The 115343-nt window shown below is 47.3% G+C and carries 107 protein-coding genes (1 of these 107 running past the window's edge); 67 read left to right on the top strand and 40 right to left on the bottom strand.

What is annotated here, in order from left to right; translation table 11 throughout:
- A protein-coding gene (locus ACFVQB_RS32095; protein ID WP_379449000.1) for an MBL fold metallo-hydrolase crosses the window boundary here: on the top strand, positions 1-1170 show its 3' portion. Its footprint begins 393 nt before the window's first position; 1170 of the gene's 1563 nt are visible here — the last part of the coding sequence; its start codon lies beyond the left edge, outside the window; it ends in the stop codon at positions 1168-1170.
- A gap of 163 nt (positions 1171-1333) precedes the next feature.
- Here the strand turns inward: ACFVQB_RS32095 and ACFVQB_RS32090 are convergent, their stop codons facing one another.
- The 3 genes from ACFVQB_RS32090 to ACFVQB_RS32080 are packed head-to-tail and all read right to left on the bottom strand — an operon-like array spanning position 1334 to position 4200.
- Positions 1334-1888: a GerMN domain-containing protein gene (locus ACFVQB_RS32090; protein ID WP_379448997.1), complete on the bottom strand. Its 555-nt coding sequence runs from the start codon at positions 1886-1888 to the stop codon at positions 1334-1336.
- Between the two features lie 41 nt (positions 1889-1929).
- On the bottom strand, positions 1930-3351 hold the full coding sequence (locus ACFVQB_RS32085) for an N-acetylmuramoyl-L-alanine amidase family protein (RefSeq protein WP_379448996.1): 1422 nt from the start codon (positions 3349-3351) through the stop codon (positions 1930-1932).
- Between the two features lie 24 nt (positions 3352-3375).
- The gene (locus tag ACFVQB_RS32080; RefSeq protein ID WP_379448994.1) at positions 3376-4200 is read right to left on the bottom strand and encodes a hypothetical protein; all 825 of its coding nucleotides are present in this window, start codon (positions 4198-4200) and stop codon (positions 3376-3378) included.
- A 297-nt stretch (positions 4201-4497) separates the two neighbouring features.
- Between ACFVQB_RS32080 and ACFVQB_RS32075 the strand changes: the two genes are divergently transcribed.
- Both ACFVQB_RS32075 and ACFVQB_RS32070 read left to right on the top strand, forming a co-directional pair.
- Positions 4498-5727, top strand: a complete 1230-nt coding sequence (locus ACFVQB_RS32075; protein ID WP_379448992.1) for an anhydro-N-acetylmuramic acid kinase — start codon at positions 4498-4500, stop codon at positions 5725-5727.
- Positions 5728-5850: 123 nt separating this feature from the next.
- Positions 5851-6690 (top strand): MurR/RpiR family transcriptional regulator, encoded by an 840-nt coding sequence (locus ACFVQB_RS32070; protein WP_064642976.1) that lies wholly within the window; start codon positions 5851-5853, stop codon positions 6688-6690.
- A 143-nt stretch (positions 6691-6833) separates the two neighbouring features.
- On the opposite strand, the gene murQ is transcribed toward ACFVQB_RS32070, so the two are convergent.
- Positions 6834-7739, bottom strand: coding sequence for an N-acetylmuramic acid 6-phosphate etherase (gene murQ / locus ACFVQB_RS32065; protein ID WP_379448990.1), 906 nt, complete (start codon positions 7737-7739; stop codon positions 6834-6836).
- A gap of 22 nt (positions 7740-7761) precedes the next feature.
- The gene (locus ACFVQB_RS32060) at positions 7762-8724 is read right to left on the bottom strand and encodes an N-acetylglucosamine kinase (RefSeq protein ID WP_379448988.1); all 963 of its coding nucleotides are present in this window, start codon (positions 8722-8724) and stop codon (positions 7762-7764) included.
- Between the two features lie 361 nt (positions 8725-9085).
- Between ACFVQB_RS32060 and ACFVQB_RS32055 the strand changes: the two genes are divergently transcribed.
- From ACFVQB_RS32055 to ACFVQB_RS31995, 13 genes are all read left to right on the top strand, one after another.
- Positions 9086-10438, top strand: a complete 1353-nt coding sequence (locus tag ACFVQB_RS32055; RefSeq protein ID WP_079695900.1) for an ABC transporter substrate-binding protein — start codon at positions 9086-9088, stop codon at positions 10436-10438.
- Between the two features lie 55 nt (positions 10439-10493).
- A complete protein-coding gene (locus ACFVQB_RS32050) occupies positions 10494-11417 on the top strand; it encodes a carbohydrate ABC transporter permease (RefSeq protein WP_376040306.1) in 924 nt (307 codons plus the stop codon).
- A gap of 260 nt (positions 11418-11677) precedes the next feature.
- The gene (locus ACFVQB_RS32045) at positions 11678-12511 is read left to right on the top strand and encodes a carbohydrate ABC transporter permease (protein ID WP_062322342.1); all 834 of its coding nucleotides are present in this window, start codon (positions 11678-11680) and stop codon (positions 12509-12511) included.
- A gap of 118 nt (positions 12512-12629) precedes the next feature.
- Positions 12630-13739: an ABC transporter ATP-binding protein gene (locus ACFVQB_RS32040; protein WP_113055299.1), complete on the top strand. Its 1110-nt coding sequence runs from the start codon at positions 12630-12632 to the stop codon at positions 13737-13739.
- A gap of 46 nt (positions 13740-13785) precedes the next feature.
- Positions 13786-14496, top strand: coding sequence for a hypothetical protein (locus ACFVQB_RS32035; protein WP_379448985.1), 711 nt, complete (start codon positions 13786-13788; stop codon positions 14494-14496).
- Positions 14496-15662, top strand: a complete 1167-nt coding sequence (locus tag ACFVQB_RS32030; RefSeq protein ID WP_379448983.1) for an exo-beta-N-acetylmuramidase NamZ family protein — start codon at positions 14496-14498, stop codon at positions 15660-15662. The genes ACFVQB_RS32035 and ACFVQB_RS32030 overlap by 1 nt, the downstream gene beginning before the upstream one ends.
- A gap of 69 nt (positions 15663-15731) precedes the next feature.
- Positions 15732-17426 (top strand): beta-N-acetylhexosaminidase, encoded by a 1695-nt coding sequence (gene nagZ, locus ACFVQB_RS32025; RefSeq protein ID WP_379448982.1) that lies wholly within the window; start codon positions 15732-15734, stop codon positions 17424-17426.
- A gap of 192 nt (positions 17427-17618) precedes the next feature.
- Positions 17619-18296: a LexA family transcriptional regulator gene (locus tag ACFVQB_RS32020; protein ID WP_379448981.1), complete on the top strand. Its 678-nt coding sequence runs from the start codon at positions 17619-17621 to the stop codon at positions 18294-18296.
- 58 nt (positions 18297-18354) lie between these two features.
- Positions 18355-18615 (top strand): hypothetical protein, encoded by a 261-nt coding sequence (locus tag ACFVQB_RS32015; protein WP_379448979.1) that lies wholly within the window; start codon positions 18355-18357, stop codon positions 18613-18615.
- 15 nt (positions 18616-18630) lie between these two features.
- Positions 18631-18954, top strand: coding sequence for a sterol desaturase family protein (locus tag ACFVQB_RS32010; protein ID WP_379448977.1), 324 nt, complete (start codon positions 18631-18633; stop codon positions 18952-18954).
- A 14-nt stretch (positions 18955-18968) separates the two neighbouring features.
- A complete protein-coding gene (locus ACFVQB_RS32005) occupies positions 18969-19769 on the top strand; it encodes a patatin-like phospholipase family protein (protein ID WP_379448974.1) in 801 nt (266 codons plus the stop codon).
- A gap of 15 nt (positions 19770-19784) precedes the next feature.
- On the top strand, positions 19785-20087 hold the full coding sequence (locus tag ACFVQB_RS32000; protein WP_379448971.1) for a phasin family protein: 303 nt from the start codon (positions 19785-19787) through the stop codon (positions 20085-20087).
- Between the two features lie 119 nt (positions 20088-20206).
- On the top strand, positions 20207-22651 hold the full coding sequence (locus ACFVQB_RS31995; protein ID WP_379448969.1) for an efflux RND transporter permease subunit: 2445 nt from the start codon (positions 20207-20209) through the stop codon (positions 22649-22651).
- A 154-nt stretch (positions 22652-22805) separates the two neighbouring features.
- Here ACFVQB_RS31995 and ACFVQB_RS31990 read toward each other — a convergent pair whose 3' ends face one another.
- A complete protein-coding gene (locus ACFVQB_RS31990) occupies positions 22806-24161 on the bottom strand; it encodes a serine hydrolase domain-containing protein (RefSeq protein ID WP_379448967.1) in 1356 nt (451 codons plus the stop codon).
- 309 nt (positions 24162-24470) lie between these two features.
- Between ACFVQB_RS31990 and ACFVQB_RS31985 the strand changes: the two genes are divergently transcribed.
- The 7 genes from ACFVQB_RS31985 (at position 24471) to ACFVQB_RS31955 (ending at position 34014) form a co-directional block, all read left to right on the top strand.
- On the top strand, positions 24471-26444 hold the full coding sequence (locus tag ACFVQB_RS31985) for a methyl-accepting chemotaxis protein (RefSeq protein WP_379448965.1): 1974 nt from the start codon (positions 24471-24473) through the stop codon (positions 26442-26444).
- 283 nt (positions 26445-26727) lie between these two features.
- Positions 26728-27402 carry an AzlC family ABC transporter permease gene (locus tag ACFVQB_RS31980; protein WP_053780112.1) on the top strand — a complete coding sequence of 225 codons (675 nt, stop codon included), beginning with the start codon at positions 26728-26730 and terminating at the stop codon, positions 27400-27402.
- Positions 27393-27722, top strand: coding sequence for an AzlD domain-containing protein (locus ACFVQB_RS31975; protein ID WP_379448963.1), 330 nt, complete (start codon positions 27393-27395; stop codon positions 27720-27722). Before ACFVQB_RS31980 ends, ACFVQB_RS31975 begins: the two co-directional genes overlap by 10 nt.
- 134 nt (positions 27723-27856) lie before the next feature.
- Entirely contained in the window at positions 27857-28513 is a 657-nt protein-coding gene (locus tag ACFVQB_RS31970; RefSeq protein WP_379448961.1) for an SGNH/GDSL hydrolase family protein, read from the top strand.
- A 214-nt stretch (positions 28514-28727) separates the two neighbouring features.
- Complete coding sequence (locus tag ACFVQB_RS31965) at positions 28728-30746, top strand: heparinase II/III domain-containing protein (RefSeq protein WP_379448959.1); 2019 nt, start codon at positions 28728-28730, stop codon at positions 30744-30746.
- Positions 30747-30765: 19 nt separating this feature from the next.
- A complete protein-coding gene (locus ACFVQB_RS31960) occupies positions 30766-32718 on the top strand; it encodes a glycosyl hydrolase (RefSeq protein ID WP_379448957.1) in 1953 nt (650 codons plus the stop codon).
- Between the two features lie 159 nt (positions 32719-32877).
- Positions 32878-34014: a glycoside hydrolase family 88 protein gene (locus ACFVQB_RS31955; RefSeq protein WP_379448956.1), complete on the top strand. Its 1137-nt coding sequence runs from the start codon at positions 32878-32880 to the stop codon at positions 34012-34014.
- A gap of 254 nt (positions 34015-34268) precedes the next feature.
- On the opposite strand, the gene ACFVQB_RS31950 is transcribed toward ACFVQB_RS31955, so the two are convergent.
- Positions 34269-34886 carry a class I SAM-dependent methyltransferase gene (locus ACFVQB_RS31950; protein ID WP_379448954.1) on the bottom strand — a complete coding sequence of 206 codons (618 nt, stop codon included), beginning with the start codon at positions 34884-34886 and terminating at the stop codon, positions 34269-34271.
- Positions 34887-35011: 125 nt separating this feature from the next.
- On the opposite strand from ACFVQB_RS31950, the gene ACFVQB_RS31945 reads away from it, so the two are divergent.
- The gene (locus ACFVQB_RS31945) at positions 35012-37387 is read left to right on the top strand and encodes an Ig-like domain-containing protein (RefSeq protein ID WP_379448952.1); all 2376 of its coding nucleotides are present in this window, start codon (positions 35012-35014) and stop codon (positions 37385-37387) included.
- A gap of 211 nt (positions 37388-37598) precedes the next feature.
- Here the strand turns inward: ACFVQB_RS31945 and chrA are convergent, their stop codons facing one another.
- From chrA to ACFVQB_RS31905, 8 genes are all read right to left on the bottom strand, one after another.
- A complete protein-coding gene (gene chrA / locus ACFVQB_RS31940) occupies positions 37599-38144 on the bottom strand; it encodes a chromate efflux transporter ChrA (protein ID WP_379448950.1) in 546 nt (181 codons plus the stop codon).
- Between the two features lie 3 nt (positions 38145-38147).
- Complete coding sequence (gene chrB / locus ACFVQB_RS31935; RefSeq protein WP_379448948.1) at positions 38148-38735, bottom strand: chromate efflux transporter ChrB; 588 nt, start codon at positions 38733-38735, stop codon at positions 38148-38150.
- A 12-nt stretch (positions 38736-38747) separates the two neighbouring features.
- Entirely contained in the window at positions 38748-39242 is a 495-nt protein-coding gene (chrS, locus tag ACFVQB_RS31930) for a chromate efflux transcriptional regulator ChrS (protein ID WP_063566298.1), read from the bottom strand.
- A 276-nt stretch (positions 39243-39518) separates the two neighbouring features.
- Positions 39519-40631, bottom strand: coding sequence for a PAS domain S-box protein (locus ACFVQB_RS31925; protein WP_379448944.1), 1113 nt, complete (start codon positions 40629-40631; stop codon positions 39519-39521).
- On the bottom strand, positions 40624-41274 hold the full coding sequence (locus ACFVQB_RS31920) for a response regulator (protein ID WP_376040258.1): 651 nt from the start codon (positions 41272-41274) through the stop codon (positions 40624-40626). Before ACFVQB_RS31920 ends, ACFVQB_RS31925 begins: the two co-directional genes overlap by 8 nt.
- A 121-nt stretch (positions 41275-41395) precedes the next feature.
- On the bottom strand, positions 41396-42364 hold the full coding sequence (locus ACFVQB_RS31915; protein WP_379448942.1) for an ABC transporter substrate-binding protein: 969 nt from the start codon (positions 42362-42364) through the stop codon (positions 41396-41398).
- A gap of 117 nt (positions 42365-42481) precedes the next feature.
- Positions 42482-44092, bottom strand: a complete 1611-nt coding sequence (locus tag ACFVQB_RS31910; RefSeq protein ID WP_379448941.1) for a helix-turn-helix domain-containing protein — start codon at positions 44090-44092, stop codon at positions 42482-42484.
- Between the two features lie 215 nt (positions 44093-44307).
- Positions 44308-44739, bottom strand: a complete 432-nt coding sequence (locus tag ACFVQB_RS31905) for a GAF domain-containing protein (RefSeq protein WP_379448940.1) — start codon at positions 44737-44739, stop codon at positions 44308-44310.
- Between the two features lie 377 nt (positions 44740-45116).
- On the opposite strand from ACFVQB_RS31905, the gene ACFVQB_RS31900 reads away from it, so the two are divergent.
- Both ACFVQB_RS31900 and ACFVQB_RS31895 read left to right on the top strand, forming a co-directional pair.
- Complete coding sequence (locus ACFVQB_RS31900) at positions 45117-45893, top strand: Crp/Fnr family transcriptional regulator (RefSeq protein ID WP_379448938.1); 777 nt, start codon at positions 45117-45119, stop codon at positions 45891-45893.
- A 282-nt stretch (positions 45894-46175) separates the two neighbouring features.
- A complete protein-coding gene (locus ACFVQB_RS31895; protein ID WP_379448937.1) occupies positions 46176-47246 on the top strand; it encodes a serine hydrolase domain-containing protein in 1071 nt (356 codons plus the stop codon).
- 129 nt (positions 47247-47375) lie between these two features.
- Here ACFVQB_RS31895 and ACFVQB_RS31890 read toward each other — a convergent pair whose 3' ends face one another.
- The 3 genes from ACFVQB_RS31890 to ACFVQB_RS31880 form a co-directional block, all read right to left on the bottom strand.
- Positions 47376-47906 carry a GNAT family N-acetyltransferase gene (locus ACFVQB_RS31890; protein ID WP_379448929.1) on the bottom strand — a complete coding sequence of 177 codons (531 nt, stop codon included), beginning with the start codon at positions 47904-47906 and terminating at the stop codon, positions 47376-47378.
- An 86-nt stretch (positions 47907-47992) separates the two neighbouring features.
- The gene (locus ACFVQB_RS31885) at positions 47993-48148 is read right to left on the bottom strand and encodes a hypothetical protein (RefSeq protein ID WP_162842450.1); all 156 of its coding nucleotides are present in this window, start codon (positions 48146-48148) and stop codon (positions 47993-47995) included.
- A gap of 152 nt (positions 48149-48300) precedes the next feature.
- The gene (locus ACFVQB_RS31880) at positions 48301-48594 is read right to left on the bottom strand and encodes a hypothetical protein (RefSeq protein WP_379448927.1); all 294 of its coding nucleotides are present in this window, start codon (positions 48592-48594) and stop codon (positions 48301-48303) included.
- 214 nt (positions 48595-48808) lie between these two features.
- On the opposite strand from ACFVQB_RS31880, the gene ACFVQB_RS31875 reads away from it, so the two are divergent.
- The 3 genes from ACFVQB_RS31875 (at position 48809) to ACFVQB_RS31865 (ending at position 52400) form a co-directional block, all read left to right on the top strand.
- On the top strand, positions 48809-50320 hold the full coding sequence (locus tag ACFVQB_RS31875; protein ID WP_483874970.1) for a DUF6359 domain-containing protein: 1512 nt from the start codon (positions 48809-48811) through the stop codon (positions 50318-50320).
- A gap of 149 nt (positions 50321-50469) precedes the next feature.
- On the top strand, positions 50470-51099 hold the full coding sequence (gene cdaS / locus ACFVQB_RS31870; protein WP_379448916.1) for a sporulation-specific diadenylate cyclase CdaS: 630 nt from the start codon (positions 50470-50472) through the stop codon (positions 51097-51099).
- Positions 51100-51293: 194 nt separating this feature from the next.
- Positions 51294-52400, top strand: coding sequence for a Leu/Phe/Val dehydrogenase (locus tag ACFVQB_RS31865; RefSeq protein WP_379448915.1), 1107 nt, complete (start codon positions 51294-51296; stop codon positions 52398-52400).
- A gap of 348 nt (positions 52401-52748) precedes the next feature.
- Here the strand turns inward: ACFVQB_RS31865 and ACFVQB_RS31860 are convergent, their stop codons facing one another.
- A complete protein-coding gene (locus tag ACFVQB_RS31860; protein ID WP_379448913.1) occupies positions 52749-53612 on the bottom strand; it encodes a LysR family transcriptional regulator in 864 nt (287 codons plus the stop codon).
- A gap of 208 nt (positions 53613-53820) precedes the next feature.
- Here ACFVQB_RS31860 and ACFVQB_RS31855 point away from each other — a divergent pair, with 208 nt between their 5' ends.
- Positions 53821-54864: an alkene reductase gene (locus ACFVQB_RS31855; RefSeq protein ID WP_379448911.1), complete on the top strand. Its 1044-nt coding sequence runs from the start codon at positions 53821-53823 to the stop codon at positions 54862-54864.
- 147 nt (positions 54865-55011) lie between these two features.
- Here ACFVQB_RS31855 and ACFVQB_RS31850 read toward each other — a convergent pair whose 3' ends face one another.
- Both ACFVQB_RS31850 and ACFVQB_RS31845 read right to left on the bottom strand, forming a co-directional pair.
- Complete coding sequence (locus ACFVQB_RS31850) at positions 55012-56286, bottom strand: MFS transporter (protein WP_379448909.1); 1275 nt, start codon at positions 56284-56286, stop codon at positions 55012-55014.
- Positions 56287-56351: 65 nt separating this feature from the next.
- Positions 56352-57593 carry an ATP-grasp domain-containing protein gene (locus ACFVQB_RS31845; RefSeq protein WP_379448907.1) on the bottom strand — a complete coding sequence of 414 codons (1242 nt, stop codon included), beginning with the start codon at positions 57591-57593 and terminating at the stop codon, positions 56352-56354.
- 184 nt (positions 57594-57777) lie between these two features.
- Between ACFVQB_RS31845 and ACFVQB_RS31840 the strand changes: the two genes are divergently transcribed.
- Positions 57778-58341 (top strand): type 2 periplasmic-binding domain-containing protein, encoded by a 564-nt coding sequence (locus tag ACFVQB_RS31840; protein ID WP_379448905.1) that lies wholly within the window; start codon positions 57778-57780, stop codon positions 58339-58341.
- Positions 58338-58748 (top strand): DUF2000 family protein, encoded by a 411-nt coding sequence (locus ACFVQB_RS31835; protein ID WP_379448903.1) that lies wholly within the window; start codon positions 58338-58340, stop codon positions 58746-58748. The genes ACFVQB_RS31840 and ACFVQB_RS31835 overlap by 4 nt, the downstream gene beginning before the upstream one ends.
- A 158-nt stretch (positions 58749-58906) precedes the next feature.
- On the opposite strand, the gene ACFVQB_RS31830 is transcribed toward ACFVQB_RS31835, so the two are convergent.
- Positions 58907-60106, bottom strand: a complete 1200-nt coding sequence (locus ACFVQB_RS31830) for an MFS transporter (RefSeq protein ID WP_379449027.1) — start codon at positions 60104-60106, stop codon at positions 58907-58909.
- A gap of 268 nt (positions 60107-60374) precedes the next feature.
- Here ACFVQB_RS31830 and ACFVQB_RS31825 point away from each other — a divergent pair, with 268 nt between their 5' ends.
- The gene (locus tag ACFVQB_RS31825) at positions 60375-60950 is read left to right on the top strand and encodes a TetR/AcrR family transcriptional regulator (protein WP_379449024.1); all 576 of its coding nucleotides are present in this window, start codon (positions 60375-60377) and stop codon (positions 60948-60950) included.
- Between the two features lie 102 nt (positions 60951-61052).
- On the opposite strand, the gene ACFVQB_RS31820 is transcribed toward ACFVQB_RS31825, so the two are convergent.
- Positions 61053-62177: an LLM class flavin-dependent oxidoreductase gene (locus tag ACFVQB_RS31820; RefSeq protein ID WP_379448901.1), complete on the bottom strand. Its 1125-nt coding sequence runs from the start codon at positions 62175-62177 to the stop codon at positions 61053-61055.
- 260 nt (positions 62178-62437) lie between these two features.
- On the opposite strand from ACFVQB_RS31820, the gene ACFVQB_RS31815 reads away from it, so the two are divergent.
- From ACFVQB_RS31815 to ACFVQB_RS31760, 12 genes are all read left to right on the top strand, one after another.
- Positions 62438-63832, top strand: a complete 1395-nt coding sequence (locus tag ACFVQB_RS31815; protein WP_379448899.1) for a transcriptional regulator — start codon at positions 62438-62440, stop codon at positions 63830-63832.
- 260 nt (positions 63833-64092) lie between these two features.
- Complete coding sequence (locus ACFVQB_RS31810; protein WP_379448897.1) at positions 64093-65442, top strand: transcriptional regulator; 1350 nt, start codon at positions 64093-64095, stop codon at positions 65440-65442.
- Positions 65443-65770: 328 nt separating this feature from the next.
- Positions 65771-65935: an aspartyl-phosphate phosphatase Spo0E family protein gene (locus tag ACFVQB_RS31805; RefSeq protein WP_379448895.1), complete on the top strand. Its 165-nt coding sequence runs from the start codon at positions 65771-65773 to the stop codon at positions 65933-65935.
- 137 nt (positions 65936-66072) lie between these two features.
- Positions 66073-66582 carry a hypothetical protein gene (locus tag ACFVQB_RS31800; RefSeq protein WP_379448894.1) on the top strand — a complete coding sequence of 170 codons (510 nt, stop codon included), beginning with the start codon at positions 66073-66075 and terminating at the stop codon, positions 66580-66582.
- Positions 66583-66829: 247 nt separating this feature from the next.
- On the top strand, positions 66830-67018 hold the full coding sequence (locus tag ACFVQB_RS31795; RefSeq protein ID WP_379448892.1) for a Spo0E family sporulation regulatory protein-aspartic acid phosphatase: 189 nt from the start codon (positions 66830-66832) through the stop codon (positions 67016-67018).
- 227 nt (positions 67019-67245) lie between these two features.
- The gene (locus ACFVQB_RS31790; RefSeq protein WP_379448891.1) at positions 67246-69069 is read left to right on the top strand and encodes a sensor histidine kinase; all 1824 of its coding nucleotides are present in this window, start codon (positions 67246-67248) and stop codon (positions 69067-69069) included.
- Positions 69070-69074: 5 nt separating this feature from the next.
- Positions 69075-69842 carry a response regulator transcription factor gene (locus ACFVQB_RS31785; protein ID WP_379448890.1) on the top strand — a complete coding sequence of 256 codons (768 nt, stop codon included), beginning with the start codon at positions 69075-69077 and terminating at the stop codon, positions 69840-69842.
- Positions 69843-69945: 103 nt separating this feature from the next.
- Positions 69946-71241, top strand: a complete 1296-nt coding sequence (locus ACFVQB_RS31780; protein ID WP_379448888.1) for an ABC transporter substrate-binding protein — start codon at positions 69946-69948, stop codon at positions 71239-71241.
- A 30-nt stretch (positions 71242-71271) separates the two neighbouring features.
- Entirely contained in the window at positions 71272-71982 is a 711-nt protein-coding gene (locus ACFVQB_RS31775; RefSeq protein ID WP_379448886.1) for a beta/alpha barrel domain-containing protein, read from the top strand.
- Positions 71983-72223: 241 nt separating this feature from the next.
- Positions 72224-73138 carry a carbohydrate ABC transporter permease gene (locus tag ACFVQB_RS31770; RefSeq protein ID WP_099858666.1) on the top strand — a complete coding sequence of 305 codons (915 nt, stop codon included), beginning with the start codon at positions 72224-72226 and terminating at the stop codon, positions 73136-73138.
- Positions 73122-73976: a carbohydrate ABC transporter permease gene (locus ACFVQB_RS31765; RefSeq protein ID WP_379448883.1), complete on the top strand. Its 855-nt coding sequence runs from the start codon at positions 73122-73124 to the stop codon at positions 73974-73976. Before ACFVQB_RS31770 ends, ACFVQB_RS31765 begins: the two co-directional genes overlap by 17 nt.
- 50 nt (positions 73977-74026) lie before the next feature.
- The gene (locus ACFVQB_RS31760) at positions 74027-75364 is read left to right on the top strand and encodes an FAD-dependent oxidoreductase (RefSeq protein ID WP_379449023.1); all 1338 of its coding nucleotides are present in this window, start codon (positions 74027-74029) and stop codon (positions 75362-75364) included.
- A gap of 125 nt (positions 75365-75489) precedes the next feature.
- Here ACFVQB_RS31760 and ACFVQB_RS31755 read toward each other — a convergent pair whose 3' ends face one another.
- Both ACFVQB_RS31755 and ACFVQB_RS31750 read right to left on the bottom strand, forming a co-directional pair.
- A complete protein-coding gene (locus ACFVQB_RS31755; protein WP_379448881.1) occupies positions 75490-75618 on the bottom strand; it encodes a hypothetical protein in 129 nt (42 codons plus the stop codon).
- Positions 75619-75870: 252 nt separating this feature from the next.
- Positions 75871-76044, bottom strand: coding sequence for a hypothetical protein (locus ACFVQB_RS31750; RefSeq protein ID WP_379448879.1), 174 nt, complete (start codon positions 76042-76044; stop codon positions 75871-75873).
- A 227-nt stretch (positions 76045-76271) separates the two neighbouring features.
- Between ACFVQB_RS31750 and ACFVQB_RS31745 the strand changes: the two genes are divergently transcribed.
- The 3 genes from ACFVQB_RS31745 to ACFVQB_RS31735 all read left to right on the top strand — a co-directional run bounded on the left by ACFVQB_RS31745 (position 76272) and on the right by ACFVQB_RS31735 (position 78863).
- On the top strand, positions 76272-76511 hold the full coding sequence (locus tag ACFVQB_RS31745; RefSeq protein ID WP_379448877.1) for a hypothetical protein: 240 nt from the start codon (positions 76272-76274) through the stop codon (positions 76509-76511).
- Positions 76512-76560: 49 nt separating this feature from the next.
- Entirely contained in the window at positions 76561-77982 is a 1422-nt protein-coding gene (locus ACFVQB_RS31740) for an MDR family MFS transporter (protein WP_379448876.1), read from the top strand.
- Between the two features lie 227 nt (positions 77983-78209).
- Positions 78210-78863, top strand: coding sequence for a transposase (locus tag ACFVQB_RS31735; protein ID WP_483874969.1), 654 nt, complete (start codon positions 78210-78212; stop codon positions 78861-78863).
- A 130-nt stretch (positions 78864-78993) separates the two neighbouring features.
- On the opposite strand, the gene ACFVQB_RS31730 is transcribed toward ACFVQB_RS31735, so the two are convergent.
- The 4 genes from ACFVQB_RS31730 to ACFVQB_RS31715 form a co-directional block, all read right to left on the bottom strand.
- The gene (locus tag ACFVQB_RS31730) at positions 78994-79644 is read right to left on the bottom strand and encodes an amino acid ABC transporter permease (RefSeq protein WP_063566273.1); all 651 of its coding nucleotides are present in this window, start codon (positions 79642-79644) and stop codon (positions 78994-78996) included.
- Between the two features lie 124 nt (positions 79645-79768).
- Complete coding sequence (locus tag ACFVQB_RS31725; protein WP_379448871.1) at positions 79769-80491, bottom strand: amino acid ABC transporter permease; 723 nt, start codon at positions 80489-80491, stop codon at positions 79769-79771.
- Positions 80492-80594: 103 nt separating this feature from the next.
- Positions 80595-81428, bottom strand: coding sequence for an ABC transporter substrate-binding protein (locus ACFVQB_RS31720; RefSeq protein ID WP_379448869.1), 834 nt, complete (start codon positions 81426-81428; stop codon positions 80595-80597).
- A 32-nt stretch (positions 81429-81460) separates the two neighbouring features.
- Positions 81461-82189, bottom strand: coding sequence for an amino acid ABC transporter ATP-binding protein (locus ACFVQB_RS31715; RefSeq protein WP_379448864.1), 729 nt, complete (start codon positions 82187-82189; stop codon positions 81461-81463).
- A gap of 463 nt (positions 82190-82652) precedes the next feature.
- Here ACFVQB_RS31715 and ACFVQB_RS31710 point away from each other — a divergent pair, with 463 nt between their 5' ends.
- The gene (locus ACFVQB_RS31710) at positions 82653-84266 is read left to right on the top strand and encodes a glycoside hydrolase family 28 protein (RefSeq protein WP_379448863.1); all 1614 of its coding nucleotides are present in this window, start codon (positions 82653-82655) and stop codon (positions 84264-84266) included.
- Between the two features lie 103 nt (positions 84267-84369).
- Here ACFVQB_RS31710 and ACFVQB_RS31705 read toward each other — a convergent pair whose 3' ends face one another.
- A complete protein-coding gene (locus ACFVQB_RS31705; RefSeq protein WP_379448861.1) occupies positions 84370-85221 on the bottom strand; it encodes a helix-turn-helix transcriptional regulator in 852 nt (283 codons plus the stop codon).
- Positions 85222-85478: 257 nt separating this feature from the next.
- On the opposite strand from ACFVQB_RS31705, the gene ACFVQB_RS31700 reads away from it, so the two are divergent.
- On the top strand, positions 85479-85937 hold the full coding sequence (locus tag ACFVQB_RS31700; RefSeq protein WP_379448859.1) for a cupin domain-containing protein: 459 nt from the start codon (positions 85479-85481) through the stop codon (positions 85935-85937).
- Positions 85938-86032: 95 nt separating this feature from the next.
- Here ACFVQB_RS31700 and ACFVQB_RS31695 read toward each other — a convergent pair whose 3' ends face one another.
- On the bottom strand, positions 86033-86860 hold the full coding sequence (locus tag ACFVQB_RS31695) for an aldo/keto reductase (protein ID WP_379448856.1): 828 nt from the start codon (positions 86858-86860) through the stop codon (positions 86033-86035).
- A 336-nt stretch (positions 86861-87196) separates the two neighbouring features.
- On the opposite strand from ACFVQB_RS31695, the gene ACFVQB_RS31690 reads away from it, so the two are divergent.
- The 10 genes from ACFVQB_RS31690 to ACFVQB_RS31645 all read left to right on the top strand — a co-directional run bounded on the left by ACFVQB_RS31690 (position 87197) and on the right by ACFVQB_RS31645 (position 95264).
- Entirely contained in the window at positions 87197-88453 is a 1257-nt protein-coding gene (locus tag ACFVQB_RS31690; RefSeq protein ID WP_379448854.1) for a DUF445 domain-containing protein, read from the top strand.
- Positions 88454-88632: 179 nt separating this feature from the next.
- Positions 88633-89112 (top strand): hypothetical protein, encoded by a 480-nt coding sequence (locus tag ACFVQB_RS31685; protein ID WP_379448851.1) that lies wholly within the window; start codon positions 88633-88635, stop codon positions 89110-89112.
- A gap of 29 nt (positions 89113-89141) precedes the next feature.
- Entirely contained in the window at positions 89142-89567 is a 426-nt protein-coding gene (locus tag ACFVQB_RS31680; protein WP_379448848.1) for a TlpA family protein disulfide reductase, read from the top strand.
- Positions 89564-90085, top strand: coding sequence for a MauE/DoxX family redox-associated membrane protein (locus ACFVQB_RS31675; protein ID WP_379448845.1), 522 nt, complete (start codon positions 89564-89566; stop codon positions 90083-90085). The genes ACFVQB_RS31680 and ACFVQB_RS31675 overlap by 4 nt, the downstream gene beginning before the upstream one ends.
- Positions 90066-90491 carry a hypothetical protein gene (locus tag ACFVQB_RS31670; protein ID WP_379448843.1) on the top strand — a complete coding sequence of 142 codons (426 nt, stop codon included), beginning with the start codon at positions 90066-90068 and terminating at the stop codon, positions 90489-90491. The genes ACFVQB_RS31675 and ACFVQB_RS31670 overlap by 20 nt, the downstream gene beginning before the upstream one ends.
- Positions 90484-90876, top strand: a complete 393-nt coding sequence (locus ACFVQB_RS31665; RefSeq protein ID WP_379448840.1) for a hypothetical protein — start codon at positions 90484-90486, stop codon at positions 90874-90876. The genes ACFVQB_RS31670 and ACFVQB_RS31665 overlap by 8 nt, the downstream gene beginning before the upstream one ends.
- Positions 90877-90965: 89 nt before the next feature.
- Positions 90966-92687 (top strand): ABC transporter ATP-binding protein, encoded by a 1722-nt coding sequence (locus ACFVQB_RS31660; RefSeq protein ID WP_379448837.1) that lies wholly within the window; start codon positions 90966-90968, stop codon positions 92685-92687.
- A gap of 636 nt (positions 92688-93323) precedes the next feature.
- Complete coding sequence (locus ACFVQB_RS31655; protein WP_379448834.1) at positions 93324-93605, top strand: hypothetical protein; 282 nt, start codon at positions 93324-93326, stop codon at positions 93603-93605.
- Positions 93606-93687: 82 nt separating this feature from the next.
- The gene (locus tag ACFVQB_RS31650; protein WP_379449021.1) at positions 93688-94938 is read left to right on the top strand and encodes a Tle-like phospholipase domain-containing protein; all 1251 of its coding nucleotides are present in this window, start codon (positions 93688-93690) and stop codon (positions 94936-94938) included.
- 53 nt (positions 94939-94991) lie between these two features.
- Positions 94992-95264 carry a hypothetical protein gene (locus tag ACFVQB_RS31645; protein WP_076290677.1) on the top strand — a complete coding sequence of 91 codons (273 nt, stop codon included), beginning with the start codon at positions 94992-94994 and terminating at the stop codon, positions 95262-95264.
- A gap of 179 nt (positions 95265-95443) precedes the next feature.
- Here ACFVQB_RS31645 and ACFVQB_RS31640 read toward each other — a convergent pair whose 3' ends face one another.
- From ACFVQB_RS31640 to ACFVQB_RS31625, 4 genes are all read right to left on the bottom strand, one after another.
- Positions 95444-96214 (bottom strand): YcnI family copper-binding membrane protein, encoded by a 771-nt coding sequence (locus ACFVQB_RS31640; protein ID WP_379448829.1) that lies wholly within the window; start codon positions 96212-96214, stop codon positions 95444-95446.
- 275 nt (positions 96215-96489) lie between these two features.
- The gene (locus ACFVQB_RS31635) at positions 96490-98205 is read right to left on the bottom strand and encodes a copper resistance CopC/CopD family protein (protein WP_379448826.1); all 1716 of its coding nucleotides are present in this window, start codon (positions 98203-98205) and stop codon (positions 96490-96492) included.
- 158 nt (positions 98206-98363) lie between these two features.
- Positions 98364-99020, bottom strand: coding sequence for a response regulator (locus ACFVQB_RS31630; protein WP_090904095.1), 657 nt, complete (start codon positions 99018-99020; stop codon positions 98364-98366).
- A gap of 1 nt (position 99021) precedes the next feature.
- Positions 99022-99852 carry a sensor histidine kinase gene (locus tag ACFVQB_RS31625; RefSeq protein ID WP_379448823.1) on the bottom strand — a complete coding sequence of 277 codons (831 nt, stop codon included), beginning with the start codon at positions 99850-99852 and terminating at the stop codon, positions 99022-99024.
- A 301-nt stretch (positions 99853-100153) separates the two neighbouring features.
- On the opposite strand from ACFVQB_RS31625, the gene ACFVQB_RS31620 reads away from it, so the two are divergent.
- Complete coding sequence (locus ACFVQB_RS31620) at positions 100154-100321, top strand: hypothetical protein (protein ID WP_167301679.1); 168 nt, start codon at positions 100154-100156, stop codon at positions 100319-100321.
- A 131-nt stretch (positions 100322-100452) separates the two neighbouring features.
- Here ACFVQB_RS31620 and ACFVQB_RS31615 read toward each other — a convergent pair whose 3' ends face one another.
- The 5 genes from ACFVQB_RS31615 to ACFVQB_RS31595 all read right to left on the bottom strand — a co-directional run bounded on the left by ACFVQB_RS31615 (position 100453) and on the right by ACFVQB_RS31595 (position 108292).
- The gene (locus ACFVQB_RS31615; RefSeq protein WP_379448819.1) at positions 100453-102285 is read right to left on the bottom strand and encodes a bifunctional diguanylate cyclase/phosphohydrolase; all 1833 of its coding nucleotides are present in this window, start codon (positions 102283-102285) and stop codon (positions 100453-100455) included.
- Between the two features lie 252 nt (positions 102286-102537).
- Positions 102538-103170 carry a DUF5317 domain-containing protein gene (locus tag ACFVQB_RS31610; protein WP_379448815.1) on the bottom strand — a complete coding sequence of 211 codons (633 nt, stop codon included), beginning with the start codon at positions 103168-103170 and terminating at the stop codon, positions 102538-102540.
- A gap of 239 nt (positions 103171-103409) precedes the next feature.
- Positions 103410-104849 (bottom strand): hypothetical protein, encoded by a 1440-nt coding sequence (locus tag ACFVQB_RS31605; RefSeq protein WP_379448813.1) that lies wholly within the window; start codon positions 104847-104849, stop codon positions 103410-103412.
- Between the two features lie 313 nt (positions 104850-105162).
- Entirely contained in the window at positions 105163-106563 is a 1401-nt protein-coding gene (locus ACFVQB_RS31600) for a M20/M25/M40 family metallo-hydrolase (RefSeq protein WP_379449019.1), read from the bottom strand.
- Positions 106564-106645: 82 nt separating this feature from the next.
- Positions 106646-108292 (bottom strand): ABC transporter substrate-binding protein, encoded by a 1647-nt coding sequence (locus tag ACFVQB_RS31595; RefSeq protein ID WP_379448810.1) that lies wholly within the window; start codon positions 108290-108292, stop codon positions 106646-106648.
- Between the two features lie 502 nt (positions 108293-108794).
- On the opposite strand from ACFVQB_RS31595, the gene ACFVQB_RS31590 reads away from it, so the two are divergent.
- The 6 genes from ACFVQB_RS31590 to ACFVQB_RS31565 all read left to right on the top strand — a co-directional run bounded on the left by ACFVQB_RS31590 (position 108795) and on the right by ACFVQB_RS31565 (position 115078).
- Complete coding sequence (locus ACFVQB_RS31590; protein WP_379448808.1) at positions 108795-109826, top strand: BMP family lipoprotein; 1032 nt, start codon at positions 108795-108797, stop codon at positions 109824-109826.
- 303 nt (positions 109827-110129) lie between these two features.
- On the top strand, positions 110130-111629 hold the full coding sequence (locus ACFVQB_RS31585; RefSeq protein ID WP_379448805.1) for an ABC transporter ATP-binding protein: 1500 nt from the start codon (positions 110130-110132) through the stop codon (positions 111627-111629).
- Positions 111626-112693 carry an ABC transporter permease gene (locus ACFVQB_RS31580; protein ID WP_024632283.1) on the top strand — a complete coding sequence of 356 codons (1068 nt, stop codon included), beginning with the start codon at positions 111626-111628 and terminating at the stop codon, positions 112691-112693. Before ACFVQB_RS31585 ends, ACFVQB_RS31580 begins: the two co-directional genes overlap by 4 nt.
- Positions 112677-113600, top strand: a complete 924-nt coding sequence (locus ACFVQB_RS31575) for an ABC transporter permease (RefSeq protein ID WP_076290669.1) — start codon at positions 112677-112679, stop codon at positions 113598-113600. The genes ACFVQB_RS31580 and ACFVQB_RS31575 overlap by 17 nt, the downstream gene beginning before the upstream one ends.
- Before the next feature lie 46 nt (positions 113601-113646).
- Positions 113647-114318 (top strand): sulfite oxidase-like oxidoreductase, encoded by a 672-nt coding sequence (locus tag ACFVQB_RS31570; RefSeq protein ID WP_053779836.1) that lies wholly within the window; start codon positions 113647-113649, stop codon positions 114316-114318.
- Between the two features lies 1 nt (position 114319).
- On the top strand, positions 114320-115078 hold the full coding sequence (locus ACFVQB_RS31565) for a nucleoside phosphorylase (protein ID WP_379448799.1): 759 nt from the start codon (positions 114320-114322) through the stop codon (positions 115076-115078).
- Positions 115079-115343 lie beyond the last annotated feature (265 nt).

The raw sequence follows: 115343 nt of genomic DNA, 5'->3' as shown, positions 1-115343 counted from the left end.
TGGTTTGAAATGGTTCCTGGCGTGTCGGTGGTGTGGGGGCGCAGTGGACACCTTGCGGGATCGGTATGGTTCGGGCTGGAAATGGAGGATAAGCGGATATTTTATTCCGGTGATTACACCTCCGAATCTATGCTTTTGCAGGAAGATTGTCCAGCGGATGTATTCTGGCAGGCAAGGGTACCACGTAACAGGAGTGGATTCGATGCTCCAGTTAGTCAACGTTGGAAACCGGATATACGAACCGTCGTGAATGGTGGACATGTCGTTGCAGGAGAGCCATCAGCGTCGCAGACTCTTCCCTTTGCTGCATCCGAAGGGGTGTTACGATCCCACGTATCAGCAGGGAGAACTGTGGAGCAAGGGGATGCCTATGCCGTATCCAAGGGAGTAGAAGTGAACCAAGCATCTGCTATCGGTCTGCTGGATTTGGTGATTATGGATGCCGCATACGGTACAGACCGCGATACACAGGCCAACAAACTGGAGCAGCTGGAACAGGCCATTCATGAGACGATTGCCCGGGGTGGAAAGGTGCTAATGCCTATGCCCTCGGTGGGTCGTGGTCAGGAAATCATGCTGTGGGCACAGCAGCAGTTCCCGGACATTCCAATTGTAGTGGAACAAGGGCTGGTGGACGGGCTGAAGCAGCTTTTACGTGCTCCATATTGGCTAAAGGAAGAGGAAGAACACATAACGGGTTCTGTGAAGGGAGCGATTGGGCATTTTCTGAGGGGACATGGATGGGAGATGCCTGTGACAAAGGAAGAGCGAGAGCGGCTACTGCATCAACATGCTGCCTCTTTGTGGTTCATTCCGGACGGGATGATGCAGTCCTCTCTTGCTCGCTGGTACTATAGCCAGTTTGCGGATGATGAACATAATCTGGTGCTGCTCACCGGGCATGTCTCTGCTGGCACCTATGCTTACAGGCTGTTGCAGAATCCTGCAAAACACGGAGCGTGCGATGTACAGAAAATTCGATATAAGGTGCATCAGGGATGGAAGGATGTCGAGAAAATGCTGCATCAGGTTCCTGCAAGGCATACGGTGCTTGTGCATGCGGACCGGGCAGAGACGGATAAACTGAGAGAAGGCTTGCTCAGCGAAAAATCGGTCTTGGGGAAAGGAGTTTTGCATTCGCTATCGCCTGGAGATGAGTTATATATATAGGTGGAATTTTATTTTTTAAGGATTGGATCTATGTAGGGCGTCCCTGGGGACGTCTTTTTGAATGTGGATTTTTTATGAAAAAAGCATGATGAGAAGTTATGCTTCTCATCATGCATGGGAGATGATTCAAGGAGAGAATCATCCGGTGTCTTTTAAAATTAGATTAGGGCTCGCGCTGAATAGGATGCTCCAGCTCTGAATGGCCCATCAAGCTATCCAGGGATTCACCGTCCACCAGTATATCGATACTTTTTACTTCATCATATTGAAACATGGTCTGGGTCAGTGCATCCAATGCAAGCAGCTCGCCACTGGTTCCCAATTTGGCCTCATCCGGAATATGAACATCCAAAGTGACTTTGCCCTCGCCGTACTGTAGGGAGAGCAATTCGACTTTATTCCAGAGGGATACGAGCTCCGAATCGGTATTGTTTTGTAAAGCTTCAAATGTTTTTTTATATTTCTCGGAATCGTCCTTGAATTCGATTTCCTGTTCTTTTTTCTCCAGCTCCAGTACCTGTGAATCTGTGAAATACACATCAATCGCTTGTGTGTTCATTGTGCCCAAATCCACCTTTGTTTCGGATTGGTTTGGTGACTGTCCCCCCTGAACAGCAGGTTCGGCCGATCCGGAATCACTGACTGGCTTCTGAGCACAACCAATGCCAACCATCATTAAAAAGGATAAGACGAGTGCACATCCCAATTTCGTTTTCAATGGATCACATCCTCCAGCATATTTACATTATGTTTTATCATTTAATTTATACCCAGATATTCCTTTATCCCATCTGCTATCGCTTGAGCGGCTTTCATCTGAACGACATCGGATGACATCAGTTCTTCATCCATAACATTACTCAGGAATCCCACTTCCAAAAGTACTGCAGGCATGGTCGTGTCTCTGATCACTTCCAAGTTTCCATTTTTCACACCACGGTCTTTGAGCCCCATGGCTTTAACCAAACGTTGGTGAATGATATTGGCTAATTCCTTGCTGCTACTGCGTTGATAGTAGAACGTCTCTGTACCTGTCGCCTGGGGTGAGGACTCCACATTATTGCCATGGATAGATACAAATACATCAGCGTTTAATTGATTGGCGAGCTGAACACGCTCCGGGCGAGTGGGATAAGTATCACCGTCACGAGTCATCACCAATTCGATATCCGGCTCATTGAGAAGCAGTGCTTGTACTTTGAGAGCCAATGCCAAATTATATTCTTTCTCGGGTTTGTTGGTGATGCTGGTTGAACCCGGATCTTTACCCCCATGGCCTGGGTCGATGACAACGACCTTGCGTCCTGAGTCGCCTACAGGAGTTACTGGAACGGGTGTGACGTTATCCCCCGAAACATTTAGATCGATAATTAGTTTATCGGCAATGATGTTCTGGCTGTACTGTACATCCTTCACATCATTCAATTCAACGACAATTCGAACTTGACCAGGGTCTTGTTTAAAAAGAGAATATCTAACTTCCGTTACATTGGGGTATGCGTCCACATCCAATTTCCCATTCATGTTTTGATTCAAAGGTTGCGATAGATCACCAAACACTGCTCCGGGCAGATCCACAACCAGACGATCGGGATTTTTCAGAGTCGTCATCACTGGTTTGGATTCACCATCCATAGACACGACGAGCTGATTGTTGGCAAATTGGATATCGGTAACATGTGTTAGTGATGTTGGGTTACCGTTTCCTGAACCGTTGGCCGGCTCAACATTGGGCTCTTTATTGGTGTCGGTGTTGATTAAGTATACAATCTTCTCCTTGTTGTTCCATTTCACGTTGAGTCCCATTTGTTCACTGACAAATCGAATGGGTACCACCATGGTGTTATTTAAAATGAGCGGGGCTGTGTTCAAGGTAACTTGCTTGTCAGCAACCATGGCTTGCTTTTGATCAACGGTTAAAGAAATCGTCTTGTCATTTTGCTGGATCTTTACATTACGTGCATTTTGATTCCAATCAACTTTAAATTTCAAATTTTCGGCAACAACACGAATCGGAATCATAACATTCTTATTCACGATGGTCACCTGAACGTCACTTGGAAGGATTAATTCCTCGCCGTCCAAGAAGATTTTCGACGTGCTTGCAGCCGCATTTCCCTGATTAGGGAGTACAACCAGAAAGAACAGACTTAAAAATAGGAGTATTATCGTTTTTTTCATTATGCACCTCTACTATTTAGATCGTTACTGTATGGGATACTTATCCAGCTTGAACCATTCGGCAAACTCATTACGGCTGATTTTCTTAACAGGCTTCACCTTGTTACTCTCTATGCTATACCTATAAAGTATCATTTGATCAGACGGGTACTCACTGATGTAATCTAGTATTTTCCCGTTTTTTTGCCACAAAATCAGATTGGTACTAATATAATTGGTTGCCCTTGGCAGGTATATAAAGCTCTCTTTCTGAACATTGTAGATGGCTATTGAGCTCTTGGAGGGATCTCCGTAAGAGAAGGCTATCTGATCTTCGTTGGGTGCCCAGTTATAGTCGGCAATGGTTTCTATGTTTTTCTTGCCTGCTTTTTTCAATCGGTCATTTAATTCCGTCACTTCACCCGTTTGAAGGTTAAGCAGCATCAGAGTTTTTCCTGCGCTACGTTTTGCGTGTATAGCAAGCCATGTATTGGAGTGGGAGGCAACAACACTTGTGATATCGAGCCAATTGTCCTCTAAACCACTTGTTTCAATCGTATGTTTCTGGCTCCCCTGGGTGACGACCATGGAATGAATTACGTTTTGTTCAAATGTGGGCTTACCGTCCAACTTCACTGTAGTAGCGGTTAAAGTAATATTTCCTCCTTTCCAGACGATTTTGTTGGTACTGTTGTTCTTTTTAAACGGTTTGATGCTTGAATAGATGGAAGGAGTTACAGAAATCGCGTCAACGGAATGTTGGGAAATTAGTTCTGGTGCGGCTGGTTTGGCACCAACAATGGATGACGTTGTAGTCGTCAATCCCCCCATTAATAGCACAGTTGAAAACCAAATAGCAGCGTTGTTCATCTCGGTATCTCCTTCCGCTGGTGACAGTTTATAACCCTCAACATGTCGATTCCAAAATATACCTTCGTTATATAAACGGTATAATTGTAAAAATGTTTCTTTTTTGATCGTTATTTATCTATTTATATTCATAGAAAGCATCTTTTGAGTATTCCAGTTCAGAGAAAGACTAGCTATGGTTGGAGGGGTGTAATTTAATTTCATAAAATATTTGACTTGTGAAATTTTATATCATATACTGGGTGAAATTATGGCAGGATGACGTGTTCATCGGGTCTGGCGGGAGGTTGTGAATGGATGGATACAGGCAGCTATCCGATGTGGGAGCATTATCGCTTGAAACGGGAGCATTACATCATTGGACTGATGTCAGGGACGTCCCTCGACGGGACGGATGCGGCATTGGTGCGTATTCTGACAGATGACAGCGGGGCATTGCAAAAGATCGATCTGGTTGACTTCGTCTGCGTACCGTACTCCAATGAATTGAGAGAAGTGCTGATTCGACTATGCTCACCGGAGACGGCACGCGTGGATGAGCTCACGGCTGCACATTTTGGCGTATCGGAGTGGTATGCTCACAGTGTCAGAGAGCTTATTCGATCCTCAGGAATCTCATCCGGGCAGGTGGATGCGATCAGCATGCACGGACAGACCGTATGGCACGCACCTGTAGCTTCGGCTTTTCCAGGACCAGCAGGAGAGAGTCTTCCAGTGGTGTCCACGTTGCAGATTGGTGAATGCGCCGTTGTACGTGAACGAACGGGCCTGCCAGTGATCGGCAATTTGCGGGCACGGGATATGGCGGCTGGCGGGGAGGGCGCGCCACTTACCCCTTATGCCGATGCGTTGATGTTCCGCAGTCCGGAGGAAGGACGACTGGTGCAAAATATCGGCGGTATTGGCAACGTTACGGTGCTACCATCAGTGTCTTCTAATGAAGGCATTTCGGCTTTTGATACGGGCCCTGGCAATATGGTGATGGACGCGATTGTACGCCAGGCGACAGGTGGGCGGCAGCATTATGATCCGAATGGAAGCATCGCCGCACAGGGGAAGTTCAATCAGGATCTGGTAGATCTGTGTTTGGACGATAACTATTTCAAAAGGCTCCCTCCCAAGAGCACCGGACGTGAGGTGTACGGTGCGGCATATGCAGCACGCCTGATGGAGATGGCCGCTGCGCGTTCCTTATCCCTGGAGGATACGCTGGCTACCGCCACCTGTCTGACCGCGGAGACGATCGTGGGGGCAATGAAGGATTTTATCTTGCCCAAGGTGCAAATATCGGCCATGCTCGCATGCGGTGGTGGCACTTCCAATGCCACGTTAATGGAGATGATCCGTCAGAGACTCCCGGAAGGCATCCGTCTGGAGCGAACAGCGGACTATGGTATACCGGATGATGCCCGCGAAGCGATTGGATTTGCCCTCCTTGGCCATGAGGCACTCATGGGCAGAACCAACACGCTCCCGGCAGTAACCGGCGCAAAACACGCCGTAATATCGGGTAACCTGACACTGTAGTGCAGCAAGGCTTTTGAATGAGTTGCATATGCAAGGGCGTTTAATCAATTAGACTCTATTGGAATTATAGGATAAAATGCTTGTACATGAAGGCAGTACGGAAAGGAGGAGCGGATGGAAGGCATGAAAGGTGGACTTGTACGTTTACGCGCATTAATGGATGACTTGACCCCGTCGGAACGGAAGATCGGAGCTTACATTCTCGATCATCCCCAAGAGACGGTTCAGTCCTCGGTGGCACAGCTGTCTGAACGGAGCGGCGGCAGTCCGGCTGCCATTATCCGTCTCTGCAAATCACTGGGTGTAACGGGTTTTCAGGAGCTGAAGCTGAAGATTGCCGGAGATTTGCAGACAGGTGAGCAATATCAATATACGGAGATTCGTCCCCAGGACTCCATGGAGAGCATTATTCAGCATGTGTCCGCAAACAATATTCAATCGGTGAAGGATACCGTTCATATTTTGGACCCGCGTCTGGTGGAACAGGCAGTAGATGTGCTTCATCGGGCGAACCGGATCTTTTTCTACGGGGTGGGGGCCTCCAACCTGATTGCGCTGGATGCACACTACAAGTTCATGCGAATCAATCGCACAAGCTTTTCGTTCGCCGATCCGCATATGCAGATTTCGTCCGCAACGACGCTTCGCGAAGATGATGCGGTTGTATGTATCTCGTATTCAGGCGAGACTTCGAACGTGATCTCCTGTCTGAAGCATGCTCGTGAAGGCGGCGCTGCAACGATTAGCATTACCAAGTGGGGAAGCAATACGCTCAGCAGTCTGGCGGATGTGCCCCTGATGATTACTTCCACCGAAAGCGATATCCGGAGCGGAGCAACTTCGTCACGCATTGCACAGCTGAACGTGATCGACATTTTGTATCTGGCGATTGCCAGCCGCGACTACAACCAGTCGGTGGAATATTTGGAGAAGAGCCGGCAGGCTATTCTGGAGCATAAGTGAAGTAGAACCATATGAATCCCTTTCTGTTTATACAGGAGGGGATTTTTTGACGGACTATATCCGCCTTTATATCAAAAAATAAAAAAAAGAGCCCACAGATCAATGTCGGGCTCTTTCAACGTCTAGGCATACCCCTGTACGGCTCAGGAAGGCCCCACAATGGCGGTGCGAACAAATCCGCCAGCCAAATCCAGTCTGCGCTGAGCTTCCACGGCGTCCAGGCCTGCCATCAGCATAACGATTGCTGTTTTTACATGACCGTCTGCACCGGCAAAAGCCTGTTCAATGTCCGCTTCGTTCGCTCCGGTTGCCAGATGGATCATGCGTTTGGCCCGATGGACAAGCTTTTCGTTGGAAGGGTTCAGATCGACCATGAAATTACGGTAAACCTTGCCCAGACGAATCATGGCGGTAGTGGTGAGCATGTTCAGAATCATTTTCTGGGCGCTGCCTGCTTTCATGCGTGTTGAACCCATGACAACCTCCGGGCCGACAACAGCCTCAATACTCACATCAGCCAAAAGGGTCATAGGTGTACCTGCGTTGTTACTCAGGCTGATTACAGTAGCTCCAATCTCCTTGGCGTGTCTCATCGCACCCAGCACATACGGCGTTCGCCCGCTGGCTGCAATGCCAACCACGACATCGTTTTCGTCCAATCCATGTTCATCAAGGTCGGCAGCTCCCAATTCCTCGCTATCTTCAGCACCTTCCACCGGGTCCTTCACTGCCCGAAATCCCCCTGCAATAATCCCCTGCACCATGGAGGGAGGGGTTCCGTAGGTAGGCGGGCATTCCGAAGCGTCAAGTATTCCCAATCGTCCACTTGTGCCTGCGCCTACATAGAACAGCCTGCCGCCAGACTGAAAGGCCTCCAAGATCCGGTCCGCCGCTTGGGCAATAACCGGGATCAGGGGCTGAATGAGCTCCGCAATCCGTTGATCTTCCTTATTAATTAGCTCCATAATTTCTTCCGAAGGCAATTCATCTATATGATCCGTTAGTGGATTGGGTTGTTCCGTTAGTAGTGAGTTCAGCATGTGATTCATCCGTATGGCCTCCTTCTCTCTTTTAAAATGATTCATTCAGGGAACGGCGTCTTCTTGCCAGTAGTGCTGCACCTACCGCTGGAGCAGGCGCATCTTCATGATATACAAAGTCCAGCTCTCCATAATATCCCGATAACTTCTGGATAAATGTATTTCGGAAAAGCGCAGCGTATCGAAACAGTGATCCGGACAGGACAACCTGAGTGGATGCAAATTCGGGATGACGGGCAATCAGTGCCTTGGCGGTATCCGCCAATTGTTCAGCTTCATCAATGATCAGTGCCCGGGCGGCCTCATCCCCGGATTCAGCTGCTTCTATAGCAAGTCGGGCGATGGATGCTGTTTCGGTTTTGCCCCAATCCGTCTGATACACCCGTGCCTTTAACTCCGATATATCCCGAAGGTTCAGTTGCTTTAAAAGAAGCGGGGTTAAACGGGTTGGAGGAAGAACACCGTCATAGCTCTGCATAACCACTTGGAGTGCACGCTGTCCAATACGATAGCCGCTCCCCTCATCTCCGAGCAGATGCCCCCAGCCTCCTGCACGGTATCGTACTCCTTCCAGCGTAAATCCGTACACGATGGACCCTGTTCCAGAGATGCACAAAACACCGTGAGTATGTCCGAGAGAGGCCATCAGGGCTATCTCTCCTTCGGATACAACCCAGACTGGACAGCCTTCTGATCCCTGGCGATTGTGGCTCTTCATATAGTTATTTACGGCGTCGGCTATAAGTTGCCGTTCTTGAACCGTATCTACACCTGACATGCCGAGGCATATACCTTCACAATTTGTCGATAAATCACTTTTTAGATTAAATAGCTGTTCCAGCACTCGTTGCAGTTCGGAAAGGGCCTGTTCAGGTGGTACGCTGTGAGGATTGGTGGGACCGCCGCTAAGCCGGGCGAGAATTTCGCCAGATTCAGAAATGATTGCTGCATCAGTATTGGTACCGCCTCCATCTACACCTACATATACTCGCAAAGTGGCTCACCTCGCTTGCTTGAGTTTTCTTTTTACATAGTATAGAGGCATAAAATGAAAAAGTAAAATTAAATTTTATAATAAAAAATAATGTTGAATTTTTATTTCATAGCTCATATAATGAACTCAATCTACAATTTTGGAAGGAATTAATACTGTTAATGTTAACTAAGTTGACGTTAATATTGCATTTAAGAGATTAATCCTGCGTACGTTCAGGTCTAATCCATAGGGGAGGTGCATTTTCCTTACTGCCACGCTCAATAGTCAGTTATGCCGTTTAAGGATGGATGATTTCAAAAGGGGTAGCATGGTCAGGCAATGCAATAATCGGGAGACGACACGCGAAGGAGATGAAGGGATGAAAAAGAAGGGTCTGGTATGGGCAATGTTGTTGATGATGGTCTGGGTTACTGCCTGCGGGAATAGCGGGGGCGCTGCTTCAGATGATCCGAATGCGGAAGATACGGTGACCGTATGGACTTATCCAGTACATGGGACATATGAAGATGAACTGAAGGATCTGATCGTTGATTTCAATAAAGAACACCCGAACATTACCGTGAAAACGGAAATGCTCTCCTGGGCGGAAGGGCCCAAAAAATTCGATGTCGCTCTGAACGCGGGCAATCCGCCGGATCTTTACTTTCATAGTGTAGACGGCACATATGTGAATACGGGATTGGCACTTGAGCTGGACAGCTACCTGACACCCGAGATCAAGGATGACTATCTGCCAGGTACGCTTGAGTTAGGCCAGATCCAAGGGAAACAGTACGGACTGCCGTTGTATCAATTCCAATGGGCATGGGGTGGCAACAAACGCATTCTGGAGGAAGCGGGCATTGACTGGAAATCCATTCAGCAAAATGGCTGGACCTGGTCTGAATTTAACGCTGCCGCAGCCAAGCTGACCAAAACACTGGATGGCGGGGCTAAACAATATGCACTGGTTACCGACGGAACCTCGCTTGATTTCATTGAAATGCTGTCCCGAAACAACGGTATGATTGACGTTCTCGACAAAGCTGGCACGTTCCAATGGAATGATGGCCGCATTCTGGATACTCTCTCTTTTATTAAAAACCTGATGGATCAAGGTTATATGCCGAAGGAAACGGCTGCTCTTGCTCCAGCCAAACGGACGGATATGTTCTACGCGGGTGAAACGGCGATCATCTCCAAAGCGATTCCTTATTATGATGTGATGATTCAGAACCGCAACAAGGATATTGATGACGGCAAGGTACAAGGGGAGAAAATTGATTTTGTCTTGTTGCCTGTACCGCACAATGACGATCAACCTGCGGCTACAACGATGGGCGGTGAAGGGTATGTAGCCTTCAAACAGAAAAAGGACAAAGGCGAACAGCATGCCAAAAATACGTTCCTGGTTATGGAGGCACTCAGTGGTGCCAAAGCAGGGAACTCGGCCAATGAACTGGCGCTCCCATTCGTAAGACAATCCCAAGTGGATCTGTTTAAAGGAAAAGAGCTTGGTCAACCGGATAATCTGGCTGCTGCGAAAGTAATGGCAGAGAATATCGCTATGCCGGTTGTACTGGAACTGGATATCGACAAAGCATCACAGCAAAAACAATTCAAGGAACAAGTTGTGAAGCCTAACATTCAGGCGCTGTTCTCGGGTGAGAAGACACCGGAGCAGATCGCAGAAGACTTCAAGAACAAAGGCCAGCAAATGTTCGGACAATAACTCTGACCATAAAACATAACGCAAAACCACACTGATTAGGAGAGGAGGATTCGCCATGCAGACCGCCCTTGCGCCAAAACCGTCTGTGCCCCGGACTTCCCGGGTTGCCCGGTTTTGGCGAGATTACGGGTGGGCGTATTTGTTTATTTTGGCGCCTGTCCTGCTGTTTCTTATTTTCACACTGTATCCCGTTCTGACGGCTCTCGTGATGAGCTTCCAGAAATACAACATTATGAATTCGACGTGGGTTGGATTGGATAACTACGAGCGACTGGTGAAGGATGAGACGTTCTGGAAATCGATTAAAAATACACTCATCTTTACTATAGGTACGGTACCGGTCAATATTCTCATTACATTTGTACTGTCCTACTTCATCTTCCAGATGAAAAGCAAGTGGCAGACGTTCTTCAAAGCAACATTGTACTTGCCTGCGGTAGCATCCGGGGTAACGATCTCCATCGTATGGCTGGCGATCTTTGACCCGACGGATTCGGGATTGCTGAACCGTTTCCTCGGCTTGTTCGGCCTTGATCCGGTGATCTGGCTGGGCCAGTCAGGAACGGCACTCTTTTCACTCATTCTGATGAACTGGCTCGGATCGCACGGAGCGGGCATTATTCTGTATCTGGCAGCCATGGGCGGTATTCCGAAATCGCTGTACGAAGCGGCGGATATTGATCATGCCAGCGGCTGGACCCAGTTCAGCAAGATTACATGGCCATTGCTCAAACCAACGACGCTGTATCTGCTTGTGACAGGTGTAATTACGTCCTTCCAGGTGTTCATCTCGGTATATCTGATGACACAGGGTGGACCGAACTTTGCGACAACGACGATCGCTTATCTGATTTACGAGACGGCATTCAAGTTCTATGAGTTCGGTTTGGCTTCTGCACAGTCATTCGTATTGGCGATTATCATCATTGTCATCTCCGTCATCCAGTTCAAATATTTCTCCAGCGATATTGAGTATTAGAGGTAGTTCAAAAAGCCCGCTTTTGATTACGAAGGATGCCTAGTGGCATCATCAGCATCGAATATGGAATTTAGCCGAAATAAGCGGATGCTTACGAAGTATGTTTCCTTCGGAAACATTGTAGTTGCTCACGTAGTTTTCCCTACGCTCCGCTACTCCATTTCTAGCTTCATCCCATCTTCTCGGTACTGAAAACCGGTCTTTTTAAACACGTACTATTAGAGCATGTTGCATTAAGCATCCGGGGGTGAAAGAAATCCATGAAATCAACACAGAAAAAGACACTGCTTGTCGTTGCATCCATTCTGCTGGTGGTCTGGGCACTGGTGACGGTCATTCCGATGTACTGGATGCTGGTCGGTTCGGTACAGGATAGTGCGATGTCGGCTTCCTTCAAACCGCAGATGATCCCGGAGCAGCTGTCATTGTCACCATATGAGCGCTTTTTTGCCAAAACTGATGCCTGGCGCTGGCTGTACAACTCGCTGCTCATCTCGGTCATTCTGACCGTGACGAATGTGTTCTTCGCCTCCCTGGCGGGATATGCGTTCGCCAAACTGAAATTCCCAGGAAGTCAGGCGGTATTCTGGACCTTGCTGGGCACGATGATGATTCCGGCACAGGTGACGCTGATTCCTTTGTACATTCTGATGGTCAACGTGTTTGATCTGGGGGATACGTACACAGCCATTATTCTGCCTGCTGCCGTCAGTGTGGGCAACATTTTCTTGATGAAACAATTCATGTCAACGCTGCCCACATCGCTGATTCATGCGGCACGTATTGATGCATGCAGCGAGTTCGGCATCTTCTGGAAAGTGATCCTGCCGATGGCGAAGCCAGGGATCGCGGTGCTGGCGATTTTCACGTTTGTAGCTTCGTGGAATGAATTCTTCTGGCCATTCCTGATCACCAATTCCAACGAGATGCGCACCGTTCAGGTGGGGCTGGCCTCGTTCGTATTTGCCGAATCAACGGACTTCGGCGCAATGATGGCAGGGGCAACGATTGGTGCGCTGCCGATGATCATTCTGTTTTTCTCACTGCAACGTTATTTCCTACAGGGTATTACGATCGGTGCGGTTAAAGGTTAACTCCTATATATGTTCAACTAAACATTTACACCATAACGGATCGGAGTGCCAGTGTAAATATTCGTTAGTTGAACTTATATAGTTCAGGAAAAGCGACAACGTAAAGGGGGATCTACCTATGGCACGCGTGGAGTTTCGCCAAGTGCGCAAAGAATTCAAAGACGATCATAAAGGAACGTTCACGGCTGTTGCCGGCTCGGACTTTGTTATAGAAGATAAGGAATTCGTGGTTTTTGTGGGTCCTTCGGGCTGTGGCAAGACGACGTCACTGCGGATGATTGCGGGTCTGGAAAAACAGACGAGCGGCGATATTGTCATCGGGGAACGGGTCGTGAACGACCTGCATCCGAAGGATCGTGATATCGCGATGGTATTTCAGGATTATGCACTTTATCCGCACATGACCATCCGTGAAAATCTGTCCTTTGGCCTGAAAAATCTTAAGAAGCCAAAGTCCTATATTGATGAACAGGTGCAGAATGCTGCTTCCATTCTGGGACTGGAGGCGATGCTGGAGCGCAAACCGCGCGAGCTGTCCGGTGGTCAGCGCCAGCGTGTGGCGGTAGGCCGTGCAATCGTCCGTGATCCGCAGGTGTTTCTGTTCGATGAGCCGCTCTCCAATCTGGATGCGAAGCTGCGGGTGCAGATGCGGGTGGAATTGGGCGAGCTGCATAAACGGCTCGGTGCCACCATTGTATACGTCACGCATGATCAGGTAGAGGCCATGACACTTGGGGAGCGCATCGTGGTCATGAATCATGGAGATATACAGCAGGTGGCTTCACCGAAAGAATTGTATGCGAGTCCGCGTAATATGTTTGTTGCCGGATTTATCGGTTCCCCGGCGATGAACTTCATCGATGCCCGGATTGAAGGCACGCAGGTTGTCGTGGAGGGAGCATCATTCACCTTGCCAGAGGATGTACTCGCTCGTCTTCAAAGCCATCAGGGCAAGCCGGTGATTATGGGTCTGCGTCCAGAGCATATTTTTGGTGATGATGTCGCTCCGAATATCCCGACAGATCATATGCTGAAGGCGCGGGTCCAGGTAGTGGAGCACCTGGGTTCCGAGAATCTGGTGTATTTCCATTCGGGTGCCCGTACCGTCACGGCCAAGGTTCACCCGGAAACACATGCTTATGTAGGAATGGACAAAAATTTTGTACTGGACCTGCGTAAGGCGCACTTTTTTGACCCGGAGACGGAACTGGCGATTGGACGGGAATAAGAAACGAGCTGGATGAGGAAGGAACTGCAAGAAAGGGAGTGTGGAGATGCGTAAGCTGAGTGAAGTGTTGGTCAAGTCGGGGGCGGAAATCTATCGGGATATTATTCCGGTGGCCCTGTACAGTGTTGTCAGCTCCATTGTGCTGGTACCCATTCTGATGTTTGCTCCGCTGCCGATTGCGGTGCTGCTTTTGGCTGTGATTTATATGCCAATCCTGTTCGGCGTCAGTTATGCCGTGCATCACAGGCTGGAACGCAAGGAACGCCGCAATGGGCTTAAGGATATCTGGAACGGAACGATGAAGGGATTCATTCCGGGAGGGGCAGTAGGTGTACTTTTCGCCGTGCTTGGTTTCATTCTCTGGTCAACCTGGTGGTATTACGGCGGACAGGGCGGAATTACAGGTACAGCGGTGAGCATGTTCCAAACGTTCTTCGTCCTCATGGCGCTGATGTCGCAGTTCTATACCTGGCAGCTTGTTCTGCAAAAGAACATGGGCATCATTCAGGCGATGGGGGAAAGTGTAAAGCTATTCTTCCGTCATCCGGGGTACACGATGGGAGCCTGTTTTCAGGCGCTGTGTCTGACGGCTCTGCTGACGCTGACGGTTGTTGGCTTCGGGGCGTTGTTCGCGGGCATGTTTGCAATTTATCAGCATAAGGTAGCCCTTAATGTGCTGGAACCTGAAGAGGAACCTGTCACATCTGGCGGCAATGACCACCAACATACAGGGTGGATCAGCCAGGGGAATGTGTGATGGGCGTAAGAACTGGAGTTGATCTTCTGTCGGGAGGACTCTCCCACCCATGGTTAACGGATGCGCGTATTGGCCTGATGACGAACCTCACGGGTATTACGGCTGATTTTGTCTCTACGGTGGATGTTTGTGTCGGGTTGGCAGATGCCCAGCTTACTGCGCTTTATGCTTGTGAGCACGGGCTGGATGGTGAGCTTCAGGCTGGTGTCCGATTTGGGGATACGGTGCACCCACGTCTGGGCATGCCTGTGTTTAGTCTTTATGGGGAACACAAGAAGCCTACGTCTGCGATGTTGGCTGTGGTGGATACGGTGCTGTTTGACATTCAGGATGTGGGCGTCCGTTATTACACGTATGCATCAACCTTGTTCCACATGATGGAGGCCTGTGCCGAAGCAGGCAAACGCCTGCTGGTGCTGGACCGTCCCAATCCGCTAGGCGGGTATAGTGTGGAAGGCGGCGTGCTGAGCGAGGGGTATGAATCACTCGTTGGCGCCTGGCGTATTCCTGTCCGAACCGGACTGACGGTCGGTGAGCTGGCTTTGTTGGTGAACAGTGAGATGGAGATGCCCTGCGAACTGGATGTGATCGCAATGGAAGGGTGGCGGCGCTCTATGGAGTTTACGGACTGCGAGCTTCCCTGGATGCTGCCCTCTCCCAATATGCCCACGCTGGACAGTGTGCGGGTGTATGCGGGTACTTGCCTGTTTGAAGGGACGAATATGTCGGAGGGCAGAGGTACGACCCGACCATTTGAATGGGTTGGAGCACCGTGGGTAGATGGTGAACAACTGGCGGAACGCTTTCGGGAACACAAACTGGAGGGTGTGCATGTGCATCCGGTGTACATGTCGCCAACCTTCTCCAAACATGCAGGTGAGTTGTGCGGAGGTGTGAGAATTTTCGTAACAGACAGCAGGGCATTCCGGGCGGTAGATACAGGTCTGGTGCTTTTGCATGAACTGGCATCGCTCTATCCGGAGCAATTTCGCTGGTTGGAGCCGCCACAGCCGGGTTCACGTTATTTTATTGATCTGTTGACCGGAGGCAGGAAAGTCAGAGATGTCATTCATGACCGTGAAGAATTAGTGTGCTTGATGGGAGATTGGAATACAGAGGCAGAGGAATGGAAGGAACGGCGGAAGCCGTTTTTGCTATACCCATAAAGAGTGAAATTCATCAATGGTATGTTGCGTAATGTACGGATGATGTTTGTCATGGGGAGGAGGCATGGAATGAGTGGAATAGAAGAGATATACCCGTTGAAACTAAAACAGATGACCCTGCGTGAGAAAATCGGACAAATGCTGCTATGCGGCTTTCATGGCACCGAGGCTTCCGGTGATGTGGATGCTTTTCTTCGAAAGTATCCCTTCGGCGGCGTAATCTATTTTGCGCGCAACGTTGAATCGCCGGAGCAGGTAGAGCGGCTATCGTCGGGGCTGCAACGGATTGCTGTCGATAGCGGTAATGTGCCGCTCTGGATATCCATTGATCAGGAGGGCGGCATGGTGGCCCGGATTACCGAAGGAATCGCCCTGATGCCGGGACAGATGGCTATTGCCGCAGCAGGTTCCATCGAGGATGCATATCAGGCAGCCTATATCAGTGGAGTGGAGCTGAGATCGATGGGAATTAACATGAACTTTGCTCCGGTTCTGGATGTAAATAACAACGCCGCCAATCCGGTAATCGGTGTGCGCTCATTTGGGGAATCACCGCAGTCCGTGGCAGCGTATGGGGCCAGAAGCATTGCGGGAGTACAAGATGCTGGCATTTCAGCGACAGCCAAACATTTTCCGGGACACGGGGATACGGATACCGATTCGCATCTGGATCTTCCGGTCATCACCCATGATCGGGAACGGGTAGAGCGTGTGGAACTGATTCCGTTCCGTGCTGCCATAGCGGCGGGTGTCGACGCGATGATGTCGGCACATATTTATTTTCCCGCTCTGGAACCGGAGCGTCTGCCTGTGACACTATCGCGAGCCGTGTTAAGCGGATTGCTACGTCAGGAACTGGGTTATGACGGCATGATTGTAACGGATTGTATGGAGATGGATGCGATTGCTGCCAACTATGGCACTGTCGATGCAGCTGTGATGGCGGTAGAGGCCGGCGCAGATCTGGTGTTGATCAGCCACACCGCTCATCTTCAGGCAGAGGCATTTGAAGCTCTGCTGGCAGCAGTGCAGAACGGGCGAATCAGCGAAGCCCGCATTGACGAATCTGTAACTCGGTTGCTGAAGTACAAGGCCAAACGAGGCCTGCTGGAGAATGGAATGAGCGGCGCAAGTGATGATGAAATGTCTGGTGTAGTATCGAATTCATCATCGCCGAAGGCATCATACGATCCTGCTCATTTCAGCGGGCCTGAGCGCAACAGTTTGCTTCATCAGAAGGTTGCTCGCCGTATTAGCGAGAACAGTATCACACTGGTGCGTGACCAGCTGAATATGCTGCCTTTGAAGCCGGAACGCACGCTGGTCATAACGGTTGCCACGTCCGTGACGACAATTGCCGACGAACAGCTGACTCAGATGTTCACCTTGGGATCAGCCTTATCCATTTATGGTCTGGATGTTGTCGATCTGATGGTCACGCCAGAGGAAGTTGCCATTCGTTCCGCCCGTCTGCTTCAGGCAGCGGAAGCAGATGACATTCGGCAGATTGTGGTGGGAACCTACAATGCGGGAAGCCCCTCGGGCGATCCACAGTGCAGGCTGATTGGCTGGTTGCAGCAATTGGGCAAACCACTGGCTGTTGTGGCACTGCGAAGTCCCTATGATCTGCTGGTGCTTCCTGAAATGCAGGTCTATGTAGCAGCTTACGAGAGCCGGCCACTTGCCATGGATAGCGTCGCTCAGGCGCTGATGGGGCGCATTCCTTTTGCGGGGAAACTTCCTGTATCCATAGATAGACAGTGAACAATGTGAAAGTATAATCCGCGACATAAAGATACGAATAACAAAAGGGGCTGTCCATACGTCATGAGCACGACGAGGGGCGCCCCTTGTTGGTGTTGTTATAACTTTAATTCAGTTTGACGAGCGGAGGAAGTGAGTGGTAATATTGAAAAGCACAAAAAACCAAAAAACAAAAACTCTTGAGGTGCATTCATGCCACTTACGAAACGACGGTTGCAATTGTTGAGGAAACTGGTTGAACTGTATCAGCGCAGCAACTTGCCTATTCATTATGAGACATTGGCCCGTTCATTGGGAGTCAGCAAATGGACTGCGTATGACATGCTGAAAGAAATCGAAAAACTCGGATTTGTGACTCGTAGCTATGAAGTGAACTCCAAGGAAACGGGACGTTCACAGGTTGTGTTTTCTCCCACAGTCAAGGCGGCCGATCTATTTAAGCAAAATCTAAGCGATTCTTTTAATCTGGCCGATTGGGAGCAGACAGTGGCTCATATCCGCAATCTGCTGAAAAGCGCAAAGAATGGCAATGTTAACGACCTGATCCGAAATATGATGAACGAAATCCCTTCCAAGTCATCTAGTATTGAGTTTTGCGGCTATATTCTTGGGCTACTGCTTGTCTATGTAAAGAAGCTTGGTGGCAAAACTGAAATGTTGATCCGTTTGGTGGTCAGCAAAACACCGAACAGCGAGAATGAAATGCTAATGTTTGTTGGGACGGTTCTTGGCACCATTATTCAGGCCATCAATGATGAACTTGGGGACGAATTCGCAGAACTGGTATCTGAATTCCTACGCATCATGGACCAGCTGTCAACTCAGGACCGGCGACTGTTGTCAGATATGCTGCACGAAGCTTTAGCTTGACAAAGCTTCTGCTTTTGAAGTTTTTGGGTCTTTTGTGTTTTTCGGGAGGAGGTTGACTATGAACCACTATGAGGAATTTTATCACCAGCCTATTATCCGTTTTAACGTCAACATGAGTTTTATAGGAATAACTCTTTCTTTTATCTACTTCGATTGGAGCAGAACCTTTGCAGGAATTATCATCGGGGGTTTCTTATTCGCCATTTTTGAATATTTCACTCACCGTTATATGCATCATCATGACGTAATAACGGAGTTGAAAAAGGTACATCTTAGGCATCATCGTGATCCGGAGGATATCCAGCACATGTTTTTTTAAAACAAAGTTGTATGGATGTACTGCCTCATTCTTACGATCCTGCTATGGTGGGCGGTTCAAGATTTATCCATATGCACAGCAATGCTTACTGGAGCCCTTTTGTACAGCTTATATGCGCAATGGCGGCATTTTGTGGCACATCGTCCAATTACACCGGGTACAGCTTGGGGAAGAAGGATGAAAAGCAGGCATTTGTGGCATCACGAAGAAAATGAAAAACTTTATTTTGGTGTATCACAGCCTTATATCGATTACTTATTGGGAACCGGCGGAAAGGGAACCAGGTCTCCGCATAACAATAAGAATGTAAATCACTTTGAAATAAAGAAAACCCGATAGAAGTGGAGTGCAATATGGGGAAAACAGGACTTGTTTTGGGCGGTGGAGCTGTCAGGGGGCTGGCGCATCTAGGGGTATTGAAGGCTTTTGAGAGACATGGGATCCAGATAGATCGTATCGTGGGCACAAGCATGGGTGGGGCAATTGGGGGCTTGTATGCTGCCGGTATCCCTGCTTGGGATATTGAACAGTTACTGCTTAAAACACCAAAGTATCGTTTGCTAGATTTAGGAATACGGAACCGCGGCTTGTTTGCCGGCAATACGGTTCATAATACGATCAACGAGTTACTGCAAAGACATGGTAAACAGGACTTGCGAATTGAACAGTTTCCAATCGAATTCAGAGCAATCGCGGTTGATCTGATAAAAGGTAAGCAGGTGGTGCTGGATGAAGGTGAGTTAGGCACTGTCCTCCGAGCCACCACTGCATTTCCAGGTGTTTTTGCACCACTGATGGATGGAGATCAAATGCTTGTGGATGGCGGGGTATTGAACAATTTGCCGGTGGAGGAGGTGATAGGCGAGGATACCGGCTTTGTTATTGCCGTGGATGTCGCGAGAGAGCATGAGAATAAGCCACCACGCAATATGTTCGAAGTGGTTTATCGCTCGTACAGCCTAATGACAGCGGAGCGTAAACATGCAAGCCTGAGACTGGCAGATTTTGTGATCCGTCCCGACGTGGGCTCTTATGCAGCCTTTGACTTTACCAAGACACAGGAATGCATCAATGCGGGAGAAGAGGCTGCTGAACGAAGTATGGAAGAGCTCAAGCATCAAATTCGTATAGCGAAAAGTAAATCATTATCTTAAAGGAGCTGGAAATGAATGAAAACAACGTTAGAAAAAGCGATGCTGCTGGGGATTGGTTTGGCGGCTACAGGTAAAGAACAAATCACATTAACCGTGGGTGAGTTAGTTAAAAAAGGAGAGGTGGGACGTCTGGAGATCCGCTCATTAGCAGATAAGCTGATCCAACGTAAGGAAGAAGAGGAGCGCCAGATGGAAGCAAGGGTTACTGGAAGGGTTCAAACGATATGGTCTGAACAAAGCCAAGTGATCTTGGAGGAGCTTGAGCAGTTAAAGCTTCGTGTGCTTGCACTTGAGCACAATAAAGATCTACACAACTAACGGGGGTGCCAGTGTTACTCCATCAGTGGGGTGCAAACGATACTCTGGAGGCTTCTAATACGGTGTATCCCTAGTTTTTGGGTCTTTTGTGTATAGACAATAGAATTGGAGTGAGAGAATTGTTTCTAAAAAATCTTTTTAACAACGTAGGAATGTTGATAACCAAACGAGCTATTGCCCTTGTTATCATTATGGCATTGATTACTGGAGGAATGGGGTATGGGTTAACTCGTATTGAGGTGAAAACGAGTGTGGATATGCTATTGTCCAAGGATTCTCCGGTTTCCATTCACAACGAACGCTTTCAGAATCAATTCGGGGGAGAGAGTCTCGTATTGCTACTGCGTGGAAGTGACAATCTACTTTTGAATAATGAAACACTGGTGAAGCTAAACAGCCTTCAACAGGAACTTTCCGCGAGTGACAGGGTCTTTTCAGTGACCAGTCCAGTATCGATTGCAGATGCTTTTGCACAGCAGGCTGAGCAGCAATCGAGTCAAATGCAAGAACAAATGACTAATCAAATTCAGCAAGCAATGACTGAGGCAGCGGCTGCTGTAAAGATAAAAGGGGGAGATGAGAAACAACAAGCACATGCAGCTGATGCCGCGAAACAACAAGTAGAACAGGCAATCGCTGCTCAATATGGAGAACAGATTCGTCAAATGAACGAGATTGGCGAATTGACCTCAACCAATGAGGCGTTTGTGCGCTATGCCCTATTTGACGAGTCAGGTGCACCGCAGAAAGCCGTCGCTCAGTTACTTCCGGAAAATGGTAAAAGTATTTTGTTCAATATACAGCTTAAAAGCGGATTGACCTTACAAGAAATGTCGGAAGCGACCGATCAGTTGGAACAGATCATTAAGGCACATTCGATTGAACAAACCCATTCTTTGTTTTCCGGAATACCCGCCATATCCAAAACCATAGATGACTTCATCTCAAAAGATATTGTCACTATGTTACTGACGGTCATTATATTAATGATAATAGTGCTGCTACTTATATTTCCAGTCCGTTGGCGTTTACTATCGTTACCTGTTGTTATGATAGGTATGGTATGGGTTTTTGGACTAATGGGCTACATGGGCATGCCACTGAGCATAGCAACTATGGCGTTATTACCTATACTGATCGGGCTTGGTACAGACTTTGCACTGCAGTTCCATAACCGTTACGAAGAGGAATTGGTGAAGAAAGAGGATTCATCCAAAGCAATGGCTGCTGCTGTAAGACATATGGCTCCTGCTGTTGGTATAGCGGTCATCATTATGGCTGCCGGCTTCCTAACCTTGCTGTTCTCGGAGATGCCGATGATTAAAGATTTTGGTCTAATGTTAGCAGTAGGCGTTTGTATCATGTACGCGGTGGGTCTTTTTCTCCTCCTTCCCCTCCTTATACTTAGAGATCGAAAGGGCATTAAGTTGCGTAAAGGAAAGGCTGGCAATGTGGTTGAACGCGCTCTCGGAGGATTGGCGAAGTACGTGATTGAGCATCCCAAAGCAATGCTGATCATTCCCCTTATTGTGGCCATCGCAGGCTTTAGTGTGGATCACAAACTGAATGTAGAGAGTAATATTGAGAAGCTCATGCCGCAAAAGGCTCCTGCTTTGGTTGAATTAAATGAGATTCGTGAGGTGATGGGCAACACATTGACCTTGGATTGGATGATCGAAGCACAGGATGTAACACGACCAGAAATCATACAGTGGATGGATTCGTTTCAAAAGCATGCCGTTACGGATAATCCGCAAATAACGGAGAGCTCAAGTATAATTAATGCGATGTCTGCGATTCAGCCTGATGTTGTCACAGCTGATTCAACCACTATTGGGAAGATTTTAGATCAACTTCCATCAGAGATCACTGCTCCGTATTTGTCGGAAGATCGGGGAATGGCTCATATTATTTTTACTATTGATAATGTTAGCACCCAGGATCAAGAGATGCTGCTGAGTCGCTTGGAGCAATATAGCAATCTTCCTGATGGAGTTAGTGCCAACCCAGTTGGTATTCAAGTGTTACAGGTAAAAAGCCTAAATGGCCTGACTGATAGCCGGCACACATCGTTATTTTCCGGATTAATTGCTATTTTGTTGGGACTATTTATAGTTTACCGCAGTTTTAAACGAGCTTTCTTTCCGATCCTGCCTATCATCTTGGTTAATGGTTGGTCGACAGCGTTACTCTTTATACTAGGGATCGACATCAACCCATTAACGGCTGTTCTTGGTGCACTTGTGTTAGGCATTGGAACCGAATTTACAATATTGTTTATGGAGCGTTATTTGGAAGAGAAGGCAAACGGTTTGGATAAAAAGGCAGCTATTGTTACGGCGATGACAAAAGTAGGGCGTGCTATTACAGCTTCGGGTCTCACTGTGGTAGGTGGTTTCAGCGCTCTGATGTTTACTAACTTTGAAGTGGTCAAGCTATTTGGGGTGACTACTGTCCTGGATACTTTACTGTGCTTGCTTAGTACCTTAATTGTACTTCCGGCGATCATTGTTCTTTTGGATAAAGACAAAGGCGTTACTGACATGTCGGGGAGCGATATTTAACGAATTACAGAGACGTTATTCCGTCAATTGGGTCGATTTGTAGGTACTGACACCATGTTATGACGGAATAACGTTACTGAGGTTCGTTAGCGCTTGGAGCGAGAGGGGAACCCAATTTGGGGCAGCCCCCTTTGTATAAACGAATAATTATAAATTATTGCAATTGCAGTGCTTTGGCTGTTTTGGCCTCAACTTCATCCAAAAGTGAAGTCATGTCCATACCTGCGTGGTTGCCGAGCAGGATAATCGTGATATCATCGGACAGATTACGTGAAAAGGCTGTGGCAAACCCGCCACCACTACCGTTATGGAAGACGGTGCGGTTTGTGCCCTTCTCTTTGAGAATCCAGGCGTAGCCATAGTTTTTATCGGAGTAGGGCTCATACATCTGTTCAATCGTATCCTGGCTCAGAATTTTGTCCGTGTACAGTGCCCGATCCCACTTCAGCAAATCGTCCACGGTGGAGTAGATCGTCCCTGAACCTGATTGTGAAACATAATAAGGAGCAGGCACCCACTGTTTATTCTCCGAAACGAATCCGCTAGTCGTATGGACCTTGCGGGAAGCTTCTCCGGAGTTCTTCATGCCGAGCGGCTTCAGAATGGTCTGTTGCACATAATCGGCATAACTCATGCCGGAAACCTGCTCAATAACATAGGCCAGCAGAACATAACCACTGTTACTGTACAAATACTCACTACCCGGTTCGAATTTCAATGTTTTGTGCCGAATTTCCTCTACCGTTTCTTCCAATGAAGTGCCTTCACCCCGGCCAAAGGCGGATGGAAGACCTGAAGTCTGGGATAACAGCATATGGAGCGTGATCTGATCTCCCTTCGGTATACCGGAGATGTACTTGGAGATTGGATCATGCACATCCAGCTTCCCTTTTTCCACCAAGCTGAGAACGGAGGCTGCGGTGAAAGATTTACTCAGAGAGGCGATTCTGGTCTTCTGATCCGGACGATTCAACGTCTGTTCATCCGCTAGTCCGTAGCCTTGGCGAAGAAGGACTTCTCCATTGCGGGCAATCAGAGCCATGCCGGGAAAATCAATTTCGCGCAAATAGCTGTCTACACTGGCGACTTGACTATTTAATAGGCTTATTTTGTCCGTCTCGATATTAACACTCATCTGCGCTGAGGCTGTACGTTGTACTTTAATATCCGCCTTGAGTGCATTGGCAAGTGCGCGGACAGGTAACATCAGGGTGCCGTTAATGGTGCGGGATTGGACACCGGAGGACAGACGAACCTGATTAACTTGGATGAAGTCACTGCCAGCCTGGTGAACCAGCTTGTCTCGACCAACGGTAATCGTAGCCGTTTTGGTTTGAGCTTCCCACTTCAAGGTGCCATTTACAGAGGTAACAACATCTCGCAATGGGACATACGTTGTACCTTTGAATACAAGGGGTGCATTTTTCCACGATTGTTCTTGCCCATTCACTTCAATGTGAACTGTTTGCGTCTCTTGTGCTGCGGATGCCGTGAAACTGGCTTGTCCCATAAGAGGGCCTGCACAAAGGAGGAGTGCTAACAGAATACGGAACATAGATGAATATAATCTGGTAACAGGTTGTTGCACATGTGACTTGCGTAAGATTCGAATCCTCTCCTTCCAGTCGTTTCATGGATAACCAGCTTATGAGATATTGTAAACGATCTCGAAGAGGGGGTCAAAACGGGGAATGAGCATCATTTTCTATTATCCTAACAAAAATAATGTAATTTCGATTCATTTTAGTATCCATACATAATATTTTTACTACGTTTGTCCGATAAAAAAGGGGTGAAGATGATGATGGGGGATATTTAAATGAAGAAAAGGATTCGCAATTGGTTTACATTAACGGTTAAGAAACGTCTGATCGCTGCTTTGCTCCTGTTCCTGATTGTGCCGAGCATTAGCGTGGGATGGTTGTCTTATTTAAAAGCAGCAGACCAGGTCAGGGAAGAAATCATTCATTCTGCACAGGCCAAAACGGAAATGCTCAGTCTGCAGATTACTCAAATGCTGGATATGGAGAAGGATAACGCAGCACAGTTTGCTGCCGGTATTACTTCAACAGATATTATCAATAAATCACCAGCTGTTCAGAGACAAATGGATCGTATGTCCAAGGCTCACAAAGAATTGGGTGTAATAACAGTAGGTGCTGAAGATGGCAGCTGGATGAAATCCCCTGATCCCGGACAGCAGATCTATGATCCACGGGAACGTAGCTGGTATACGATGGGCATGTCACAGGATGAACCAATTATCTCGGACACGTTCCAGTCGGTAACCACAGGTGAATGGGTTGTCACCGCCGCTGCCAAGCTGGCCGATGGAAAAGGGGTAATTGGAGCCAATGTAAGTCTCAATCATTTGAAAGAATCCGTTGATAAGATACATATTGGTGAAAAGGGAAAACTGTATATGCTGGATAACGGCGGGAAGTTCCTGTTCCATTACAATATCGAATCCGGTGTGCAGTCCAATGAGAGCTACATCAATGAGATGTATACAAAAGACCAAGGAACTGTAAAGTACACGTATGATGGACAAGAATTGGAAGCCGTATTCTATACGAATCCCGAAACAGGCTGGAAAATTGTCGGTGAGATGGTTCCTTCTGAAGCAGCAGATGCGGTAAGACCGATCTTGATCCGTGCCTACACTCTGGTAGGGACCTCGTTGATCATTGGTATTATTCTGCTTGTGTTCATTATTCGCAGTATTCACCGTCCATTGTTGCAACTAACGCAAGCAGCATCCAAAGTAAGCGCGGGTGATCTGACAGTTCGTGTAGGTTTACAGCGCCGTGACGAGTTTGGACAACTCGGGGCAAGCTTCGATACCATGACCTCTTCGCTACGTAACGTTCTCGGCGAAGTACATGATACATCGAGCCAGCTGGCAGCATCCTCTGAGGAGCTGATGGCGAGTTCTGAACAGACATCCAGAGCAACGGAACAGGTTGCTGAATTGATGCAGGATGCAGCGTCAGGAACGAACAAACAAAACGCCAGTCTTGCCGCAACGGGTCAACTCGTCAGTGAAATGTCTATTGGGGTCAAAGAAATCTCATCTAGTGCCGAAGACACTGCTCGCATAGCTGTAGAAGCATCTACCAAGTCTGAAGCGGGTATGGTTACCGTGGAAGAGGCGGTTGCTCATATTCAGAAGGTGAATGATGAGAGTGAGGCCATGGCTGCTGTCATTCAGGATCTTCGAGCGAAAAATGAAGAGATTGTTGAGATTGTGGCCGAGATTACCAACATCGCCAAACAGACCAATATCCTTGCCTTGAACGCATCCATTGAAGCTTCAAGAGCAGGTGAACAAGGTCGGGGCTTTGCTGTCGTAGCCAATGAAGTAAAATCGCTGGCCAACAATTCGGGCAGTGCAGCCGAACGTATTAATGAACTTATGCGTGAGATGCAAGAGAAAACGAATGCGGTTCAGTCTACCTTTGCCCGTACAGGAGAAGGCATGATTAAAGGTTCGCAAATGATTACGGAAGCGGGAGAGGCTTTCAAAAATATCCGTAGTGCCGTGCAGTTGGTTGCTGCTCAAGCTGGAGAAGTGTCGGCAGCTTCCCGTCAGATTGATGGAGGCATGAATCATGTGTCCAGGGAAGTGAATGGCACCATTGAATTATCCAATCAGATTGCTTCAGGAACCGAAGATGGTTCAGCTGCTGCTCAGGAGCAGCTCGCTACGATGGAAGAGGTTGCAGCTTCTTCTGCGGCATTATCCCGTATGGCTGAAGATCTGCAAAGCATGATTGAGAAATTCAAGTTATAGTTCAATAGCATTTCTCGAAGGAGACTGTGGGGTTATAACCCTTCAGTCTTTTTCTTGTTGGTGTCTTCCTTAATCAACGGTTTATAAGGACTAGAAACAGTTCTGTTCTATAAAAGTGAATTTGTCTCTCCCTGAATGTCTCATCCTGTGGTATATTTCTAAATTAAAAGTAATCCGTAAGATGTGGATTGAATGGAGAGGGGATGAACCGGATTTGGATAAATCCATACCACTGACATCCGGGCCCGCAAAAACCGAAGAGGTGCTGGATGATGCTACATTTATGCAAGGGGTTAAGGACTGTATCCCAACACTGCTAGGATATTTAAGTATTGGCTTTGCAGCGGGTGTCATTGAAATGACGGCTGGTCTCAGTCTGGCGGAAACGGCTCTGCTCAGTCTGATTCTATATGCTGGATCGGCCCAGTTTATTGCCGCAGGCATGCTTGCCTCGAATGGTTCAGCGACTGCTATCATTTTCACCATATTTTTTGTGAATCTTCGCCATCTGCTCCTGAGTGCAGCCGTATCACCGTACTTTCGTCATCTGACGCCGCTTAAAAATATGTGGATCGGCTCGCTGCTTACCGATGAGTCCTTTGGCGTGGCGATGACGCGAGCAATTGGCCGAAAAACGCTGAGTGAGCGCTGGATGCACGGTCTGAACATTACAGCATATCTGAATTGGTTTGTGGCGAATATGGCGGGAGCTTACTTTGGCCGCTGGATAACCAATCCCGAGCGGCTTGGGCTTGATTTTGCTCTGCCTGCAATGTTTATTGGTCTGGTTGTGCTTCAACTGATGCAGCGCAAAAATAAAAAATTGCACATCAATGTGGCGATCATCGCCGTTGTCTGTGTAATCTTCGCCAGCATGGCTTCGCTTGGCAGCATGAGTGTAATTGTGGCTGCGGTCATTGCGGCAACGATGGGAGTAGTGATGGAACGATGGAAGTAAGATGGGATGTATTCTGGATTATTATGGGCTCGGCTTTGTTGACGTTCATCCCGCGCGTATTGCCGCTCATGCTGTTCAGTAAAATACAGATTCCGATGTGGCTGTTACGCTGGCTTGAATATGTACCCGTGGCGGTCATGGCGGCACTGATCGGTCAGGAGCTGTTTATGGAGGACAACCAGTTGGTGCCGATTACGCATAATGCGGCCCTGTGGGCAGCGCTGCCTACCATTGCAGTAGCAATCTGGACCCGGAGTCTGCTTGGAACCGTACTTGTCGGTATTGTTGCGATGATGATTTTGCGGTACTTGATGGGATAATAAAAGGCTCCTTTATTGGATCAGGTAAATCCTTCGCTCTGAAAACGCTATTTTCTATTGCGTCCGAAAGGGATAAAATGGAGACTGAAGGGTTGAGGTTTTCATTTTACATACAGGAAGGAACGGTTTTGATTATGAGTACACATTCATCCGTTATACTTTTTCAGGGAGATTCCATTACAGATGGGGGAAGATCGCGCAATGATGATCCGAATCATTTTCTCGGGCATGGCTATGGGTATCTAATTTCGAGCAAACTGGGTGTGGAACTAGCAGCCAAACAGCCAACGTTCTATAACAGAGGAATTAGCGGGGACCGCGCTTCCGATCTGTATGCACGCTGGAACGAGGATACCTTTAGTCTGAAGCCGGATCTGATCAGTATTCTAATCGGTGTCAATGATGCCTGGCGTACCATGAATGGCGAACCCAGTGGAGTGACGGATCGCCTTGGACGTGCATATCGTCATTTGCTGGAGGAAACACGCGAAGTGATGCCGAATACTGGGCTGGTTTTAATGGAGCCGTTCATTCTTAAAACGGGAGCTACAGTGGAGCGTTGGGACACTTGGCAGGAGCGTATCGGGCAGTATCAAAATCTTGTCCGTGAGCTCGCGAGTGAGTTCGGGGCGGTCTGGGTACCTTTGCAGCAAACGTTCAACGATGCTCTCGAACAGGCTGACGCTGCTTACTGGTTATGGGATGGTGTGCATCCAACCGCAGCGGGTCATGAGCTGATCGCACGTCAGTGGTTGTCTGTTGTGCAGAATTCTCCGCTCGCGATTGGTTAATAGAAAATGGGATATATCAAGTCTGCGCTAAAAAGCTGAATGTAACGAGGAACCCAGGTGGGTTCTTCGTTTTTTTTTATTTGGGACAGGGATTATGTGGTTAATTTGGTTGGATATGATGGATAACTCTTCAAATGTCCAGCATTATCCGGTAAAATGAAATCGGTTACATATTATGAAGGTTTCGTATTCCATATAGATTAGGGTGAATTCAATGGAAAACACCAATCAAAGTAATGTCAGCTCCATCTCCATGCCGGATTCTACGGTCATTCAGCAGGCAGTACATCGGATCATACAAAACAGAAAGAGGAGCCAGCAGGTTCTGCTTGCTTCAGCAGCACCCTCAATCTGCTCTATCGACGCCATTGGAAAGGCATTAGTGCAACCGGAGCTAGCTTCTTTTTACACAGATCTAAGCAACTACGGAGAGCGTGCCCTGAACGAAAGCCTGCCTTCGCTATCATTTGGTCTTTATCGGAAATTTGGGGATACAGGGGAACGAAAGTTGTATGAGGATGCTTACTTTGAGCGCAGGGGACGTCTTGCGGCAATAGCGCTGCTCGCTGTGGATTCGAATGCGCCGGGATGGATAGAGACATTGGAAGATATGTTGTGGGATGTATGTGGTGAGTATACATGGTGTTTGCCTGCACATCTGGGTACGGGGGAAGTGGAACAGGTCAACGGTAATATTGATCTCTTTGCCGCGGAGACGGTACATATGCTGGCCGAAATCGTGACGATTCACGCGGATCGACTGGATACACGCATCATCCATCGGATTAGGGCTGAGGCCGAGCGGCGCATTTTCACACCGCTTTACCGGGAACAACGTGCGTATCACTGGCAGGATGCAGATCATAACTGGTCTGCTGTGTGCAGCGGATGCTGTGGCATGGCTGGATTATTACTGCTGGAGGAAGAATCGATTCTGACGGAATCGGTTGGTCAGACGATTCGTTCCATGCAGGCATTTCTGAGTGGATATGGCATGGATGGCGGCTGTGCAGAAGGCATTGGTTACTGGGTGTATGGATTCGGCTATTTCGTTTATTATGCTGACATGCTGCGCGAATACAGTGAAGGTGAGCTGGATCTGCTGAATGGTTCGAAAATAGCGGCGATCGCAGCCTTCCCAATGCGGGTTCATCTGTCGGGAGGAACCTTTGTGAATTATTCGGATAGTGCGGAGCAGCAAGAGATTCCTTCGGGCTTGCTTTCACTTCTGGCATCTCGTTTCTGTATACAGATGGATCTGCCGTTTCATATTCCTTTGTTTACCGATGATCCCTGTCATCGTTGGGCTCACCTGCTGCGCAACGTGATGTGGAGTAGTCCGGCAATGTACCTTCAAGAAGCGGGGGCTGTTCCGGCGGAACGAGGGATCATTTTGGATGACTTGGGCTGGATGATTGCGAAGGGAGTACTTGATTCTCCAAGCGCAGATCTTACCAGAGATGAACCTCTCGCTATTGCCTTTTCCGTCAAGGCCGGGCATAACGATGAACCCCATAACCATAATGATCTTGGGCAATTTATGATCCATTGTGGTGGCGAAAACATTCTTTGTGATCCGGGGGCGGGGCTGTATACACAAGCCTATTTTGCTCCGGGTAGAGAGCAGCTGTTCCACATCTCCTCGTCCGGGCATAGCGTACCCCGGATTGAGGGGAAGGAGCAGAGCTCAGGGCGCGAGGCGCAAGCACAAGTTCTTGCGGCCAAGGTTTCAGACAATGACCGTACACTGGATGCCTGTTTGGAACTGACAGCTGCTTATCCTGAAGCGGCTTCGCTCGCTCGCTATACACGCCAGTTGCATTGGAGCGGTCCTGCTAATGATGTCGGGAGCATGGCAGAACTTCGTCTGAAGGATCGATTTCAATGGAAAAACAGAGAGGTGTCTTCATCAAGCACGTTACATTCGGTGGGAGAACTGCAACGGCCGAGTGTGACGGAGCAGTTTATAAGCAGAAGGGTACCTGAAAAGGTAAATGAGGGGCAGATTCAATGGCATGGCGAACAAGCAACGGTATGTATGACGTATGATGCAAACCAATGGCATGCTGATATAGAGATCATTAATACGGTTGATCATGACAATATGCCAGTTACATTCTATCGGACATCACTTGATTGGCGAGAACAGTCGAATAACTCCAGTGCAGGAAATGATGAAGTTAATTCGCTGGAAACGGTGTGTGAGCTGAAGTTCACAATTGAACCAAAGTGAAAGATGGAGGTGAGCATACGTGAGTAAGTATAGTAAGTATACGGCTGAATCAACGTATCCATGGAGAGATGCACTAGAAAATTATCGTACACTGGCGGAACAGGCGGGGCCAGCTCCGTCAGATGGTTGGAATCAGGCTCGCAAATTGGCCCTTGTGGAGAGTGTTGTTCGGACTTATACACCTTACCAGGACAGTACCGGAGCCATTATTGATCCGTTCTCGGAGGCGGAGCGATATTATTCCACACCAGCTTATGCAATGGCTGCATCGGTTCTTGTTCAAGCGGGACATATGGACCTGCTTGCTTCGGCCGCATCGGCCCTGTCACACAGCATCGATGTTGTTGTGAAGGGATGTGCACCGGATCATCACCCGGACTTTTTCCCCGTGTTGATGATGAGAGCATACATACTGTTGAAGCCGCATATGCCTGAGCAAGCAAAGGTCTGGACAGAGGCTCTTAAGAAGATACAGCCTGAACAAGATTATGTTTTTACAATGAGCAAAATGAACAATCCCAATCGCATGATTAACTGGAACGCCATCATGATCTCGGGAGAATATCTGCGTTTGAGGGAACATCTCGCCAGTGAGGGTAAGGATTGGATGGATCGGTATCTGAATCTGTATCATCTGCCACGATTTACGCCGCTTGGACTATATCAGGACGGGCCGCTGGACCGTCCAAATTGTCCATTTTCCTATGATATTGCAACGCGCTATCATCTGGATGTCATGCTTGAAGCGGGATATGACGGGGCGTGTGCTGCTGAGTTAAAGGAACATTTACGTCATGGTGCATTCAGTACGCTGCTTACACTGTCACCGCTGGGGGAGATTCCTCCGCGTGGACGCAGCTCCCAACATCAATGGAATGAAGCGGCAGCAGCCTACGTATGTTCTGCCCATGCAACACAGGCCTTACGGGCTGGAGATCGGGTGATGGCTGGGGCGTTCGCTCGTGCTGCCAATTGGTGTTTCGAAGCTGTGGAGCGCTGGAAGATGGATGATGGGCGTCTGAAAATTGTTCGGAACGAGTATCCACCTGAGGCACGTCATGGCTACGAAATTTATACGAATCATACGGGTTATAATCTGTGGACGGCAGCAGCGCTGGCCCATGCCTGCCTTAGCGATCCTGGCGAAGATGTCACGGGCATGTACCTTCCTTCCGAGATAGGCAATCGGGTGTTGCAGGCCGATGGATGGTTTGAAACGATCATTGCCTCTGTACCGGGTCAACAAATGATCCTTCATACGGCCATGAATGATCCATACACGGTTCCCGGTCTTGTGCGGATACAACAGGCGGGATTGCCGGGGCTGATCGGTCCTTCCGCTGCTGGACATGTACAATCTGGATTCACGGAGTTTGCGGAAGGGGAAGTTGGTCCGCTGAGCTACTGTCCTGTCTGGAAGACACCCGAAGGGAACTGGCACAGTCTAGCCGGGGGCATTCCGTCAGGTGCTGATTATGACCGCGATGCCGGGATTAATCCTGCCGATGGCGGGGGTTCGATTTTGCTTGAAACGGTAGATCAAGAGGTAGAAGATGATTCAGGCTCCCTAGGGGGAGATGACGGGAATCATCAGGATCAGGCCAATGCCTTTACAGTGACATGGTTCGGCCCACTGACCGGGATCGATTCACTGCGTACCCGTTATGTACAACAGGTGGATTTGCTGACCGTGACATATGAATTCGAAGGTGAGCTTGAGGCTGTCGGAGCACTCATTCCATTGATGTTCAGTGATGGCCGCGAGCAGGCTGTCATCACGCATTCCAATCAGGCTGTGCGCAGTGAGTACCGGGGAGCTTATGTGGAATCCAACGTGTTGGACGAAGGAGCCACCATTCATCTCAAGGAACAGCCCGTGGCATCCCGCAACGGATTGCTGAAGGAAGCGCGGATGGAAGTGAGCGATGGGCGAAGTATAACGTTTACGATCAGATTGGGTGAAGTGACATGAGCCTGTTCCGATATCTATACCAGGTCAGATGAGTGGGCATGGGTTCTTAATTGGAGATATATCGCAATGATGACTAGGTAGAGCGACGGAAGATGTGTTGTGTTAGAGCTGGATATAATCCAAAAGAGGTAGGGTATCGATTAGAGGAGGGATAGGTTTATGAGTACATCAACATCTGTGAAATGGCTGGAGGAAGCATGGCGGCAAGGAGCAGCCAAAACGATTCGCAACGCGCAGCGCATCAAGGATACATTTCCGCACACCGCCCCGCAGGGCGTATATGACCGGAATGATCCCGAATGGTGGACCGCCGGCTTCTGGCCTGGGCTGTTATGGCTTGTCTATGGCGAGTCGCCAGAAAACGAGGCTGTCGCTCCGTTATCCCGCATTGCCGAAAGTTGTGAGCGGCAATTGGAAGGTTGTCTGCGTGATCCCGAATCGGTGGATCACGATCTCGGGTTCATCTGGCTGCTTAGTGGCGTAGCCAACTACCGCCAGACTGGCAGCGCGGATGGTCGGCGGCGAGGTCTGCTCGCCGCCAATCTGCTCGCTGCCCGCTTTAACGTGCGCGGTGAATTCATCCGCGCCTGGAACTTCAGCTCGTCAACCATGGATACACGCGGCGTCGCCATCATTGACTGCATGATGAACCTGCCGCTGCTCTATTGGGCATCCGAGCAGAGCGGCGATCCGCGCTTCCGCTGCCTGGCGGAAGCGCATGCGGACACCGTGGCGCGCGAATTCGTCCGCGCTGACGGGTCCATCTGCCACGTGGTGGAATTCGATCCACTCACGGGGCAGATGCTCCAGGAGCATGGCGGGCAGGGCCATGCGCCAGGTTCAGCCTGGGCGCGGGGTACCGCCTGGGCATTGCACGGGTTTGCGCTGTCTTTCCGGTATACGGGCGAAGCCCGCTATCTGGAGACAGCGGAGCGGGCGGCCGATTTCTTCCTCGCCATGCTTGGCGAAGAGATCGTGCCGGTGTGGGATTTCCGCGCACCTGCCGAGCATCAGGTGGCGTGGGACTCGTCCGCTTCGGCGATTGCCGCAAGCGGTCTGTTGGAGCTGGCGAAGCTGTCGCCGCGCGGTGAGGAATATGCAGCCGCGGCAGAGCGTATCCTTCGCGGGCTGCATGAGAACTACAGCTCCGGTGAGACAGCAGCGGAGGAAGGTCTGATCATGCAAGGTACTGTGCATTATCCAGAGGGTCGCGGCTTGAATGTGCCGATTATATACGGCGACTATTTCTATATGGAGGCGTTGGCGAAGCTGCGTGGCCGTCCGGGTTTATTTTAGAGAAACGAGATTTAGGGACGTCACACGTCGAGCGGCGAAAATGAGTGAGGGGCATGAGTATGCGTCCCACTATACAGCCGTTCGAGTGTGCCTGCCTCCCAGAGGAAAAGGTATTCCTGTCTAGGAGGCGGAGCACACCTAGGAAGAAGCTGAAATGGAAGAGAGCGCATGGGCCGCCGGGCTAATTCTGTTTTCTATAGAAATGACCTGGTAAAGGTTGAATGGCTCCAGTTCACATGTTAGCTCACACAGGTTTATTTTTGATTTTCGAGGCCGGGTGTGCGTCTTAAGATGACAAAGTCGGCCGAGGACTGATCGGGATATCGCTGAGGAATAATTTCATGTACTTTGAATTCGGGATAGTCAAACAGATGGTCAAAAATATTTCGGTCCTGAATGGTGCTAACCCCTGGATTACTATTTTCTTTCAATCGAGTGTACAACACAACCCACTCTGACGTAGAGTGCAGAATGTCGTAAAGTGTATTGCGAAAATCCGTTTCATCCGTAATATGATAGAGCACATCCAGACAGACGGTGAGATCAACTTGCAGGAAACCGCGGTTAATCCACAGACCTGGTGTATATAACATGAAACTCTTGGAGGTATCGTTAGCAAACTTGGAGGCGCACAGACGCACCGATGAGGCGGCTACATCGACACCTAGATACGTATTGTATTTCATATATTGCAGTTGATTGCCATCCCCGCATCCAAATTCAATGACGCTGGAAATATCCTCACGCTGAATCAGCCCATTTACCACCTCTGCCTTGAATTCAGCGAGTACCCCGTATGAACCCCTTCCGGATGTCTGCCCTGAGCTATACGTTTGTTCCCAATGTCCTTTGTAGTCAAAAGGTTGACTCATGTTTCTCCCCCGATCATATAAATGAATTCCCACGAATTCCCCTGAAAATTCCCTGAAAGTCTAAACATCTGGAAAGAACTTGCCGACATTAAACTAAGGAACAAAATGATAAGAATCGGGGGGAAATGATGTTAAAGCCAAGATTGACCAAGTACATGGTGATGATGCTGGTATTGGTGCTGAGTATTTCCAACGTAGGCTTGGCCGCTGCGGCAGATAAAGAACTGTCCAAAATTGTAGTTTCCAAAAATGAGCTGTCGCTCGAAGTGGGTGATTCCAGTTCGGTTACGGTGACAGGAGTATATACCGATAATACATCGGCTAACGTAACAATCAGTTCTTCCTGGAGTAGCAGTGATACTTCGATAGCGACTGTATATAATGGTGCCATTACTGCCAAAAAGGAAGGTACGGCAACCATTACAACTTCGTATCTGACTCAGAGTCAAACGGTTCAGGTGAATGTAACCAAAAAGGTCAAAGCCCTTTCCAAAAACGTGCAGTCGCTGGACTTGCGTACAGGAGATAGCAAAGACATTATTTTGACGGCAACCTACAGTGATAATACGACGAATGCAGAAGCATCCAAAGTTGCTGAGTGGTCATCCGATGACGAGAAAGTGGCAACGGTTGTGAATGGTAAAGTTACTGGACAAAGTGCCGGTACAGCTGTCATCACAGGTAAAGTTGGCAGTCAAAGTGTGACTGTGGATGTTAACGTTGAGGTTGTTAAACGTGTGGATGTGGACAAGAAGCAGGTCAATCTGCTGTTGAACAAAAGCGAGAGTGTGAAATTGACAGCTACCTATCCAGATGGCACAACCAAAGATGTAACGGATCTGGCAGAGTGGACGTCAAGTAATGAAAAAGTAGCAGACGTGTTAAAAGGTGAAATCACAGGATACTCGGCAGGTTCTGCTAAAATCACAGCCAAATACGGAACAAAATCCGTATCGGTAGATGTGGATGTGGATCTGACAAGCAAACTGAGTGTGGAGAAACAAAGCATTTTCTTCCGTCTCAGCGAGTCCAATAAAACAGCCAATGTCGTATTGACTGCCTCTTACCCGAATAGCGCTGATGTGAATGTAACGGATCAAGCGACATGGACATCCAGCAACGAGAAGGTAGCGACGGTATTCAAGGGACAAGTTACAGCCATTGGCGCTGGTTCTACGACAATCAAGGCAACGTATAGCGGCAAAACCGTGGAAATCGCTGTCGATGTGGATACGGCAAGATACCTGGATATTTCTGGTATTGATGATAAACTGTCAATGAGTGTTACAGGTGATAACAAAACCAAAAAACTGGTAACTAATGCTGAATATATTGACGGAAGCAAAGAAGACGTAACCTCCAAAGCAACATGGACGTCCAGCAATGCGGATGTTGTCTATGTATCTGGCGGTGAACTGATTGCCTATAAATCGGGAACAGCTACCATCACTGCAGCTTACGGCGGCAAAACCGTTAAATTTACGGTAAATGTGGACGTTGCGGATAAGTATGAAATGGACAAGAAAAAAGCTTCTGTATCCGTTGGTGGTACAATTTCTGCCAAAGTACTCGCTATATACGGTGATACGTCCAAAGATGTATCCGAAGATGCAGTGTGGAGCAGCAGCAGCGATAAAATCGCTGAAGTGGATAGCAAGGGTGTTGTAACGGGTATTGCAACAGGTAAGGCAACCATTACAGCGAAAATTGAAGGCAAAACGCTGACTCTGCCTGTTGAAGTAGGCATGGCTAGTGGCCTGGAAGCAGATGTGAACTTTGTGGCGTTGTCTGCCAAGGAAACACAGCAAATTACACTGACTGGAACAGATGAGGATGGCAAAACGCAGGATGTGACATCGGAAGCAACTTGGAAATCAAGTAATTCACGCGTAGCAGATGTGAAAAAAGGCGTAATTACAGCCAACAGTAGCGGTAAAGCTAATATTACGGCTGAATATGGTTCACAGAAAGTGACCATTCAGGTTGAAGTAGACGTGATTTCACGTATTGAAGCTTCGGAGCCCGTTCTTTCTCTGAAATCGGGAGATACTGGTGAACTGACCGTCATTGCGTACTTGAGTGATGGAACAGAGCGTGATGTTACTGACAAAGCTGAGTGGAAAACCAATAGCTACAAGGTAGCTCAGGTAACCAAAGGGAAAGTTAAAGCTATTGCTTCAGGTAAAGCGAAAATTACAGCCAAATACGGCAGCAAGTCTGTAACGGTTGCCGTGGAAGTGGATACACTGAAATATTTGCAGACTGATAAGGTAACTCTGACCATGAAGGCTGGGGACAAGGTAACCGTGGTCGCCACGGCAACCTATGCGGATGGCAGCGAAGCGAATGTATCCAAACCAGCGCTTTGGAAATCCTCCCGTATTGCGACAGCATCGGTGAAGGATGGCATCATCCAGGCTAACGGTAAAGGTAAAGCAACGATTACCGTGTCTTATGCGGGTGTGAAAACCAAAGTAACTGTAGTTGTTGAAGCGAAATAATATCTTCAATTACGAAGGTGAAACGAGGAATTTTATGTGCGGTGATGACAGCTTAAATGCTGGCATCACCGTTTTTTTTATAGTAGATGACATTAAAAAACGACGGTCTTAGCATAAGAAAAAGGAACGCTCCAGAACTTGTACATACATTCGCAATGAATGTACATCAACGTTGTTCCCAGGACGTTCCTCTAATGTGATGATGAATGAATTACATCGTATGAGACAGAACCAGCGCACCGTATGCAAAAGCAATGACAATGAGGATGGCTGGATGCAGCTTGGTCTTGGTCATGACCCAGAGCGAGATACCTGCGATGATTAGTGTCTGCCAAATACCGATGGAATTGGTGGATACCTGACCGAACTCCCAGGTGAGCAGGATCATGAGTACAGCGATAACCGGCTGTACGAGCAAGGTCATGCCTTTCACCTTTGGTGAAGTACGATGCTTGTTCAGCAAGCGGAGTAGCAAAATTAGCGCGACAGCCGAAGGCACAATTGTGGCGAAACTGGCGATGAATGCACCAAACCAGCCAGCCACCTGATAGCCGACAAATGCGGCAATTTTGGTCGCGATCGGACCGGGAAGTGCATTGCCGATGGCGAGTACATCACCGAATTGTTCGGTGGTCATCCACTTATAGTGATTGACCACTTCTTCCTGCATTAACGGAATGGAGGCAGGGCCGCCCCCGTATCCCAATATATTGGCTACAAAAAATCCCCAAAACAATTCCCACCATGTCTGAAGCATCGCTTAGGACACCCCCTTGTCGGAATTGCCCTTGGATTTGAAACGCTGGACCACATCCAGATGGAAGACGCCATATCCGAGGAAGACGGCAATCACAATACCGGGGTGAATATCCAGCAGCTGCAACAGTACAAATGCAAGCACACCGAATAGGATGGCAAAGGTTGTACCGAGTCCCTTCCATGCTTTCTTGGCGAATTCGTAAGCCATCATGCCGAGCATGACAAAAATGACCGGGCGAACTGCGGCCACCATACCTGCTACGATTTTCGATTCGCGCAGCGCATACATGGAACCAAGAAGCGCAATGATGGCGATGCTCGTCGGCAAAATGTGGGCCAGGACGGACACAATCGCGCCCAGAACGCCCTTGTTTTTATACCCGAGATACGCGGCCATCTTGGTGGCAATGGGACCAGGCAGGGCGTTGGCAATGGCCAAAATTTCGCCAAACTCATCATCGCTGACCCATTTATAGCGGGTAACGGCTTCATAACGGATCAATGGAATAACCGAAGGGCCGCCGCCATATCCCAAAATTCCGGTTCGTACCATCCCAATGACGAGACCGTTGTAATCTTTCCAACTCATGCTGATTTCCTCCTAGAGTCTCATGCCCATTCGGCTTTTATATCGTTTTAACAACAGCTGTGATTCTACCTTGACGATGCCCGGCATCTTGTACAGCTTCTCCAGCAGGAACTGCTCCATCTCTTCCATATCTGCAAAAATGCCATGCATGTGCAGGGTACTCGGGCCTGTCATATGATAGAGGCTGGTTACTGCGGGTTCTTCGTCCAGTTTCGCGGCTACTTCATCCAGAAATAGCGGTTCTACATCGACGTTGAAAAAGGCAGAGACCTGGAGTCCCACTTTGCCCGGATTGATAACCACGGTGAAGCGTTCAATGATTCCCTTTTCGGATAAAGCATTAATGCGGGCCTGAACGGCCACACGGGACAAACCGATCTGTGCACCCAGATCGGTGTAGGATATCCGGCTATTTTGGTGAAGGGCGGCAATGATTTTACGATCAATTGCATCCAAATTGTGCATTTGCGGGATTTCTCCCCCTTTGGAGGAGCGTTTCTCTGACATGATTGACCATCCTTTTTTTAACTATATAGAATAAAAAATTATGAAAGGATCTACGTACAATTTGTATGCAGCATTCATATTTTAATGACGAATCGTAATTGGAGTCAATATATTTATTATAAATGTTGAATTTATCCGATTCAGAGCTTTCATTTTGTCATTTTTACCAATCAGAGATGATGAATGGGAGCAGCATGCAGGCATGAATCGAAAAAGAGACTGTTCACGGAGCTCATCCGTAAACAGTCTTCTATATAAAGTACAGGTTGGGTTGAGTTAATGAACAGTTTTGGGTAGGCAAAGGGTAACGACAGTTCCTTCCCCAGGCTCCGAAGATATCGCTAGAGTACCTCCGGCTCCACGGGCTCGCTCCTCCATGCTAAATAGACCAACGCCGTTACCAGCGGTCGTACCGTTGAAACCTGCGCCTCGGTCCACGATTTTCACAACGGTTGCCTCTTCTGAATCGTCAACCGTTACATGAGCTTCTGACACATCGGCATACTTGGCCACATTGGTTAACGCCTCCTGGATGATGCGGTACATGGCGATCTCCCGGTTCATCTCCAGTCGTTTTCGCAGATTGCATTCCAGTTCCACTTCAATCCCGTAGTGCCGGGTATAGTTCTCAATATAAGTGCGAATGGCCGGAACGACACCAAGGTCATCCAGTACGGATGGTCTCAGTTCCCATGCCATGCCGCGTACATCCTCCATAATGCCCGTAACTTGTTTCCGCAGTGCTTCCACGCCAGATTGGGGCTGATCAGCCAACAGCCGATCCATCTGAATGACGAGAGAGAAGAGACTCTGTCCAATGCCGTCATGCAACTCTCGGGAGATGCGGCCTCGCTCCTCTTCCTGAATGTTCATGACCTGGGTCATCATCGTCTGTAACTCGGCTTCGACCCGCTTCAGCTTGGTTACCTCACTACGAACGGCCAAATATTGATAGGGTTCACCATCATTATCGAGAAAAGGTACAATGGTTGTATTCACCCAATAATGGCTGCCATCCCTGGCACGGTTACGAATCTCTCCGTTCCACACTCGTCCGGAAGAGATAGTTTCCCACAGGTTCTTCATAAAGTTCTTGCCGTGATAACCCGAATTAATGATTCGATGATCCTGACCAATCAATTCTTCCCGATCATATTGTGAGATTTCGCAAAATTTATCGTTTACATACTGAATCTTGCCTTTGCGGTCCGTGAGGGCTACAATGGACGACTCATCCAGGGCAAACTTCAGATCACTGAGCTGATGCAGAGAACCTTTCAGTCTGCTGCGGAATTCAGTAACTGTGATGTGACTGTCGATTTCCTCCAATAACTGACGCACAGGTTGGTCGGCAAATCCGCTAAGTCTGTTTTTACGTGTGCTACTCAAAGTTAAGCAACCCCTTTTTCATCGCAAACTTCACCAGTTCCGGTCTGGTTCGAAGGCCGAGCTTCTCCATCAGATTGCTTTTGTGGGATTCGACCGTTTTGACACTGATCACCAGATGTTCAGCGATTTCCTTGTTGGCGTAACCCTTGGCAATCCAGGACAAAATCTCTTTCTCCCGCTCCGATAACGTGTCATACGGTCCGGCGTTCTCCTGCTTCGCTTTGTCCAGGTATTCACTCATCAGCCGCTTGGTCGCACTTGGGTACAGATAGGCGCTACCCTCTGCTACGGAACGAATGGCGGCGAGCAATTCTTCATGCGGCGCACTCTTGAGAATATATCCGGATGCTCCCGCGTGGATGGCACGGAACAGATATTCTTCATCGTCATGCATGGTCAGTATCAGAATCGAGACATCCGGCATCAATTTCTTCAATTCAGCGGTAGCTGTCAGACCATCTTTGCCTGGCGGCATGCTGAAATCCATCAATACCACATCCGGCTTCAGTTCTTGTGCCTTGGCAATAGCTTCATCACCATCGGCCGCGTCTCCAACAATATGTATATCATTCTTTCCTTCGAGCAGGGCAATCAGCCCGGAGCGTACAACTACATGATCGTCGACAACTAATAATTGAATCACATCATTTTCCTCCTGTCCGGTTCCACAGTTCTTTCTTTATCATACCAAAAAAGAAAGCCATTCAGAGGGGAATCTCTGAATAGCTTCTTTTCTCTGTATATCGGACAAGAGGAATTAAACTTTAGTTCTCTGTTTTACCGAAACGCTCCTTAATCATGTCAGCAATTTCCTGTACCTGTGCCTCCACGGCAAGTGGATCATAGGGCCAGAAGCGTTCTCCGTCAAGCTTGAACACGCGATTGTTCTTCACGGCGTCCAGAGATGACCAAACCGCTGAACCCTCATCCAGTGAACCTCCGTTGGACAAATCCAGGAAGATATAGTCACCTGCGTAATCTGCCAGTTTTTCCTCGGATATCGCTGCGGTATCTTTATCCTGATCAATAAGCTCTTTCTGTACAATATCTGGTGCTTTCAGTCCGAGCTGTTGATAGATGGCCTGTCCACCCCGATTGACCCCATCCCCGTTGATGTACCATTCCTTGCCGAACAGACTGAAGTTGGAAAAGGTTATACCTTCCTTGACCAGTCCTTGAATGGACTCTTTGGCTGTCTTCACTTTTACTTCGAATTGGGATAACCAATCCTGGGCTGCCTTTTGTTTGTTAATGATTTCACCAAAAGCGGTGATTTCCTCATGGACATTGTCATATGTTCCGTAAGGGATGATGAGTGTCGGTGCGATTTTACGATATTGCTCATTCAGTTTCTCATCTCCACCTACCGTAACGATCAGGTCAGGCTGAAGTGCCAAAATTTTCTCTACTGATCCGCCGTCAATCCGACCAATGTCTGCCACGCCCTCAACGAGATCAAGCACATAAGGGCTTTCCAACTCATAATCTGGCGCGCCTACAGGCTTGACGCCAAGTGCCAGAAAATCAGCAAGGTAACCTTGCGTAACGATGCGCTGAGGATTCACGGGGATTTCAACATCTCCGTTAACCGTCGATATGACCTGTGTTTCTGCTGCGCTGGTCGCTGGTTGTTCTTCTGTTGTTTCTTTCCCTTGGCCTGAGCAGCCAATAATTCCTATTACGAGTAAGAGGATTATAAGCCCGGCCCACCATTTTGATTTAACCCCTGTCATTCTGCTTCTCCCCAATCAATAATGATTATCTTTCTCAATAAAACCTCCTATGTATCGTAGCTTTTGTGCACAAGTATCGTCTATCTCAAAATGTGACTAATTAAGTATGGACAAATGTTACCTGGCCTTAACGCTATTCTCCCGAATCAGGATGTCTACCATAAGTTCAAGCTGCTTCTCCAGAGACAAGGCATCATTACACCAGAATTGTTCCAGCTGGAGAGGGTAAATGCGACGATTTCCGTTATTCATAACCTTGCGCCAGCCCGGGCGCTCTCTGAGTTTATCTAGTGAATCGTGATACAGGCCACCTTCATGTGCCGGAAGAACAATAAACATATGATCTGCTGCATATTCTGCCAATTGATCTTCTTCGATGTATTGATGATTGTCAGGTTCCAGAACATCACGGAGGATGTTGGGGTGCGGAGTAAGATGAAGTCCATAATACACGTTATAGGCTGCTCTGGCGGTTGCATTCCAGATACAAATGGTGCCGTCTTCCCACAGCTCATACAAACCAACCGTTTCTCCAGGCTTAATAATATCCTTTAGTCGATCAGATTCGGTTCTGGCCCGTGTTGTGTAATGTTCGATCCAATCATCTGCTGCCTGTTCTCGTCCTACAATTCGCCCAATCAGACGAACAGTCTCCAGTCGATCCAGTTGGTTCCAAGGGAGAACAATGACCTGGGATATACGTTCAAGTTGTTCGAGTTTGTGCGGCAAGTAGTACAGATAATCTGGTGCGATGATCAAATCAATCGGTTCAGCGCGCAGTAATTCTTCCACGCCATGTTCATCCAGATCCATTACGTCATGCAGCTCATCCTGGATCAATGGAGAAAGGGCCCAGGGAAGAAAGGAGGCCGCAACGGGTTGAACGCCGAGGGCAAGCAGATCCCCTGTATACTGAACCGTTGCAATCCGTTTCGCACGTGGCTGCAATCGATACTCACTTGGGCTGATCCCGGTGAACTGCTTAAACTTGCGGCTTAAATATAAACCGTCAGCATAGCCTACCAGCAAGGCAATTTCATTCAATGTGGCCTGTGTGGATAGGAGGTATTGCTTTGCCTTATCCATCCGAACTCGGGTCAGATGAGCCTGGAAGCTGCGCCCCACCTGTTTTTGAAAAAATCTAGAGAAATAGCTTGCGTTAAATCCGGTCATGCGGGCAATGTCTTCCCGGGTGAGATGATCACCGTAGTGATGATTGATATAGTAAAGAGCATCCCGAATTACACTGTCCACCATTTCTGTGGCAGGTTTAACCGCCAGCCTGAACAACTCAAGCAGCTCACTCAGCAGAAAATGGGATCGGGCTTCTTCGGTCTGAATGCTGCCTGAACGCTTGTCGGTAAGTTCCTGGATAATGGCAAGAATCCGTAGCCCTTGTGAACTGGCTCCAGTCTTTGATCCATGTGCAGGCAAGTTCTCTGATGTAAGTTCATAGACACGCTTCTCATGGGACTCTTTCGTTAATCCGTATTCCAGAAAGCCGATATGATATACCGTGAAAGCAGAAGCCGGAGTATGTATAAGCTCCAGGGAGCATGGGGGATACAGGAAAAGGGTCTGGCCTTTATGTAAAACGCCATGTATCTGCTCATAGTGGAAGTTCACCGTGGCTGTACAAGTCACCAGGGAAGGCGACTCTATGGAAATAAATCCGTTTTGCTGTGCTGCTTCCCAAGGAATCACACTGGCATGTGTCAGTACGAGCATATCTGTAGCCTCCTAGCCGTATGTTCTATCCTGAACATATCGATGTATGGACTCGATTATATCAATCTGTGAGAGTGACGTCGACGTACACAGAGGAGTGATTGCAGGGTGACTAATTAACGCTTGTCCAACTAAGAATAAACCATAATCAAAAAAGTCTTGTTACTCCCATAAGGAAATAACAAGACTTCTTAGCGTATTACAGACAGCTGTGTTTATCCATATACTCTTGGTTGCAGCTGTATAGCGACCTGTTCGGTCTGACGGACCATCTCCGGTGAGAACGTGCAGGGTAATCTGCTGCCAAGGAGCAACACGGCGCCAGGAACACTTCCTTGCTGGAACACAGGCACTGCTATGGCACATACCAACCGCTCCGCAAGCATTAACGGGCAACGGCCGGGTGTATGCTCCCCGGTGGATTGTGCATCAGATAGAGCGGTGCGTCCAGTTCGAAGCGCTGTGCCAACCAGATCTTGTCCGGGACGCATCTCCATGCGTTTCACCCGTTCATTGCTGGCGCCGGAGGTATACTTCCAGCGCAACATCGTGCCGGACAGACAGGCCAGTCCGCAAAAATCGCTGGAGGTACTCAGGCGCAGGCCGTCGATCATCTCCTGAATGCCAGATGGCAGTTCATCATGCATGAGAGGACACTTCCTTTTTTGGAATCATACCGTATGTTACGGTGTAATCAATATCGTTAACCTGTGGTCAGGGAAATCTTAAAATAAGGGTTTTTCGCTGCTGCTTCTATTGTAGCCCCTTTCTATTGTATTGTAATTCAGGGAAAACCCCTATTTCCGTTCTGCAATTTGCTGATCCTGTGTATGGACAGGCATTCAGGCCAGGAACAGCAAGGCTTTTTTCGATTGCGGAGTCGTAAAGGTACCTCATAAGTGTGATTTATCTCACAGCAAATTCAGGGAGTTTCCCCGTGAGGTTCAGGTAATCCCCCGATAACCCCAGCGCTATATTCGCGGTATGATGGATACATAAGGAAACACCGAGGGGGACGATGGTAATGGGTACGGTATTCACAGAAAGAACAACCCAGGCGACACAACAAGAACAGACGGAGGCGAGCAAGATGACACGGGAGACAGGTGGAATCCTTTCGTTCGTGACACCTGAACAATGGGGCTTGATCGAGGCAAAGATGCAGCCTAAACGGGTAAAGTCGGGGTACAGTCTCTTTCTGGAAGGCGATGAAGCCGGATACCTGTACTACATTCGCTCGGGAAGAGTGAAGCTGACCAAGTCGACTGAGGATGGGAAAGAAATCATTTTATCGATTCAGCAAACCGGGGATCTGATTGGAGAGTTTGGCGGCATCGGCGGATTATCCCATAGCTACAGTGCAGAGATGGCAGAAAAAGGGGAGCTGGGGATCATCTCGCTCAGCGACTTGGAAAGTGTGCTCAGCAAACACGGTGACCTTGCCTTGAAATTTCTGCAATGGATGGCGCTCGCCCAGCGTATCACCCAGTCGCGTTTCCGTGATCTCTTGCTCTATGGCAAGGCAGGTGCACTCGCATCGACGCTCATTCGTGCCAGCAACTCGTATGGCAGAATTACGCCAGATGGCATCGTGTTGGAAATGAAGCTGAATCATACCGAGTTATCGGAAATGATTGGTGCAACGCGGGAGAGTGTAACGCGTATGTTGGGAGCCTGGAAAGAACAGGGGACGCTGGACACCGTGGATGGAAAGCTGATGATTCGTGACCTGGCAGCCTTGCGCTGCATGTGCGGATGTCCTACATTTCCAAGCTGCCCGGTAGAGCTGTGCCGATTGTAATGAAAGCAAGTTGAATAGGGTTGTTTCCTTCCATGGCGATTGGGGTCGTTAAGGAGAAATCAAAAAAGCTGATGTCCGATTTACTCGGGATCAGCTTTTTGGCGTGATATGAGCGGCTTGAAGCAGTGGTAATGAATAGACAAGTTTAGAGGGTTCAGTTAACGGGGCAGGAAATCAAGAATTGGAAACGAATACATAGATTGGTTTACCCAAAATAGGTTGATCAACGTAATTTCAACATTCGAGTAATAAAAGAATCATAAAAAAGGAGTAAATTTTACCATGATGGATTTACAAAGTTTTGTTTCAGATTACACAAAAGATAAGAAACATTTACAGCTTGTTATCGGGATTGTTAGGGAGGGAGATGTTGAATACTATTCATTTGATAATAATAAAAAGAAAAGGTTGATCCCTCCTGAGCATAAGTTGTTTGAAATCGGCTCCATAACTAAAGTTTTTACATCCATACTTTTATTAGAAATGGAAAAAGAAAAACTGCTTTCATCGGATGACATTGTTGGTAAGTTCGTGCAAAACGTTGAAAACGATTATTTGAATAAGATTACCTTGAGAAGCCTTGCTACTCATACTTCTGGATTACCCATGTTGGCAACCAACCACAATTTGGCTAAAAAAAGATCGAATCCTTATTCAATGTATACCGAGCAAGATTTAACTGCTTTTTTATCTACTGCTGATTACACGGATAGCATTGGTTCGTTTGGATATTCCAATATTGGTGTGGGTTTACTGGGATACATACTATGTAAGGTGTCAGGAAGTACGTATGACGAACTGTTAAAAAAATACATAACGAGTCCATTAAGGATGAATGAGACAGCCGTTATGCTTGATTCAGAACAGGATGGCAGGTTTTTGAATGGACATGCTTCAACGGGGAAAAGAGTCCCTCATTGGGATCTCTCTATACATGAAGGAGCTGGAGGTATTAAGTCATCTGTTAGCGATTTGAGTTTATTTGTCCAAGCTAATCTAAATGATGATCATCCGATAGCCGCTACTCTACAAAAGAGTCATCTCCCTATATGGATCGGAGATTCAAACCGTTATTTTGGCTGGGGTGAGGATAAAGTTCTAGATAAAGGTATCCTCTGGCATAACGGGGGTTCAGCTGGTTTTAATAGTTATCTAGCTTTCAACAAGGAATTCCGTGTAGGAGTTGTATTGCTATCCAATTATTCTTTTTTCTCAAATTCTCTTATGGATCATTATTTTGCTCAAATCATCAAATGGATTACTAAAAAAGAGCCTTCTCAAGGAACGATGATAGACTCTACAGGTATAAAAATATTGGAAGAAATCATGCAGAGAGAAGCGTCATTAAAGTAACGGGAATCGATAGAAGTAGCCACCTAATCATTAGGTGGTTTTCTTATGGTTAATGAATCTCATCCAAGATAACTAATATATGATACAAAGGAGGAGGCGTTAACGCCCTCCTGCATCATATCAGGGTATTCACTCACCTATATATTCCTTTGCTAGAATCGAATATAGACACGAATCATGATATTCCCCTTTGTAATACCAATGCTCTCGCATCAGACCTTCACGCTGCATGCCAATCTTCTGCATAACGTTCTCTGAAGCCTTGTTGTTCGGGCGGCATTTCGCGTAAATGCGGTGTGCACCAAGTGTATTGAAGCCAAAGCCAAGCATGGCTCGGGCTGCTTCGGCAGCATACCCTTTCCCCTGATAAACGGGATTGAGCACATAACCGATTTCTGCGTTTGTCTTTTCGATGTGAAGGCCAACACCGCCGATCAGGATACCCTCCTTTTTCAAGCATATCGCCAGTTCGAAGCCCTCTCGAGGTTGTGTTTGCTGTGAATTCAGCACAAATTCCACATAATCTCGCGTATCTTCTTCCGTATTCGGTCCCCATGCCGTATGCTGAGTAACTTCTGTCATGGATGTGTAGCTATGTATACTTTTCCAGTCTGTCTCCAGAATATCGCGGATGATGAGTCGTTCGGTTTCCAATTGCATCGCTGTTCCCTCCTATATAAAACAAAAATAGCCCAATAACCGATCCGTGTAAAGGATGGGTTATGAGCTATGTAAATGTAGGAATGCTATTGTGGTTGTTTACATTCAACTGCGGGATAAGTATAAGCCAGCTTGCGGATAATTTCCTTTTGCCATTTGGTGTCACCCAGATTGGTTGCCAGGTTCAGAAGATCCAAATAATCGTCAAGCTGCAGATCAGCCTTTTGCAGAGTTGTATTCATTCGATGTTCGTTCCCCTTTATCTATAAAATCGTAAAGTCATGTAAAGTAGACAGCAGACTTGAGACAATCTCAAGAATGATAATCATTATCACAGTTATATTATCATTATGCAATGAACGATGGCAAAATGCAATGCCAAGCTCGAAAGTACTCAACTTTTTTTCGAAAAAAGGCTCATCCACAGTAGATAGGGAACGTACACACCCAGGTATGCAGACGGATAAAGGAACCATCCATTTAACAGGAAATGGTGAATTTCTGTGGTGAATGTTGTCATATGGGCATTCGTTGCGTACACATCACCGGCAATGACAGTGGCCGCACTATAGAAACATAGCAGGGCAAGTACATGGAAAATGCGGGTCACCATTCGGGAGCGAAGCGCAACAAAAACCATAATCAGTGGAACAATCAGCAGGAGCAGAAGAAATAGAAACTTCATCATACAGGTCTCCTTTGGGATTTTGTTAACCAGTATGGGCAATTAGTGGAATTTCCAAAAGTTTTTGCAAACATTTTACAATAAGAAAGAGGAATTCAGCATATGAAAGATTAAATTAAAGGTGGATAACCCATTATCAGGTAATTATGAGGAGGAGAAGGCAAGTATGAAGAAAGCGATATGGCAGCATTGGCTCGGGGGATTCCTGGTCTTTATCATGATGGCAACGGCATTGCTTCAACCTGGTTCACAAAGTCCGGTACAGGCCGCTGCAGCACCCATTACGGTATCGCAGGCCATCGCTGCCCAGAGTGGTGGAGGAACGGCAACGGTAGAAGGATATATTGTTGGACATGCTACCGGATCGCTTACAGCCAAGTTTACATCTCCTTATGCCAATGATTTCAACTTCCTGATTGCAGATTCAGCGACAGAGAAGACCAACGCGAAACTGCTCGACGTGCAGATTCCAGCGTCGTACCGCTCACAATATGGACTGGCTTCCAACCCGAATCTTGTAGGGCAAAAGGTTATCGTAACCGGAACGCTTGGCGCATACAACAGTTATGCCGGAGTTAAGAATCCTACCTCAATCGCACTCTCCTCTGGAACAACCAATCCTGATCCTGATCCAGGCACAACGCTGCCAGATGGTACAGGGAAGAAAGTATTGTTCGACAACACGCATGCTCAGACAGCCGGGGCTGCAGACTGGGTTATTGATGGGGCATTTTCGGACTTTGCGAATGGTTTGCGAAACGCAGGCTTTACTGTGGATCAGCTGGATCGCAGCATCCCGTATACCTTCGGTGAGCAAGCCATCACCTTTAATAAATTGAAAGATTATGATGTCTTCGTTATCGGCGAAGCGAACGTGCCTTTCAAAGCGACTGAGCAGGCTGCGCTGTTGCAATATGTACAGAATGGTGGCAGTGTCTTCTTCATTGCCGACCACTATAACGCAGACCGAAACAAAAACCGCTGGGATTCCTCCGAAGTATTCAACGGCTATCGCCGGGGTGCATTCTTGAATCCAGCCAAAGGCATGTCGTCAGCAGAAGCCGAATCTCCAGCCATGCAAGGCGTGACCAGTTCAGACTGGTTGGCATCCAACTTCGGTATTCGTTTCCGCTACAATGCACTTGGTGACGTTAATGCAACGGATATCGTTGCACCGTCTCAGTCATTTGGCATTACAACCGGTGTGAGCGCTGTAGCCATGCATGCAGGTTCCACCCTCGCCATTATTGATCCGAACAAAGCCAAAGGTCTGGTGTATGTGCCTAGCGGTGTATCCAAATGGGGCAACGCGGTAGATCAAGGCGTATACAATGGCGGCGGACGGGCTGAAGGGGCCTATGCAGCGATCGCCAAGATCGGTGCAGGTAAAGCAGCATTTATCGGTGACTCCTCACCTGTGGAGGATGCCACTCCGAAATATTTGCGTGAAGAGACAGGCGCTTCCAAAACAACGTATGACGGATTCAAAGAAGTGAACGACGGTGTATTTCTCGTGAATACCGTGAAGTGGCTGGCAGTGAAAGAGAGCTACACAAGTCTGGCGCAGGTGTCTGGACTGACATTGGATACACCGACCAGTCTGCTTGCGATTGAAGCTCCGGCTTCATCCACCGAGCCGAAAACTGAGCCCTGGGCTGTGCCGGCAGCAGGATACAAATGGTATGATCCTACAACGTTTAAAGCTGGCTCGTACGGCAAAGCGCAGTAAGGTAAGCAGCAAGGTAAATAAATATACGGATAATCGGCTTGTCCGCAACGATTGCGGACAGGCTTTATTTTGTATAAATGCCCGGAGCAGAGGGAAACGTATGGGTAATTATGAATGATGAGCGAGATGCCAAGGTGAGGAGGAAGACCATGATGAATCGGCAAGCAGACTGCGACAGCTCGACCATGAGGCAGAAACTCAAAGGGGACCTTCATCGTGTGGCAGATCGAATGAACCTGACGTTATCCACTTTTGATAATGACAGTGTGTGTCTGCTGGGCCAATTTGCGGAGATTCGGGCCGAGATCAAGCAGATTGAGGTGCTGGCGTCTTCCTTTTATCTGGATTGTTATCTTTCTCCCTTCACGGAGAAATTTGCCGAACTGACTGCCAGTGTACAGCATTTGTCGGATCGCAGATATGGCGCTCTCATTGTGATTGAACGGGAAGTGCCACTTGAACCGATTATCCACTCAGGGGTTGCAGTAGATGCCCGGGTCACTCATGCGCTGCTGGAATCGCTGTTTATACCGGGTGCACCTCTGCATGATGGGGCTGTACTGATTCGGGGCAATCAGATTGTATCCGCGGGCAATGTACTGCCCTTGTCCCAGGCGGTTGCACGTGAACGGAAGATTGGCACACGGCATAGGGCTGCTCTTGGATTGAGTGAGCTGACGGATGCGGTTGTGCTGGTTGTCTCGGAAGAGACCGGTCAAGCTTCATTTGCCGTGGGTGGGGATCTGCATCCCATCAACGTGGTTGAAACCCTGCCATGATTCTCCGTCGACGTTTTTTACCAATTCCATACTGGAGTAAACAAACCTTTTTCCCTATGAAGAGAGAAAGGTCTTTTTGTTACATCGTGATGTGATTTTGCACAAACTTGATAATCATGGGTACAATAGAGGGTGGAAGACGAACTGAAGAAGGCGAATTGATCGCAAAAATGGTTGGAGGAGACGGTTAACACATGAGCTGGTTTGAAGCAATGGAACATCACGATTATGAGGAACTGGTACTGTGCCAGGATAGAGCCTCTGGGTTAAAAGCAATTATTGCTATTCACGATACAACACTCGGTCCTGCGTTGGGAGGCACACGGATGTGGACCTATGCTTCGGAGGAAGCTGCCATTGAAGATGCCTTGCGCCTTGCGCGGGGAATGACATATAAACATGCTGTATCCGGACTGAATCTGGGCGGAGGCAAAGCCGTAATAATCGGAGATCCGCGCCGCGACAAAAATGAAGCGATGTTCCGGGCTTTTGGCCGATACATTCAGGGACTGAACGGACGTTATGTCACCGCAGAGGATGTGGGAACCACAGAAGAAGATATGAATCTGATCTATCAGGAGACCGACTATGTCACAGGCATATCGCCAAGCTACGGCTCCTCAGGCAATCCTTCCCCGGCAACAGCCTATGGCGTATATCAAGGCATGAAAGCCGCGGCGAAGGAAGCATTCGGCACGGATCTCCTGGAAGGCAAAACCGTGGCGGTACAGGGTGTGGGCAACGTGGCGATGCGTCTGTGCAAATATTTGTACGAAGAAGGCGCACAGCTGATCGTTACCGATATCCATAAGGATTCCGTGAAACAGGCTGTGGATCAATTCGGTGCAAAAGCGGTAGACCCTGCCGATATTACTGGAGTGGAATGTGATATTTATGCGCCGTGTGCATTAGGCGGTACAATTAATGACGATACGTTGAAACAGCTCACGGCCAAGGTTGTGGCAGGATGTGCCAACAACCAGCTGCTGGAGCCGCGTCATGGTGATAAGCTGCATGAGATGGGAATCGTATACGCACCAGACTACGTGATCAATGCAGGTGGCGTAATTAATATTGCGGATGAGCTGAACGGCTATAATGCGGACCGTGCCTGGAGCAAGGTTGGGGAGATCTACAATAATCTGGAGAAAATCTTTGACACGTCGCGGACCGAAGGCATCGCAACGTATATTGCTGCGGATCGTCTGGCTGAACGCCGGATTGAACTGATGAAGAATACACGCAGCACGTTCCTGCAAAATGGTCATCACGCGCTGAGTTCCCGCAGACTGCGCGGGTAAATTTTAAGGTTTCAAAATACAATAAAATGTAAAACAGCTAAAGGCAGGCATCCGTATGGTGAACTGCACCCCATTTGTTAGAGAACATCTATCAATTGGAGGTGCAGTGCAATGGATGCCTGCCTTCTCTTTTTTTGAGTTTAAAGAGTTTTTTGTAAGGCGCTCATCATATGGCTCTGCTAATATTAAATAATCATATAGCCCGAGAGGAACGAAATATATGCTGGTACTAGCCACAGTTATCGCTGTAATTACAGGAATCATCTCAGTGTTCCATATTTTATTTGGTTTAAAGGATTCAGGGATAAGCATGAGTATGTTGGTCAACATCTCAGAGCTGCTATTATTTCAAAACGTAATACACTTCTGATTTAGCAGCTTCACAAATCGATCCAGCGCGCTGCTTACGTATCGATCTTCACCCCGGACAAAGGTCGTTGTGGTATGTGTGAATCGTTCGGCCAGATCATATACCGAGAACTCATCCGGTTTCTTATGAATAACGCTGCAAGGCATAATGGTAAAAGCAATCCCCGACTCCACACAGCTGAGCAAGTTATCCATCGTGCTGACTTCAATCATATTGCGAGCAGACAAACCTTCTTCCTGCAAAAATTCCTCCGTAATTTCACGGTATGGGCAGCCTTTTGGGAAAACGACCCACGAAACCTGACACAGGCTTTCGGGTGGTACGTCCATCCGTTTGGATAGGATATGCACTGTGTCCTGCATTTCATATTCCACTTTTAGCCCCTCTTTCACACAGGCACCACTGATAAAAGCACCATCAATCTCATACTCTTGTATTTTTTTGCGCAGCAATTTGGGTGAAGTGGCGTTAACAAGTGAGATGGAGACTTCGGGATATGTCACTTGGTATTCATTGAGAATCTCCATGAACCGGCTGGATGCCGCCGTCTCTACAATCCCGATTTTCAACGTGCCTGAAGGCTCACCGGGATCAGTCATATCCTGCTCCAGATCGTTTAACAGGTCACGGATGCGTGTTGCATACTGGACAAACTGTTCTCCTTTGGAAGTCAGCACCACCCCTTTGGGAAAACGGTTGAACAACTGCACCTGATATTCCTGCTCCAGTTTTTTGATGCGTGTGGTGACGTTGGATTGAGCGTAATTCAATTCTTTGGCGGCTTTTGAGATTTTGCCGGACCGTGCCACCGCGAGAATAATGTCGATATCCGATAGTTCCATGGCTCTGGCCTCCTGATTATATGCTAACTCTGTAAAAGAGTTGAAATGAGATGAGATGTTAGGTATCTCTATGAGAGATATATCTATATATTTCAATCATTTTACGATATATATATGCTGTCTTACAATATCGTTATCAACAGCGCATTTTACAGAGCGATGGAATCATGCAAAATGCCGACATGGAGAAGGAGTTGTGATGAAAAATATGTCTACATTACTGAGCCCGGTGAAGATCAACGAATGGCATTTGAGAAACAGACTAGTGATGGCACCTCTTACCCGAGGATTTGCCAATGATCAGGATGGGACTGCGACGGAAGAGATGGTGGCGTATTACGAGCGACGTGCCCGGGATGGTGTGGGGCTGATCATTACAGAAGGTATCAACCCTTCGCTGACTGGCAAAGGAACCTATGGCATCCCCGGACTATATACGGCTGAACAGACCGAATCATGGAAGAAAGTAACGAATGCCGTCCATAAACACGGAGGGACCATCATCGCTCAGCTGTGGCATGTGGGCAGACTGTCTCACTCCGATCTGATCGGTACCCCGCCGCTGGCACCTTCAAGCATTCCTGCTCAAGGAAGAGTCCATAAGTTGCATAAGCCGTATCAAATACCTCAGGCCATGAGTGTGCAGGATATCCGGGATACCATTCAACAATTTCAAACGGCTGCCCGCAATGCGTTACTGGCTGGATTCGACGGAATTGAGCTGCATGCAGCTCATGGTTATCTGATCGATCAGTTTATCAATGAGAAGACGAACCACAGAACAGACGAATACGGAGGCGATATCCAGGGACGATTGCGTTTTCTGAAGGAAATCATCATTGCAGTCCAAAAAGAAATTAGCGTGGATCGCATATCGGTACGATTTTCCGAGAAAAAAGATGATGACCCTTCCTATGTCTGGTCAGACAATGCTGGAGTGCTGAACGCCTATCTGAATCTGTTCCGTGAGACAGGCATTACAATCTTACATCCTTCAACAGATCGGTACACCAGAGTCTGGGATGGGGAGCAGAATTTCCATGAGGCGATTCGCCAGCAGTGGGAAGGTATCATCATTGGCGTAGGGGATCTTGAGGCAAAAATAGCAGAGCAGGCTGTGCAAGATCGTAGCATTGATTTGGCAGCGTTCGGCAGACCGTTTATCGCCAATCCTGATCTGGTGCAAAAATTGCGTACGGGGCAGCAGTTGATCGAGTATGATGCCAATGCACATTTAACTGTGTTGGTGTGAATGTAGAAAGAAAAGGGCAGAAGCTGATCCTACAGATCACTCTGCCCTTTGTTTAACGAATCGTATACAAATTCGTCTGTTTTCGATGTTGACCATGGTTGAATATTTTCGATGCTGCAGCAACTTGCAGAGGATAGGGTCAGATGCTCAAACACTTTGTGATAAATCCAACGGTTCAATTTCACTATTTCTGGTTGAGCTTTTTTCGATATACCACAGGATGATCATGCACAACGCATAGACCAAGCTGAAGGCCAGAATAATGATCCATAAGCTCCCCATGTCCATGCTTTTGATGAAAATACCTGTCAAGTATGGGCTAAGTGTATAACCCAGGCAGCCTACAAATAGCAGCAAGCCGTTAAACCGCCCCTGATGTGTATCCGGCACTCGCGAAGCGATATATAGATTGATATTGGTTTGCACCAGAATCTCTCCAACGGTCCACAGTACGGTAGAGACGGCGACGATGGTGAAATGGGGAAAGTAACCCATCAGGCTCAATGCACCAAATCCAATTCCATAGAAGAGCGCACCTGTGGCAATGGAGTTTAGCGCAGTTAACTTACGTGTAACGGATAGGATCAAGGTGGTCAGGATAATGACGCTGATAGCATTAATGGTCATGACTGAGCCGTAATATGCTGCCCCGTCCTCTCCGAACGAATCATTCATTTGTAGCGGAAGGCTAAACGAGGATTGCATATAAATAAAATAGTTGAGAAATGATACCAAGATGAAAAAGGCGACGAGCGGATTTTTCATAAGAAGTCTGAATAAAGGAGTGGGAGGTTGGCTCGATTGTAGATGTACAGAATTCTTGCTGTCTGTAGATGTCATTACCTTGCTTGTACCGATCTTTACCTGGTTGATGATAATGAAGGTGGATATCAGAAATACAGTGCCGATACTTATAAAGACGATATGGACATGATCCTTGATGAAAAAACCGGCTACCAATGGTCCGATGGCTATACCCAAATTGACTCCCAAATACATAAGGGAGAAGGCGGACTTTCGCTCGTTCTCCTCCGTACACAGTTGAATGATTAATGCGTTATAAGCAGGGCGAGTAATGCTGATGAAGAACATGACAGCAATCAGTAAATACCCAACCGTAATGGTGCCCGACCAGAACGAACAGCATATTATCATTGTGGCGGACAACAATTGCCCGGTAACAATAATTGTTTTTTTGCCCATAAGGTCACTTAAATAGCCACCAAGAAGGACAGCTGGTCCACTAATCAAGGCTGCCAGTGATACAAAGATACCTGCACTGACAACATTCATCCCCATCTGTAAAGTCAGGACTAAGGTAATAAGGGAAAAAACAAAATCTCCTGCGCTGTTAATCGTTCTGGCTAAACAGAGGTAATATATTTCACGGCTCAAACCCGCGTATGATTTAAATAAAGACAAGAATTCCAGCCCTCCCCAATACAACTGTCAATCCAAATACAAGCCTTTATGGTTCATCCCGTGTTTTATACGGGTTCGGTAACAGTAACTTCAATCTTGAAGCGATCGTACATATCCAGCAGTGTTTGACGCAATTCTTCGAATGAATTCCCCTCCACAATGGCAAAACCCGATCTGGTCATCGTATCGCTCACGTCCCCGGCACGTTGTCCCACTTGATAGGATACATTGAATTCAATGATGCCGGAGATATCTTCATAATCTTCTATACCTGATATGCTTTGAATCATTCCTGCGCGAGAAGGGAAGCAGATCATACCCGTATATTTATTATTCGTCTTTTGTTTGTTGAACTCATATATTCCAACTTCCAAATCGCTTACTGCCTCGAATAAATCAACACCATGTGTGTTCTTGATACAAGGAGGCATAACCTGTGAACCCCCGATTCTTGCACCGATTTCTCCAAATACCACTTCTCCATCCGAAGTTAGAAAAAGCTCGGCATGCGTTACGGAATGATTAATCCCTAGTGCAGCAATCACCTGTTCATTGAGTTCTTTGATGTGGTGAATAAAGTTAGCCTCAGTGCCTTCAGGAAACGTAATGCTGGCCGGTGGCTTCTGCTTAGTAGCAATATCCAAACAGTTATACAGGTATTGGGAAACGGATGAAAATATAACTTTCCCCTTCGAGACAATGGAATCACAGTGAAACTCTGTACCGTTGATGAACTCCTCCAGCAAATCTCTTTGATGCTCTTTCCTTAGATTTCGGAGGTAATGGATCAGTTCTTCCATACTGGAAAGTTTGAACGTATTTATACTTCCAAATCCGCTGAGTGGCTTCACAATAATCGGGAACCCGTGTGTATCAGTGAAACGAATGTAATCCTGTTCATTAAGAGCGATTGCAATGTCAGAAGTCCGAATTCCTCGTTGATGGAGCATCTGTTTCATAATCCATTTATTGCGGACGGCTTCAGCCTGGTTGCGCTGCATACCGGGGATACCAAATTCGGATCGAAGCTGGCCGCCGATCTCAATCGCATTCTCACCCGGAGTTAACAAAGCTACGATGGAATGGGAACGTCGGATTTCAATAATGTGTTCCCTGATGTCATCCACGGATTCCAAGTGGTCCACGTATCTAATCTCATCGAAGAAGTCCTCAAGCAAATAATCATGAAGCAGATTGTGACGTTCAATAATCAGAATTTTTTTGTAATCAGTAAATTTTTTCAAAGGTTTTACGAAGTTTAAGCCAAGTGGAAGCCTGAAATCAGATATGTATACAATTGTTTTCATAAATCCTCCTTCAATGAAGAACAAAAAATAGAAAAAGACCATTTCATAACATTATATACAAAAATATTCCATTTTCAATACGGTGTTTGTAAAATTTTTGCCACGTTAAAGTGTTAATTGACAATAGATTTTTTTTGGTATACGATCTTACCGAATTTGAATAAAAGGGAGGAAATAGAAAAAAATGGAGATTACTGAAAGCAAATATGCCATACTGGGAACATTGGGAGACGATGAAGGATTCCTGACTTGCAGTATGCATATCGCTAAGAAACTCAACAACTCTGATATAATCAAGCCGTACCCCGAATTTGAAGCGGCCGCGGAAGACTTGAAATCAGGGGAAATTTCCTGCCTATTGGTCCCCGGGGCTTATCCCAAGCTCAACAGTTTCATCATGGATTCCGAATTAGTGGTGTCTGAGAGCTTTGTAGAGAAGATTCCTGCGCTGGTTCTGTCCGGATTCCATGCGGAATGTCCTGATCAGATCGACGTTATTTTTCATCATCCGGCAACTACATACTTGTTATCTGAACTCAGTATAATCTATAGAGAGAGCAGCACCGTATCGTCCAACCCGGAAGCCTGCAGGAAGGTCATGCATTACTCAGAAAGATCCATTGCGCTCACGAATCAGCTCTGTGCTGATCATTACGGGCTTGTTACCTACAAGGTATTGCGTGAGGGAATCAATATGCCGTGGGTATGTTTTACAAAAAAAGTACAGAGGGTGAATGCACTCGTATGAAGAGAATAGCTATTATATTGGATAAAAATTTGGAGATTGGTGCCGCAGCGAATGTAGCTGCCTTATTGATGGGACAAGCAGCCCTTAAAGAGCCGGATTTATATTCTGATACACCTGTACTGGATCTTAGCGGCGTTCAGCATGCGGGCATCCGGTATAGCACGGTTATTCTGAAGGCTGGGGAGAATCAATTGATCCAATTGGCTAAATCCTGCTCAGCTGACAACGACGAAGTGAGCTATGTTGTGTTTTCACAGAAGGGTCAATCACTCAATAATGCATTCGAACAATATGCAGATGAGATCGCTTCGATGGAAATGGAAGTCACCAAAGTTGTAGGTGTCATTGTGTGGGGAGAGGATGACAAGGTTAGGACAACGACCAAGAAATTTAGTGTCATGAAATGATGATGGATAAAGGCCTTTGGTTAATGGGACTTGAAGATATAGTAATGATGCAATTTGGGCAGCTGCACATCTGACTGTGTTGATATGAGTATAAAGGGAAAAGGGCAGAAGCTGATCCTAAAGATCACTCTGCCCTTTGTTTGCGTATGGAAGGATGGTTATGGGTTACTGACGACGGTAACTTTCTTTTCCGTTAAGTAGTATACGAGTGCCAGCAGAGGCATCACCAGACCAATCAGTGTGGTGAGACTCCAACCTCCATGCGCATAGGACCAGCTGCCAAGAGATGATCCAATCGCGCCCCCTACAAAAAAGATCGACATGAAAATTCCGTTTACCCGTCCTCTTGCTTCGCTCAACGAATAAATGATGCGCTGTCCCAGCACCAGATTGCCCGAGACTGCCATATCCAGTGTGATAGCAACGACCACAAGCAGAATAAGGGTAGCGGTAGAGTGGCCCTGGAACACATAGGCGAGCCCAAAAGATGCAGCCGCAATGACCATGGCGAGTCCGGTTAATATGCGGGTAAACCCTTTATCCGCCCATCTTCCGGCAATAGGTGCTGCGATAGCACCTCCGACACCAGCCAGTGCAAACCAGGCAATTCCCTGCTGGGACATGCCATATTCATTGGCGAGCTGCAAGGGAACTGTAGTCCAGAACAAGCTGAACGCGCCAAACAGACTGGCTTGATAGAGGGCTCGGCGGCGGAGCATTGGAAATGTTTTGAGCAGGGAACCTAATGAGAGGATCAATTGTCCGTAATTCATTGCAGGTTGTGGCTGACGTGCAGGAAGTGCGCGTAACAGAAGCAGTGCTAGCAGTACGGTCATGATTGCAGAGAAGACAAAGACCGCTTGCCAGCTGAGCATACTCGTAATAAAACTTGCGACAGGCCGAGCCAACATGATGCCCAGCAGCAGACCACTCATCACATTCCCGACGACCCGTCCGCGTTGCTCCTCCGAAGTGAGGTAGGTGGCATAAGGGACCAGAATTTGCGCAACAACTGAACCGATCCCGATAACGAGGGAAGCTGTCAGAAATAATACAGCATGGGAAGAAAAGGCGGCGGCAATCAATGCAACAACCAGAATGACAAGGAAAAAAGTGACCAGCCGTTTATTCTCCACAATGTCACTGAGCGGAACGATAAACAGCAGGCCAATAACATAACCGATCTGTGTTAATGTCACAATCAATCCAGCAGCAGCAGAGGAAAGCCCTGTTGTAACGCTGATTGGTCCTATAACCGTCTGAGCATAGTACAGGTTTGCCGCAATCAGCCCACACGCCGCAGCCAAAAGTAAAATCAACCAGCTTGGAACCGGGTTAGGCTTTACTTCGTTTTGCATATGCATAATCATCATCCTCCACATGTTCTCAAATTCATTTTCATTAATGTACTCGTATATTGGAATGCTAATTACTAAACGATGCGTTTACTAATTATAGACATATAATAAACTAAACGTTTAGTATTGTAAATAGGTGTGGACATTTTTTTTATTATCGAGGTAAAGTGAGCTTGAAATTGTTTAATTTATCGGTGATTTAGTATAATAAACGTATCGTTTTTATGAATTACAGATGGTTTTGTTAGTTATACAAGGAGGGCTTATGATGACAGCCAAAAGAGGGCGTCCCCGCAATGTGGAAACCCAGAATGCGATTCTTGCAGCTTCCTATGATTTATTACTGGAACACGGCTTCGGAGCCGTTACGATCGAAAAAATTGCTGAACGTGCTAAGGTGAGCAAAGCAACGATATATAAATGGTGGCCTAGTAAAGGTGCTGTCATTATGGATGGGTACATGTCTGCGGCAACGGCACGATTGCCCGTACCGGATACAGGATCGGTATTTGAAGATGTGCGCATTCATGCGAGCAATCTGGTCGATTTTTTGAGCAGCCGGGAAGGAAAAGTGATTACACAGATTGTCGGAGAGGGACAGTCTGATCCAGAACTTGCAAAAGAATACCGAACCAGATACATTCAGCCTCGTCGGCGCGAAGCGTGGGGAATTTTTGAAAAAGGTGTAGAACGGGGAGAGTTGAAAAAGGATTGTGACATCGGACTGTGTATAGACCTCGTCTATGGAGCGATGTTCTATCGCATGTTGGTGACTGGCGAATCGTTAGATACTGAATTCGTGCAGCGTTCGTTGATCTCTTTGTTTGAAGGCATTAAATCTTGATCATAGAGGAAGGCATCTTGCGGGAGGGTTAGGGCGATTCGCAAGAATCACCCTGGATGCAAAAGGCTTGTGGATGAATGGGGAGTGTCTGGAGAACGAGAACTATACCTGGAAGATCGGTGAGATGGCTGGGGGCCATGAATCGGGAGAATGCGAAGTGGAAGAGGGAAGTGACTGGTTCAAGAGCGGGGGTTCGTTCCATATGAAACTGGGGATTTCGCGTCGTAACACTGGCGCTACATCCTGGGCGAAGCGTTCTACCTGCTCCAGCTGCTCCGCATGGCTGAGTCCATCCACGCTAATGCTCAGTACCTGATGTCCATATGCGGCATGGTAATTCAGGATCTTCTCAATGACCTGCTCTGGGCTACCAATCAGTACAGGGCCATGCGCAATGTTATCCTCCAGGTCCTTAAAAGGTGACTGGTTGTGCTGCGCAGAGGCCGTAGCATGAAATGCCTCATAATAAGGCGTATAACGACGGATCGCCTCTTCGCGTGTATTTGCGAGGTACAGGCTGCCTGCCCCGGAGCCAACCACCGCTTGGTTCGCATCATGACCATAATAATCGAGACGCTCCCGGTAATGGTCAATTAACGCTTTATATTTTGCCTGAGGGTGGAAGGAATTCGAACTAAATATCGGTTCGCCATACTTAGCTGCAAGCTCGGTAGAGCGGGTGCTCGATGCGCTGCCATGCCAGATCGGAATGGATTGCTGGAGCGGTCTCGGCTGAGTGGTAACCTCTTGAAGGGGAGGGCGATACGTTCCCTGCCAGGTTACATTCTCTTCAGTCCACAGCCGTTTCAGCAGTTCGTAGCGTTCACCGAGTGAATCCCATTGTTCCTCTTCGCTGATGCCAAACAGGGGATAGTGCCGAGGATCATTGCCTTTCCCGATGATCATCTCCAGCCGTCCGCCCGATAATTGATCCAGCGTGGCATAATCCTCGGCAACCCGTACCGGATCAAGTATACTGAGGACAGTGACCGTTGTTAGCAACCGGATATGTGAAGTGGCAGCAGCGACGGCGGTCAGCACGACGGGAGGTGAGGAAGATAGAAAAGGTTCGCCATGCCGCTCGCCGATCCCATATGCATCGAATCCCAGCCGTTCGGCCAGTTTGGCTTGTTCCAAAATATTGTGGAACTTCTGTTGTGTCGTTAGTGATTCACCAGTTACGGCATTTGGAAGATTCATCATGAGACTAAATAGGGCAAATTTCATCTAACCATCCCCTCGGATTGGATTGGAAAAGCACCTGGGTTGTCTAATCCTATGGAAATAGTAGGATATTCAAGCTAAAGCTAACTTTACCATGTTGCCATGCATTCTTCTAATGGATTTTTTCTATAAGGCGGATTAAAGCCACTCAACCTTAGGCATATGGGCAGGAAATTGCCACGATTTTTATTGACCGCTGTAAAATTTAGGATTAAAATTGTGCATATCATATAAATTCAAATTTATGGATTTTCATTGTGGAGGTGGGAGACATGGAACCTACAACTACGATACGCTCCTTTATTGAGGACTACATCAGGAAACAGGGCTATACCCTGCAATACTTTGCCGATATATCGGGTGTGAACGCTGGAACGTTAAGTGCGATCATCAAAGGGACGCGGCCAATCGCCATGGCTCAACTGGATCTAATTACCGAAGGCATGAAGTTGGAGGAAGGTCATTTCTACGAAATCTATGGTGCGGAATGTTTCGTGGAATCTGCACCACATTGGAGAAGGCTGGAGCCTTTCCTGCAACGTTGCGCCGAGCTGGACAAGCTCGAATGTATTCAGAGGATAGTCCAGCAAGTGACGGATGACCGCTCCTATATTTCCGAATTGTTCGAGATGGCAGAAGGTATGCTTGAACGAGGACAAAAGAAAGCGGCCCGCATGTTATATGAATGCGTTGCGGAGTGTGAGAAGTACCAACACTCGGAACGTCTCGCGTTGTGCCAGTATCGCATTTTCACACTATCTCTAGGTCAGGATCAGCATGAAAATCTCAGGGCGGCCGTGCACTTCGAGCCATATATTAATAGGCTGGATGAGGAACGGCAGCTGGATGCGATCAAGGATCTGGCGAATACATATTTGGCTTTGAGATATTGGGACAAGTTATTTTCCCTTTCTGATGAGCTGGAGCAAAAAACAAAAATCTTACAATCGTATACAAAGAAAAAAACGGATAAAAGTAATCGATTAACCGCTTATCCCTTATTTGTATATAGAGCATATTCAAATTTACTTAAATCCTCCGCATGTGAGAGGCAAGGGAAATATGCAGAGGCACTACATTATACAGAGATCTATGGGGATCTTATGAAAATTTCTGAACCTGATGAGGAAGATCAGATCTATATTGATAAATTTGCAGGATGGACAGAAGCAAATACCTATCTGTACAGGCTGATGATGGGTGACCTAAATATCTTGCCAGCTTATATTAATTTCATTGAAAATAACGAAACTGAACTTTTGCCAGCAATGATTAATATATTAGAAGCTGCTAATAAATTCGATAATAATATCGATGAAATTCTTTACAAGTATAACGCCCGGATAAATTCAGAAATCACTCAATTAAAGGGTTACACTGAACAGGTCAATTCGGATATGTATATCACATTTTTACTTGAGCGGACGATCTATCACCTCAATCGTAAACAATTTACTGAGGGGTTTAAGCAACTGGTCTATTGTCTGAAAGAATCTGTGAAGCTAAACAATCAAACTGATATTATTCGCTGTGTGGCGTTATATGAAAAATATAGGAATATAGCTACTGCGGATATTGAACATCAGTATAAATTAATAATAATGGAGGTACAGAATTATTATGATAAAAAAGAGAATCCTATATTTAATCTTGCTTAGTTTTATTCTTATAAATGTTGGTCAATTAGGTTCATTTAATAATTGGTTTCCTATTGAAGCACTCCTTACTGTGCATGGTGGTGGAGGATTGTAGTAACCAAGCAATGAGGTTGATATATTTTAAAAGGTTTATTTCCGTAAACGGAAGTAAACCTTTTGTTATTTTGCGCAGATTGACCATTGTAAAATTCAGGATTAAAATTACATATATTAAGAACTGATGAATCCTTAAGTTAGTTTGGTTGATGGGGGTGGGAGAATTGAAACTTGCACCTACGATACGCACATATATAGAGAATCACATAAGAGAACAAGGATATAAACTACAGCAATTCTCAGATGTCACGGGTGTCAACGTTGGTACATTAAGTGCTATCCTCAAGGGCAGCAGACCTCTAGCTATGAATCAGTTGGATCAAATCACATCTGGTATGGGTTTGGAGAAGGGATACTTCTACGAAATGTACAGTGTGGAATGTTTTGTGGAAGCTGCCCCTCATTGGAGGCGTTTGGAACCGTTCCTGTATCGCTGCGCTGAACTTAACAAGCTAGGCTGTATTAAAAAGGTGGTTTATCAGGTTACAGATGATCGATCCTATATTTCAGAACTATTTGAAATGGCAGAGAATCTATATTCCAAAGAAATGAATGAAGCGGCGCTTATTTTATATGAATGCGTAGCCGCAGGTGAGAAATATCAGCATTCGGAAAGATTAGCACTGTGCCAGTACCGTATTTTTCTTATTAATATTGGTCATGACCAGAAAGTGAATAGACTACTCATTTCCAAATTAGAACCATTCATAGAACGATTAGATGAAGACTATCAGCTGGATGCAATTAAGGATCTAGCGAATGCATACTGGGGATTACATGAATGGGATAGAATGAGAGACTTAGCCTGCCAATTAGAAAAGCAGTCGGATGTGGCCATGAGACAAACTAAAAAGCTTACTAGTAAAACACAGTATCCACTATATGTATATAAAGCTTATTCTAACTTGCTTATTGCGAATTACCATGATTGCTCCGAAAATTATAAAGAAGCTCTTCGATATACTGATATTTATGAGAAAATCGTTGAGACTTACGGAATTGAGGATAAGCTCATTGATCGAAAGATTAGATATTTGGCTAAACTTAATAAATATTTGTATCAAGTAATGATGGGCGTACGAGAAGTTATACCTGATTACATTAATTGTATCGAGAAAGATGAAGCAGAAATTCTTCCTGCTTTGGTTAAAATTCTTCAATCTGCTAACAGGCATCAATATGATGTGGATGATTTATTGGTCAAGTTTGAAAAAGAGATTGCTATACAATTCAATGATACTTATTTAAGAGGGGCGTACACAGAACAAAGCTGGTATTATCGAAGAGTTATATTATTTTATGAGCTATCAGTTTATTACTTTAGAAGACATAGGTACGATTCTGGATCGAAGTCGCTACTTATAAGTTTGGAGTTATCCATTTTTGTTAAAGATGATGCGGCAACATTAAAGTGTATTGATCTTTATGGAGAGTTTAAGAGTCATTTATCTAAAGAATTAGAGAACCAATACAAAACATTAATCAGCTTGCTTCATCCAAATGCGAGTTTGTAAGTATCTGTAGCCTTAATAAAATGTGTAAATCTGTATGGGGAATATAGAAGATTTGCTAATGAAGAAATAAACGTTAAATATCAACAGATATTACAATCGAACAATATTGCATAAATTATAATATATATTCAAACAGCCAACTGTTTTTGCAGTAGGCTATTTTTGTGTTCAATAATCAGGTCGAAAAATGGATATAAAAGTTTTCTAAAGAATCATTTTTACAAAATTCTGCAAAACATCATATGTTTTTGTCAGTACTAAGGGCTTAAACGAAAAAAATAGAGGATAAAAGATGTATTCTAAATTGTTTTAAAAAGGGGGGCATGCTGTGAGAGAGCCGAGAATCCTAAGAGATCAAATCGAGCAGAATCGGCAACATTTGCGTTGGTTGGTGGAGAAGCATGGCATGCATGATGATAAGGTTCTTAAGCAGTCGTCTATGGTACTGGATGAACTGATTAATAAATATATTCGACTAAGAGAGAAACACTAATTTGTTAACGCTCTTATCTTCCTCTGTAATCCACCCATAGGTGGACCTCTTTATCCATCCGTTTATGGACGCTAGAGTGGTGTTCTCCCTGCTATGCTTAAAGCATCAAATCAAGCAAATTACAGGGGGAACAACGTATGACTACGAGCATGTGGGTTCAGATGATCATCATGTTTGCGGTATTAGTATTCACTTCAATTGGACGAAAGCCAGTACGTTATTATCGTTTATTGTTGCCTTTCGTTATTATGGGTTATTATGCGGCAAAATTCCTTAAAGACATGACTTTTACAGGCAATAATGTGCTGTTTTTGTTGGTGGCCGTGATTGTAGGGGCATTGTTCGGAACGATTGTGCTCGGAATAACGCGTATGGAATTCGATGCGACGGCAGGTAAGTGGTATACCCGAGTGGGGATAGGCAGTGTGGTCGTCTGGGCGGCAGCATTCCTGCTACGCATCGTCCCGGTGGAATGGATCACGCATCATCCGCAGCAAGCATATCAGTATGCAAATGAGCATCAATTGGATCTTCAGAATATCGGTCCTGCATTTATATTAATGACCGCTGCTATGGTTTTGGTGCGTGTAGCAGGGATTTTAATCCGCTCCAGAGTGAGTAAAGTTCAGCATACGATTGGAACATAATTTATAACGTGTTTCTGTCTTTTGCTTCTGGGTTAAGAGTCTCTATTTCTTCGAGAGTTCGATATGTAGCTGGGTGTGAGGAATACACGTCTATATATTGTAGTTGTGACGATTTTCACGGATTAATGCAAAATGATGTGTTATGAAAGTATTCCTTTGTAAACAAACATTTTATTTTGCAAAGGAATAAAATATGAATTTTTTGGCAATGTATCCTAAAATGGTTTAAAAAGAGGGGGTGCATGCTATGAGAGAACCGAAGCAGATCAGAGACCAAATCGAACGGAACAGGCAAGAGTTAAGTCGTTTGGCGGAATATCATGGCATGCAAGACTACAAAGTCCTTCAACAGTCCATGGTATTGGACGAGCTAATTAATGAATATAATCGCTTCAAATATAAAAAACACTTTATGAAAAGACAGCCGATTGCATAATGCAGTCGGTTTTTCTATGCAATAGAAGAGTAGTCGACTGTAGCGATACAGTCGGCTTTTTTGCGTTTTCCCGAAACCTGCGCTTCAATCTTGAAATTCCGTACCAATCCCATGGTTGGCAGGATAGCCAACGATCATTAAAACTGGATATGATGACCCCAGTTATATCCAGATTGATCTGTGAAGAGGGCTCATACAATGATCGGGAGAGGGAGGGATGAACGGAAATGATGGACAAGGTACAGGGTTATTCCAGAAGAAACATGAACCTGCGCACCAAGCTGCTCCTGTTGTTCCTGGCGTTGACCTTGCTGCCGCTAAGCTTGCAGGGAGTGGTGAATTACCTGCATTTCTCACAGACGATTGATCGCAAGACGGAGCAGTTCACCATTGATATTGTTCGCCAGATTAATACCAATCTGAATCGGCTGCTCAAGGACTTCGAGCGGTTGTCGCTCTTGCCGCTCTATGATCAGATGGTGCTCGGCATTTTGGGCAAATACAATGCTCCGATGGGGTCGGGTACATGGGCGAGGTCCGATGATTATCTGAAAATGAAGCTCTACACGTCCGGTCAAGCGTACGACCGACCTGAAATTCGTGGCATCCATCTGATCAGCAACAGCGGCATCCTGTTCTCCAATCTGGATTCGTTGGCAGTGAATCCGGTATGGGACAGCAGGCAGGATAACTGGTTTGCAGAACTTAACGGCTCGGAAGGGGAATGGCGTCTGCTTCCTCCGCACAAACCCAGCTATTACACGGGCAGTCATGAAGAGCTGTATATATCGGTTGCTCGTGAGATTCGTGATCCGGGTACACTCCAGCGACTGGGCTATATTCTGATCGACATCCGGCTGGAAGCCTTCGGTCAGCTCTTATCCAATCTGAATTTTGAGCAAAATGCGAGCCTGATGATTATCGACAGCAAGCAGCGTCTCCTGTTCGAACGGACCTCAGCCGGAGGTCTGTCCGCATACGACCAACTGTTAACGCATGGCCAGCTTCAAGACTACGCAGGAAATCAAAAGGTTGTTCTTGATGGGAAGCCCTATCTCTATGTACAACACCATTCCAGCTATTCAGGACTTTCGGTGATCAGCCTTACGCCTATTGCCGTTATTCAGAAGGAGTCTGGCGAGATGCTCACGTTTACGTTTGGATTTGCTGTGTTATGTATGGCAGCCGTAGCGGTTCTCGCGGTTCTCTTATCCTATCGCATAACGAGGCCGCTTATTCGATTGAAGCACAATATGATTCGGGTGGAGCAGGGAGACTTTAGCCAGCGGGTAGCGCACTTCAGCAATGATGAGTTCGGACAGATTAGCCGGGGCTTTAATCGAATGATGGAAGAGATCCATAGACTGTTCAACGAGGTATTTCTGCTGGGCATTCAAGAGCGAGAGGCAGAGTTGTCAGCATTACAGAGCCAGATCAATCCCCATTTTATATACAACACATTGGAGTCCATCAACATGATGGCTGTCCGTCAGAAGCACGCTGAGGTGTCTGATATGGTGACGGCACTTGGCAAGCTGCTGCGCTATACGATTGATAAGGTGGACCGGAGGGTTCCGCTTCAGGAAGAATTGGCTTTTGTACAATCCTATGTACGTATTCAACAGGTACGTTATGACGGCAAGCTGGAGGTAATCTATGACATCGATGAAGCTGTGACGGAGTGTCTGATTCCCAAGCTGGTATTGCAACCGCTGGTGGAGAACGCGGTCTACCATGGCATTGAAGGGCAAGCGGATGGCGGGGTGATCTGGGTATCTGCATTGAAATTTGATGAGGAGCTGCTGATTATTGTGCGTGACAATGGCAAAGGCATGGCTCAAGCCGAGATTGATGAATTAAATGAATCCATTGCTCGGCAGCCTTCCAGTGAGGCATTGCGCTGCCATGCCGGGGACAGGCTGGGACTTAACAATATCTCTCAAAGGCTCCGACTCATGTATGGAGAAGGCGGCAGCCTGAGCGTCGATGGCAGTCCTGGGCAGGGTCTGGCGGTCACGATATCCATTCAACTTCAACCGAAAGGGGAATGAAGCACATGTATAAAGTATTGCTTGTGGAGGATGAGACGGTCATCCGTCAGGGGCTGAGAGAGCTGATTGTACAGGCGGCTCCTCAGTTCGAGGTAACAGGTGAAGCTTCGAGCGGAGCCGAGGCACTGGATTTTCTGAGATGCGAAGTACCGGATGTGTTGATCACAGATATTCGCATGCGTGAAATGGACGGATTGACATTAGTATCCAAAGCAAGAGATATGTACCCTGAACTGCTGATGATCATCATTAGCGGCTACGGGGAGTTTGAATATGCACGCAGGGCGATGGAATACGGGGTGTTGAACTATTTGCTGAAGCCGATTGAACGTCATGAACTGGCATTATGCATCCAAAAAATTCAATTGCTGCTGGATCGCAGGTACGGCATTTCAACCCTTCCAGTTACTGAGCCTTCTGGGAAAGCAGAGCACTCTGGCGGAGATACACGGAAGATTATCCGAGATGTGAAAGAGCATATCAAGCAGCATCCTGATGGGGATCTGCGACTTCAGACCATAGCAGCTCTGGTTAATCTGAACCCCACCTATCTAAGCCAGCTGTTCAAGAGCGAAACAGGGACCAATTACTCCGAATACATCGCTGAGGCTCGTATGGAACGTGCCAAGTGGCTGCTGATTAACACGGGGCTCAAAATCTATGATGTTGCAAGGTTATCCGGGCATCAGAGTCCCAAGCACTTCATGTTGGTATTCAAGCAGCAGGTGGGATGGACAGCAGGGGAATATCGTGACCGATTCAGTATTTCTTGAAAAACCATACCATTTCTGTAATTGACGTGATTTATGAGCGGCCGATGCCTTCGTTATACTTTGATTGCACATGTATACCACTAAGTCCATAAGGGGGATTTTCATGAAAAAAGCAGGACTGATATTGATACTTTTACTCATGATTACTGCTTCAATCGGCTGCACAAGCTCCAATTCCGGCAGTGATCCTGAGCAAGCAGCCGGGGAGAATGGAGAGGTTGAGCTGAAATTCATGATGTGGGGCAATCAGGCACATATGGATGTATACAACAAGCTGATCGATGGCTTCACGCAGGAAAATCCAGGCATCAAGGTAACGATGGAATCCGTCCCTTTCGCGGAATACCAGCAAAAAATTTCGGTGCTTGCCGCTGGCGGCTCTCTCCCGGATATCGCCTGGGTATCGGAGCGGATGGTGCCACAATTCAAATCTAATCACATCCTGGCCGATGTATCCGAGTTTAAGAATGATGCACAGTTCAAGCTGGACGATTATATACCAAGTACATTGGATTTGTTCCGTGATGGCGATCAGCTGCTGGGGCTGCCTTTTTCCACACCTCCGGTGGTCATGTTCTACAATAAAACGCTGTTCGACAAAGCCGGCCTGACCGACCCGAATACACTTGCCAGCCAAGGGCAATGGACATGGGAACAGTTCGAGAAGTCCGCCAAGGCGATTACCAGCAAGGAGGCGACCAACCGGATCTATGGTGCCAACTTTTTTCGCGACTGGAAGACCTGGGCTGTGCTCTCCTCGTATTCCTGGTCCAATGGCAGCGGCCCGTTCGATGAAGACATGACGAAGTTTACCTGGAACGATGCTTATGGCGTACAGACCTTTGAACTGCTGGAGCGCATGATGTTCACCGATGAATCGCATCCAAAAGCAGGCGAGCAGGTCAGCTTCGATGCTGGCAATGTGGGCATGTTCTTCGATAACTACAGCTATGTCTCCAAAGCAAGAGAGATTACGAATTTTGAATGGAGTATCGCTCCCATGCCCTCCGGCTCACTTGGCAGCGTACCGATGCTGGGGCAGGCAGGATATGCCATGTTCAACGATAGCAAACATCCGGAGGAAACCAAGAAGCTGTTGAAGTACTTTGCCAGTGAGCAGGGCATTCAGGCGACGGCCACCTACTTTGTGCCTCCGCGGACCTCTGTTCTGAACTCCGATGCGTTCATTAATCAGCCGAATAATCCGAGCAAGGAGCATATTGTACAGGCGGTGATTGATGAAATGCCAAAAGCGCGCTTGATTCCCGGCCATATCCGTTGGCAGGATATCGACAATGCGGTGCTGCAGGGATTTGACCGCCTGTTCGCCCGTTCAGCGACACCCGCGGATAATCTGAAGCAAATGCAGGAAGAGATCCAAGGTGTACTGCAGCAATAAATAATTTTATAGAAACAGGAGGTGAGTGGGATGGGCAAATTCAAGGCATTGCTTGATCGGAAAGCCCTGTCACTTGTGGTTAGCCTACCCGAGAACGATCTATCTTTGGCCCGGGCAGCAATTGAAGAGGGCGCTGATGCACTGAAGGTGCATTATAATGTCGGCCATCGCGCCAGCGGGAATCATTTTGGTCCACTGGACAACTATGCCGAAGTTTTTCAGGCGATCCGCAGCGAGTTTGGCGGCCCGATTGGGGTTGTGCCGTCCGGCAGTATTGATGGAGCGCGGAGGGAGGATGTGGAACGCCTTTCAGGCCTGGGTCTGGACTTCTATTCCATCTATGCACATCACTTGCCGTCCTTCATGCTGGGTAACCTGGGGCTGGACCCAACGTTTGCGATCAATGACGAATATGAACCTTCCCTCGTCACGTCGGCGGCTCATTACGGCTTCACCGCCCTGGAGGCATCCATTGTGCCCGGGAATGAATATGGTACACCGCTAAGCTTTGCAGATGTGCTCAAGTATCGCCATCTGGTCTTGCAGGCGCAGATTCCGGTATTGGTTCCTTCCCAGCGTAAGCTGGTGCCAGAGGATGTTCGAGTGCTGCACGATACCGGGGTCAAGGCGATCATGCTGGGGGCGGTTGTAACTGGCAGAGCAGAGGAACAGCTGCGAAGGGCTGTTAACGGCTTCCGCAATGCGGTGGACAGTGTGAACTGTCCGGACTATATAAGTTGAACTAAACATTTACAAGAGAACGTAGAGGACAGAAATAACCTGAAGAAACGGAGCTAAAAGCTTTCTGAAGGAAAGCTGCATCGGAAGCATACGCTTCGCCTTTATCCCCGGATTTTCCCCTTTGTAAAATTGAATCAAAAAAATCTGGGGATAACAGCGATCGGAAGGTTGTTCTGTCATCGGAGTGGCAAGTGTAAATATTCGTTTCAGGAAGAAATTTGATAAAGGGGAGGGCCTGACTGTGACCCATTCACGCAAGCGTACTGGAAGAGGTCCGCTCGCTAGAGAGGCCCAGATCGCGGGATGGCTGTTTGTATCACCTATGGTGCTCGGGTTTACCCTGCTGCTGCTGTTTCCCATGGGTTTGGCGCTATACATGAGCCTGACCGACTGGCCGCTGCTGGGGGATCATCATTTTATTGGACTGGAGAACTACCGGAATGTGATGACAGACGCCATGTTCTGGAAGGTGCTTGCCAATACGGTCTATTTCACTGCGGGGCTTGTACCGCTTAACATTGTGCTCGCTCTGCTGCTCGCGTTGCTATTATCCCGAAACCTGCGCGGCATCGGGATTTTCCGAACAGCCATCTTCGTTCCGGTCATGACCTCGCTGATTGTATGGTCCATCGTATGGAAGCTGATGTATGCGACAGAGTCGGGACTGATCAATCAGCTTCTGTTGATGATAGGTATCAAGGGTCCGGCTTGGCTCTACAATCAGGATCTGGCGATGCCTGCCGTTATTGTGACGAGTGTACTGAAAAATGTGGGTCTGAATATGGTGCTGTTCATTGCAGCCATTCAGCAGGTGCCGCGTTCGCTTTACGAAGCGGCAACACTGGACGGCGCGGGCAGAAGGGGGACCTTCTTTCACGTCACGTTACCCATGATTACGCCGACGGTGTTTTTGACCATGGTAATGACAGTGATTGGCTCGCTCAAGGTGTTTGGACAGATCTACGTCATGACACAGGGAGGGCCGAGCAACAGCACCAAGGTATTGGTCTATTATATCTGGGAAAAAGCATTCAAATTATTTCAGTTCGGCTACGCTTCTTCGCTTGCGTATGTGCTGTTCTTTATCGTGCTAATCCTGACGCTGCTGCAATGGCAGCTTCGAAAGAGGTGGGTATTCAATGAAGGCGATGCCTAATCCTTCGATTCGCAAGACAGGCAGTGCCCTTGGGACGTATTTGTTGCTGACACTGATCTCGCTGATCATGATTGTTCCATTTATCTGGATGATATCGACGTCATTCAAGGAGCCCCAGAGCATATTCACCTATCCACCGCAGTGGATACCGGATACGTTCCGATTTCAGAACTACATCGATGTTTTTCGATTGATTCCGTTTCATCGCTTTTATTTTAACAGTGTATATATTGCTGCTGTGGTTGTGGTGGGTACAGTATTCTTTGCATCTCTCGCCGGGTACGCATTTGCCAAAATTCCGTTCAAGGGACGTAATGTGGTATTTCTCATCCTGCTGAGTGCGATGATGATTCCTCATGAGGTGACAGCAATTCCCATGTTTCTGTTCATGCGGCAGCTGGGGTGGATTGATACCCATCTTCCGCTGATTTTACTGCCGATCTTTGGGGCGGGCGGCGTGTTTGGCATTTTTGTGATGCGGCAGTTCTTCATTACGGTACCTACCGAGCTGGAGGAAGCGGCGATGATTGATGGCTGCAACCGATTCCGGATCTATGCGCGAATTATGCTGCCAATTGCCAAGCCCGGTATGGCTACGCTGACGATCTTTACTTTTGTGACGATCTGGAATGAGTTCTTCGATCCGTTGATTTTCATTAACTCACGTGAATTGATGACGCTGCCGCTTGGGTTATCCCTATTCACGGATGAAGTGGGCACAGCCTGGCAATATCTGATGAGCGCCACCGTCATGGCGACCCTGCCACTTCTGATTGTCTTTTTCCTGGCACAGCGGCGCTTCATTGAGGGAGTTGCCATGACGGGACTGAAAGAGTAGCCCATGCAATAGAACGGAAGGAGTGATATCACTTGAGTGAACGGAAGGGTATGAAAAAGGAAGAAGCGGATGTGGTTGTTGTTGGAGGAGGTCCGGCGGGTATAGCGGCAGCCATCGCTGCTGGACGACAAGGTGTTCGAGCGGTATTGGTGGAGCGGTACGGATTCGTTGGTGGAATGTCGACTGCCGCCATGGTCTACCCATGGATGACCTTCCATACGGAGAGTGGTGAGCAGGTGATTCGGGGCATCGCCCAGGAAATCGTTGACCGGCTGCAGGCGCGTGGCGGCTCTCCAGGGCATCTTCGTGATACGGTTGGTTTTGTGCACACCGTTACGCCGTACCATCCGGCGATCTATCAGGTGGTTGCGGCGGAGATGCTGCAGGAGGCAGGTGTCCGGTTGTTATTGCACAGCTTCGTGGATGAAGTGGTTATGGTGGATGATCGGGTTGCGGCAGTTCGTCTGGCGAATAAATCTGGCCGAATGGAGCTCAAAGCGAACGTATTCGTGGACGCCAGCGGTGATGCGGATGCGGCTTATCTTGCGGGCGCTGCTGTTGCAAAGGGACGGGATGAGGACAACCAATCCCAACCGATGACCATGAAGTTCCGAATGCGTGGCGTGGACCTTGGACGAGTGAAGCACTATATGCAGGAGCACCCGGAAGATTTCTATGCCAAGACCCCGTTCGAAGAACTGGACAGTATTCCGTTAACGGGAGTGAGCGGCTTCTATTCCCAATGGAAAAAAGCAGGTGTGCCGATTAATCGCGATCAGGTGTTGTTTTTTACCGGACCGGCTGAAGACGAAGTATTGATTAACTGCACTCGGGTACAGGGACTCGATGCAACGGATGCAGAGGATCTGACCTCTGCTGAACAGGAAGGCAGGAAGCAGGTGCTGATGATCGCTGAGTTTTTGCAGCGTGATGTGCCTGGATTCGAGCGGGCTTCGATCTCAGCGGTAGCACCGCAGATTGGTATCCGTGAATCCAGGCGAATTATCGGGCATTATGCGTTGACCAGGGACGATGTGGTTACAGGGCGAAAGTTTGACGATGTAATCGCCAGAAGTGGCTATCCGATTGATATTCATGATCCCTCGGGTCAGGGTGTCGTAGCGGCCTTTATTGAAGGGGACGGGGCGTACGATATTCCGTATCGCTCTCTGATTTCACGCAATATTCAAAATCTGCTTGCGGCAGGACGCTGCATCTCCACCACACACGTGGCCCATGCAACAACACGCTTGACCCCAAGCTGCATGGCTACGGGGCAGGCCGCGGGAACAGCCGCTGCATTAGCTGTGCAGATGAAGGTTGACCCGCGGGAACTGCCTGTTGCGATGCTGCAGAAGGAATTGCGTCGCAATGGAGCAGCGATTTGAGAGAATGAGCAAGTTGGAAGATATGAAAAGGGGGGGGGTGTCCCAAAAGCCATCGAACGGCTCGGTACACCTCCTCTCTATTTATTACTCTAATAACTTTTCTTTGATCCACGTAAAATTCTCGATTACTTCCAGATCTCTTCGGCAATCTCTTTAATGAAAGCAAGCTTGCGCCATTGCTGATCCTCTGTCAGGTGGTTGCCTTCTTCCGTGGAAGCAAAGCGGCTTGAAATCACCTGCCCGCTCGGTATCAAACTCCAGATAGTAGCCGGAGTGGTTACCGATGCTCAGGAGCGTTTGCGCGATAGGCTCGTAACCTCCACCTACTCCAGCATAAGTCGAAACATAATTGCCGCGGCATACATTGTGTTGTTACAACGAGATCTTCCGGCAGACCGGACACCACTTCCTCGTTCAATTTCGCAAGTTCGTCCACATATTCGGCCACATTCATGCCGGCCTGCTTCATGAATGCCTTAAACTGTTCGTCGCAAAGAGCCCCCCCACTACATACAATCGTCAATTTGGATACTGCGGCAGCCTGTTTCATAGAAGGCAATAATCGACGCTTTGTACGCTTTGGCAATATCCGAAAGAAGCTCTTCCCGATTCGGGTATATGGCCTTCGTGCTTTCCTGATTTTCTGCCCGGCCCAGCTCGAACAGGAACTGCCGCGGCATGCTCCTTCGTTTGATTTACCTTGTAGAGTTGACCGGCACGTTATAATACTCCCCTAATCTCATCCCGTCAAGAGATAGTGTGTGAGTGTGCGGCGTAGCAGGGAATCCCCCCTCTTGCTTTCGAAATATGAATGAATTTCCGAGTATGAAGAGCGATATCACTTTTTCCAATTCATCCGGTTTCACGTAAAATTTTCTTCAGGTTGATGGGGAAAAGGAGGAGCTGCATGCACAAAGTAATCAAAATCAAATTTACGCTATTTTACGGTGAAGCGCCTGAAGCAAATTGTGACGGGTACATGGAGTTGGATCGGGATGGCAATATGATCGCGCTCTACAATAGGTATGGAGAGGAAATAGACATGTATGGCAGACATGAATTTGTCAGGGTGCGGACGCTTGGCAAATTCGATAACGAAGACCGCGATAATTTTTACTCCTTGTTAGAAAGTGATGGTGTGGGATAATCTGCACGACAGGCAGACGATTCGGCAATAAATATTCGGGAGGTAGAAAATGGACAATCGAGTTCAAGAGGCAAGTGGCATAAAACGAGGGCCGATGTTAACCGCACTACTCATCGGTGCATTTGTTGCGTTTCTTAACGAAAATTTGCTTGCCAATGCACTTCCTGGATTGATGCGGGAATTCAATGTTGCTGCCGCGACCATACAGTGGTTATCGACAGGCTATATGCTCGTTATCGGTGTACTGGTGCCGGTGACCGCATTACTGCAGCAATGGTTCACGACTCGCCAGGTGTTTATGTCTGCGATGGCGTTATTTTTGGCAGGTACCTGCTTGTGTGCAGTATCCCCGGGATTCGTAATCTTGCTGATGGGCAGGGTTATTCAGGCTTGCGGTACAGGATTATTGATCCCGTTGATGATGAATACGATTCTCGCCCTCTATCCTCTAGAACGCCGGGGTGCCGCCATGGGTCTCATGGGGCTGGTCATCATGGTTGCCCCTGTCATCGGGCCGACTTTGTCTGGTCTGATTATCGATACCTTACACTGGCGCTGGCTGTTTTACATGGTGATTCCTGTCGCACTGTTTTCGATTATTTATGCATTTATCTACTTGAAGAATGTGACAGAATTGACCAAGCCAAGGATCGATCTTGTGTCCATTGTGATGTCAACCGCCGGTTTCGGCTGCGTCACCTACGGCTTCAGCCAAACAAGTGTCTCTCTTGGGCCAGAAGGTTACGGATCGATTGCAATAGGCAGCCTCTTCTTGCTCTTGCTTGTATGGCGACAGCTCAAGATCAAAGAGCCGTTGATCGATCTTTCAGTATTCCGGCATCATACTTTTTCTCTCGTTGCGGTATTGATTGTTATTCTGATGATGGTTCTTTTCTCCACAACAACATTGCTGCCGTTCTATATGCAGGATGTGATGAAGTTGACAGCATTCGCGACAGGCTTGCTTCTAATGCCAGGTAGCATTTTGAACGGGATCCTGATGCCGGTGTCGGGGAAATTATTCGATAAATTCGGACCGAGACGCGTAATTGTGCCCGGCCTGTTCCTGATCGCCATATCGTTGTGGCTGTTTGCCGGCATCGACAGTAATACGACACAAGGTTCCGTTCTGTTCAATCATGTCCTCTTATTCGCAGGCATGTCGTTCGTCGTTATGCCGGCTCAGACGGCAGGATTGAATCAACTTCCACGTCACCTGGTCCCTCATGGCACAGCCATATACAATACGCTCCAACAGATAGCAGGTGGAATTGGCATCGCATTGTTCGTCGGCATCATGTCGTCTGGCGCCAATCGCTATCTTCATCATTCGCTCGATCCCACTGCAATGCATGAGAAGACACAAAGCATGGTTTCCGGTCTACAAACGGTTTTTTGGATTGAATTTATTCTTGCAATACTTATTTTGGTGCTGGGTTGGTTTATCAAAAAGTCACCTGATAATCATTGACTTATTAATAGGCACATACCCGGTCTCCAGAACGGCCGCGCCCAGGGTGTTCTGCAAATTGTTCACGGAGGCTTCCCGTTATTATCGAACAGTCGCCGACTTATCCTGCCGCTGCGTGCTTCACACTTTCGCAAGTGCTTCTGGGGACCCGGAACAGCTTTAGCAAGACGGACCCGGACGCGACCTTCAAAGGAAGACCACATGAGAAATGGTCAGCTCAAACCCGGATACAATGTACAGATCGGAATCGAAAACCAATTCATCTTGGCGTACAGCGTACACCAAGGCAGGGCGGATATCCCTGCTTCCAGCCGCATATGGAAAAGGCAAGGCAGATGCTTGGGAACCCCCCACAGACAGTTATTGCAGATGCGGGCTACGGCAGTGAAGAAAACTACGCCTATCTGGAAAAGAATGTCGGAAAGATTGAGAATTGGACCTACAACGAAACGGAGGATACATGGACATGCCCAGCCGGACAAATGCTGCATTTCCGTAAAGAAAGCAAGGAAACCTTAGAGAGTGGATATGAAGTTCGCAAACGTCATTACCGAAGCGGCACCTGCGAAGGCTGTCCCCTGAAGGAACGATGTACGAAGGCTGCAGGAAATCGGGAAGTGGTTGTCAGTTTGGAGCGGCTGCGGTACCAGGAACAGGCTCGACAAATCCTGCGAAGTGAAGAGGGCTATGCTCTGTCCGTTCAACGAATGACCGAGCCGGAAAGCGTATTTGGACAACTGAAAAACAACCGGGGCTTCCGGCGCTTTCTGCTGAGAGGGATGGAAAAAGTAACCCTGGAGGTCGGCTGGCTTTCCCTTGCGCATAATCTGCTCAAGCATGCAGCCAATGACCAAAAACACAGAGCCGCGACTCTCCAGTAACGGGAGAATTGCTGCTCTGTTGCTTTTTTACGGTCATTCTTAATCACAAGACTGTCTCATTCGCCGGAAACTCCACTTATGGGACAATCTCTTTCATGTGTTGCCATATATGCTTATGGATCCGTCTGCATTAAGTCATTCGTGCTTCAAGCCGTCGTGCCACAATGGATAGCGTGTAGTTGATCACGAAATACAATACGGCTGCGAGCAGCAGGGCAGGGATGACGTAATCGAAGCTCTGACCCCCGAGAATCTGCACATTGTGCATCAGCTCTGGTAGAGAGATGATGATCGCCAGTGAAGTATCCTTCAACAAAGAGATGAACTGGCTCACCATCGGTGGTGACATACGCCGCAAAGCCTGGGGCATGATGATGCCGCCAAGTGTCTGCATATAGCTCAGGCCGGAGGAACGGGCCGCTTCCACTTGACCGCGTTCAATCGATTTGAGTCCGCTGCGGACAATCTCCGCGATCATGGCGCCTTCGAACAGGCTCAGTCCAACAACCGTGGACCAGAAGACGGACATTTTGATCCCGAGCTGGGGCAGCACGATATGAATGAAGAAAATGATCAGCAGCAGCGGCAGATTCCGGATCGTATCCACGATGACGGCCACAATCTGTGACAGGACCGGAATTCGGGTGTATCGAACGGTACCCAGCACCGTACCGAGTACAAAGCTGAATACAATCGATAAACCTGCCACTTGCAGGGTAATCAGGAATCCATGCAGCAGGAAACGAAGGTTGGGCCAGGCGTAGGCCCCGCTAAAGTCCATAGATCATCGGCCTCCTTCTGTGTGCGGACAGGAAATGTAATAGATTGGACACATCGGTTGCATAGCATAGTAGAGATGCACCTTAAACTGGTGTGCTAAACACAGAGAGAATATAGTTCAAATTTTACATGGTGACCTGACCCGTTGGTTTGTTCTTTTTTGGTTTGCCTTTGGCACGGCTGGCGTCCGCATCACTTTGTCCGAATCGGCGCTCCATATAGTGAACCAGGAAACTAAGCGGCAAGGTCAACACCAGGTAGAACAGCGCAACAATGGTGTAGACGCTGAGCGGTAGGAACGTATCCGAGTTGATCAGGTCGGCAAAATACATCAGATCCATGCCAGCCACAACCGCGAGGATGGATGAATTTTTGACCAGATTGATAAACTGGTTGCCAATGGACGGCAATACAATCTTGATCGCTTGTGGCAAAATGATCAGGTTCATGGCCTGTACGTAAGACAGACCGGAAGATCTCGCGGCCTCTAACTGACCACGAGGGACCGTCTGAATACCCGCCCGGATTGCCTCGGCAATGAAAGCAGCCGTATAGATGGTCAGACCGAGTGTACCCGAGATGAATCCATCCAGTGAAATGCCGAGTGCCGGCAATCCGAGATAAAAGAAAAACACGACGAGCAGCAACGGGATGTTACGGATAAACTCTACAAAGGCCGTACCGATCCAGTTGAGAGGTTTGATGGGGGATATCCGAAAGATGGCCATGATTGCCCCAAGAATAAAGCTGCCAATCAAGGCCATGATGCTCACCTGGATGGTATTGAGGAACCCTTCCAGGAATCGATCCGAGTGTTTAATCAGTACGCTGAAGTCCAATTTGCCCATGTAGGCGAAGCCTCCGTTCTCCAGAGGTAGAAGCGGCGATTGTGTCCTATCCATGCATAGCACAACACAGGCGAAGTCGCCGCTTAACCATCATTAATCGGGGTTACTCGGGCTTGCTGCCCAACCATTTCTCGTGCAACGTATCATATTCACCGCTGTCCTTCATGCTTTTGAGCAGGCTGTTTACTTCTTCAACGAAGGCGGTGTCGCCTTTGCGAATCGCCATGCCGTAAGGTTCGCTCGTGAAATTGCCACCAACCAGCTTGTAGTTGTTATCCGTCTGCTGCATGCCGATCAGGATGATGTTATCGGTCGTCAATGCCTCGCCTTTACCCGCTTTGAGGGCTGTGAAGGCATCTTGATAGTTATCGAATTCGAGCACCTCGGCATCCGGAGCTTTTTCGCGAATATTTTGGGCTGAAGTGGAGCCCTTAACAGCCAGCACCTTCACACCGCTGAGACTATCCAGACCTGTAATGGCGCTGTCGTTTTTCACAAGCAGGGACTGCCCGGCTTCAAAATAGACATCGCTGAAATCCACTTGTTCCTTGCGTTCATCCGTAATCGTCATCGTAGCGATGATGATATCAATGTCGCCGTTTTGCAGCATCGGAATGCGCGTTTTGGACGTTACTTCCTTCAGTTCTACCTTCGTTTCGTCTCCAAGAATCTGTTTGGCAAGTGCTTTGGCGATATCAATATCAAATCCTTCGACTTCGCCGCTTGCGGGGTCTTTCAAACCGAACAATTTGGTATCGTATTTCACGCCGGCAATGAGCTTGCCGCGCTCTTTAATCTGTTCAATCGTGCCTTTGGCTTCGGTATTCCCACCAGAACCACCACTGCTGCTACTTTCCTCTCCGGTACTACAACCGGACAAGACAAGGGATAGAATCAAAACAAGCATAAACGACGGCCACTTTAATACATTTTTCATTTGGTAAAGACCCCTTTCAAAATGGATTATTCTCAGTGGTGAATCAGACGACTCAGGAATTGCTTGGCCCGTTCTTCTCTCGGGTTCTCGAAAAATTCAGCGGCGGAGGCTTCTTCCACAATTCGGCCTTCATCCATGAAGATGACTCGGTCTGCGACCTCGCGGGCAAATCCCATCTCATGTGTAACGACGACCATCGTCATCCCGTTATGGGCCAGAGACCGCATGACATCCAGAACTTCCCCGATCATTTCGGGGTCCAGCGCAGAGGTGGGTTCGTCAAAAAGCATGATTTTGGGCTCCATGGCAAGACCTCTTGCAATGGCTACGCGCTGCTGTTGTCCACCGGACAATTGGGAAGGATAACTGTCTGCCTTGTCGGCAATGCCTACCCGGGTCAGATACTTCATTGCCGTAGAGGCTGCCTGTGCTTTGGGCTGTTTACGCACCTTCATGGGTGCAAGGGTAATGTTATCGATGACTTTTTTGTGAGGATAGAGATTGAAGTGTTGAAATACCATGCCGATGTCACGGCGGAAGAGGTTGATGTCCACTTTTTTCTGATGTAAAGGGACACCACTGACGACAAGTTCACCTTCGGTAATCGTCTCCAGACGATTGATGCAGCGGAGCAATGTACTTTTGCCTGAGCCGGAAGGGCCGATAATGACAACGACTTCTCCTTCTTCAATGTGAAGATGAATATCTTTGAGGACATGAAAATGGCCAAAATGTTTCTGGACACCCCTAAATTCAATCAAGAGACCCCATCCTTTCTGCAACGTTTGTTTGTAAAAGGAATATTAAGGAATAAATTGAAACTAGTTATTTAATCATACATACTCATCCTGCTAAAGGCAATTGGTTTGTGATAAAACATGACATAAGTAATGGGTTTTATAGGGCTATAGCCAGTAATTATGTTATATATTTGTCATATTATTAGCCTCTTTGTGACGAATCCTGACAGAAAAATGAATCCATTCTCCTAGTTGTTTTACAACGATTGGAATAGATGTATATAGTATACTGGAAGGGATGTTTACTTTATGACTCTGATCATGAAAACAAATAACATCAAATTCTGAATCGTACATGGCAAAAAAGCTCAACCTTATGCCCTATGGCATTGATATGATGGAGCGAGAATACGCTTGCCTGTAAGTGATGCAATAATATAGACAGTCCGATCCAATTATAGCTAGAGAGAGGATGTTATGAACAATGAATACATATTACTCCCCACTTGGTACTGGAGAAGGTACTGAATCTGATATAAAGGCTTATGAAGTGAGTTTACCTGTCATCCCTGCACGGGATTTTCAGATTACGGATTATGGTGCGGTAGGGGATGGCTTGACGGATAATACCGAGATGTTTCGATTGGCTATCGCAGCTTGTGCAGAAGCGGGCGGTGGTCGAATTGTCATTCCGGCGGGTATTTGGCTAACAGGTCCGATTGTTCTCCGCAGTCGGATTGAGCTTCATGTCGAGGCGGGTGCCCTGGTTACGTTCAGTCGCAATTTCGATCAATATCCCCTGATTGCGTCCAGCTTCGAAGGTTGGCAGGCAGTGCGGTGTCAGTCGCCCATTGATGGTGAACAGCTGCAGGATATTGCGATCACGGGTGAGGGGATTTGGGATGGCAGTGGAGAGGCATGGCGTCCGGTGAAACGATCCAAGATGACCGAAGCGCAGTGGAATCGACTGGTTTCTTCGGGCGGAGTGGTGGAGCATGCTGGCGGAGACGAAGCCATTTGGTGGCCTTCGACTTCTGCCCTTGAAGGCGGTGCGATTGCAAATCGTCTGCATCTGGAGCAAGTGCGTGATGTGGCTGCTTATGAGGAAGTCAGAGACTTTTTGCGTCCCAACATGGTCAGCCTGCGCCAATGTAAACGGGTGCTCTTGGACGGCCCGACGTTCCAGAATTCGCCTGCGTGGAATCTGCATCCTTGGGCATCCGAGCATGTCACGATTCGTAACGTGAGTGTGCGGAATCCATGGTTTTCCCAGAATGGTGACGGGCTGGACATCGAATCCTGCCGTCATGTTGTTGTGGAGCAGAGTGTATTCGATGTTGGTGATGATGCGATCTGCCTGAAATCCGGCAAGGATGCAGAAGGCCGTGAGCTCGGTCTGCCCTCGGAATATATTACGATTCGGAATTGTACCGTGTATCACGGTCATGGCGGTTTTGTCATTGGCAGTGAAATGTCCGGTGGTGTGCGGCATGTCCGGGTCTCGGACTGTACGTTTGTTGGAACGGATATTGGGCTTCGCTTCAAAAGCGCACGTGGGCGCGGCGGGGTCGTTGAAAATATTCAGGTGGAGCGCATTTATATGAAAGATATCATGATGGAAGCCATCTCGTTTTCCTTTTTCTATGCCAATCAGGAGGGTTCAGCTCGCGGTAGCGACTTGACTCAGGAGGTCAGTGAGGAGACTCCCGTGTTCCGGAATATTCGGATATCGGATGTGGTCTGTGCAGGCGCAGATACCGCGTTATTGGTAAGTGGACTGCCGGAGATGCCTCTGGACGGTCTGGTCATTCAGGGATATAGGGTGACGGCTCATAACGGGGTGCAATGCGCTCATGCGAAGCACCTGCAAATCGCCGAAATGAACGCACATATTACCGAAGGATCGTTGATTCATTTGCATCAGTGTAAGGGTGCGGAGCTGGAAGCGATTGAGGGTGTGGGCGCGGACGGTCGGCTTCTGATGGTGACAGGACATGAATCGGCAGGGATCGTATGCCGGGAAAGTGATGCAGATACAGAGGGACGCCAAATCTCCGTTGGTCCTGAAGTGAGAAGTGGTGTAATTATCCGCAGGTAAAAAGGGTTCGGCTTCGCATATCACCGCGTGCATCTCCTGGCGCGCGGTGTCCTGATAGGTTGTCGCATGACAGACGTCCGGCTTCGCCAGTCGCTTTGAAGATCTATCGATGTTCTTTGCGATAGCGAAGCGGCGTAGTCCCGGTCACCTGTTTAAACGTTTTATTAAAATGGGCTGTATGCTCAAATCCTACCTTCTCCGCAATCATTTGCACCCGTTCCTGAGTGGACAGTAAACGTCTCTGTGCCTCCCGAACCCGGGTAACACGCAAATATTCGCTGAAGCGAAATCCGGTAAAACGGCTAAACATCCTGCTCAAATAAGATGGACTGATATAAAATCGCGCTGCGGCCTCTTCCAGTGTAAGGGGCTCGGTATAATGATTGTTCACGTAAGTGACGATCTCACTGATCTTATCCTGCATTGGATGCTGAGGGACCGGAGAGGCTTGGCGAGTATTCTCTTCAACCCGGTGAATCTGAATCAGGATCTGGGCAAGCAGGCTTCGTACCACAATGTCATAATGAGGTCGGCGCTCCCTGCATTCTTGCAGCATCTGCCACAGCATTCGTTCAATCTCGGGCTGTTCCGCATCAGGGAAGTGCAGCAGCCTTGAACGATCGAAGGGAAGCAGACCACATATTCCAAGCTCCATTCCGGTAGCAAAAGACGGTGAAAATCCGATCAGAATTCGTTCAAAGCCGGGAATGCTTCCTTTGGACGTCGTATGTACATCATGAGGATTGATCAGGATCAAATCACCTTTGCGGGCGGTAAGAAGCTGACCATTCATGGAGTAGACTCGTTCTCCTTCAAGCAGATAATACAGTTCGTAAAAAGGGTGAGCGTGAGGCTGTGGCATGGCGTTCCCGTCGTGTCTGCTCATGTGTTCAATGGTAAATGAACTCTCGCCAATTCGATATTTGGGTCCAATCCGATCCTCTATAACACTCATAACGCGTCTCCCCTCTGTGCCAGCTGATTTACGGTTAATATCCATATCATAACGGAAAATCCAGTTTGTTGTAAACGCTATCATATGGAGGGAGGTTCGATCAGACGAAAGGAATAGAATGTGAGTGGTATGATTTTCGGCAGGCTTATATAGGCTGTAAAGGTGACAAAAGTCTATTCATGTTTTACAGTAGGGGGAGTGAGGCTAAACTCTGGATAGGGGGTCTCCAATTCGATTTGGAAGGAAGGAAATAGAATATGACGACACATGAATTATCGCCACTCGTTGCTGCATTGAATATGCAGCCACACGTTGAAGGCGGTTGGTATAAGGAAGAATGGAAGGCATCGTATCAGATTCCACAATCCGTACTGCCGGATACATACTCAGGCCCTCGATTCTCGGCAAGTTCAACGTACTTCCTGCTGCACTCGCATGAAATCTCGGCATGGCATACCGTTTTGTCTGATGAGCTCTGGTTGTGGCATAGCGGCAGTCCGGTTGAATTGAAATTGGGCGGTAACGGGGAAAATCCGGAAGATGAAGAAGTACTTGTGCTGGGCATGGATATTGCTGCCGGGCAATCGCCTCAGGTACTTGTTCCGGCTGGAGTATGGCAAACTGCACGTCCACTGGGTGATGAGCCTGTGCTAGTAACGTGCGTTGTAGCGCCAGGTTTCCATTTTGATGATTTCAAACTGGTTTCCAAGGGCTAATATAACCATAAATAAATAAGTAAAATCCCGATCCAGATGTATGTGCATCCGGATCGGGATTTTTTGATATTTTCTAGCTTGATGGTATGTTGAGGTTAAAAGTTAAAGTTGTCCGGATCGGAACCAAAGCGTTTATTCTCGTTCAATTGACTAATGCGATCGATTTCTTCCGTAGTTAACTCAAAATCAAACAGGTCCGCATTATCGCGTATGCGCTGTGGCGTAACGGATTTAGGGATGGTTACAATGCCATTTTGCAGATCCCAACGCAGAATGACCTGTGCCGGTGATTTGCTGTACTTGGCAGCGATGTCCTGAAGAAGCGGATGCTCCAGCAGATGTCCCTGACCCAGTGGAGACCAGGCTTCAATCTGGATCTGATGTTTGCTGCAATACTCCCGAAGCTCCGTTTGAATCAACAGCGGGTGCAGTTCCACCTGATTCACAGCAGGTTTAATGGTGGCATCGGTCATCAGGTCCTCCAGATGGTGGATCTGGAAGTTGCTCACCCCAATGGCACGGATGCGTCCTTCCTTATGCAGCTTCTCCAGCGCTCTCCAGGTATCCTTGTACTTGCCTTTGACAGGCCAGTGAATCAGATAGAGATCGAGATATTCCAGTTCGAGTCGTTCCATACTTGCTTCAAAAGCGGCCAGTGTGGATTCGTAACCTTGGTCCGAGTTCCACACTTTGGTGGTAATGAACAGATCCTCGCGGGCGATTCCGGATTCACGAATACCCTGAGCTACACCCGTTTCGTTGTTATACGCTTTTGCTGTATCAATACTGCGATAACCTGTCTGAATGGCCGTTTTAACGGCTTCAACCACTTCTTGTCCATCTTTAACCTTAAATACACCAAAACCCAGCCAAGGCATTTTGACTCCGTTATAAAGTGTCGTTGTGTCCTGCACGTGTTTCATGGTCCGAAATTCCTCCTCTGATTCATTCATTATTCCAATATGTAATTACCCTGCTGACCGCCGGCCAATCGTATATGGATGACCGTCTATACTGATTATACTAAAACCTTTTTGGTAATGGAAAAGAATACGACCATTTCGATAGGAAAAACCCCTCTTTTATCCTTTTTCGCCAGCCAGAGGTTTGGTTTTGACGCGTACGGGTGATAAGATGAAGTATACGAAATATGGAAACAGAAGCTTTCCTATGGAAGGGATCACATGAAGAACAGAGGAGCACGGGAAAGTTGGGTGTCATTGAACCCGTGTGATTAACGATAAAGGAGTAAGAATACAATGGCTAAACCTAAACAAACCAAAAAAGCAGCAGCCTGGTCTCTCGTAGTTATGGGAGCGGGATTTGCCGCATCATTGCCATTTCAAGGCGGTGTTGTAGGCAAACTGCTGGTAGGGTCATTTGAAGCGGGATTGGTAGGTGGACTTGCGGACTGGTTCGCCGTAACAGCGTTGTTCCGTCATCCGCTGGGTATTCCAATTCCACATACGGCATTGCTGCCCAAAAATCGGGACAAATTGACCGAAGGCCTTGTTTCCGCGGTGGAAAATAACTTGTTGAACAAGGATAGCATCACCGAGAAAATTGCGGGTTTTAAGGCGGCAGAAATCGTTCTGGATACCATGACACGTGAACTTCACAACGATGGAGTCAAGACCATGATCGATACGCTCTGCAAACGTATCCTTGCTGGCCTGCCGTTGGAGCAGATTGCCCCACTGGTTGCTGGCGAGATCAAATCACAGGCAGGAGCCTTCGACCTGGGTCCGATTCTGGAACGGACTTCGATCCAGATGAGTGAGCGTGGATATGATGCCAAAGCACTGGACTATGGTCTGAAGCAGGCAGAGGAATGGCTGGTGAAGCCAGAGACGATCATGTTTTTGGGTGAAAGCGGCTTAAAGGCGATCAGTGGCATCCAGATGAACGGGTTAATGCAATTTGCGATGAATGCGTTCATGGGTTATCTGAACGAGGAACGTCTGGGCAGCATTTTGCAAGGATATCTGTTTGACCGGGTAGAGGACATGAAGCGGGAGGGCAGCGTTCTTCGTTACAAAGTGCTCGATCTGTTACGAACCCAGGCTATCCGGCTGGCGATGAGTGAAAGTGTGCAGGATGGAGTCAACGGCTGGAAAAACAACATGCTGGATGGATGGAACGCAGAGGAAACTGTGCTGAACAAACTCATTGAATTGAGGGATAAGGCGCTCACTGCGATGGAAGATGGTCAGTATGTGGAGACGTTTGCTTTGCCTGCGATTGAGCGGGTATTGTCTGATTTGCGGTCAGACGATGCATTATTGGCAGGATTGAATGCGAAGATTGTGGAAGGCGTAACGACGCTGCTGGAGAAAAACCATTCCAAAATCGGCAACCTCGTGCGCGAAAATGTAGACAAAATGGACAATGCCTCATTGATCTCGTTGATTGAGGACAAAGTAGGACAGGACCTGCAATGGATTCGTATTAACGGGGCCGTTACCGGCTTTGTGATTGGGATTGCGCTGACCGCACTGCGGATGGTGTTGGAATAACAAGAAGATACTTATTTTAATGTTTAGAAGCTGTCTGAGTGTATAGATAGCTTCTTTTTTAATTCAAATTTTAAATGTTAAATATAGTAATATGATGAAAAAAATAGTTTACAATTCGCGATCGATGTGTTAGGTTGAAAATGTAAAAACAGTAATATAAATTACATAAAAGGGATGATATGGTGAATGATGCTGTTGTTCTGAAAAATAGCCATATGAAATTTTTTAAATCGCCTCGCAATTTTAATGTTGAAGCTGGTGATTATTTTAAGAATTTTGTTGTGAACGAAAGTGGATTGAAAATGTATGACTTAATTAAACGCGAACATTTACTTGCGATCTTTCTTAGCATTGATTGTCCAACATGCGAAGACTCGTTACATATCATCGATTCCTACAGTTTGAAGAAACCAGATGTTAATATTGCCGTGTTTATCAACGCGGATGATGTGACCACTCAGCTATTAAATGATTACTATAAAGGCAGAATTTTTATTTCCTCAGTTGGTAAGGAAAGGATGAAGGATGAGTTACAAGTGTTCTCTTTTCCCAGAGGTTTTATGCTTAATAAATATGGTCAGGTATTGAGAAGTGAAGTTTGCGGGGCGGACTTTGCTATGGATATGTTATTGATGCCGTTAAGAAAACTATCAATTTAACGATCAGGATGAAGGGAGAATTTGGCAGCATGAAATTAAATTTAAAGGATATTTTTAATAGTGCTAAGGAAGTAGAGGAAGTCAGCCCAAATTCAATCAAAGAGGGATTCCAAAAAATATATACGGATATCCCTGTTTTGAATACAGAGACTGTCTACTGCATCGTTTCATTGAGTTGCGCTCATTGTATCGAGTTGATTCCTGAGTTGACGAAATTATCCCATTTTGAAAATTTCGTATTGATCACGGATGGAGACGAAATTGATAATCAGGCCATAATTCAAGAACTCAATTTAAAATCTCCCGTTATTTCATATACTAAACCACTCAGTCAATTGGGGATTATCCATACCCCTACCTGTGTAAGGGTCGATAATCAGGGAACATATGTTGCAAGTGAGTTTACCAAAGATATAGAGCAGGTTATTGAATTCCTGCAACATTCAGGATCATGATCATTCCTTCCATTATTCTGAATGTTATTATAGGCTCGCTGTTCCTGCTCTCTTTTAGTTCCAAAATCTTCGATATTAGTGATTTAAGAAATGATGTGGCAGTTCTAAGGATCATCCCAAAAAGCTTAACGGATCTAAGTATCTATGCGCTTTTGTTTGTTGAGTTGGGGATTTCAATAAGTTATCTTTTTAACTTATGGCTACCATTTCGAACAGGCATCACCGTGATGTTGCTGATCTTTTTTATTGTAGTCACATGGCTCAAAAGAAGGCAAACGGGGGCTGTGAGCTGTACATGTTTTGGTACAAACCGTTTGTTGAACAAAAATCCGGTAATCAGAAATATAGCTATTATCTTTTTCTGTGTGTTGGATTTTTCAATGCATGTGGACACTGGGGTGTATAGAGGTCTTAACAATTTTTCATATGCCCTGATTTTGGTAACGCTGATACAGTTGTATGAAAGTAGAAAAACCTATAAAAAGATGAGGGCGATCAATGAATATGTTAACTATTGAATCCTTGATACTTGTGGTTTGCTTAATATGTGTGTTTGCAATATATATGTATACCAAGATTCAGATTGCCAAAAATGCATTAAGTATTCTTGGAAAAATGATTGGGAGCAAGGGTACTGGAATCGTTGTTGTTGTTACCCATAAATCACATGACTTCAAGGAAATTGATGCAATCTTATCAGAGCATAAAATGGTCGATGTTAAAATCATTTTGTTATCTACACATTGGATTTATCAAATTAAACAAAAGAAATGGAAAAATGAAATCATATATTTTATCGATTCAAATGTGGTAAGTCTTGAAGAAGTAGACTATGCAATACGATTATCCTCATCCAAACATGTGAAATACACAGGGGGTCTGGAAGGGCTTAAGAATGCTACAAAAGAGGTGCAATATGGATGATATAAAGGTGAGTTTGCTAGTAGCTAATGAAATATCGTTTAACAACGAAATAAAACGCCATTCGATCAATGATGTTCTTAATTTAGTGGAAGTTCCCTATATACCTTGTGCTGTTAAAACTCATGTTTTGGTTAAGATATTATTTCCGAAACAAGATTTTCAAGAAGAGGGGTACATGGATATCGTTGCGCCAGACGGATTAATGGAATTAAATACGCCTATTATGAAAATCATGAACTTTAGGCCTTATCCTGCAAATCCAGGTATGGATGCCAGTCTCCCAATTAACTTTGCAGTTGTGGAAGAAGGTACATACAAATACAGGTTTTACGTTAGACATCAACTTGTGGCGGAGTACCCCCTTCAAGTTTTGTTGAAGAAATGATGGGAAAGAATTTCTTAAGTTCCGTTTCCTCATATTTCAAAATATTTCATAAAGCTACTGTACTTCAGAAATTCAGAGTGGTTTTGTACATGCTTCTAACAATAATAGAGATTCTGTTATCTCCTTTGCAGATTTATGCAATCCAACAGACTACGGATACGATTAATATTGTTTTTGAAACAAAGACTCATATGATGGGTGCGCTTTTGTTTATCGGTTTGAATGTATTGATTTTTTTGGTTTTATATATTGTAAATGAGAAGAAAGCGCTGCTAGTTAAAAGGTTAAACCAATTCGCTGACTATCATTTGGAGGATATGAAAGCAAAAAAGCTGATCGAAATTCCAATTATATACTTTGAGGAGACGGAAAATCACAATGTGCTTGAACGAATTAACGGAGTCGGCTCCAAAACGATAAGCATATTTGTCTCCTCCATAGAAGTCATCAAGCACACTGCCATTTTTGCAACGTACGCCTTTATGCTAATCAAGGTACACTGGTCACTGGGGTTCATCCTTATCGCTCTTTTAGTTCCCTCTTTATATATATATCTGGGGATGTCCAAAAAATTCTATCTTCAGGCCTATGCACAGTCGTTTAAGGTTCGTAGAGCTAACTATTTTATCAATCTATTTCGGAATCGAAGTGTACAAAAAGAAATAAAAATATTTAAACATGGCCACAATCTTTTGAGTTTATGGAAATCTCTCTATTGGGAGACATCTGACGAACAATATAGTCTGGATTGCAAAGATGCCAAGCGTAAAAGGCAATCTGCGATCTACAATCATGTCATCAATACGGTCTATATTATTGGACTTATTCTTTTTGGCACTCACAGTAATATGACGATCGGCGAATATGTTGCCTATTCTTCGTTGCTGGTTCTCAGTATTAATTCGATGAACACAGTTGTTAATAATACCGGGATCGTTTACGGATACGCTTTTGTTATCCGAGATTTTATCAAGTTTTTGGATCGCAGGACTTCTGATCTTATAGAGGAATCGGATGATATCACCTTCAGAGATGAAATACAACTTAACAATGTTTACTTCACCTATCCCAATGGTGAAAATGCAACACTGAAAGATATCTCATTTACTATTGCTGCAGGAGAAACCGTTGCCATTGTTGGCGAGAATGGTTCGGGTAAGAGCACTCTGGCAAAATGTATTACGGGCCTATATGAAATTCAAGAGGGGAGTATTCATTTTGATGGTAAAGAGTTGAATAAATCAAACATTAATTCATTATTAGCTAGAACAAGTGTTTTGTTCCAGGATTATGCTCAATATGAACTAACATTATTAGAAAATGTAGCATTTGAAAAAGTGAACAACGATCAAGAAACGCAGCGCCTGTTCGTAGATGTGCTTTTCGAGGATTTCAGAAATATAGCCAATCGTCTTCCGGATGGTGCAAATACTTCTCTAGGGAGAGTGTATGAGAATGGGGCGGAATTGTCAGGAGGGGAATGGCAGCGAGTTGCGCTATCCAGAGCTTTCTTCAAAAAAGCGGACTTGATTGTGTTGGACGAACCCACCTCAGCTATTGATCCTTTATCTGAAGACCAGATCTTTAACCGTTTTTTTGAATACAGCGAGAATAAGACAGCTTTGATTGTTACTCACCGTTTAGCTAACTGTGTACGTGTCGACAAAATTATTGTGATGGATAAAGGCAGAATTGTTGAAATGGGAACACATGCTAGTTTGATGAAAGAGAACGGGCTCTATGCTTCCATGTTTTCTGTGCAAAGCAAGCCTTTTAATAAGAAGGAAGAAAACCTGGTTGCTGCGCTTTAAGCAGATGAGAATATTATGAAAGGAGGTGAACTATATGTGTGGATCTCAAAATGATTGTACCAGTAATCCATGTAACGGAAAACGTAGTCTTTATCGGCATGATTATGCATGCTCTCCGATAGCTGCAACAGTTACCTGCAGTACCTTTGGTTATCCATGTGATGGTAAGTGCTCTACATGCAGTACTTATCTTAGCTCAACTTTTCTTTCGTGCTGTTAAGCGTTTGATATTTGTACAATCAACAGGTTGTTCCAGAGTCTACCACTGACTATGGACAGCCTGTTTTTTTAATTTCCGGCAAAGAAGGTTATCCGCTACTGATGCAAATATTAGGAAAATGGATAATGTACACCCAGATACTTTGTTTGAATCATTATAGGAATAAAGTTATATAAAAACGATGCTCCCAGCCGATGTGACCATGTTGATTTTGTACTATGATGCAATTAACAGGAGAAATTAGAAATAGACAGGGAACAGATGATGGATCTCCTGTCATGGAAGGATATATTGCAGAGTGCAAATCATACGAAAATACGATGAAGAAGGTGGTTCATGTGAAATCAATACGTAAATATGCATGTTTGTTTTCTTTGATTATACTATCCACTTTCATTTTGGGAGGGTGTCAGAACATGAAGGAAAGTGAAAAACAGGCCTATTTTAAGGAAGCGGAAGTGGAAGCCGTAAAATATCTAAAAAATAAATATGAACTGGATGTTGTCATCACGAATAAAGAGTTGTTACCTGAGATGGCGCTTGATTCTATTGCGATGGAAGGACATGTGGTTGAACATGAAGCACAAGAATTTACGATCTCGTATGACTATGAGGAGAAAAAAATCAAAAACTTTGGCATGAGTCCGGCAATAAAGGAGGCAATTATAGCTAAGGGATATGATCCGTTTAACAAATAAATCATAATTCAGGATTGATTTTCTTGGAGGTGCAACGGTTGTGAGTAAATCACCAAAAATTGATGATGAAACATACAACAAGATGTCTGAATTAGCTTATGAGAATCTGAAATCAGGTATTGAGTTTGAGAACCTTCCCGGATGGCAAGTTCTTGAGGACACTCATGGAAACAAAAAATCCGGTTTTGATGCGGTGACCTTCTACAATCCTGAGACCAAACAGGCGGTTATCGCTTATCGGGGCACGGAGGGAAGCGCATCGTTGGATCGCAGCGTTCCTGATTATTATGCGGACGCTCAAATCGGTTTGCCTGAGCTTGGCAGAAAGATCGAACAAAGTACTGACCTTACGCCGGATTGGCTGGCTAATGGTATCCAGAAGGTAAGAGATATTACCGGGATCACTACGGTAGAGAATGCTGTGGGAGAACTGGATAAAACGCTGGATAAGACATTCGGACTGGGCCCCAATCAGATGTATGAAGCGGAAGATTACGCCAAAGATATGCAGAAAAAATACAAGGATTTGGATTTTTCGCTGACAGGGCATTCGCTTGGAGGGGGAAATGCCCAGTATGCGGCCGCATACACGGGACTTTCCGCAGTGACGTTTAGCGCGCCATCCGTAATCTCCAGTCTCACGCCAGAGGCGAAACGAAAGGCCGAAGAGGGTGGGTTTGATAGCCAAATCATTAACTACGGACATCCCGGAGATTTTGTAACCAGCGGATTTTTTGGTGGATACGATCGTCACGTGGGTTCCATGTATTACATCAATTCCAACTACAAGGATATGAATGATGACATGGGCATGATGGATAAAATCAGTAACACCTTTGGTGGTGAAGAGTACCACGGTCTGAAACAGTACAAGTTCGAGAATGGCTATATTTCCAACGATCTATACGATCCGGTTACAGGCGAGAAAATCCGTTATTCACCACGTCAGCCGTCCAATGTCCTGTCTGATCTCGCAGCATTTATGCGGAACCTGGATGGGCAAGCAGGCAGCCTTGCAAGAAGCATGGGCGCAGCAGCAGGGGCATCTGGCCTGATTCAGGTAACGCCCGAGGAACTCAAAAGTGTCGCTGCCCGGTGGAAGCAAAATGCACAACAGTGCAATGCAGAGTTGAATACGGTACGGAGCCGAATGGCCCAATACCTGCATTCCAGCCGCAGTCGCAGACTTGAGCCTATCGTCACTCATCTGGATGCGTCTATTAACGAGTTGAGCACATGGCATATGAAGCATACGAGTCAGTTCTTAAACTTTATCGAAGAGAAGGCGGAAGCATTCCGTCAAGCAGATGAGAGTCAGGTCAGTTTCAAATAGAATTTTACGTGAAGGGTCTGGCGATTGGAACTTACATAAGGGAGGGAACACGAGTGAGCGGACAATTGCTGGTAGAGCTGAATGATCTTCGGATTGCTGAAAAAGAATTGACCCAGCTGCTTGCCCGTCTTCAGGCAGATGAGCAAGAGGCGAGAAGCTTATACAACCGTCTCGACGACTGGAAGGGACAATCGGCCGATTATACAAGACAGCAGATCGAAGCGTTCTTCGCGGGTCTGTCTGGACGGATACAGTCGATTGAACAACAGAAGAAAAGCTTGCTGCAATATATTGAAATCATGATCCAAACGGATCAGGAACGGTAGGGGAAAAGTTGTAAGGGACGCTGCTCTTAACCAGTGAACTTAAGCATGAGTTTGAAATTTGAAATCGAAGTTAGCTTAAGCATAGAGATAAAAAAAAGGAGCCTCGGCACATCGGGATAGATCCCGTTTGCCGAAGGCTCCTTTCTTTTTTGTCTACATACAAGACTGCATGTTAACTCTTAACGTTTTTTGCGGCGTGTTGCCAGAGCAATACCCAGGAAGGACAGGATCAACGCCAGAATGGATACGATCAATGTTGCCTGTTGCAGCTTCAATGTGCCTGGGTCTGAATTCGTATTGTTTGGCTCACCCGTAACGGTGTCGTTCAACGCGTCACCCAATGTGGTATCGTCGTTTGCCTTCGTATCGTCACCCGTTGCTGCTTCATCATCATGACCCGCATTGCCGGCTGTGCCTGCACTATCATGACCTCCGCCTGCAGCAGCATTACCTGTAGCGGCAGGATCTTGGCTGATTGCCGTGATACTGTGCGGGTTGCTGTCACTTGGTCCGCCTGTCCATTCCACGATGCTGCCATCGCTATAATACTGGAACGCATCCCAGGCTACTTCCGTTTCGGCATCCGGATTCTGCGCTACAAAGTTGAACTGCTGGAATTGACCAGCCAGAATTCCTTCGTTATCTCCGTCCACTTCCCAAGTGATTGACGTGACTTCATTGGAATCGTTTTTTTCGGTAGTGATTTTCCAGCCTGCCAGTGGTTGGTATTGCTTGAATGCAACGCCTTGCGGTACTTTCAGCGTGACTTTGGTGGTAGGCAGCTCTTTTTCGGATGGAATCTTGATGCTATATGTCTGCCATGCCCCCGTTTGTGCCACGGTTGGGTTAACGGTAACGTGCGCACTGGCGAATCCGGCGAACAGCATCAGCGCAGCGGCTCCAGCAGTGAGGCTGGATGTCAGTTTGGAAGTCCATGATGTTTTCTTCAAAATAATTTACCCCTCTCAATTATTATCATTTATGTTTCGGCCCATTTTCTAAAATAAGTGCCTGATGTGCTGCAAAGTCACCGTTACGGTTACGAATCGTTCTTTCAATCGCTGTTATTCCCAGATTTTTTTGATTCACTTTATAAGTGAAAATCCGGGAATAAATGCGAACGTTGCACTTTTCCAGAATCGATTTCGTCCCCTTCACTACAATTGCTGCTTATGGAGACACTGATTTTAGATGGAGTCGCGTTCCATATCCGATACGGCTATATCTACGGATTAGCGGTGTCGATCTCAAATTCGGTATCCAGCGAATCCAGGGATCGGGTTAGCAGATGCACCTTGATGTTCCAGCGTCCTGGCATAGAGATGTATTCTTCTGCCTCGTATACGCCAGTATCATTTTTCGGAATCGTGATCTCGTAAATGCCCATATCCATATCCAGGTGGGTCAGTGACAGTGTGATCTGTTCCAGATCGTTAACTGTACTGCCGTCCGGTTTCTTCACGTCGACCTTAAACTGATTCTCTCCGGTACGATTTGGACTTACCTGAAGCGTAATCGTGGTCCCGTCATCCATAGTCTGCACTTCTTTATAAGGTCCTGCGGCTGCCGGTTGTCCGGGAGACAGGTGTGTCAGCACGGCGGCCAGCGCAAGAACGACGGCTCCAGCAATCAGTTCGGCCTTCAGGCTGCCGGAGAGTCGGTTACCGCTGCTTGCACGTGCCATTCTGGCATGACGCCAGGCCAACACAAGCATCACAACAAGCAAGACAACTTTGGCGATAAGCACAAGACCATACGCCGTTGTGAACAGGGACGTAAGTACAGGTGCAGGCAAAATGATCAGGCTGCTGTATATTCCCGTAGCGACGAGAGCAGCAACAGCACCAATGCCCCAGGCTGTGAAGCGTCGAATCGCAGTCCAGTAAACCTCTCCTCGCATAGTGGAAGGCAGTTTATCCGCGAGCGGAGGCAGACACGCAGCCATGGCGGTTAGAGCGCCGATCCAGAAAGCAGCTCCGATCAGATGAACGAAGTCCATTGCGATGGCGAGCGTTCGTTGTTTCGCCGCAGCCGGATGTCCCGTCATAGCATGGGTAAACAACCAGCCAAGAACGAGGACCAGTGATCCGTATGATGACCAGATACGGATACGCAGCGAGCGATCCCGGTCATATCCGGAGAGGATGGTAACCGCCAGCAGCATCACAATGAGCATCTGTACCACCCAGATCTGGCCAAATGACGTCAATTTAAGTGCACTGCCCATCAGTGCCCAGCTGAACTCCCCAATGGAAACGCCTGATTCATACAATGTGTTCAGGGGCAGACTGATCAGAGCGGCAACAGAAGCGGCGCCATAACTGATCCATAACAACTTGTAGCTTCTTGGTACTTCCAGAGGTTCTCTCGCCATGGAAGCAGGTGCAATCCGGAACAGCAGGAAAGCAAGTGTGCCCAGAATCACAGACAACCCCAGATATTGAATCCAGTCGGTCAGCGACAAAATCCATTTTAACGGTCCGCCAACCTGGCCTGAACCTGAGGTTAAATCCGCGAGACCGGCAGGAGCGCCAGATGGTTCCCCAATATGAAACACATAGGCTCCCTGAATGGGGTGACCATCAGCAGATACGGCCTTCCAATTCACGGCGTAGGTTCCGTTTCCAAGTCCGGTTCGCAGTCCGGTCTCCAGAATATGAGGACGGTTCTCATCGACATGCACATTCCCGTCATCTGCTTGAGTTCCGTCAGGTCCGGTGATTTTAATATCAAAAAAGGCCGTCTGTAAAGACTCGTTGAACTCCAGAGTTAGGCGTTCAGGTGCAGTCGCAACCAGTTCATTTTCACCCGGTGAAGCCTGCACGATATAAGCATGGGCAGAAGCCCATTGCGGCATAACAAGGCAACACAATAACATCAGGGCAACCATCAGTGCCCAGTGCCGTTTGCCCAATTTCATGGTGAATCTACTCAAAATCAAAAAATCATCACCTTAGGTCTAGAATTGTAAGTCATTCTTTGTTATCCGAGCACAATCTATACCATTATAACTTTGTCCAAAATAACACCGTATGACTACATTGGGCTATAAAAAAACGAAATGATCCATAGAATTGTGACAAAAACATGAATGCGTCGCTATTTACGCAGCTTGCGGCCTGCCAGTCCGCTTTCCAATGCATAGCGGGTTAGTTGCACACGATTTTCGAGATGCAGTTTCTGTAAAATATTCTTTAGATGATTTTTCACCGTCTGGTCCGAAATGCCAAGTTGGTCGGCAATCTCACGGTTAGTATATCCCGCAGATACCCATTGCAGGATCTCAAGCTCCCGCGTAGTCAGCGGATTATCGGGTACATCCTCAGTGCGAGGTGCAGGGAACTCCTGAAGGATTCGATAGGCCAGTTCCTTGCTCAGGGGTGCATCATCACTAACGATGGCGCGAAGGTATTCAAGCCAGGTGGAGGGAGCCAGATTTTTGAGCAAATATCCTTGAGCCCCCTGCTTCAGCGCTTCAAACAGGTAGGTGACATCATCCGATACCGTAACCATGACGATAATGACATAAGGAAAGCGCAGTTTGATCTGACGGGTGGCTTCCAGCCCATCCATATCCGGCATCTGCACGTCCATTAGAATAAGATCGGGCATCCATTGCCCGGTAAGCTCCAGTGCCTCCAGTCCAGTCGAAGCGGTACCAATAACTTCAAACAGGCTATCCTCGGATAAAATACTGCAGATCGCCTCACGCGCATGCGCGTGATCATCGACAACCAATACCCGTACAAGTTCCATATTAAGCATGCCCCTTTCCAATGGTTATTCGAGTGTACCCTGGCCTTGAATCAAGGGCGAAAGACCAGCCCATCTGAGCTGCACGTTCCTTCGTAATTCGCAGGCCGTACCGATCCTTCAGGTGCAGTCGATCGCCGCTCACACCAACACCGTTATCCTGAATGAAGATGGACCAGACAAAAGGAGTTCCTTCTGCAATCACCCGAATATCTGTAGCCCGGGCATGTTTGCGTACATTAAGCAGTGCTTCCCGAATGCAGGCGAGCAGCTCTACCTGCTCCTTGGGGGAGAAGAAGGTGCTGTCCAGATCCCATTCCAGATGCGTCGAAGGAACCGTCTCCTCTATAAGTAATTCCACCTGTGACAGCAGGGAAGATCCGTCCGGTACTGCTGCTTGTCCAGGGATGTAGCGGAGCTGGGCGATGGCCTGCCGTACGTAAGCGTTGACCTCGTGTACGGTTTTGCGTATTTCCTGAATTTCATTCTCGTGACCACTTCCAGCCAAACTGCGCTCGGCCTTATCTGTTTTTACCGACAGGAGAAAAAGAGACTGCGAGATGCCATCGTGAAGCTCGCGGGCCAGTTGATCCCGAGCTTCGAGTGCCGCTTTGGAGGCACGCTCCTGCTCCAAAGCGGCCCTGGCACTTTCCAGCATATTAAATAAGCGACTTAGCAAGGTGACGCTTATGAGGTAAAGGATAAGGGGGGTAAGCCAGTTACCCGCATCCATTGATAGGTAGGGCATCAAGAATTGGTGACGGATGTATTCCCAGAGGCCAACCGTGAATGTGGGGACCAGCAGAATCATCCATTTAATTTGTTTATATGACATGAATACAGAACTCCTTTGTATAAGGTCCACTTATATGTATCCGTTTCAAGGGTTGGCACCATTATAACGCATGCTTGCTTCATACCCTAGTCTGGCTTTCTTCGAAGGAACCTCGGGTGGATAAGGGAGCATTTAGAAGGATATCTAAGAACAACATGGGGTGAAATTATGTCACGCAGGGTGAGCCTTGATGAGTACAGATGAGCGGGGCTGTATCCATTTTCACTATCGGAGAAGGTCCTCTATACTTATATAGAACACAAATTCATTACAAAAGATGTTAAGGAGTGAACGCAACAACATGAATCAAGAGGTATTGGAACGTCGCAGCGAGTTGCTTAAGAAGAACATTCATCAAATGCTTCTTCAAGACAATCAGCACGGAATCAGTCGTCAGGATAACATGTTTTTGCAGCAGATGATTAAAGAGCTGCATCAGACTTCACACGAACTGAACACCACTCGATAACGCAAAATCTGCACAAGAATGAAGTGGTCTAGTGCATGATTTATTCTATGATGAACATGAAAATGGCGCTATCCCCGATCAGGCCGGGGGTAGCGCTTTTGGCTTTATTATAAGGGGAATCTCTGAGGGAGTTACACCAGTTGTTGCTGCACCGTTCGTTTCTGAATATATCGGATAAACAGCTCGGCTAGCTCGGGATCAAACTGGGAACCGGAGCACATCTGCAGTTCCTTGATCGCTTCATCCACATTTTTCGTTTCCTGATATGGCCGCTCTGTCGTCATTGCGTCAAAGGAATCAATCACCGTGAGCATCCGGCACAACCTTGGAATCTCACAGCCTTTCAGACCATAAGGATAGCCTGCCCCGTCATACCGTTCATGATGCAATTCGATATAGGGAATGAGATCGGCAAAACGTTCGTTCGTCATGGCCATTTTTTTGCCCCAGGTGACGTGGCCCTTGATCGTTTCCCATTCATCAGCGGTAAGCTTTTCTTTCTTATTCAGAATGGACCACGGAATTTCGAGCTTTCCGATATCATGAATCAGTGCGCCCAGTACAAAATTCCGCTTCTCCACATTGTCGAGTTCCAGCAACTCACTTAAATCGAGGGCATACTTATATACGCGTTTGGAATGTTTGAATGTATCCATATCCTTATATCTGAACAAGTTGAGCTGCTGCTCAATGTCGCGCACATCCTGCACCAGATCAATCTCCTGCTCCATGCCGTCATTGCTGCCGTGGCGATGCACATTGTTTTTGCCCTGCTTTTTGGCATAATACAGTGCTTTGTCCGCCTGATCCACAAGTTGTGACTTGTTGTACATATCGACTTCATAACGCGCAACACCTGCGGAGAAGGAGAGACAACCGTGCGGAAACACTTCAACTCCTTCAAAAGGTGTGTCGTTCAGCTGCTTGCGCAGCTTGTTCATGAACGCATAAGCCTCATCCAGATCCATGCCCGGCATAAGCAGGGTGAACTCTTCTCCGCCATAACGAAAGGCGGTGACCTGAGTACCTTCCGTCTTCCGACTGAGGAAGTCTCCAAGAAGAGCCAGCAGGCTGTCACCCTGGAGATGACCGAAGCGGTCGTTATACTTTTTGAAATCATCAATATCGATGAGTCCCAGCGAAAGCGGGGTTCCCTGTGAACGGGCGTTACCAAGCTCGCTCTCCAACATACTTTCAAAATGACTGTGGTTAAACAAGCCTGTGCGTTGATCCGTATTGGCCTTTTCCTCAATACTTTGATACATCACAAACAGCTGTTTGAACGCATGCGATAGCAGAATGCTAAGACTGAGGTAGAGCAGCAGGCCGAGAACACCGTTATGCACAACCAGAATGGTCAGCACAAGCGCCAAAATCAATGTACATAAATAGACGAGCAGTGATTCGGTAACGAACACACGCTTCATCTGCTGTAATGCATCCTTTGTTGAAAAATGAAAAAACAGGCCAAGCGTGATTGTATTAATGATGAAGTAGGCTGCAAGTGCCGCAAAATAGGGCAGCAGGTTATATCCATCCAGTGCTCCCGGAATTCCTCCAGTCCAAGTGAATACATAAGCCGCTCCAGCAATCATAAGGCTGTAAATGCTGAAATTGACGATGTGTTTCCACCAAGTGAGTTTGCGATCCTTGATTAACAGAATGAGGGAAACGGGCAGCAGTACAGACAGACTGAATGCACCACCAAACATGAAGATACAGGCGAGGTACACGGAAGAGTCCATGGATTGCTGATTGCCTTTGGGCGGAATTTGAAATGTGAAGTAATCCAAAATCAGCGCTGCCCCGAGCATCGTGTATACCATTACCCATTCATCAGAGGATAGATGGAGATAAGACCACTTGTTCATATACAGAAAAATACCGATGCCGGCGCAGCTAAGCAACACAACATACATGCTGCTCCGATCTGCTTTATGGATGAGGTTACGAATAAAGTTCATAAAAATTCTCCTGCTTGGTTTAGTCTGCTCTTGATGTGAATATATCGGCTTGTTCTATATTGATGTATAACATAACAAGTTACCTCCCAAAAATCCAGAAAGAAAAAACAGGCCGCTGGCAGCCTGTTTGTCATGGTTGGCGAGTTATGTACTAGCCGCCCAGCTTGTATCCCGAAGTCAATGCAACAACGACAGAAGCTACGATGATTGCGTTGATGACGAGACGAGAATATTTAATGCCTTCGAATTTTTTCATGGAAAAGACCTCCCTTCCTTGGAGTCTGTCCGAATCTCTTCTGGCCTGATGGAATTCACTGGCTGCAAAGCTTCTCCGGTTCGATTCACCATCATGTACTGGATAAACAGGAATATGCCAATGTTCATGACCACATCGCCGATGCTGATCACCTGGGTCCGCGGATAAGGACTGGATAGCGGGATGATATCACCTAGGAATGAAAGATGTGTAGAAGCATCCATCATATAGTGCTTCGATACCGCTCCGCCTTCGCGCAGCATGTCCACATAATAGGGACCGAGGACAGCAGAGGCTTCCACGGAAACCGGCATACGCCCACCGTTCACCACCATGACGATGAAGTTGAGAAAGACACCAATCCAGATCAGCGTAAAACCCTTATGATGTCGATTGAGCCACAAAAATGCCAGACCTGTGACATAAACGGCAGCAAAGAGGTAGCCGTTGATGGATGCAACCCAATCAAGCCTTTCCTGCAAGAAAAAGATGAAGAACTGGACCAGAAGCAACAGCGGAAAAATCCATCCGCCTCGCAGCTTGAGTGCTGCAAATTGGTGGAGACCATACCGAAATCCTCCACGGAACAGTCCAACGATCAAGCCGAGAAGAATGCCGTCGTATACCATGATTAACTCCTGTCTTACAGATATGTGTAAATGTGATTGCGTGTTTGTGTACCTATGTTATTCGACCTTTTACTGGTAAATCCTGCAATGAAAAATATTTATTTGAGAAGAAATTTGCAAAAAAATAAACAAAAAACCGTCTTTACGAACCAATGGGTCGAATCCATTGTAAAGTTCGGTAAAGACGGCTTTATATTGTGTCAAAATACGAGCTTTAATGCACTTGGCAAATGTTCAGTTTATTCCGATTCCCCATTCAGATAATTGAAGAACGGGTGGTCAACCCAGAAGGTGTAACTGGATATGTCCGCATCAGGGGCCAGCTTACGGAATCCTTCCTGAATAGCCTTGGAGTTCTCCTTAAGGGAGAAGGATTGTGCGTAATAGTTGCCAAGCGAAATTTTATTGTTGGCAATGACCGGATATTCCGCGAGAGCAGTAGGCGAATAATACAGCGGCTGCCACCAGGAAGCATGGATCAATGCAGAGGTGTCATCGCTATTCTTTTTGGCATACTTCAATATAATGTCGTTGAAGCGGGCTTTGTCCGCTGTGTTATTGAACTCAAACTGAATGTCATATTCTTTGGCGTAGGCAATGTAGTTGCCATTCTCGATCTGGGTTACTTTGTAATCTGGTGTTTCTTTGGGCTCTCCCCATTCCTTCAAATAAATGAAGGCAGATGTCTTCGGCTGGAACTGCACGTCGGCATCGATGCCTTCACTGCGCAACAGTCCAATTAACTGCACCGCGTGTTTAATATCATCATGTCCGTAAGTTAAAGTCAGTTCATCGATGAAGTTGGAATCGAAGCGACTGTCCTTTAAATTGTAACCTGTGACGAGATCATTCCGCAGAGCTTGATCCACAATAGTCCGAAGTTCTGGTGCTTCTATTAAATCAGCAGTGCGATAGGCAGCGTACAATTTGGAGTAAATGTCAGCGTCGCCGGAACGGCCAATTTCATTTTTATATTTACCCTGACTGGTTAATACCCGTCCAAGCAAAATGTTGGCAAAATCAGAACTTGCTTCGCCACCCTTACGGAGAGCGGGGTACAGACTTTCCGGGATCAGACCTGTATCAATGGCAGCGGCCAGTTCCTGCGCGGCTTGTCCCTGAACGCGGCCTGGGCTAATGCCCAGTTTCGCAAGTGCCTTTGCTGTTTTGTCTTCAGGATATGTATAGGCCAGCTCTTTGAATCCGGCTGCTTTGACGGCGATGAAGACAGCGGCATAAGTGCTCAGTTTGTCATTGGCACGCACTTCCGTACCGGATAGGATGCCATTGGTATATAAGGAAACGGCAGCTTTATACGCGGAATCATTCGAGTTCAGATCAGTAAAGGCTGGGGCCTTAACTTCACTGTCACTTGCCTCATCTGTAGCGGGAGCAGCTTGATCGGCTTCAAGAATGGCAGCAATCGTCTTGATGAAGTCACCTTTCGTTAACTGCTTCGGCAATTGGATATTGTATTTGGCTTGCAGGAATTGGGCGTAATCGGTCGCACTCTCGGTATAGACTGAAGGAGCTTGTGCTACCGGTCCTTTAACTGCTTGCGTAGTTTGTCCGGCTGGAGTGGCGGATGCTGCGGATGCCGAAGCAGGCAAGCTGAGGCTGCCGAGTGTAACTGGAGCGGCAAGCAGAGCGGCCAATGTGATCTGGGTGATTTTTTTCAAATGAATAGCCTCCTCAAAATATGATTGGAAAATAAAGAAGATTGCGCTTAAATTCTGACAAATCCTATCTGAATATAATAATTGGATTGACTTTAGCATGGAGCAGCTCTGGATGTCAACGGGAAAAAACTAGATCATTTGATGATAATCTTTTGGCATGCAAGGAACAGAATATCCCGACAAACTCATATTCCGGCAATGTACGTTTTCCTGATCATGCAGTCGAACTTCATAATGCTTTTCCTAACACATACATAACAAAAACGCAAGCTTCCAGGCTATGTCTCTCCCTTTCACTTGCGCTCTCGTTGATTTATTTAACCGTGCTGGTATGAGCTGATTGTCCCGACTGTTCGTTGAACGTAACACGTGACAGTTGCTCTAACACGTAACAGGTACTGCGGATTGCCCTGAAAAAGTAACTGATCTCTATATTCTCATTCGGACCATGATTGTTTTGGTCGTAATTTGCATACGGAACAATAACGGAAGGCGCGTTCAAAATCCGGGTCCACACATAGTCTGGCAGCGTGCCTCCCAGGCTGGGCTGAATGACAGGACGTCGTCCAGTTGATTGCTCCAAAGCCTTGGCAATGGCAAGCACAGCTGGATGGTCCGCGGAAGTCCTTGAAGCAGGGACTGAGCCTTTGCGTATTAACGTAATGCTTGCATCGTGTTTTCGCACATGGTTAGCGAGCGCTTCGTATACCTGATCAGGGTCCTGTCCTGCAACAAGACGAATGTCCAGCCGGGCCGTGGCCCGCGCCGGAATGATCGACCGTCCTCCTTTGCCCGTATGACCGCTGAACAATCCGGAGACATTCAGCGTCGGTTCGAACATTAGTCTGCGATGATATGTATCACTATCGATATCCAGCGCATCATAACCACTTTTGCGCCGAATCCCTTCCAGATCGTAAGGGATTCGGCGCAGGATTTGTTCTTCATGCGGCGTCGGTGGCCTCACGCCATCGTAAAACCCATCAATCGTCACCTGGTGTCCCTTACGCATCGTGTGCAGCAACTCGGTCAATCGCCATACCGGATTGGGCACGATATTGCCAAGGTTGCCCGAATGATTGTCCCATCGCGCTTCTTGGGCCACCAGTTCTACTCCCAAGGCACCTCGCACGCCGAGCAGGATAGACTGTGCTCCCGACTCATGGGAAGAACCGTCTGTCGTATAGACCAGGTCTGTTTGCAGAAGCGCACGATGTTGCTCCACGAAAGTGGCCAGATGACGGCTCCCGGCTTCTTCTTCTCCCTCGATGATCCATTTGACATTTACGGGCAGTCGTCCATGGATATCCAGGTACGTCTTGGCGCCGAGTATGCTTGCAACGAATTGCCCTTTGTTGTCGCCCGCTCCACGGGCATAGATGCGACCGTTTCGAATCTCGGGCTCGAAAGGGTCACTCTCCCATTCATCCAATGGATCGGGAGGTTGCACATCATAATGACCATAGATAAGCACGGTCGTTTCATTGTCAGGGTGGAGCCACTCTCCATAAATGATGGGATGCCCTTCCGTTTCGTAACGACGGTTTTCTATGCCGCAGTCAGAGAACAACTCTTGCACCAGAGAGGCGCATTCTGCCATGCCGATATTTTGCGTGCTGATACTGGGTTGGCGCAGCAGCCTGAACAATCGTTCCAAATAATATTTTTCGTTCCGGGAAATGAATGAATCCACATCGTTGACCAAGCTTCTCATCCTTTCTGTGTAAGACTTCATCCGCTTCGTTCATGCCGTTGGTGTGAGGTAACGGTTCATTCCTCCATCAGCCGAAAAATATTTACTCGACATAGACATCATTGAAAATCGGATACCCCAAGTAATCAAATTGCAATCCTTTCAGTTTTTCACTAGCTCCAACAACATATGGGAAAATGTATATCGGGATAATAATGGCATTATCATGAATGTATCTAAGCACCTTGCCGTATATTTCAGCACGCTTGGTATCGTCAAATTCAACTGCTCCTTGCTGTAACCACTCGTCGACTTCAGGACTGGAAAGATTGGACAGGGTAGCCCTTGCTCCCGGAGCAGCCGTATGGTAGAACGGAATCAATGCTTGCGGGTCATCCTTGACCTGACTGTTGCCGTAGATGTCATAGTCCCCATTCGTGAACACAAGGGTACTGACATCTTGTGTTATTTCGACTTCGACCTGCACGCCAATTTTTTTGAGCTGCTGCTGGATCATTGCCGCAATGTCGTTCCGCTTTTCCCGGTTCGGCGATCCGTCTACGTAATGCAAGGTAAGCTTCTGTCCATTCTTTTCTCGGATGCCGTCCGCGCCAGCTTTCCAACCGATTTCATCCAGCAATTGTGCTGCTTTCGCCTGATCCGGCTGGATTGCGTTCTCCAGCGAAGCATCGTAACCCAATATGGAAGGCGTCACCGCAGACCAGGCTTGTTCATAGATGCCCAAATAGAGTGTTTTCACAATTGAACCAACATCAATGCCGTATTGTAACGCCTGCCGCGCCTTCAATTCGTTCCACGGTTCTTTTTTCTGATTAATGAAAAGCGTATACGGAAGTCCTGGCGTGTTAACTTTCAGCAGTTGAAAGCCGGGTTGCTTCTCCAGTGTCAGCACATTTTGCGGCGGTACCGTCTCGATGGCCGTCACCTGCTCGCTTTGCAAGCTGCCCACGCGCGTAGCTTCTTCTGGGATGATTTTGAACGTGAGCGTGTTTAAATAAGGTTTGCCTTTATTTTCAACCGTTTCGGGAGCCCAGGTGTAGTCAGCATTACGTTCCACCTGAATCTGCACATTCTCGTCCCATTTGACGAATTTGAACGGTCCTGTACCGACAGGATGCTTACCGAACTGTTCGCTGTATTTTTCCACTGCGGTTGGAGATACGATACTCAGCGCCGCTTGGCTTAAATTGCCGAGGAATGCACGTGAAGGTTCGGACAAATTCAACTGGATCGTATATTCATCGATTACTTCGGAGCTTTCGTAAGGAACGATTAATGCCGCCGAGTTGCCAGCTTTGGTGATTGGGTCCAGAATCCGGTCCAAGCTGAATTTCACCGCTTCGGCATTGAATGGCGTGCCATCATGGAACGTCACTCCCTCACGCAGTTTAAACGTATACGTTTTGTGATCTTCCGACTCTTTCCATTCCGTGGCAAGCCAAGGCTTGATCGTGCCATCATTAGTTTTCACCACCAGATTCTCGAAGATCGTCCGGTAAACGCGGATTGCAACGGCAAGCCCGCTTCGTGCCGGGTCCAACGTATCCGGCGAGGTGGCGAGTGCGTACGTGACGTCTCCTCCTTTGTCTGTCGCGCTGCCCGATGTCGCAGATGCATCTGTAGGACTGTTCGCAGTGGTTCCCTGACCACCGTTCGAGCAGGCTGATAACAACAAAACCAATGTTAAAATGATCGAAGTCCGGCGTATCCAGCGTATCCGTGTGTGCATGAAAATCCCCCATTCCCCTTTTCAGACAAACATGTGCTGCTTATCCGCAACCTTGGCCATGATGCCTGCATGTTATTATTTGATTATTTCAATTGAATTACTTGGGATTAAATCATACCTTATCGATGCCTTGGTGTTTAATAGAAACAACTTATACCATTATTGAAAAATTATATATCAGTACATGTCTCAACGAGGCCAGTGTGATCTGGTGTGATTTTTTTCAAATGAAAAGCCTTCTTAAAATGGGTTGGAAAATAATCAGCTTTGGGTTATAATTCTGACAAATCCTATATGAATAGAATAATTGGACTGAATTAGCATGGGGACGTCCTGGATGTTAATGAAATAAAGCTTGATATTGAGCGGTTTCCAGAGCTTGGTAGAAAGCAAATCAGCCATTATATTCCAATTAGTGTATACGCTCAAAGATTTATTGACAAGGATCGACAGTATCCGCTAGGATTATAAAAAAAGAATTGTGAAAAGGGGAATTTTCAAAATGAAAAGAGGTTTATCGTTCGTCTTATCGATCATCATGTTGGCTATTTTACTGGCGGCTTGTGGAAATTCTGGTTCCAAAGACGAACAATCGGCCCAAGGTGGCGACAGTGAGAAATCACTGCGCATGGCGCTTGTACTTCCTGAAAAAATCGGGGTTAACCCGTTCTTCGTACAGATGGATGAAGGTTTCAAAAAAGCAGGCGAGGAATTCAAGGTAGATACCAAAACGATTGAATCGACTGACCCGGCAGCATTTGAGCAAAACCTGCGTGCTGCAGTTGCTGAGAACTATGATCTGATTATTACAGCAACCTTCCAGGCAGAAGATGCATTGAAAAAAGTGGCTGCTGAAAACCCGGACAAGTCCTTTGCTATTGTGGACACAACGGTTGATCTGCCTAACGTTCGTAGCGTTGGTTTCCATGAATATGAAGGAGCGTACCTGCTTGGTGCAGCTGCCGGACTGTCTACGAAAACAGACAAAGTCGGCATGATTGCCGCGATGGACGTTCCATTGATCAAGAAATATACAGAAGGTTTCAAAGCCGGTCTGGAATCGGTTAACCCGAAAGCGGAATTCCTCGTGAACTACGTTGGTGGATTCAATGACCCGGCCAAAGCAAAAGAGCTGGCGCTGGTGCAATTCGGCAAAGGTGCTGACTTCATCGCTGGAGCATCTGCTGTAGGCGATCTGGGCGTGTTCGAAGCTGCGAAGGAAAAAGGCTTCTATACTTCCGGTCAGGATACAGACCGTACCGTTGAAGATCCGGAGCATATTGTACTGTCTCAATTGAAGTCAACCGACACGGTTGCTTATCAGACAGTGAAGGATTTTGTAGAAGGAAACTTCAAAGCAGGCGCTGTGAACTACGGCTTGAAAGAAGATGGCGTAGGCTTGACGTATGTAACACGTGACAGCGAATCTCCATTGAATGCTTTTGTTGGACAAGAGGTTATCGACAAGGTTAAAGCGATCAAGGATGATATCGTATCCGGCAAAATCGTTGTGAAAGATCCATTGCAACAGTAGTATTCTTTGTTCGATAGGATTGAGTGATTGAGTTGATCAGCCGGCTGCCCGATCAGGCAGCCGGTTTTGCTGCTATTACAATGAACTATATATGTTCAACTAAACATTTACACGAGAACGTAGAGGACAGAAAAAACCTGGAGAAGCGCAGTGTTCGCCTTTATCCCCGGATTTTCCCCTTTGGAGAAAAAAATAAAAAAATCTGGGGATAACAGCGATCGGAAGGTTGTTCTGTCATCGTAGTGGCTAGTGTAAATATGCTTTAGTTGAACGTATATAGACCGAGAGGAGAGAACGCGAGATATGCTGTTGGAGATGGAGCAGATTACGAAGAAATACGGCGGCTTCACCGCTAACCGGGACATCCGTTTTAATTTGCGAGAAGGAGAGATTCATGCCCTCGTGGGTGAGAACGGCGCTGGTAAAACAACCCTGATGCGCATGTTGTATGGAATGGAGCAACCGACATCAGGCACAATCAAAGTTCGTGGACGCGAGGTCAGCTTCGCAACTCCGTCTCAGGCCATGGCAAGTGGTATCGGCATGGTGCATCAGCATTTCATGCTGTTTCCTTCCTTTACGGTTGCCGAGAATATCGTGATTGGCCGTGAACCGTCTGCGGCAGGAGTATTTGACCGCAAACAGGCAGCGGCCCAGGTGAATGAATTGGGCAGAACGTATGGCATGCCAGTTGATCCGTGGAAAAAAGTATTTGAATGCCCTCTGGGCATGCAGCAGCGAGTTGAAATTCTCAAAGTGCTGCATCAGGGCGCAGATATCATTATATTGGATGAACCTTCAGCGGTACTGACACCGCTGGAAGTGAAAGAACTGCTCGCGAATATGAAATCCCTTGCCAAGCTGGGCAAGACCTTTGTATTAATCACGCACAAGCTGCAGGAAGTCATGGATGTGGCAGACCGGATCACGGTTCTTCGTGATGGTCAGGTGACAGGTACGTTGGAAGCGAAGGACACAAATGTAGAGGAACTGTCCCGCCTGATGGTAGGACGCGAGCTGGTTCGCATGGACAAGCAGCCATCCGTTCCGGGAGAAGATGTGCTTCAGGTGGAAGCGGTCAATCTGTCAGGGGCAGAGGATCGTTCTGCGCTCAAGGATATCCATTTGCAAGTTCGAAAAGGCGAGGTTGTTGGAATTGCGGGTATTTCCGGAAACGGGCAATCTGAACTGATTCAGATCATTGCGGGACTGCGCAAAGCAGATAGCGGCCGCGTCCTGCTGTCAGGGCAGGATACAACCAATTGGCCAGTGCGGCGAATTCGGGAGCATGGACTTGCCCATATCCCGGAAGACCGCTATATGTGGGGAGCAGCTAAGGATGCGAGTGTTCGTGAAAATGGACTGATGGGCCATCATCACCGGCTTCAATCACGCGGTATCATTAAAGCGAAGGCAGCACGGACCATGGTGGAGAACTGGATCAAGCAGTTCAGTATCAAAACCGGTTCTGCGGAAACGAAGGCACAATTTCTTTCCGGTGGTAACTTGCAGAAGCTGATTGCTGCTCGTGAATTTGCCCAGGATACGCCGTTTCTGATTGCGGCTGAACCTACGCGGGGTGTAGACATCGGAGCGATGGAAACCATTCATGCCGAATTGCTGCGCAAACGGAATGAGGGTGCGGGTATTCTGCTGGTTTCCTCCGAATTGTCCGAGATTTTGCAATTATCTGATCGAATCATTGTCATGTATGAAGGCGGAATCGCCGGGGAACTGAAGGCAGATGAAGCAACAGAAGAACAGATCAGCTTGTTGATGGCAGGAGGGAAAGAGCGGATATGAATCGGGTAAAAGAAACACTTCGCGGACTCGTACAGCCGCTGCTTGCCGTATTCATCGGTTTGCTGGCAGGTGCTGTAGCCATTCTGGTCGTTGGCGGGTCTGTGGTGGATACGTATGCGGAGATGTGGAAAGGGGCCTTCGGCAACTTCTACTTCTTCACCAACACCTTGGCACGTTCGACGCCCATTATTCTCGCGGGGCTGGGCGTAGCACTGGCGTTCCGCGCCGGATTTTTCAACATGGGTGCTGAAGGACAGATGGTTCTCGGCGGACTTAGCGCCGCGCTGACGGCGCTCTACCTGCCGGGTCCAGGCTGGTTTGTCTGTATTGCAGCCATTGTGGCGGGAATTATTGCCGGTGGAGTCTGGTCGCTGTTTGCAGGCTGGCTGGATGCCCGCTTTGGCATGAATCTGTTGATCACAACGCTGCTGCTCAACTATATTGCGATTTATTTTGGAGGATACATGGTATCCTATCCGTTTAAAGACCGCACTGGATCCGCGGCAATGGCGCAGACACCGATGATTGATCAAAGTGTCTGGCTGCCGAAGCTGTTCCAGGGTATGGGACTGCATGCCGGCTTCATCATTGCCATCGTGGCGGCGATTCTCATCTACTGGTTCACACACAAGACGGTAACCGGTTATGAGATCCGCATGCTGGGTAGCAACCCTTCGTTTGCAACGTATGGCGGCGTACGCCGCATTCGCATGATGATGCTGTCGATGATCATCAGTGGTGGACTTGCAGGTCTTGCGGGTGCAGGGGAAGTGCTGGGTACACAGTACCGTTTCCTTGATGGATCGTTGTCATCCGCAAGTTATGCATGGAGCGGCATTATGGCGACATTGCTTGCCCGCTCGCATCCGCTAGGAACGGCTGTGGCGGCAATCCTGCTTGCAGCGTTGCAGACAGGTGCCATGGGGATGGAACGGAATACAGATGTGCCGCTGGAAGTCGGCAGTGTCATCCAAGCGGTGTTGACGTTATTTGTATCGGCTCAGATCGGATATTCATTCCTGAAGCGGAGAAAGGAGAAAAAGTCCAATGCAACAACTGTTTGATGCAGCCATGTTTGGCTCTACTCTGCGGATTATGACGCCGATTCTGCTTGCAGCGCTCGGTGGGGCTTTATGCTCTCGTGTCGGTCTGTTCAACGTGGGTCTGGAAGGACTTGTACTGATCGGTGCTTTCTCCGCTATTGTTGGTAACTATCTGTTCGGCAATGTACTGTTGGCCGTACTATTCTCGATTGTGATCGTCATGTTGTTCTCTGCGCTATTTGCCTTTATCAGTATTAATCTGAAGGCCAACGCCATTGTGGTCGGGATCTCGCTTAACTTTCTGGCGACAGGACTGACGACTTTTGCGCTGCGAGCGATTTTTGATGTAAAAGGTGCTTACTACGACAAGGATATGGTAGGACTCCCCAAATGGGATATCCCTCTTATTAAGGACATTCCGTGGGTAGGCGATGTCATCTCAGGGCATAGCCCGCTCGTGTATCTCGGAATTATTATCGTAATTGCCTTGCAGTTTTATCTGTTCAAAAGTGTCTCCGGTTTCCGTCTTCGTTCGGTTGGCGAGAATCCGGTAGCGGCACAAAGTATCGGCATCAAGGTGCGCGGTATTCAATATGGTGCAGTTCTGATGTGCGGCGTATTGTGCGCCCTGGCGGGTGCACAGCTATCGCTCGGCCAGGTTACGATGTTTACCGAGGGCATGACCGCTGGTCGTGGCTTTATCGCATTGGTAGCAACCATGCTGGGTCAAGCGAATCCGCTTGGCGTTATGGGGTCCAGCGTGCTGTTTGGATTCATGGAAGCTCTTAGTATCCGACTGCAAGGCTTTGCGCTGCCAACTCACTTTACCATGATGCTGCCGTATATTGTGACACTGGTGGCGATGTTCTTCTTCAAGGACCGTACGTATGCACAAGACGCACTGAAAGCGGGCGGAAGCTCGCGTTAATTCCTGAATGTTATGCTGGAAGCATATAAAGAAGGAGGAATCACGCTTGCATAATAAGGCTGAACGTCTGAAAAAAACGAAAAGCCCGGCACCCAAAGCGGGTGCTGAGCACGGAGACCGGCTGCCGCCAGGGCAGGTACTGACCGAGAAATTCCCGATTCTGCATGAAGGTGAAGTGCCGGAATACGACCTCTCGACCTGGGATTTGAAAGTGTTCGGCGAGGTTGAAGAGGAGAAGGTGTTCTCCTTTGCCGAGCTTCAGGCGATGCCTCAAGTGAACACGGTGAGCGACATTCATTGCGTAACTCGCTGGTCGAAGTTCGACACACCGTGGGAAGGTATCCGATTCTCGGATTTCATCAAGCTTCTTGGTGTGAAACCGGAAGCAAAATACGTCATGATCCATGCGGATCATGACTATGAAACGAACGTTCCGCTCGAAGAACTGATGCATGACGATGTACTGCTTGCTTTTAAATTTAATGGTGAGCCGCTCACACCGAAGCATGGTTATCCGTTGCGCTTGGTTGTTCCACAACTCTACTTCTGGAAGAGCGCGAAGTGGATACGAGGTTTGGAATTCATGAAAGAAGACCGCAATGGCTTCTGGGAAGTCAATGGTTTCCATCATTTTGCCGATCCGTTCAAGGAGCAGCGCTTCTCTGGTGAAGATATTCCGATTCCGGAAGACGAATGGACGAAGAAGGAGTTTGATTAAGATGTTGATGCCTATTTTGCAAATTCATTCCGAAGATATGCCTGCATATGCCATTGTCTGTGGTGATCCGGCACGTGCGGAGAAGATTTCCCGCAAGCTGGAGCAGACGAGAGAACTGGCATTCAGCCGGGAATATCGCACGTTTGTAGGACTGTATGAAGGTGTACAAATGGCCGTGGTCAGCCATGGCGTAGGTTCACCCGGAGCAGCCGTCTGCTTCGAAGAACTGATCCGGGCAGGGGTAACGACCATGATTCGTGTAGGTACAGCGGGCTCGTATACTGCGGATTATCCTGCGGGCAGCGTAATCGTCAGCACGGCCGCTGTACGTACGGACGGGCTGACACGTCAGCTCGTACCGGATGGTTTCCCTGCGGTCGCTGACCTGGGCGTTACGCAAGCGTTAATCGAGGCGACTCGTGAGCATGCAAGTGGAGCGAAAGCTTCAAGTGCGGGTAAAGTTGGCGTGGGCATTACCGTTACGCTGGATGCATTCTTCACAGGCGTTGAAGAGATTCCCCACCGCAAGTACAAGCAGGCGGGTGCTCTTGCTGCTGAGATGGAAATTGCCGCACTCTACATTGTCAGTACACTGCGCGGCGCTCGTGCCGGAGCCATTGTTGCTATCGACGGTTTCGCTGACAGCGACCTGGCTGCCGAGTATGATCCGCACACAAATGCGGTAGCTGATGCAGTTGAGCGTGAGATCGAAGCGGCACTGCGCGCATTGGCTGCACTCGCTCGCCAGGATCAGGCGTAAAGCTGAGATCATCAGGGCATTTTGTGATAATGCTGCTGGTAAAAAGCAAAACACTTCAATGATATCCATCTGAGGTGGACTATATAAAGAGGGCGTCCCATAAGGTCATGAACATGACCTAAAATGTACCCTATAAGATAGACACTTTGAAAAAGGTCATCTTATAGGGATTTTTTTGTTTATAATGAAGAAAACATGAGCGGTGGTAGGATTGAGATGACAATAAAATGTTTCACAGATCAACAACAGGCACAATTAAAATTAA

This window comes from Paenibacillus sp. NPDC057886, from assembly GCF_042796655.1.
Taxonomy (GTDB): Bacteria; Bacillota; Bacilli; order Paenibacillales; family Paenibacillaceae; genus Paenibacillus.
This window is presented reverse-complemented; position numbering and strand designations above follow the sequence as displayed.

Excerpts from the sequence above, each read along its gene's own strand:
- ACFVQB_RS31980 (WP_053780112.1), top strand. The coding sequence starts at position 26,728 with ATGCAAGGGGTTAAGGACTGTATCCCAACACTGCTAGGATATTTAAGT.
- ACFVQB_RS31785 (WP_379448890.1), top strand. The coding sequence starts at position 69,075 with ATGTATAAAGTATTGCTTGTGGAGGATGAGACGGTCATCCGTCAGGGG.
- ACFVQB_RS31575 (WP_076290669.1), top strand. The coding sequence starts at position 112,677 with ATGCAACAACTGTTTGATGCAGCCATGTTTGGCTCTACTCTGCGGATT.
- ACFVQB_RS31875 (WP_483874970.1), top strand. The coding sequence starts at position 48,809 with ATGATGGCAACGGCATTGCTTCAACCTGGTTCACAAAGTCCGGTACAG.
- ACFVQB_RS31675 (WP_379448845.1), top strand. The coding sequence starts at position 89,564 with ATGATCATTCCTTCCATTATTCTGAATGTTATTATAGGCTCGCTGTTC.
- ACFVQB_RS31725 (WP_379448871.1), bottom strand. The coding sequence starts at position 80,491 with ATGGGCAAATTGGACTTCAGCGTACTGATTAAACACTCGGATCGATTC.
- ACFVQB_RS32040 (WP_113055299.1), top strand. The coding sequence starts at position 12,630 with ATGGCACGCGTGGAGTTTCGCCAAGTGCGCAAAGAATTCAAAGACGAT.
- ACFVQB_RS31905 (WP_379448940.1), bottom strand. The coding sequence starts at position 44,739 with ATGCATGATGAACTGCCATCTGGCATTCAGGAGATGATCGACGGCCTG.
- ACFVQB_RS32020 (WP_379448981.1), top strand. The coding sequence starts at position 17,619 with ATGCCACTTACGAAACGACGGTTGCAATTGTTGAGGAAACTGGTTGAA.
- ACFVQB_RS31990 (WP_379448967.1), bottom strand. The coding sequence starts at position 24,161 with ATGGGACAAGCCAGTTTCACGGCATCCGCAGCACAAGAGACGCAAACA.
- ACFVQB_RS31565 (WP_379448799.1), top strand. The coding sequence starts at position 114,320 with ATGTTGATGCCTATTTTGCAAATTCATTCCGAAGATATGCCTGCATAT.
- ACFVQB_RS31830 (WP_379449027.1), bottom strand. The coding sequence starts at position 60,106 with ATGCAAAACGAAGTAAAGCCTAACCCGGTTCCAAGCTGGTTGATTTTA.
- ACFVQB_RS31890 (WP_379448929.1), bottom strand. The coding sequence starts at position 47,906 with ATGCAATTGGAAACCGAACGACTCATCATCCGCGATATTCTGGAGACA.
- ACFVQB_RS31730 (WP_063566273.1), bottom strand. The coding sequence starts at position 79,644 with ATGGACTTTAGCGGGGCCTACGCCTGGCCCAACCTTCGTTTCCTGCTG.
- ACFVQB_RS32075 (WP_379448992.1), top strand. The coding sequence starts at position 4,498 with ATGGATACAGGCAGCTATCCGATGTGGGAGCATTATCGCTTGAAACGG.
- ACFVQB_RS32030 (WP_379448983.1), top strand. The coding sequence starts at position 14,496 with ATGGGCGTAAGAACTGGAGTTGATCTTCTGTCGGGAGGACTCTCCCAC.
- ACFVQB_RS31865 (WP_379448915.1), top strand. The coding sequence starts at position 51,294 with ATGAGCTGGTTTGAAGCAATGGAACATCACGATTATGAGGAACTGGTA.
- ACFVQB_RS31700 (WP_379448859.1), top strand. The coding sequence starts at position 85,479 with ATGACGACACATGAATTATCGCCACTCGTTGCTGCATTGAATATGCAG.
- ACFVQB_RS31665 (WP_379448840.1), top strand. The coding sequence starts at position 90,484 with ATGGATGATATAAAGGTGAGTTTGCTAGTAGCTAATGAAATATCGTTT.
- ACFVQB_RS31660 (WP_379448837.1), top strand. The coding sequence starts at position 90,966 with ATGCTTCTAACAATAATAGAGATTCTGTTATCTCCTTTGCAGATTTAT.
- ACFVQB_RS31885 (WP_162842450.1), bottom strand. The coding sequence starts at position 48,148 with ATGAATACAACTCTGCAAAAGGCTGATCTGCAGCTTGACGATTATTTG.
- ACFVQB_RS31790 (WP_379448891.1), top strand. The coding sequence starts at position 67,246 with ATGATGGACAAGGTACAGGGTTATTCCAGAAGAAACATGAACCTGCGC.
- ACFVQB_RS31795 (WP_379448892.1), top strand. The coding sequence starts at position 66,830 with ATGAGAGAACCGAAGCAGATCAGAGACCAAATCGAACGGAACAGGCAA.
- ACFVQB_RS32070 (WP_064642976.1), top strand. The coding sequence starts at position 5,851 with ATGAAAGGTGGACTTGTACGTTTACGCGCATTAATGGATGACTTGACC.
- ACFVQB_RS31840 (WP_379448905.1), top strand. The coding sequence starts at position 57,778 with ATGGAGATTACTGAAAGCAAATATGCCATACTGGGAACATTGGGAGAC.
- ACFVQB_RS31845 (WP_379448907.1), bottom strand. The coding sequence starts at position 57,593 with ATGAAAACAATTGTATACATATCTGATTTCAGGCTTCCACTTGGCTTA.
- ACFVQB_RS31740 (WP_379448876.1), top strand. The coding sequence starts at position 76,561 with ATGGACAATCGAGTTCAAGAGGCAAGTGGCATAAAACGAGGGCCGATG.
- ACFVQB_RS31825 (WP_379449024.1), top strand. The coding sequence starts at position 60,375 with ATGACAGCCAAAAGAGGGCGTCCCCGCAATGTGGAAACCCAGAATGCG.
- cdaS (WP_379448916.1), top strand. The coding sequence starts at position 50,470 with ATGATGAATCGGCAAGCAGACTGCGACAGCTCGACCATGAGGCAGAAA.
- ACFVQB_RS31760 (WP_379449023.1), top strand. The coding sequence starts at position 74,027 with ATGAAAAAGGAAGAAGCGGATGTGGTTGTTGTTGGAGGAGGTCCGGCG.
- ACFVQB_RS31945 (WP_379448952.1), top strand. The coding sequence starts at position 35,012 with ATGATGTTAAAGCCAAGATTGACCAAGTACATGGTGATGATGCTGGTA.
- ACFVQB_RS31600 (WP_379449019.1), bottom strand. The coding sequence starts at position 106,563 with ATGAGAAGCTTGGTCAACGATGTGGATTCATTCATTTCCCGGAACGAA.
- ACFVQB_RS31975 (WP_379448963.1), top strand. The coding sequence starts at position 27,393 with ATGGAAGTAAGATGGGATGTATTCTGGATTATTATGGGCTCGGCTTTG.
- ACFVQB_RS32000 (WP_379448971.1), top strand. The coding sequence starts at position 19,785 with ATGAAAACAACGTTAGAAAAAGCGATGCTGCTGGGGATTGGTTTGGCG.
- ACFVQB_RS31765 (WP_379448883.1), top strand. The coding sequence starts at position 73,122 with ATGAAGGCGATGCCTAATCCTTCGATTCGCAAGACAGGCAGTGCCCTT.
- murQ (WP_379448990.1), bottom strand. The coding sequence starts at position 7,739 with ATGAATCACATGCTGAACTCACTACTAACGGAACAACCCAATCCACTA.
- ACFVQB_RS31820 (WP_379448901.1), bottom strand. The coding sequence starts at position 62,177 with ATGAAATTTGCCCTATTTAGTCTCATGATGAATCTTCCAAATGCCGTA.
- ACFVQB_RS31580 (WP_024632283.1), top strand. The coding sequence starts at position 111,626 with ATGAATCGGGTAAAAGAAACACTTCGCGGACTCGTACAGCCGCTGCTT.
- ACFVQB_RS31705 (WP_379448861.1), bottom strand. The coding sequence starts at position 85,221 with ATGAGTGTTATAGAGGATCGGATTGGACCCAAATATCGAATTGGCGAG.
- ACFVQB_RS32015 (WP_379448979.1), top strand. The coding sequence starts at position 18,355 with ATGAACCACTATGAGGAATTTTATCACCAGCCTATTATCCGTTTTAAC.
- ACFVQB_RS31855 (WP_379448911.1), top strand. The coding sequence starts at position 53,821 with ATGTCTACATTACTGAGCCCGGTGAAGATCAACGAATGGCATTTGAGA.
- ACFVQB_RS31720 (WP_379448869.1), bottom strand. The coding sequence starts at position 81,428 with ATGAAAAATGTATTAAAGTGGCCGTCGTTTATGCTTGTTTTGATTCTA.
- ACFVQB_RS31900 (WP_379448938.1), top strand. The coding sequence starts at position 45,117 with ATGGGTACGGTATTCACAGAAAGAACAACCCAGGCGACACAACAAGAA.
- ACFVQB_RS31880 (WP_379448927.1), bottom strand. The coding sequence starts at position 48,594 with ATGATGAAGTTTCTATTTCTTCTGCTCCTGCTGATTGTTCCACTGATT.
- ACFVQB_RS31950 (WP_379448954.1), bottom strand. The coding sequence starts at position 34,886 with ATGAGTCAACCTTTTGACTACAAAGGACATTGGGAACAAACGTATAGC.
- ACFVQB_RS31595 (WP_379448810.1), bottom strand. The coding sequence starts at position 108,292 with ATGCACACACGGATACGCTGGATACGCCGGACTTCGATCATTTTAACA.
- ACFVQB_RS31625 (WP_379448823.1), bottom strand. The coding sequence starts at position 99,852 with ATGTCATATAAACAAATTAAATGGATGATTCTGCTGGTCCCCACATTC.
- ACFVQB_RS31750 (WP_379448879.1), bottom strand. The coding sequence starts at position 76,044 with ATGCCGCGGCAGTTCCTGTTCGAGCTGGGCCGGGCAGAAAATCAGGAA.
- ACFVQB_RS31910 (WP_379448941.1), bottom strand. The coding sequence starts at position 44,092 with ATGCTCGTACTGACACATGCCAGTGTGATTCCTTGGGAAGCAGCACAG.
- ACFVQB_RS31670 (WP_379448843.1), top strand. The coding sequence starts at position 90,066 with ATGAATATGTTAACTATTGAATCCTTGATACTTGTGGTTTGCTTAATA.
- ACFVQB_RS31955 (WP_379448956.1), top strand. The coding sequence starts at position 32,878 with ATGAGTACATCAACATCTGTGAAATGGCTGGAGGAAGCATGGCGGCAA.
- ACFVQB_RS31970 (WP_379448961.1), top strand. The coding sequence starts at position 27,857 with ATGAGTACACATTCATCCGTTATACTTTTTCAGGGAGATTCCATTACA.
- ACFVQB_RS31585 (WP_379448805.1), top strand. The coding sequence starts at position 110,130 with ATGCTGTTGGAGATGGAGCAGATTACGAAGAAATACGGCGGCTTCACC.
- ACFVQB_RS32050 (WP_376040306.1), top strand. The coding sequence starts at position 10,494 with ATGCAGACCGCCCTTGCGCCAAAACCGTCTGTGCCCCGGACTTCCCGG.
- ACFVQB_RS31965 (WP_379448959.1), top strand. The coding sequence starts at position 28,728 with ATGGAAAACACCAATCAAAGTAATGTCAGCTCCATCTCCATGCCGGAT.
- ACFVQB_RS31775 (WP_379448886.1), top strand. The coding sequence starts at position 71,272 with ATGGGCAAATTCAAGGCATTGCTTGATCGGAAAGCCCTGTCACTTGTG.
- nagZ (WP_379448982.1), top strand. The coding sequence starts at position 15,732 with ATGAGTGGAATAGAAGAGATATACCCGTTGAAACTAAAACAGATGACC.
- ACFVQB_RS31685 (WP_379448851.1), top strand. The coding sequence starts at position 88,633 with ATGGTGAATGATGCTGTTGTTCTGAAAAATAGCCATATGAAATTTTTT.
- ACFVQB_RS31695 (WP_379448856.1), bottom strand. The coding sequence starts at position 86,860 with ATGAAACACGTGCAGGACACAACGACACTTTATAACGGAGTCAAAATG.
- ACFVQB_RS31835 (WP_379448903.1), top strand. The coding sequence starts at position 58,338 with ATGAAGAGAATAGCTATTATATTGGATAAAAATTTGGAGATTGGTGCC.
- ACFVQB_RS31650 (WP_379449021.1), top strand. The coding sequence starts at position 93,688 with ATGTCTGAATTAGCTTATGAGAATCTGAAATCAGGTATTGAGTTTGAG.
- ACFVQB_RS31620 (WP_167301679.1), top strand. The coding sequence starts at position 100,154 with ATGAATCAAGAGGTATTGGAACGTCGCAGCGAGTTGCTTAAGAAGAAC.
- ACFVQB_RS31710 (WP_379448863.1), top strand. The coding sequence starts at position 82,653 with ATGAATACATATTACTCCCCACTTGGTACTGGAGAAGGTACTGAATCT.
- ACFVQB_RS32035 (WP_379448985.1), top strand. The coding sequence starts at position 13,786 with ATGCGTAAGCTGAGTGAAGTGTTGGTCAAGTCGGGGGCGGAAATCTAT.
- ACFVQB_RS32045 (WP_062322342.1), top strand. The coding sequence starts at position 11,678 with ATGAAATCAACACAGAAAAAGACACTGCTTGTCGTTGCATCCATTCTG.
- ACFVQB_RS31590 (WP_379448808.1), top strand. The coding sequence starts at position 108,795 with ATGAAAAGAGGTTTATCGTTCGTCTTATCGATCATCATGTTGGCTATT.
- ACFVQB_RS31915 (WP_379448942.1), bottom strand. The coding sequence starts at position 42,364 with ATGACAGGGGTTAAATCAAAATGGTGGGCCGGGCTTATAATCCTCTTA.
- ACFVQB_RS31690 (WP_379448854.1), top strand. The coding sequence starts at position 87,197 with ATGGCTAAACCTAAACAAACCAAAAAAGCAGCAGCCTGGTCTCTCGTA.
- ACFVQB_RS32005 (WP_379448974.1), top strand. The coding sequence starts at position 18,969 with ATGGGGAAAACAGGACTTGTTTTGGGCGGTGGAGCTGTCAGGGGGCTG.
- ACFVQB_RS32010 (WP_379448977.1), top strand. The coding sequence starts at position 18,631 with ATGTACTGCCTCATTCTTACGATCCTGCTATGGTGGGCGGTTCAAGAT.
- chrS (WP_063566298.1), bottom strand. The coding sequence starts at position 39,242 with ATGTCAGAGAAACGCTCCTCCAAAGGGGGAGAAATCCCGCAAATGCAC.
- ACFVQB_RS31780 (WP_379448888.1), top strand. The coding sequence starts at position 69,946 with ATGAAAAAAGCAGGACTGATATTGATACTTTTACTCATGATTACTGCT.
- ACFVQB_RS32055 (WP_079695900.1), top strand. The coding sequence starts at position 9,086 with ATGAAAAAGAAGGGTCTGGTATGGGCAATGTTGTTGATGATGGTCTGG.
- chrB (WP_379448948.1), bottom strand. The coding sequence starts at position 38,735 with ATGAGTTGGAAAGATTACAACGGTCTCGTCATTGGGATGGTACGAACC.
- ACFVQB_RS31680 (WP_379448848.1), top strand. The coding sequence starts at position 89,142 with ATGAAATTAAATTTAAAGGATATTTTTAATAGTGCTAAGGAAGTAGAG.
- ACFVQB_RS31610 (WP_379448815.1), bottom strand. The coding sequence starts at position 103,170 with ATGGTATACGACGGCATTCTTCTCGGCTTGATCGTTGGACTGTTCCGT.
- ACFVQB_RS31860 (WP_379448913.1), bottom strand. The coding sequence starts at position 53,612 with ATGGAACTATCGGATATCGACATTATTCTCGCGGTGGCACGGTCCGGC.
- ACFVQB_RS31800 (WP_379448894.1), top strand. The coding sequence starts at position 66,073 with ATGACTACGAGCATGTGGGTTCAGATGATCATCATGTTTGCGGTATTA.
- ACFVQB_RS31745 (WP_379448877.1), top strand. The coding sequence starts at position 76,272 with ATGCACAAAGTAATCAAAATCAAATTTACGCTATTTTACGGTGAAGCG.
- ACFVQB_RS31895 (WP_379448937.1), top strand. The coding sequence starts at position 46,176 with ATGATGGATTTACAAAGTTTTGTTTCAGATTACACAAAAGATAAGAAA.
- ACFVQB_RS32085 (WP_379448996.1), bottom strand. The coding sequence starts at position 3,351 with ATGAAAAAAACGATAATACTCCTATTTTTAAGTCTGTTCTTTCTGGTT.
- ACFVQB_RS31615 (WP_379448819.1), bottom strand. The coding sequence starts at position 102,285 with ATGAACTTTATTCGTAACCTCATCCATAAAGCAGATCGGAGCAGCATG.
- ACFVQB_RS31985 (WP_379448965.1), top strand. The coding sequence starts at position 24,471 with ATGAAGAAAAGGATTCGCAATTGGTTTACATTAACGGTTAAGAAACGT.
- ACFVQB_RS31655 (WP_379448834.1), top strand. The coding sequence starts at position 93,324 with ATGAAGGAAAGTGAAAAACAGGCCTATTTTAAGGAAGCGGAAGTGGAA.
- ACFVQB_RS32080 (WP_379448994.1), bottom strand. The coding sequence starts at position 4,200 with ATGAACAACGCTGCTATTTGGTTTTCAACTGTGCTATTAATGGGGGGA.
- ACFVQB_RS31630 (WP_090904095.1), bottom strand. The coding sequence starts at position 99,020 with ATGGAACTTGTACGGGTATTGGTTGTCGATGATCACGCGCATGCGCGT.
- chrA (WP_379448950.1), bottom strand. The coding sequence starts at position 38,144 with ATGCTTCAGACATGGTGGGAATTGTTTTGGGGATTTTTTGTAGCCAAT.